This is a genomic window from Pseudomonas sp. SST3 (genome assembly GCF_003325755.1).
This window is the reverse complement of the sequence record NZ_QORI02000006.1, coordinates 1-115343: the sequence shown is the minus strand read 5'-3', so window position 1 is coordinate 115343 and position 115343 is coordinate 1. Positions and strand designations below refer to the sequence as shown.

Genomic DNA, 115343 nt, shown 5'->3' with positions numbered 1-115343 from the left:
CGCGAAACATGAATGATTGGCGGTGCGGGTGCGAATCGCGATCACTCGTCATCAGCGCTTGCGCTGGTTGCCCCGAGGCAGCGGATGCGTGTCTGCGGGGAATCCCCAAGGACCCAGTGCTGCTCGTCTTCTAGATACTGCGCTTCCATCACGCTGTTGTAGCTGAACGCCCAATGGCGCCGCTCGCGGCCGTCGACCGACTCGATGCGGACAACGATATCGTCGCTGGCGAATGGCTCACCGGCGATCGCAGCTGCCTCGGCGCGGTCGAGCAGTTCGTCGTTGAGGGTGAACTGCCAGGCATGCAGACCATCGACTTCGAGCATGTCGGCTGTTTCAAGTTCATCGAGCAGATAGCGGGTTTCGGTAAGCATGGTGTGCTCGCGTAAGGGGCGGGATTGCTGGCAGATCTGTATGGCCCTCAATACCTATACAAGGTATCGAGGGTCAATGCCTGGTCTCAGTTGTCGTAGCCGAGGTTAGGCATCAGCCAGCGTTCTGTCACGGCAAGGTCCTGCTCCTTGCGCTTGCTGTAGCTCTCGACCTGATCCTTATCAATCTTGCCGACGGCGAAGTACTGCGCCTTAGGGTGAGCGAAGTACCAGCCGCTGACGGCCGCTGTAGGAAACATCGCGTAATGCTCGGTCAGGGTGACCTGGCTGACGCCGTCGGCATCGAGCAGCTGGAACAGCGTACCTTTCTCGGTGTGATCTGGGCAGGCCGGGTAACCGGGGGCAGGGCGGATGCCCTTGTACTGCTCCTTGATCAGCTCTTCGTTACTCAGCTGCTCCTCTGGATCATAGCCCCACCACTGCTTGCGGACCTGCTGGTGCAGCCATTCGGCGCAGGCTTCGGCCAGCCGGTCAGCCAACGCCTTGACCATGATCGAGTTGTAGTCGTCGCCGGCATCCTGGTAGGCCTTCGCGACCTCTTCGGCGCCGATCCCAGCGGTGGTGATAAAGCCGCCTACGTAGTCAGTCACGCCGCTGTCCTTCGGCGCGACGAAATCGGCCAGCGAGAAATTCGGCTTGCCGTCGGTCTTCACCGTCTGCTGACGAAGATGATGGAGTGTCGCCAAGGCTTCGCCTCTGTCGCCATAAACCTGGATATCGTCTTCGTCGACCTGGTTGGCCGGCCAGAAGCCAAACACTGCGCGAGCCTTGATCAGCTTTTCATCGACCAGCTTGGTGAGCATCGCCTGAGCATCGTTGAACAGCGAGGTGGCGGCTTCGCCGACGATCTCGTCCTCAAGGATGCGCGGGTATTTGCCTGCCAGATCCCATGAAATGAAGAACGGCGTCCAGTCGATGTACTCGACCAGCGTGCGCAGATCGATATCTTCCAGCACCTTGCGACCGGTGAAGGTCGGTTTGACCGGTGAGTAGTCGCTCCAATCGAACTTGGGTTTGACGGCGACAGCTTCGGCGTATGTCAGACGCTCGGTACGAGCGCTGCGGTTGGCGGTGCGCTCGCGGATCATTGCGTACTCTTCGCGGGTCTTCTGCGCAAAGACCGGCTTGAGCTCTTTCGACAGCAGCGTCGTGGCCACACCGACCGCGCGCGAGGCGTCGGTGACGTAGACCACCGCATCGTTCTTGTAGTGCGGATCGATCTTCACGGCCGTGTGGGCCTTGGACGTGGTCGCACCGCCGATCATCAGCGGCAAGTGGAAGTCCTGTCGCTGCATCTCGCGGGCCACATGAACCATCTCGTCCAGGGACGGGGTGATCAGGCCGGATAGGCCGATGATGTCGCACTTCTCGGCGATGGCCGTCTGCAGGATTTTCTCCGCCGGCACCATGACGCCCATGTCGACCACGTCGTAACCGTTGCAACCGAGCACCACGCCGACGATGTTCTTGCCGATGTCATGCACGTCGCCCTTGACCGTTGCCATGAGGATCTTGCCCTTGGCTTCGGGCTTGTCGCCTTTTTCCGCTTCGATGAACGGGATCAGGTGCGCAACGGCCTGCTTCATTACGCGTGCGGACTTGACCACCTGCGGCAGAAACATCTTGCCCGAGCCGAACAGGTCGCCGACCACGTTCATGCCGCTCATCAGCGGCCCTTCGATGACTTCGATGGGCCGCGCGCATTGCTGCCGGCACTCTTCGGTATCCTGGACGATGTGGGTGGTGATGCCCTTGACCAGCGCGTGCTCCAGTCGTTTTTCAACGGTATAGCTGCGCCATTCCTCGGTTTCCGCTTCCTTGACGCTGCCGTCGCCCTTGAACTCGTCGGCGATTGCCAGCAGCGCCTCGGTGCCGTTGGGGGTGCGGTTGAGTACCACGTCCTCGACTGCGTCGCGTAGCCTCTTCGGGATCTCATCGTAGATTTCCAGCTGTCCGGCGTTGACGATGCCCATCGTCAGTCCGTTCTGGATCGCGTAGTACAGGAAGACCGAATGGATTGCTTCGCGCACCGGGTTGTTGCCGCGGAACGAGAACGACACGTTCGACACGCCGCCGGACGTCAGGGCATAGGGGAGGTGGTCGCGGATAAAGGCGCAGGCTTCGATGAAGTCGACAGCGTAGTTGTTGTGCTCCTCGATCCCGGTGGCGATAGCAAAGATGTTCGGGTCAAAGATGATGTCTTCCGGTGGGAAGCCGACTTCGTTAACCAGGATGTCGTATGAGCGTTGGCAGATCTCGCGCTTGCGCTCGGCGGTGTCGGCCTGGCCGGCTTCGTCGAAGGCCATCACCACCACGGCGGCGCCGTAGCGCTTGCAAAGGCGAGCGTGGTGCTTGAACGCCTCGACGCCTTCCTTCATCGAGATCGAGTTGACGATGCCCTTGCCCTGGATGCACTTGAGGCCGGCTTCGATCACTTCCCATTTTGAGGAGTCGATCATGATCGGCACACGGGAAATGTCCGGTTCGCCTGCAATCAGATTGAGGAAGGTCACCATGGCCTTCTTCGAATCCAACATGCCCTCGTCCATATTGATGTCGATCACCTGAGCGCCGGCTTCGACCTGCTGCAGGGCGACTTCCAGTGCCTCGGTGTAGTTGTCTTCACGGATCAGGCGGGCAAAGCGGGCAGAGCCGGTGATGTTGGTCCGTTCGCCTACGTTGACGAACAGCGAGCTGCGATCGATGGTGAAGGGCTCGAGACCCGACAGTCGACAGGCTTTGGGAATATCCGGAATGGCTCGCGGCGCGTACTTCGCGACGGCTTTGGTGATTGCCTCGATGTGGGCGGGCGTCGTGCCGCAGCAGCCGCCAACAATGTTGAGGAAGCCACTGGCCGCGAACTCCTCGACCACCCGCGCCATTTCCGCCGGGCTCTCATCGTACTCACCGAAAGCATTCGGCAGGCCGGCGTTGGGGTGGGCCGAGACATGGGTTTCGGCCTTGTTCGACAGCTCTTCCAGATAAGGACGCAGCTCTTTTGCGCCCAGCGCGCAGTTCAGCCCGACCGAGATTGGATTGGCGTGGCGTACCGAGTTCCAGAAAGCCTCGGTGGTCTGGCCGGACAGGGTACGTCCAGAGGCGTCGGTGATGGTGCCCGAGATCATGATCGGCAGCTCGAAGCCGATTTCTTCGAAGACCTCCTGAACGGCAAAAATCGCCGCTTTGGCGTTGAGCGTGTCGAAGATGGTCTCGATGAGGATCAGGTCCGAGCCGCCTTCGATGAGACCGCGAGTGGCTTCGGTGTAGTTCTCCACCAGTTCGTCGAAGGTGACGTTGCGGTAGCCCGGGTTGTTCACGTCCGGTGACAGCGAGCACGTGCGGCTGGTCGGACCGAGCACGCCAGCGACGAAGCGTGGGCGGTCCGGCGTCTCGGCCGTCTTGGCATCGGCTGCCTGGCGGGCAAGACGGGCGCCTTCAACGTTCAATTCATATACCAACTCCTCCATACCGTAGTCGGCTTGGGAAACGCGAGTGGCATTGAAGGTGTTGGTCTCGACGATATCGGCACCGGCATCGAAGTACGCTTTTTCGATAGCGCTGATGGCGTCGGGCCGGGTGAGGATCAGCAGGTCGTTATTACCCTTCAGATCCTGCGGCCAATCGGCGAAACGTTCGCCGCGGTAGTCGGACTCCTCCAGTTTGTAGCTCTGAATCATGGTACCCATGCCGCCGTCGAGTATCAGGATGCGCTCCTTGAGGGCCTGTTGGAGTGCCTGGAGACGGGCGTTGCGGTCGAACATGGGGACTACCTGAAGCTGGTTGCGAAGACCGCGAATGATAGCAAAGCTGCACGCTTTTTGATCATTGCACGCTTTGCATGAATTTGATTCATGTCGCTAATCTATCGGAAGTGTTTGCAGGCCAGCGATGGCACTCGGTCCCAGGCTCCGTGCTGCCTGATCACCGTCTCGGTATAAAGACCGAAGAGGCCCGGATTGACCTGGTTTGCCTATGTAGAATTGCTCCGCTGCTATCTCCTACTAAAATACTAGGACTTTATCCGGCGCGGTGGTTGGCGTACACTGCGCTCCATGTCTGAGAGGAGTTCCCATGAGCGCCATTACCATTACCGAAGCTGCACACGATTACCTGGCCGATCTGCTTGAAAAGCAGAACACCACAGGCATCGGCATCCGGGTCTTCATTACTCAGCCCGGCACACCTTACGCTGAAACCTGCATCGCCTATTGCAAGCCTGGCGAAGAAAAGCCTGATGACATCGCAATCGCACTGAAAAGCTTTACCGCGTGGATCGATGGCGTCAGCGAGCCCTTTCTGGAAGATGCGCTAGTGGATTACGCCACCGACCGCATGGGCGGTCAATTGACCATCAAGGCACCGAACGCGAAGGTGCCCATGGTCAGCGAAGACAGCCCGCTGAACGAGCGTATCAACTACTACCTGCAGACCGAGATCAACCCGGGACTCGCCAGCCACGGTGGCCTGGTCACGCTGATCGATGTAGTCGATGAAGGTGTGGCGGTGCTCCAGTTCGGTGGCGGTTGCCAAGGCTGTGGCCAGGCGGACGTCACGCTCAAAGAAGGTATCGAGAAAACGCTGCTGGAAAGAATTCCCGAGCTCAAAGGGGTGCGTGACGTGACCGACCACACCAACCGGGATAACGCCTACTACTAGGCTGTAATAGCCCAAGCGATGGCTGTTTCAGCCATTCGTGGGCAAAATGCCACTATTCTTTCGAAAGCACCACCACGGCGCTCGCCTGCTGGGATAAGCTGTCTAGGTCCCTGAGACCTGGCTAGCTGAGCGAGCGCTGCATGTCTGCCGTTTCCCTTTTGATTTGCGATGATTCGAGCCTGGCGCGCAAGCAATTGCTGCGTGCGTTGCCTGCTGCCTGGCCGTTGGATATCTCGCAAGCGGGAAGTGGTATTGAGGCGCTCGATAAGGTTCGTGATGGCGGCATCGATGTCCTCTTGCTCGATCTGACCATGCCCGATATGGACGGCTATCAGGTACTTGCCGCGCTTCGCGATGAACATCTCGATTGCAAAGTCGTGGTGATCTCGGCGGATGTCCAAGAAGAGGCTGTACGCCGCGTACTGGAGCTGGGGGCACAGGCATTCATTCGCAAACCAGCCGATCCGGTGCATCTGCAACAAACCCTGGCCGGACTCGGGGTGGTCGGCGACGAGTTGCCGATGCTCGGTGAGAGAAAAGCGGGGGCCATTCCTTTTCGAGACGCTTTTCGCGAGGTGGTGAATGTCGCGATGGGGCGTGCGGCGGCACTGCTTGCAAAGGTGCTCGGCGTTTTCGTTCAGTTGCCCATCCCCAGCGTGAACATCCTTGAGGTCGGTGAGTTGCATATGGCACTTGCCGATGTGGCCCAAGGCGATAAGTTAACTGCGGTTTGCCAGGGATATATCGGCGGCGGTATTGCCGGCGAGGCGCTGCTGATCTTTCACGATTCGGAGGTGGCGGATATGGCGCGTCTAATGCGCGCCGGCGACTACCTTGAGCTTGAAATGCTACTCGATTTGTCGAGTCTGCTGATCAGTGCGTGCCTCAGCGGTATCGCCGATCAGATCGACGTGGTCTTCTCTCAAGGACATCCGCAGTTGCTTGGTCAGCATGCTTCGATCGAAGAGCTTATCCGGCTCAACCGTCAGCGCTGGAAGAGCACGCTCGCGGTGGAGATCAGCTACAGCTTGGAGGGGCACGATGTTCATTTCGATCTATTGTTGCTGTTCACCGAAGACTCGGTTGAGCTGCTGTCTCGCAAACTCGCCCACCTGATGAGCTGAGCATGTCCGACTCGATCAATCTGAGCGAACTTCACTGGTTGCTGGCAATCGTCCAGAGCATCGACGTCGGTGTGGTGGTGCTCGATCGCGAATATCGCATCAATGTGTGGAACACATTCATGGAGAACCGCTCCGGGCGGTTGCCCGAGGATGTGCGAGCGAAATCCTTTTTCGAGCTGTTTCCTGAAGTAGATGAGCGCTGGTTCCGGCGTAAGGTGGAAAGCGTCGCGACACTGGGCACGCCCTCGTTCACCATTTGGGAACAGCGCCCCTATCTGCTGCGTTTCAAGAACTACCAGCCGATCACAGGCCTGGAAGATTTCATGTACCAGAACACCACGCTGATGCCGTTGAAGGGGCTCAGTGGGAGCATCGAGCAGATCTGTTTGATTATCTATGACGTCACCGATGTGGCCATCAACCGCCTTCAGTTGCAGGCAGCGAATCAGGAGCTGCAGCGGCTGTCCAGCACTGATCGCCTGACGGGGCTGTTCAACCGCGGCCATTGGGAGGAGATGTTGCGTCAGGAGTATGCCCGGCATCGCCGTTACGACCGCAACGCGGCGCTGGTGATGTTCGATTTGGATCACTTCAAGAAGATCAACGACAGCTACGGCCATCAGGCGGGGGACGCCGTGATCCAGCAGACTGCCGAACTCATACGCCAGAACATGCGCGATGCCGATATCGCGGGCCGCTATGGCGGCGAGGAATTCGTCGTGTTGCTGCCGGATACGGAAAGCGAGGGTGCGGTTACATTCGCCGAAAGGCTGCGCCAATCTATCGAAATGCACGAAGTCGTCCATGAAGGGCAGACTATTCGTTTTACCGTCAGTCTCGGTATTGCCGATCTCAGCCAGCCCACCAGTGGCTATGCGCAACTTATCGAACGGGCCGACACTGCGCTTTATCAATCGAAGTCAGCCGGCCGCAACCAGGTCTCGTTATACCGCTAAACGCCCATGTCGCGCGCGGTCAGAAAGTTCAGCAAGGTGACTTCCTCGCTGCTCATCCACTTGCGCTTTCTCGCCTTGGACAGCTGCGCGAGCTCGCCCGAAGCAAAGGCCTCCAGGACGTCGGGATGGACGTAGCACTGGCGGCATACGGCCGGGGTGTTGCCAAGCTGGCGGGACACCTCCTTGATCGTTTCGGCCAGGTTATGGCGGGCTACGGCGTCCGGTTTCCATACACACTTGCGCAGCGACTCCAATGCCAGCGCGCTGCCGGCCCAGGTGCGATAGTCCTTCGCGGTGAAGTCGCCGCCGGTCATCTGTTGAATGAACTGATTCACGTCGTTGGAGCTCACCGGATGGCGTACACCATCTTCGTCCAGATACTGGAAAAGGTGCTGCCCAGGGAGCTCCATACAGCGACGCATGATGCGCGCGAGACGCTGGTTCCGTAGGGTGAGCTGATGCTCTACGCCGCTTTTACCGCGGAATTGAAATCGGATCGCGGCACCTTGCACGGCTACATGGCGGGCCCGTAACGTGGTCAGGCCATAGGAACGGTTTTCACGTGCATAACGCGAATTGCCGACACGAATCAGGGTCGACTCCAGCAGCTGTACGACTAGTGCCATGACTTTCTCCCGCGGCATTCCGCGCAGGGACAGGTGCTGTTCCAGCCGCGCGCGCAGCCGGGGCAGCGCTGCGCCGAATGCCAGGATGCGCTCATACTTATTGCAGTCACGAATCTCGCGCCAGCGGGAGTGATAGCGATACTGCTTGCGGCCGCGTGTATCGCGCGCGGTGGCCTGCATATGACCTAGTGGGTCGGGGCATATCCAGACATTCTTGTATGCCGGCGGGATGGCCAGCTTGTTGATGCGCTCGATCTCTGCGGCATCCCGAATGCGCTCGCCGGTTGGCAGGAAGTAAGCGAACTTGCCCCTTAGTACGCGGCGACTGATGCCAGGGCTGCTGTCATCGACGTAGTGCAGGTCGGCTGGCAGAGACGGGCAGAGCGCCGTGCCCGTATCGGGTTGCTCGTCCGCTGGCACCGGACGTACTCCTTCCGCCAAGCCGAGAGCCGTCTCACTGCTCTGATCAACCAGCATTCGAAACTCCTCTCTTCAACGTCGTTCCGGCGCTGGGCAATATGGTCAGGCCACGGTCCTTCCGGCCAGTGACCGCCCAGCGAGAGCCGGCGGCACATGAGGCTGGCTGCGTATGCGATCAGCTTTCCTTTTCTTCACTATTGCGCATCAACAACCGAATCGCGGCTACCAGCTCATCAATCGCTTCGCGATAAATCGCCGGATCCGCGCTTGTCTCAGCATGGTCAGCGTGCTTTCGTGCGGTTTCGAGATGTTCATTTATCGAGGAATAGTCGCCTAGCATAAGTGTGCTCCTGAATCGCGAGTGAAAAGCGCAGTCGCGCGGAAGGGTCCCGTCGCGGTGCCCGTCCCTATAAGGGACCGATGCAAGCGCAGGGGGTTCGCGCCGCATATCAGCGCAAGCGGGGGGTGCTCAGCGCCAGAGTCCATCGCTCGTTGCTACAACGAGGGCAGGCCGCCGACTGCTGCCCCTCGATGGTCTGCGGATATCCGCAGCGTGTGCAGGCATAAAGTCCGCTGGACGGTACCTGTAGATAAACTGGTCGATACTCCTGCGGCAGCACCGAAAGCCCTGGGCGTATCGATTCGGCGTCCTGAAAGAAGAGGCTGACATCTCCGTCGGTTTCGAGAATGCCCAGGCGGACCTGGCCCAGATGTTCGACGCCTTGCTGGCGCAGCTCCATAAAGAATTCGTCAGAGGAAATGTTCAGCTGTTCAAGGCTGTTCAGCTCGTATAGTCCGTCCTTGATGATCGTCACCGGTTTGCCTTCCATCCAGTTGGAGAACCGCTCGTTATGCGTCATCGCCCACACCGTCGCTCGATAGAGCAGCAACAGGGTGACGAACACCGCCGCTATTGGTAGCAGCGGTACATCCTCATAGAAAGATACGTCACCAGCGGCGGAGCCGAGCGTCAGAATCACCACCAGTTCGAACAACGACAGTTGCCGAACCCCTCGGCGCCCGCTGATTTTCAGAAACAGAAACACCGCGGCAAAGGCGAACAATGCACGTAGCGCCACCTCGGCCAAGAACAACAGCGGAAAGTCATTCAGCAGCATTCGCTGCCAGTCGAATGCGGTCATTCGAGGCCCTCGCAGTCGAGCCCGATCATTCGCTAGTGCCCGGCTGCGCGGGCATGGACCACGCGCCCAGCGAAACGCCGTCCCTGCTGAGTTGCAGTCGCGCGTTTTCCAGCAGACCCGCAAGGTGAATAGGGTCGGTGTACTGGGAGCGGGCGATATGAGAAATCGACAATATTTCGTCTCCCACAGCGTCGACCACCCTCAGTGAAAAGCTGGCGTCCTCGTGGTCGGCCTTGGCGGTCGCATGGCAGGGCAGAAAGGCCATTTCGCTTATGCGCATGGCTTCATTGAGTGCAAGGCGTTGAGTGGTCATGGTCATGCTCCGGTGTGCGTTTGTTCATTCTGCGGAGGCGACATCGAACACAAGGTTGATCCCGTCGCCACTGCCGTCCCCGACGACCGAGCCTTGCACGGGGCGATACGTCACTTTTCTGCCTGCATAGAAGTCGCTCAATCGCCGTTGTGCCACTTCGCAGACATGGGTGATCAGCCCGGTGAATTGCGCATCGCGCGGGATGATGAATTTCAATGTGATGCAATGGCCTTCGGGGCCCTCTGGCAGGTTGGCCAATCCACTGCTATGCCATTGATCGTTGACGTAGGCTTCTGCACCTTTCATTGCTGACTCCTCTTGATTCACTTATTGCTGGGACCGTGAAACAAGCGAATGGGTCAGTCAGCGAGGACACGGTGTGCCTTGGTGCGCCCGTACAACGAAAAAGGCCCGGCGTACACACACCGGGCCCTTTGCTAATTCGGAGCGGATATTTATTCCGGCATATGCCAGGGAGCGAGGTTAACGCCCTGACGGCTCAGGTCTGCACGGGCCTGTTCCAGGGACTCGCCAAGTTTGACCGGGTCGGAATAGACGCTGCTGGACAGTTTGCAACGGCCGACGGCGCGGGATTCGCTGCGATCTACCACGGTAATGCTGAGTTCGCCATTGCCTTCGAGCAGCGTCCAGGCGACGCACTGGAACGGCTTGAATGCACGATCAGTAATGAGAAGGGCGTCGTTGAAACGAAGGGGGCTATTCATGGGGCATGTCTCTCTGTGTGATAACCAAGATCGGATTGGAGCCTGCCGCCAGGCTGCCGGCGTTGGCCTTACATATCCATTGATGTACACAGAGGACTGATAAGTCACATCGAGAGTTCGTGACTGAGAAAAATTTCTGCAATTAGCCGAAAGTATAGGCTTAGTTCTGTGCCGCGCTTTCGGATTAATGTGCTTTGCAAGCCCCGATATGACTGGGCTGCAACATGCGCAGCGTCGCCACGATGCGTGCGTTCATGATCGGGTGAGCTGCTTCGGCGTGGCGAAAAGTCGCAACCGACGGAGTCAGGTAGACGGTCAGCTCCCTCGCGGAAACTGACCGTATGTATACAAAAGACAACCGATATTGAAGCTTGGCGGATCAGACCTTGAACTGCTTCAGCAGGCGGTTCAATTGCTCGGCCAGCTCGCCTAGTTGCTTGCCTGCCGCGCTTGATTGCTCTGCGGCCTGAGTGCTCTCCTGCGCCAGGCTCGCCGCTTGGGTTACGTTCTGATTGATGTCCTCGACCACGTGCGTCTGTTGCAATGTTGCGCTGGCAATCGACGCGTTGAGGCCAGACAGATTGCGCAGCGCCTGCGCGATCTGATCGAGGCTCTGCCCGGCCTGGCTGGCCTGTTCTACCGTAGCCTGAGAGGCTCGGCTGCTTTCCATGATGACGGTGACGGCGGCGCCGGAATTTTTCTGCAGGCGTTCGATCATTGTGTGGATTTCTGCCGTTGAGGTCTGGGTGCGCTGCGCCAGCAGACGGACCTCATCAGCTACGACAGCAAAGCCGCGGCCCTGCTCGCCAGCGCGGGCAGCCTCGATCGCGGCGTTTAGAGCCAGGAGGTTGGTCTGATCGGCAATCGATCCGATAACTTCGAGAACTGAACCTATCTTGGTGGTTTCGTCGGCCAGAGATTGAATCACCCCGACCGCTTCGTTGATGGTGGTGGACAGCTGGTCGATCTGCTGAAGGCTGGCTTCGATATTGCGCTGACCCTGACTGGCCTGCTTTTCAGCGTCACCGACTTCGTTCGAGGCGTGCTCGGCATTCTTCGCCACTTCCTGCACGGCATAGGTGACTTCGTTCACCGCCGTGGCGACCAGTTCCATTTGCTGTGATTGCTGCTGGCTTTGCTTGTGCGCCTGACCGGCCAGCCCGCCCAGCGAGTTGGACGAGCTTTCCAGCGAGCCAGATGTCTCGAACAGTTGCGCCATGACGGTACGAAGCTTTTGGATGAATGTATTGAAGTCGCGACTCAGAGTCGTCAGCTCATCGTTGCCAGAAACATCAAGGCTGCGGGTAAGATCGGCTTCGCCGCTCGCTATGTTGGCCATGGCTTGCATCGAATGGCGCAGTGGTTGGGTAATGCTGCGGATGAGGATCGCGACCAACAAGGCCATCAGGATGGCGATGGCGAGGCCGATGGTGGAGAAGCGAACCACATAATTCTGAAACTCCGCCTCGACATCGTCGACATAAATCCCTGAGCCGATGATCCAGCCCCAAGGTTTAAACAGCTCGACATAGGAGATCTTCGGGACAGGATCTTTCTCTCCCGGCTTCGCCCATTCGTAGTCCACCAGGCCGGCGCCTTGAAGCCGTGCAACCTTGACCATCTCGTTGAACAGCGCCTTGCCATTCGGATCCTTGGTCTGGGAGAGGTCCTGACCTTCGAGCTCCGGCTTCATCGGATGCATGAGCATCGTTGGGTTCATGTCGTTGATCCAGAAATAGTCGTTCTGCCCGTAACGGAGCAGCCGAATCTGGTCCATTGCCGCTTTCTGCGCCTGGGCAGTACTCAGAGAACCATTTGCCTCGAGCTGCTGGTAGTAGCCGAGCACGCCGGTTGCCGTCTCGACGATGTTCTGGGTCATGACCTGCTTGCCCTTGTACAGGTCCACCCGTACTTGCTGGATCATTAACAGACCAAGAACGAAGAGCATGGCAATCGCTACTGTGGGGATCAGCCAGAGGCGCTTACTGATGGGGAAATTTCGCAGCAGATTCATTGGGTTGTAAGCTCCTGTTAAGGCGTTGTCTTGTTTATTATTGTGTCGGCGGCTTGGGGTGGAGCATGGCGTCAGGGCCCGCCTTGACCAGTTGCGCTGTGGCAGCAGTTGTTTTTCGGAGCCGTCGAAGAGCTTTTCGGCATCAGCTGAAAAAAGATGAGGGCGGCCGTCAACTATTGGAATTTAATTGTCCAGGACGGGTCAGAACAGCGCCTGAAGTGGCTATCTGACATATACCTTCGTTGCATATTCAAATGCGGTGGTTTGCGCCGCTATCGGGGATTAGATGGATTTTTGGATCGCCTTCCAGGCGTTGCTTCTAGGCGTGGTCGAGGGCATTACGGAATTCCTGCCGATCTCCAGCACCGGGCATCAGATCATCGTTGCCGATCTGATCGGTTTCGGGGGAGAGCGAGCGCTGGCTTTCAACATCATCATTCAGCTGGGCGCTATCCTGGCGGTGGTCTGGGAATATCGCCGCAAGATTATCGATGTAGTGATCGGGCTTCCCAAGGAGCAACAGGCGCAAAAGTTCACGGCTAACCTGGTGGTGGCATTCTTACCAGCCGTCGTCCTGGGTGTGACCTTTGCGGATCTGATTCACGAATATCTGTTCAACCCGATCACAGTGGCAGCGGCCTTGGTCATCGGCGGCGTGGTTATGCTCTGGGCGGAAAAACGCCAACATGACGTTCAGGCCGAAACCGTCGACGACATGCGCTGGACTCATGCGCTCAAGGTAGGCTTCGCGCAATGCCTGGCACTCATCCCCGGAACATCCCGTTCCGGCGCTACCATCATTGGCGGATTGCTGTTCGGGCTTTCCCGCAAGGCGGCCACGGAGTTTTCCTTCTTCCTGGCGATGCCGACCATGGTCGGTGCCGCGGTCTATTCGGGCTATAAGTACCGTGACCTGTTCCAGCCGGGCGACTTTCCGGTTTTCGCGATCGGGTTCGTCACTTCGTTCATCTTCGCAATGCTGGCGGTACGCGCCTTGTTGAAATTTATAGGCAACCATAGCTATGCGGCATTTGCCTGGTACCGGATCATCTTCGGCATCATCATTCTGGCGACCTGGCAGTTCAGCCTGATTGACTGGAGTACCGCTGCTGGCTGAACGCACCAAAGCAGATAGCTGAAGGAGCGCTCCGTGCACGCATACGAACATCAACTGCTTTCCGTCAATGGCATCACCCTCAGCGTCTATTGTGCCGGACCGGCGCAAGGCCCTGTGGTTTGGCTGGTTCATGGGTTTCCAGAAAGTTGGTACTCATGGCGCCATCAGGTACAGGCATTGGCTGATGCTGGCTACCGGGTGATGGTTCCGGAGATGCGCGGCTATGGCCAGAGCAGTGCACCGAACGATGTCGCCAGCTACGACCTAATGACCGTCTGCACAGACCTGCAGGCAGCGATGGATCTGCTCGAGCAGCGCTCTGTGGCTGTGGTGGGTCACGACTGGGGCGCACCGGTTGCCTGGCATCTGGCCCTGCTCGAGCCGGAGCGAATCAAGGCGGTGGGTGCCATGGCCGTTCCGTATGGTGGACGGCCGAAAAAGCCAGCCATCGAGATCATTCGCAGCCACTACGCCGGACGCTTCAACTACATCCTCTATTTCCAGGAGCCAGGCATTGCCGAGGCCGAGCTGGATCAGGATGTCGCACGCACCTTGCGGATGATGATGCACAACACATCGGCAGCAGTCCCCAAGGACTTTTTTTTACAGGATAAGCCTGGCGGGAGCCCGCTCTATCTCCGCATGCAGGACCCGGGCTCGCCCCCGGCCTGGTGCGGACCGGAAGCCTTTGCCGTTTACGTGCGTACCTTCGAGGGGCGCGGATTTCACGGTGCGCTCAACTGGTACCGCAATTTCGAGCGTAACTGGGAGCGGACTGCGCCACTGTCCGAGCGTAAGGTCAAACAGCCGGCGCTGTTCCTGCTGGGTGACAAGGATCCAGTCGGTACGCTCGAAGCGCATACGTTGCAGAAGATGCCTGCCTGGGTTCCTGGCCTGGAGCAGCACGTGCTCGACAATTGCGGCCATTGGATACAGAGCGAGCAGCCGGAGCAAGTCAACGGACTGCTGTTGGACTTTCTAGGTCGCCGGTATCTGCCGCTCCGCTAGCGGAGGGGCGGCTCCCCGCTAGCGAGCAAAAGCATTAGAATCCCCGGTTTTGCCACCGGCCCAGCTGTCATGGAACTACGCGGTCAGCTGAAAAGCTGGAACGATAAAAAGGGGTTCGGCTTTATTCGGCCGGAGCAGGGCGGTGAAGACATCTTCGCTCACATCTCGGCGATGCGTGGTGCTCGCCGACCGGTGCAGGGCGACCGCGTGCTGTACCTGCGCGAGTGTGACAAAGGCGGGCGCTTGCACGCTACACATATTCGTCTGGATGCCCCGCTATCGCTCGACGACCCAACCATTCGCCGTAAGCCGGCAACACCGGCATATCAGTCAGCAAGATCCGCCAAATCTGCGCCACCAAATCGGCGTGACGGGCCAACTCGACAGCCTGCATTGAAATTGGTGGGTTTCATCCTGCTCTGTGTCCTGCCGACGCTCGGTACTCTTCGATTAGCGGAACAGGACAGCTATTGGCCTGCTCTTGCTTACCTATTGGGGAGTCTGGTGGCCTTTGGGTTGTATCTGCATGACAAACGCAGAGCGCTGCGCAGTGGTTGGCGTACGCCGGAGGCCCGCTTGCATCTGATCGAGTTATTCGGCGGCTGGCCAGGTGCATTACTGGCGCAGCAACTGCTACGGCACAAGACTCGCAAGTTTTCGTTCCAATTGGTGTTCTGGCTGATTGTCATGGCGCACCAGGTGATGTGGCTGGATTACCTGTACCTCCAGCGTTTGCACGCGCTGATACGCCTGCCTGTTTAAGCGAAAGGGCGCGTTTTGCCAGGCTTCACGCGTTAATCCTGACCGAAAACTTTCGCGAGATGATCTATCCAGGCGCGAACGGCAGGCAGCATTCCGCGGCGATGAAGGTACGCAATCTGCAGGTGGCCGCCTGGTAGCGTCCAGTCTGGTAAAACACGAATCAGCTCTCCGCTTGCCAGTTCGTCTTCGCAGTAACCACGCGGCAACATGGTCAAGCCGAGCCCCGCCAGCGCTGAGGCCTTTCGAATACCGAAGTCATCGACAACAAGCCGTGGCTCTAGCGCAACCTCACGGATCTCACCATCACCATTGACCAGCCGATAGCGCACCTTACGATCCGCATCGGGTGCGCCTAGCACAGCGAGCTTTGCCAAGTCTTCGGGGTGACTGATGAGCTGCTCGTCGAGCAGACCAGGCGAGCAAACGAGGTAGGCGATGGCCGGCTGCAGACGACGGACGATTAGCGAAGGATCCTCATCATCCGCGGTACGAACTCGCAAGGCGACGTCGATGCCCTCGTTGACCAGATCCACGCGCCGGTTGGTCACGATGGTCTCTAGCGTTACCAGCGGATAGGTCGTGAGAAAGTCCACTACCACCTCGGAGAATCCAGCCACCGCGATGGGGCAGGAAACGCGCACGCGCCCTCTGGGTTCGCTGATGAGACTTGCCACTGCTTCATCCGCCTGTTCCGCTTCCAGCAGCATCGCCTGACAGTGGCGATAGTAGCGGTCGCCAACTTCGGTCACTGCCAGCTTCCGCGTGGTGCGCTGAAGCAGTCGCGCACCGAGGCGCTCTTCAAGCTCGGCGATTCGCCGTGATAGCCGTGATTTGGGGATGCCGAGCTGGCGACCGGCGGCGGCAAATCCGCCGGCTTCGACCACCTTGGCGAAATAAAAAAGGTCGTTAAGGTCTTGCATGGTTGTTTGTCCTATATGCGCGACAAGCTATCGCATTTTTGCTTACTAATCATTGATTGGATTCATCGGTAGGCTTTCTCCATCGAAACGAACCTGCGACGGAGATCTGATATGAACGTACTGCACCTTGACTCAAGCATCCTCGGCGATGCCTCGGCTTCGCGTCAGCTCACCCACGCCGTCGCGACGGCGGTGCGGGCTGCCGAACCGGAAAGCACCTTGCGCTATCGTGATCTCGCCGCTGACGAACTGACCCACCTATCCGGGGCGAGCCTGGCTGCGACCGGTACTCCCGACGAGCTGCGCGACGCCGTGCAGCGTCAAGCAGCCGCATTGGCAGAAGCAACGTTGAACGAATTTCTCGCGGCGGATCTGCTGATCATCGGCGCGCCCATGTACAACTTCAGCGTGCCCAGTCAGCTCAAGGCGTGGATCGATCGTATCGCCGTGGCAGGCAAGACCTTCCGCTACGGCCCCAACGGCGCGGAAGGCTTGGCTGGCGGTAAGCGCGTCATTCTCGTTTCAACTGCTGGAGGTATGCACGCCGATCAGCCCACCGGTGTCGCCCACGAGGGTTACCTGAGATTGGTGCTGGGCTTTCTCGGCATCACCGATATCGAGATCGTCCGGGCTCATGGTCTCGCCATGGGTGGTGCACGCGAAACAGCAATGAGTGCGGCACAGCAGGCGATCGACGAGCTGTTCGAAACCGTCTGATCCAAACGGTTCATGCAAAAGCGCGCATTGGCGGGGCGCTTTTCGTTGCCGACAATCCTCAGATCACGCCGAGGCTTCGCAGATAATCGTCGTAGGTGCCGCTGAAGTCGGTCACGCCCGAGTCCGACAGCTCGATGATGCGCGTCGCCAGCGAGCCGACGAACTCCCGGTCATGGCTGACGAAGATCAAGGTGCCTGGATAGTTTTCCAGCGCGAGGTTCAAGGCTTCGATGGATTCCATGTCCAGGTGGTTGGTGGGCTCATCCATCACCAGAACGTTGGGTTTTTTCAGAATCAGCTTGCCGAACAGCATGCGGCCCTGTTCACCACCCGAAATCACCCGAACGGATTTGAGAATCTCATCGTTGGAAAACAGCATGCGACCCAGCGTGCCGCGCACGACTTGTTCGCCACCCTGGGTCCACTGACCCATCCAGTCGAACAGCGACACATCATCTTCGAAGTCGTCGGCATGGTCCTGCGCGTAGTAGCCAAGATCCGCACTTTCGGTCCATTTCACCGAGCCTGCATCCGGTTGCAGTTCGCCGACCAGGGTGCGTAGCAGCGTTGTTTTTCCGATGCCGTTCGGCCCGATGATGGCGACCCGCTCACCGGCCTCGACCGTGAAGCTGAAGTTCTTGAACAGCGTCTTGCCATCGAAGCCCTTGGCCATGTTCTCCACGGTCACGGCCTGGCGATGCAGTTTCTTGGTCTGCTCGAAGCGGATGAACGGGCTGACGCGGCTCGAGGGTTTGACTTCGGCCAGCTGGATCTTGTCGATCTGCTTGGCGCGGGAGGTTGCCTGCTTGGCTTTCGAGGCGTTGGCCGAGAAGCGGCTGACGAAGGTCTGCAATTCGGCGATCTGCGCTTTCTTCTTGGCGTTGTCCGCCAGCAACTGCTCGCGCGATTGGGTGGCCGCCGTCATGTACTCATCGTAGTTGCCAGGGAACAGCCGCAGCTCACCGTAATCGAGGTCGGCCATGTGTGTGCACACGCTGTTCAGGAAGTGCCGGTCGTGGGAAATGATGATCATGGTGCTGTTACGCGCCGTGAGGATATTTTCCAGCCAACGGATGGTGTTGATATCCAGGTGGTTGGTCGGCTCGTCGAGCAGCAGCACTTCCGGATCGGAGAACAGCGCCTGAGCCAGCAGCACGCGCAGTTTCCAACCCGGTGCCACTTCGCTCATCGGGCCAAAATGTTGTTCCAGCGGGATACCCAGCCCCAGCAGCAATTCGCCGGCACGGGATTCGGCGGTGTAGCCATCCATCTCGGCGAATTCTGTCTCCAGCTCGGCGACGGCCATGCCGTCTTCCTCGCTCATTTCCGGTAGCGAGTAGATGCGCTCGCGCTCGGCCTTGACCTTCCAGAGCTCCTCATGACCCATGATCACTGTGTCGATGACGTTGAAATCTTCGTAGGCGAACTGGTCCTGGCGCAGCTTACCCAGGCGCACATTGGGTTCGAGCATGACCTGGCCGGCAGAAGGTTCCAGATCGCCACCAAGAATTTTCATGAAAGTCGACTTGCCGCAGCCGTTGGCGCCGATCAGGCCGTAGCGATTGCCGTTGCCGAACTTGACAGAGACATTTTCGAAAAGCGGCTTGGCGCCGAACTGCATGGTGATGTTAGCGGTGGAGATCAAAGCGGTGTCCTGGGGTTTCGGAGGAGGGTCGCCGCGCGACCCAGGCGCGACCAAGCCCGGTCAGCTGACCGGTACTAGAAAGCGTTTGCGTAAAAAGGGCGTGCATTGTAGTGCGGTTGGCGCCGATTCGACAGGGTCTCGGGTCGTTCGGATGTCAGGAACGATGAATAGCGGCCGATCAACCCGAGTGGGCATGACGCGCAAGGCGTCACAATCGTTGAACGCGGAACATCGGGCGGAGCACCGTGCCTGATTTCCAAGGTGCAGTGCAATACGTGCTGAATATGGTTGATCGGGCCACGTGCCAGTCGAGACACAGCTCCTGTCAGTGACGGCAGGAGCCAATTCAACGCAATAATCTGGGCGAGCGACCTCACGATTGCTTGTGGTCGCAGTTGATGCGGCTTATTGCTCCGCCGCGGACATGCACCATCCATGATCAGTCGCGAGAGCCACCGCAACGGTGGTCGTGGCCGCAATCCTATTACGCTTATCAACGCCGATCTCGCGGCGCAGCTTGAATCATATCCGGCCAGAACTACTGTAAAAAAACCATCTCAGGCGGTGGATGCATCAGGAAATCGCGGTGAGAGATGTTCCAGGCGTAGGCGCCTGCCAGCGGGAATACCAGCAGATCGCCAACGCCCAACGCCGCTACAGCTTGCTCTCGCGAAAGCACATCTTTCGGGGTGCAGAGTTGGCCCACCAGGGTCACCTTGGTATTTTCCAATGCTGCTGGCCCATCACCTCGAATAATCTCGAACGGATGGTCGTGACCTTGAGCCGCGGGCGTGCGGAAATGATGCGTGCCGCCTCGAGCGACGGCAAAGTACAGGCCGTGGTTGCGCTTGATGTCCAGCACCTGCATGACGTAATAGCCACAGCTGGCAGCGATGAAACGGCCTATCTCAAATCGAATGCGCACCCCGCACATGGCCTCCTCGTCGATCAGAGCCGCAAGCGCCTGGCAGAACGCTCTCCAATCGAAGGAGCGCTCCGGGTCTTGGTAGTTGATGCCCATGCCGCCACCGACGTTCAAGGTCGGCAGTTGAAGGCCGTGCCGGTCAGTAATCTTGTGAAAGAAGCGAAAATATTCACGCATCAGCTTCAGATGAGCCTGGGTGTCGAGCTGATGGGAGAGCAGGTGGAAATGCAGCCCCTGAAGCTCCAGGAAAGGCTCCGCGGCCAGCAGTGAGAACGCCTCTTCCATGGCTTCTTCATCGAGCCCGAAAGGGGTGGGTTTACCCCCCATCACCAGCCGGCTATCGGGCGCTTCTTCAAGCTTGACGTTGAGGCGCAGGAACACCGGCGCAGGATTTCCAAGGAGCTTGGCTTGAATGGCAAGACGGCGCAGTTCGCCGAGGCTTTCTACATGAAAAGCCGCTACGCCGCAGTCCAGAGCCGCAGCCAGTTCGCTATCCAGCTTGCCGGGACCACCAAAAATCAGTGGTTTGTCAGGATGGTGCTGATAGAGCCAACGCAGCTCTCCACCAGAGGCCGCTTCAAACCCATCCACCCAAGGCGCCAGGGTCTGCAGAATCGGTGCTTCGGGGTTAGCCTTGGCTGCGTAAAAAAGCTCGCAATTCGCTGGCAGCACCGCCCGCATGGCTCGAATGTGTGCTTCCAACGCTGGCAGATCGTAGACATAAGCGCACAAAGGGTCCGCGCTTTTACGGCTCAGCTCGGTAATGGCCTGCCGGACGGATGAAGGCAAGCTCATCGGCAGTGCTCCACGCTTACGCCAAACGGGTTGGGCAGGGCGGTATAGCCCGCGTCGCGATCGGCGCGCATCAGTAGTCGCGTCATGAAATTTTCCTTGCTCGGTAACGGTGCGCCGGCGCACAGCTCGCGTAGCGGTAAAGGGTCGCCGTGAACGAGGCGTTGCGCCTCCAAAATTTCACCGGCGGCTCGCCAGAGTTGCTTTTCAAGTGAGGCTTGTCCGTCAGCCAGGTGGAATATCGCCTCGCCCAGATTGTTCACCAGAGCGCAGTAAGCGACCCGTTTCCAGGCCTTGTCTTTGGTGTAATAGAGCGACTGCCGGGTGCGCTGATCGAGGTGGGCGAGGCGCTCGGAGGGCCAATATTCCGGCACCAGCTTGGTACCCTCCAAATCCCGAATCCAGACGCGGTCGGGCAGACCCTGATCGTCGAATCCGATCAGGGTATTTTGCAGATGTGGCTCCAGCGCTACGCCATGTTCGAACAGGCAGAAAAGAACACCGGCGAGCAGTCGTTCGGCATACGCCCGCAGCCAGCGTTCGGCGGCCTGCTGATGGTTGATGCCCTGGTGCGCGGCGCACTGCATGACTGCTTCGCGACAGACGCTATGGCCGTGGAGGGTCCAGGTGAACAGCGACATCGCGACACGCGGTCGATGCCGCAAACGGGTGGCTGGGTCGAGGTTCTCCCGGTAGAGGATTCCGAAGCATTCGGTCACCTCGCGGGCTTCTTCGAGTGTGCCGAAAGCTGATAGATCCAGGCTGCTTGCGGATGGCTCAGGCATCAATGCAAAGTCTGGTTGTTCCCGGTCGAGGCTGTGCATGAGCGGCGTTAGTAGGTCGGTTAACGCAACGGCACTGTCCAGCTCGTACCATGCGTTTTTGCGCACACAATTGGTCAACCGTACGTGCACCGACAGCTTTAGAAAATGCGATAAATCCGGGTGATATAGCGTGCGTACCGAGGACGTCGGGTGAAGCTCGAGCCCACGCGGCCCCAGGTATTCCAGCAATCCCTCCTGGCATACTCGCTGCACCAACGGGTCAGCCAGCACCCGCTGAACTTCCCAGGGATGGCAGGGGTAGAGGTGCTCGCCGCCGGCGATTTGGGTAAGCAGCGGGCGCGGGTCGCGGCCCTGATGGCGTATCAGCGTCGGATCGACCCGGAACCAATGCAGCGCAAAGCATGCGCCGACTTCCGGCGAGCACGCCAGCAGCTCGGTTTCGGATACGCCATCACGGCTCTTGGGTGTCGGGTGCAGGGCGTGCCCCCAGACCTGGCCCTGCTCGGACTGCAACAGGCTGTCCCGATGTTCATGGCCCGCAGAGGCGATGTGCTGCAGGAAGACGCGGGTGATGCGAAGGCTATTGTCGATCTGCTGCAGTAGTTCCGGGTGTTTTTCTTGGCCTTCCAACGGTGCCAGTAACAATCGCGCCAGGCCATCCAGATCGAGCGGGCGCCAGCCTTGGCCATCGGTCTTGATATAAGGAGGGCTGACGAACCGGCAGCGACCCAGGGCGCTGGTTCGGTCGGCTATCAATATCATTCGTCCGCCGCCAGGTAGCTGGATACCGACCCGGTGGCCGGCAAGTTGGCGCAGGCCCATCGGGACGTCCCTCGTCTGGTAATCGAAGATAGCCTGGCCACGTGGCAGTGCATATTCGCGCAGATAGCAATTGACCAGACAATCGATGGCGTGGCGCTGGGCGTCGACGTCCAATGCGCGGTCGCGTGGAGAAAAATTCAACGCTACAGTCATGCCGGAAGCTCCTGTTGAGGGGCGACGAGAGGGCGCGCCAATGCCAACGCGGCGAGCGTGGCCAGGCATGCGACGAGAAAGGGAGAGGCCACGCCATGGACGTGAGTGACCAAACCGGCGGCAACGCCAGCCAGAGCCCCGGCCCACTTGCCGCTGGCGTCATACCAGCCAAACAGGCGTCCGCTGGCGCCTTGCTGGCGACGCTGGCTCAGGCAGCGGTGCAGGCCGACGAAGCAGAGCAGCATGCCCAGCCCGCCAATCAGGCGGAGCAGCATTAACAGCTCGGCCTGCTGCACCATGAATTGCAGAAGGTTGCTCAGAGCCAAAAGTGCCAGGCCTGGAACAAGCGCATTGCCGACGCGCTGCTGGGCCCAAGGCAGAGCCAGCAGATAGACGAGATGGGGCAGGCTATAGAGCAGCCCGATCATCGCATCGCTTTCGACTCCAACGGACTCGCCATACAGCACGAAATAGGGAAAGGTCACGACCATGCTGAAGCTGAACAGAAACTGCACGCAGAGCAGACGCCACATGTCGTTCGGAAGCTCACCCGCCGGTGGCGTCTTGCTGGTACTGCTGAGCAGACGGGGCGCATCGGCAGGCAAGGGCAGGATCAGCAGCAGCGCGAGGAGCGGTAGCCAGGTCAGGTAACGGTACAGCTCGATGCCTAGCCCCCGTGTGGCCAGCAGACCGATTACGACGGGCGCTGTGAGCATCGCCAGGCGCGCTGAGTATTGCGTCCAGTTGAGGGCGCGGGACAAGCCTTCGCCTGTCAATTGCGTCGCAAGATAGGCATTGGATGCGGCCATGGCGCCGCCAAAGGTGCCTTGAATGACCAGCGCCAGTACGAACAGCGGCAGACTCTCGCTGAAGCCGGCCAGCAGGAAACCCAGGGCCAGCCCTGCGTGGGCGCGCAACAAGGACAGACGACACCCATGACGGTCAGCCAGCTTGCCCCAGATAGGCGCCGCTATTGCGGTGCAGACTGTTGGCAGCACATAAAGCACGCCGATCGCCCATCCCGGTACTGTCACCGCCAGATCTTCCAGGATGCGCGGCAGATACAGGGGAATGCCAAGAGCGGTGAAGGCGGAAAGGTAATGGCCGAGCAGTACCGAGGCGATCAGTCGTTGCGGCATCAGACCGGGTTCCTGAGAAAATTGGCCGCGCTGTAGCCGTAGTATTTGTTGATATCCGCCGCGCCGGACTGCTGTTTGCTGAACAGGCTACCGGCGCTTAGTAAGTACTTGACCGGAAGGTTCGGCCGGTCGATCAGCAAGTGTCGCGCCTCTGCGACGGGCAGCCCTTCACACTCCAGCCGCGCCAGGCAGGCCCACAGCCGCTCGCGCATCCAGGCATAGAACTCGGAGCGGGTCACCAGGCCGGCCATCGCGATGGCCTCCAGCGGCGCGATGATGTTGAGCTGGAGCGTGATAGTGCAGAACATCTCGGCCAGCGGCTGGCAGTCGCGGACGCGGATGCGTTCGTCCAGTAGCTGACCGGGTGCGTCCGCCAGTGCCGGACAGGCTTGCGTCAGGCGCGGCGTCCAGATCCGGCCAGCGTCGTTGTCCTTCATGAGCAGGCGCATCGGTTTGCCGCGTTCAACAACCAGCACGGCATTCTGCTGGTTGGCCTCCAGTGCGATGCCATACCCGAGCCACAAACGCAGGTGTACCTGGAACATCAGATCCAGATATTCCCCCCACCAGCGACGCAGGTCACCTTGATGGAAACGTTCCACCAGTGCTTCAAGAAACAATCGACCGTCGGGTAGGGGGCTCGCTAGTGCGGCTACGGGCACCAGCGCCGCATTCTCCAGCTCGGCTGGGTAGCGGCGCAGAATGTAAGCTAGGTGGCTTTGCCCATCCACATGAGCGCCGTGCTGCTCATCCACATGCAAGTAGCGGGACCCCAATTCGAAGTCGCTGGCCGCCAGCGTCTGGAGAATGGTTTGAAACAGGTGACCGTCATAAAGCGTGCTGGGCTTGATCAAGCGCAGATTGCGTGCGCCCAGTGTGCGGACCAATAGTGGTAGCTTAATGTGCTCGTGCGGGTACTCGATTGGCGCCACCGTACGCACCGACAGCGTTGGCTCCACCTCTAGCGCGCTGCGCGGCGCACGCACACTCCCGTCCGGTATGCCAAAGCGATCCAGCTCCGGCCAGGTCAACGGATGTACCGGGATCAGGGCGTGGGTACCCTCAAGGCTGGGTTCCAGCCCCAGCTCGTCGAAACTGGGCCAGGCGCTCGGTGGGGGACTGGTCCGTTCGAGGGTTGCCTTGGGCACTGCCAGCCAGTTCAAGCGAAAACGAGGGGCGAACTCTGGCGCGTAGCGCTCGAGTGCCTGAGCGCTAAAGCCGCTTTTTGCGCGGGCGGTGGGATAGAAGGGATGGTCCAAATAGCTGGCCAGACGATCGATGCCGAGTTGGCGCTTGCCCCACTTCGGTTCGTCTAGAATGCCGGCGATGCCTTCGGCCCTGGCGGCATAGGCTTGGTGGCACAGGCGCCGGTGTTCCACCGCGCAGTCGGCTTCCTCGATATAAGAACCGAACAGCGCAAGGCTCTCGTCGTCCAGCCCGTGGGATAGATGTTCGAGCCAGCGGTGGTATCCCTGTTCGAGTACGACAAGGTCACCGTCTCGGTATAACCAGCGGTCAGCTACGGCGCTATAGGTCTGCAAGGGCGCATCCAGGCGAACGGGTACCCACATCTCACCCTCGGTGAGATCGGCGAGGCATATCCAGACGGCAGAGGCAGGACCACGCCAATAATGCTGCAGCTCGTCCGGGAGAGCAGCGGGACGGGCCTGGTCGATCAGTCCGCGGATATTTTCGCGCAGGCAGCAATCGATGATCCGCTGACTGATCGCTGCATAATCGTTTGCGGGGCGAGGCGGGATATATTCGGCGCTCATGCAAACTCCCAATGCAGCTGTTCGCATGACTGAGCCAGATGAGCCTGCAGGCCGCCGGCATCTGGCGCGATCAAGCGCAACACGCCCAGATAGTCCTTATTGGAATGGCTGATGCGAATTTCCTCGCCAGCTTGGCGCAATGCCTGATAGTCCGTCAGGTAACCGTTCTGCTCCTGTTGAAAGCTATCGGTGGCCATGAGCAGGCGACCAGCGCGAGGTGCGATCACATAGTGCACGAGGGCCTGTGCATCGCCGTTTTGATGTTCCGCCAGGGCGTCGCCAAGATGCAGGCCCATGATCCGGTCGAACCATCCCTGTGGCAGTAGACGGTCAAGCAGAAATTCACGACCGTCACCGATGCTGCGGTAGTTGATTTCCACCAGCACAGGGCCATCAGCGGTGAGAATGAATTCACTGTGGCAGACCCCGAAGTTGATGCCGAAGGCCGCAACCTGGGCTAGCGCAGCCTGTCGGTGCATCTGGGTCAGAGGCCCGTTCCAGTGGGCTTCCAGTTCGACGAAATGCGGTGGAGCGCTGAGACTGACATCGAACCCGCCAATGGCCTGAATGCGCTGCCCATCGCCAAGGGTCTCCAGGGTGAATAGGGGGCCTTCGAGGAAGGCTTCGAGCAGCACTGCACGGTTGGGCTGACGTTGCCAGAACGCGCTGCAGTGGTCGGTCAGCTCGGCCGCATCCCGGCATAGGCGAACGTCCAGACTTGCCACCCCCTCGCGAGGTTTGGCTACCACCGGGAACGGTATGTTCGATGGGATCGTTGTGTCTGGCGTAATCACTCTGAACCATGGGCGGGGCAAGCTAAGCTGGCCCAATCGCTCACGCATGACCGCCTTGTTCTTGGCTGCGTAACACAACCTCCAACTCTTGCCGGGACAATCGAAGGCTTCAGCTACCAGCGCCGTGCTGGTTTGCAGGTGATCGCTGTTCGAAAACACCGCCAATGGCTTCTGACCGAGCGCCTGCAGGAGCTCGATTATCGCGAGTGGATTGAACACATCACACTCGTGGATCTCCAGCCCCTCAGCCGATTGGCCAAGCTTGTCCAGCTCACGCCAATGGTCCTGAGCATGATCGGTGAGCAGCAACACAGGATGACCACGCCTGCGGGCCGCGGGAAGAAACCCTTCAGTGATGGACAGTGTGGCGATGTGACTGAGGATGACGATAGGCCGCGGCATGTCGGTCTCCGAAGATAAAGGAAGTACCGCCCGGAGAGCCGGGCGGTGAGGTGGTCAGAAGCGGTAGTTGGCCCCCAGGGTCAGGGTTCGGCCGGGGGCGGGCTGACGGCCCCAGGGGCTGGTATCGATGCCGCGGAAGTAGTATTCGCGGTCGAAGAGGTTGCTCACGCCAGCGGAGGTGGTCAGAACACCATCCTGGAGCTTGAGCTCATGCTCGATCGCAGCGTTCCATACCCAGTAGGAAGGAATCTCGCCGACCGAAGCATTTGCGTTTTCCTCTGTCGTGTTTGCCGCATCGGTGTAGGCGCTGCTGACGTAGAGGCCATCGACGGAAAACGCCCAGTCTTCGGCGAAGCGATAACGACCATCCACACCCAGCTGATGGCTGGAGGCAAAGGGCACATCGTTGCCGCTGAATGCGCCCGCGCGCTGCTCGGCGTCCAGATAGGCGTAGCTGGCATGCAGGTCCAGACGGGGCATCGCAGCTGGGGTCCAGAACACTTCCGTTTCGATGCCTTGGTGGCGAGTGCTGCCCAGGTTTTCGAAGCGGTCGTTGGCACGGTTGTATTCGATCTGGTCGTCGAAATCGATGCGGTACAGGCCGACATCCAGGCGCAGGTTTTCGCGAGGGGTGAAGCGCACGCCGGTTTCGTAGTTCCAGGCAATCTCGGCTGCCACGTCACCATCCTTCACGATCGAGGTGATCTGTGGCAGGCGCAGCGATCGTTGGGCATTGGCATACAGGAACCAGTTGTCGTTGAGCGCATAGCCGACGTTCAGGCCGGGCAACCACTCCTCGGCCACGGTTTCCTGCTCGACGCCGCTTACGCCATCGGCATACTCCATGCGTGCATGCTCGTAGCGCACACCCGGGGTGACAGTCAGGCGCCCATCCAGCAGGCTGATGGCGTTGCTGATGTATGCGGCCCGGGCTTCGTCGTCGAAAGTCCAGTCGCGGATGACGCTGTATTCGCCGGTGGTGCGGTTGGTGCGGTTGACATCGAAATCGACATCCTCCTTGACCAGGCGAGCCCCAACCAGCCAGGTTTGGCTGACCTTGTCGCCATGAATGGTCATGCTCAGGCGTGGCTCGCTGCCCCATACACGGAAGTCCCGAGGCGCATCCTGTAGCGTGGCCGGCGTTGCATCGGGAGTGAAGGGCAGGCCCACGATGAAGTTGCGATAACTGTGCTGGGCGAAGTTGGTCCAGCTGAACTCCACGTCCTCGAAGGCGCCGACACTTCCCAAATACTGGCTGTAGGTGCCCCATACGCGGTCGGTGTCGCCCTCGAAGCGGTCCAGGTCACGGGTCGACTGGCGTCTGTCAGCCTTGTAATCGGCGACGCTGAGTGCGCCGGCGAGATCCATATCTGCTTTGTAGCGCTGCACACCAAAACTCAGGGCGCGCAGGTCGTCGATATCCCACTGGCCACGCAGTCGGAAATTCTGAACGTCGGTACCGGAATGCTCTCGGCCGTATTCGCCGTTGATCGTATTAAGGTCCAGTTGCAGGCCGAAGTTGTCGGTCAGGTAGCCCCCGGTACCGATATAGCTATCCCACAGACGGCGCCCGCCAGCGGCGAAGGTGACGCGCTCCTGCAAGGTGGTTTCCCAGGTTTCAGGTATCGGCGGGCTGATGAAGTTGATCACGCCACCCACGTTGTTCGGGCCGTACTGCACTGCTGCACCACCACGCACAATGTCGATGCGCTCGACGGTCGCCAGGGTCTGCGGGAACAGTGACAGGCTGGTCTGACCGTAAGGGGCCAGTGCCAGAGGAATACCATCGGAGAGTACCTGCACCCGCCCGCTGCGGCTCTCGTAGAGGCCACGTACCGACAGCTGCGGGAGAACTCCGGTGCCGGTTTCATCAAAGATCCTGATGCCGGGAACGCGTTGCAGGGCATCGTCGAGGCCGCGGGTGCTGGCCTGATCCAGCGCCTGAGCATCAACCACGCTACGGCTGCCCGCATATGTGAGCACTTCCTCGTTACTTGCCGTGCCGAGTACATCTCCTTTGATGGTCATCGGGTCGAGGGCAATCTTTTTCTCCGTCGACTCCTCGGCCAGGGATGCCTGTGCCACCGCTGCGGCTAGCAATCCGAGGGAAAAGCAGAGCTCACGGGATTTCCTAATCATTAGGGTTCATTTCCTTTTTTATGGGGTTGTCAGGGTTTGCAGCCGGCTTTTCAGGGCGTTGAGTAACAAACCGCGGTCTTCGCCAGCGAGGTAGCTGCGAACGCCTCTGGCCTTCCAGTACTGCAGTTGATCTGGATTGCGAGGGTTGGCACAGAAAGGAACATCCGCATCGGCGCAGGCATCTGCTATTTGCAGAAGGGCTTGCCAGACATCGGGATGAAGCGGGTTCGGCCCGAGCCCCAGATCGAGCGCCAGATCAAGCGCGCCCTCCAGGACCATGGCTACGCCGGGCAATTCGAGGATGGACGGCAGCGCGGCGAGGCCTGCCGCGCTTTCGATCATCGGAATGATGCGTGGCTCGCCATTGACCCGCGCGATATGGCCATCAAGCGACAGAGCACCGAACCCGGTCGCCCGCCCGCCAGTGATGCTGCGTCGACCCTGCGGCGGAAACCAGGCGGCTTCCACGGCCGTCTCGACTTCGCTTGCACTTTCGACGCGGGGCAACACGATGGCCTGAAAGCCCGCGTCGAGCGCACGTCCGATCAGCTTTGGATCGGCCGCAGGCACACGTAACCAGGCCGCAATGCCCCCGCGCTCGCATGCCCGAAGGCAGTGCATAAGTTCTTCTTCGGAGCGTAGAAGATGCTCCATGTCGAGAATGAGGAAGTGATATCCCGCCGCAGCGATCATCTCGCATAACAAGGGGGAGGGAACGGAGTTCAACAAGCCATAGACGTCCTGTCCATTACGCAGATGAGTCTGAGTGGTGAAGGGCTCTGTCATTTTTTGATCTTGTAGAAACGATATGTAAGGTGTTTGTAAACCCTAAACGATAATGTATATCGAATGCAAATGAGAATTCGAGCTGTTACTCGAGGCAGTCGATCATCGCAAGCATGAGGAGAGCGTTTTCGTGGCAGCGGGAAACAGCACAAGCCCGGCGGCAAGGCGAAAGGTGGCGCAAGAGAGAGGCAGGCGAATCGGTATCTTCGCGCGATCGGGTTATGTCACTCGGTGCTGCGTATTACCCGGGGCAAGCAGCAAACCACCAAGCTGCAAAAACCAACTGGTGATCAGGCATCGGAGCGTCGTGCTTTAGCTAGTGGCAGCTGCATATCCCATTGCCGCGCATGGCTGTGCAGGCTGTTTACTAGCGGATTTGCCGCCTGTCCTGAGCCGTCGGCTTATGAGGAGACGGCGGAACCGCTGCCTGTCAGTTAGGCTACGGTACGCAAGCTCGGGGCAGATCAGTTGATGTTGGTACAACCGCCGCGCCTGCGGCGGTCGCCTTCTGCTCTTACTGCTTTTCGATACGCGTAATGGTTGAATTCATGCCCTTCGAGGAGAATCCGAATTCGATCTGGTCCCCTGCTTTCAGCATTTTGAGCTGATCAGGCTTTGCTTTAAAGCCCATCGTCATCGACGGCCAACCCAGCGATTCGACCGGTCCGTGTGCGATGGTGACCGTCCCCTTATCCATATTCACTTTCTTTACCGTGCCAGTGGCAGTAGCGGTTTGTCCGGCCGCCTTCTGATCCATCTCCATATTCGTGCCTTGATGATCCATCGGCTTGCCGCCCATAGATTCCTTATCGGCAGCATAGGCGGCTGGTATCAGAAGGAGCGTGGCGAGGGTGATGTGCTTGATGTTCATGGATGTTCTCCAGTGAGGTTGGGTTGGTTACTTGTCGGGAAGGCACGCAATTGCCGGCGGCGCATCAGCAGGTAGGCGGCCGGCAGAACGAACAAGGAGAGCAAAGGTGCGGTGATCATTCCGCCTACCATGGGCGCGGCGATGCGGCTCATGATTTCGCTGCCGGTCCCGCTACCCCAAAGGATGGGCAGCAGACCGGCGATGATCACGGCGACAGTCATGGCCTTTGGGCGAACCCGTTGTACGGCGCCTTCGCGGATCGCGTCGAGGAGGGCGCCCTCACTTTGAGCTCCGGTATCAAGGTGCTCGGCCCAGGCATTCTTCAGGTAAAGCAACATGATCACACCGAACTCTGCGGATACCCCTGCGAGCGCGATGAAGCCGATGCCTGTCGCGACGGAGAGGTTGTATCCCAGTAAATACAGGAACCAGACGCCACCGGTCAGGGCGAATGGCAGCGTAGCCATGATGAGCAGCGCCTCGCCCAAGCGGGCAAACGTGAGGTAGAGCAAGACAAAAATGATCAGCAGAGTAGCCGGCACGACGAGCTTCAGCTTCGCGTTAGCTCGCTCCATGAATTCGAATTGGCCGGAATAGCCGATGCTCATGCCGGACTCGAGCTGCACACCTTCGCTGATCCTTTCCCTCAGATCGCCAACCACAGCCGCCATGTCGCGGCCACGGACGTCGACGTAAACCCAACCCGACAGCCTCGCGTTTTCGCTTTTGAGCATTGGCGGCCCGCCGGTCACCTGTACCTTGGCCACCGTCCCCAAGGTGATCTGACTGCCTTGCGGCGTGTAGATAGGCAGGTTGCACAGATCGGTTATCGAGTCGCGCCACTCGCGGCCATAACGCAGGTTGATCGGATACCTGGCGAGCCCTTCCACGGTTTCACCAATGGTTTGACCACCGATGGCACCGGCCACGATCGATTGCACGTCCGCGATATTCAGGCCGTAGCGTGCGGCGGCGACACGATCGATATCCACATCGATGTACCTGCCGCCGGTCAGTCGCTCCGCGAGCGCCGAACTGACCCCAGGCACCGTTTTGGCGATCTGCTCGACCGTCAGGGTCGCTTTGTCGATTTGCGCCAGGTCCGTGCCATATACCTTCACGCCTATCGGGCTCTTTATCCCCGTCGCCAGCATATCGATGCGGTTGCGAATTGGAGGGATCCAGAGATTGGCTAATCCCGGCACCTGTACGGTGCGATCCAACTCCTCAACCAGTTTTTCAGGCGTCATCCCGGGGCGCCACTGATCCTTCGGCTTGAACTGGATGGTCGTCTCGAACATTTCCAGCGGGGCGGGATCGGTCGCCGTGTCGGCCCGACCGGCCTTACCGAATACGTGTGCAACCTCTGGCACCGTCTTGATGAGTCGGTCCGTCTGCTGCAGTAACTCAGATGCCTTCTGAGCGGAGAGGCCTGGAAGCGCAGTGGGCATATAGAGGAGGTCGCCTTCATCCAGCGGTGGCAAGAACTCCCCGCCGAGACGAGAGGCGGGCCACAGACCAGTCAGAAAAACCAGAACTGCCACCAGCAGGGTCATCTTGGGCCAGCGCAGCACCGCGTCCAGGGCAGGCTTGTAGATCCAGATGAGGCCACGGTTGAGCGGGTTGTGGTGTTCGTCCGGGATCTTGCCCCGTATCCAATACCCCATGAGCACCGGAACCAGCGTGACAGACAGACCCGCAGCCGCTGCCATTGCATAGGTTTTGGTGAACGCCAGGGGGCCGAACAGGCGGCCCTCCTGTGCCTCAAGGGTGAACACTGGAATGAACGACAGCGTGATGATCAGCAGGCTGAAGAACAGTGCCGGCCCCACTTCAACAGCCGCGTCAGTAATGACCTTCCAGTGCTCTTGGCCCTTCAAAGTTGAGCCAGGATGCCGCTTGTGCCAGCCCTCGATGTGCTTGTGGGCGTTTTCGATCATGACGATTGCCGCGTCGACCATCGCTCCGATCGCGATCGCGATGCCGCCCAACGACATGATGTTTGCGTTTATGCCTTGCCGCTGCATGATGATAAAAGCGATCAGGATGCCAATCGGCAACGAAACGATGGCGACCAGAGATGAGCGCAGGTGCCACAGGAATATTGCGCAAACCAGCGCAACGACAATGAATTCCTCGATGAGCTTGTGGGTGAGGTTTTCAACGGCACTGTCGATCAGCTTGCTACGGTCGTAAGTCGTGACGATTTCGACGCCTTCGGGAAGACTCGCTTTGAGCTCATCGAGCTTGGTTTGAACCGCAGCGATCGTTTCCCGAGCGTTCTTGCCGCTACGCAGGATAACGACTCCACCGACTACCTCACCTTCGCCATCAAGCTCGGCAATACCCCTGCGCATTTCCGGGCCGAGCTGGATATGCGCAACGTCCCCTAGCGTCACAGGCACGCCGCCGTCGAGACGCAACGGAATGGCTCGAAAGTCCTTGAGTGTCTTCAGATACCCGGTCGCACGGACCATGAACTCGGTTTCTGCTAGCTCCAGAACACTCCCGCCGGTTTCACGGTTGGCCTCATCGATAGCCTGAGCGACTTGCTGCTGCGTCACGCCCCTGCTGGCCATGCGTATAGGATCCAGTACAACCTGGTACTGCTTGACCATCCCGCCTATGGGCGCTACTTCCGCCACGTTGGGCAGTGTCTTGAGCTCATAGCGCAAGAACCAATCTTGCAAAGAGCGCAGCTGCGAAAGGTCATGCCTGCCCGTACGATCCACCAACGCATATTGGTAGATCCAGCCGACACCAGTGGCGTCAGGCCCCAAGGCGGGCTTGGCAGCGGCGGGAAGCCGACTTTGCACCTGGCTGAGGTACTCCAGCACCCGCGAACGGGCCCAATAGAGGTCTGTGCCGTCCTCGAACAGGACGTACACGTAGCTATCCCCGAAGAAGGAGTAGCCGCGGACCGTCTTCGCGCCGGGGACAGACAGCATGGTGGTCGTCAGCGGGTAGGTGACCTGATTCTCGACGATCTGGGGCGCCTGCCCTGGGTATGGCGTGCGGATGATGACCTGAACGTCGGAAAGGTCCGGTAGTGCATCGACAGCGGTGTTTTTGATCGACCAGATTCCCCAGGCCACCGCAAACACGGTGGCTAAAAGGATCAGGAAGCGATTAGCCACTGACCAGCGGATGGTGGCTGCAATCATGGCTGACCCCCGAGCTTCTCGATGCGCTCGATGAGCAGCCCTTCGTCGCTTTCACGCACGCCAACACGGACGCGATCGCTGATTTGCAAGCCTGACAGCAGGGACTGGTCGGTAACCGGGAAGGGCATGGTCATCCCAGGCATGTTCAGCGTCTTGAACGGCCCATGCGACAGGCCAACCACGCCAGCTTCCAGGCTGACTATTGTCCCTTCCGCCTCGTGCAGGGTAGATACGGTGGGCGGTGCAGGCTGCTGCAAAATCTGCGCGGTCAGCCCGCGTAGGCTCGCCTCGGAATCGAGGAGGAACTGACCGGATGCCACGACCTGTTGGCCGGTTTCCAGCCCTTCCAGTATCTCCGTTTTGTCATCGAACTCTCGACCGGTGCGGACTTCAACCGGGCGGTAGCGGCCTTCGTTCTCAGCCAACATCACCAATGCGCGCCGGCCGGTGCGAATGACGGCCTCTGACGGGACCACCAGGGCCTCTTCAACGTCGCGACTCAAGGTCACGTCTGCCGTCATGCCGGGACGAAGTCGCTGTTGCGGGTTAGGCAGTTCGACCCGGACGCGCACCGTGCGGCTATTCAGGTTGGCCTGCGCCAGTACCGCCTGAACTGTTCCTTCCAGCGTTTCACCCGCAAAAGCAGGTAAGCGCGCTGTGACTGATTGCCCCGGCGCCAAATGTGCGATCTGCGCCTCTGGCACAGCGACTTCAAGCCACACCATGTTCAGTCCATTGATGCGTGCGAGAGATGCGCCGGCGGGTACGGTCATACCCTCGCGAACGTCAAGACTGTTCAGCACGCCGCCGATCGGGCTCGTTACGGTCCAGACAGGGCGTGCCTTACCGGTCCGTTCCAGCTGCGCAATGACCTCGGGCGGCATGCCAGCAAGCCGCAACCGCTGTCGGGCCGCTGCGAGCAACGGGGCTTCACCGACGCCTTTGAGCGCCAGGTACTCTTCCTGTGCCGCCGCCCACTCGGGGATAAGCAGGTCGGCCAGCGGTGCCCCTTTTTCGATGACATCCTCCGGCGCATGGCCGTAAACGCGCTCGACGAAGCCACCGGCGCGTGCCTGCACGACAGCCACGTCTCGCTCGTCGAACATCAATGCGCCTGTCGCTTCGAGCGACTGGCTAATCGATTCACGTGTTGCGGTCGCCAGACGCATACCAAGGTTCTGCGTCACGCTCGGATCGATGCTAATGGACGCCCCGTCACCGCCTTCATCGGCATAGCGAGGAACAAGGTCCATATCCATAAAGGGGGATTTGCCTGGCTCATCGAATTTCTGTTGCGGATACATGGGGTCGTACCAATAAAGCACCTCCTTTTCTTCTTCCGCTTGCGCGAACACAGAGGTAGACAGACCGACAATGCCCACAGTACCGATAATCAGCGGAAGGCTTAGGACGAGGGCCAGCCGCTTGAGTTGAAATGTCATGGTCGGGTATCTCCAAAGGCAAAATGCAGGCGGGCGTTGCTCAGCGATCGGTCGCGGGCTACGTCAATACGACGCAGGCGAGTCTCGACGAGCTGGCGGCGCGCATCGATCACAGCGGTCAGTTCGCCGGTCCCGGCGCGGTAGTCCGCCATGGCAAGGCGGACCTTATCCTCGGCGAGTGGCAGTAGGGTTTCTTCAACACGTACGAACGCGCGGTCAAGGCGCTGATATTCAGCCAGGTCGGCGGCTAGCTCCTGGTTATGCATACGCAACGCCGCTTGGCGCTGCGCCTCGATCTGTGTGAGGCGCGCTCGCTCAGCCGCGATCTTTGGATCCTGTCGAGAGCTGGTAAATAGCGGCAGGTCGAAACTGACGCTGAGGTTGACCATGTCGCCGTACTCTCTGCCACGATGCAGGTAGTCGACGCCCCAACTCCAGTCCGGTGTTTTTTCGGCTACGGCCTGGCGCACCCTGGCCTCCGCCTGTTCAGCCATCGGATCAAAAGCGAGCAGGTCTGGATGTCGCTGAAGGTTGTGCTGGTAATGATCGAAATTCTCAAGCCATTGCGGCCAAGTGCCGGTAAGTGGCTCGCTTGCCTCGTTACCGATCCAGCGGCGAAGCTCGGCCCGTGCAACGGCCTGATTGCGTAAGAGTTCGTCCTCTTGCTCAGCCAGCAATGCGGCCTCTTGCTTTGGAACCACGCTATCTGCGGCTTGGCCGCGACCACCGGCAATGCGTGCTGTGACAGCCCGCGAGAAAAGCTGGTTCTCACCATAGAGCTGTTTGAAGAGATCGAGTTTCTGCTCGACCGCGAAGGCGGCAATCCACGCCTCGGCAGTGTTTTGCCGCACTTTCAGCCGCTCAATGGTCTGTTGGATACCGGCGAGCGCCACATCGGCTTCCGCCGACTCGACACGCGCACGCCTTTTCGCTCGATTAGGTACGTCTTGCATGACCCCGATCATCTGCATGGTCATGAAGTCTTCATCCAGCCGCCAACGTTGCTCGCCTTCAATGGGCACGTTTTGCAAGCCAAGTTTCAGCTTTGGGTCCGGTAGTTCACCTGCTGGAATGGTTGCGCTACGCGCTGCCTCTAGGTTGGCCCGTTGAGCATTGAGTGATGGTGCTTCTTGCTCGGCCAGGCTCAGCGCCTGCTCCAAGGCAAGAGCGCAAGCGGACCCAGGCAGGGCAAAAGCGCCCGTCAAAAGGGCGGCCGCAATGGCAGCAGCCCGCAAATTTTGGGGTTTCATGGTCAGAATTCCTGATCTTCCATGCGCGCCAGAGGCGCGCAAATCCCGCCCAGATCTCTACGGCTGGGAGGTGTTTAGGAGGGGATCGGAATCAGACCCGAGGTGGGTGCCAGATGGGCTCGAGCGCTAAGGATGGAGCGAGGCCGATAGAAGGGGAGGGGCAATGCGAGTGCGGAAAATAGGCCGCTGGCTTTTCCGTTAAGCTCTCAAGCATGCTGCTTGTTTGGCATTCCTGGCCGTTTTCGCAGACGCCTTGGTATTTATGAAGGTGTTCCGGCGCACAGCAGTCATGCTCATCATCCATCGCTTGGTGCGCAACAGGATCCACGGATTCGGCAGGTATGGTGGGGTTTCCGGTCGTCATCAGCATTTGCGCCATCCCGGTAACAGGGATAGCGACGCTGAGGATCAATGAGAAGCACAACCGGATGAACAACTTCATACGATTAGTCTATGAAGTCGGCGCCGTTGGCACAACGGGCCTGTCGAAAAGACCAGCATGTTTTTAATCTGGCTCTCATAAGGTTGGATGGTTGGCTTAACGGCTAGGCTTGCCGAGCGATTGCTGTAAGAAGCCAGCCGCTTTGTCATGAATCAAAGGCCGATCGCTTCCGGAGACGTCATCTACGGCCCCAGCGTACCGGGCATCTATGTCGTAGAAACGTTGTGGCATGGCAGATGGCTCTTCGATGGCGTATTCAAATATTTAGCTCTGTCAAAGCTCGGCGAAACTCCTGTGCGACTGGCCCAAGGGGGGCGTCCAGACGGTGCGCCAAGTAGGCTTCGGCCGCTATTTCGCTGTTTCTCCCAAGTGCTGGAATTCCAAGGCGAACCAAGTGGCCCGCCTGGAGATCGTCGTGCACCTGCCATGCTGGCAGACGGCCCCATCCGAGCCCTGCGCGAATGAGGGTGAACTTGGCCTCCTGCGTGTTTACCAGACAGGTATATGGCGACAGGACACCGAACGTTCGGCCTTCCGAAAGCGGGGAGGGGTCGATCAGCACGATTTGCTGGTGGTCGGCGAGATCAGCTAACCCGAGCGGTATACGTGCGTCACGTTTCGCGAGTGGATGGTCCGCATGTACCACTGCGATCTGCTCGACCGAGCCGATCGCCTCCAATGCGATTCGCGGGCTTCGAAAGTCCTCGCCCACGACGATTGCTAGGGTGCAGCGCTTGTCTTCCAAGGCCGAGATTGGCCCGCCTAGTGGTTGTGACTCTACGCGAAAGGTGGTCATAGGATGGGCCGCACTCACCCGGGTCATCGCGTGCGCCACCCGTGCAATCGGGAAGAGCGTATCGACCACCAGGGATAGCTCCAGCTCGACACCGCCGCCAAGTGCGCGGGCTCGCGCCCGCATGGCATCTGCTCTGAGGAGAAGGTCGCGAGCATTCGCCAGCAAGGCCTGGCCTTCCTGCGTCAATACTGGGCGATAGCCGGTGCGGTCGAAGAGCTGCAAACCCAACTCCGCCTCCAGATTGGCTATCGCGTGGCTGATTGCCGACTGCACACGCAGCAGGCGCGCCGCACCGGAGCGGAAACTGCCGCTTTCGGCGACCGCAACGAAGATGCGGATCTGATCCAGCGTCATACCGTCAAGCATGATCTGCTCCGTAGATCAACTCGTTCAATTTTATATCACTCTTGTAGAACATCCAGAGCGTATAGGCTTTCGCTGTCAATGACCTACGAGGGTGACCACGATGGCTAAGGTACTGGTGCTTTACTATTCGTCGTACGGGCATATCGAAACGCTTGCGCAGGCGATCGCTGAGGGGGCTCGTCAGGCCGGCGCGACGGCGGTCATCAAACGGGTACCCGAGCTGGTGCCCGAGCACGTCGCTCAGAGAGCGCAGTACAAGCTCGATCAACCGGCCAGTGTGGCCACCGTGTCGGAGCTGCCCGAATACGATGCGGTGGTGATCGGGACGCCAACACGCTTCGGTAACATGGCCTCACAGATGAAGAACTTCCTCGACCAGTGCGGCGGGTTGTGGCTCGAAGACAAGCTCGTCGGCAAGGTCGGCAGCGTCTTCACCTCGACAGGCAGCCAACATGGCGGTCAGGAAAGCACAATCCTGGCGACCCACACTGTGCTGCTTCATCTGGGCATGATCGTGGTTGGGCTACCGTACAGCTTCAAGGGCCAACTTCGAATGGATGCCGTTTCGGGTGGGTCGCCATACGGCGCTTCGACGCTTGCAGACGACGGCAGCGGCGGCGATCGCCAGCCAAGCGCCAACGAGCTGGACGGTGCGCGCTATCAAGGTTGGTATGTTGCTCGAGTTGCTACCGCACTCTCGGTCTCGCCTGTCAGGGAGACGCAATGAACGTTTCGGCAACCACCACACGACCGGGGGCGATTGTCTGGCTCATCCTGGGATGCGGCATCGTTGCCGCTTTGCATCTGGGCAAAACGGCGATCGCGACACCGATGCTCGTGGCGGATATGCACCTGAGCCTTGGCGAGGTTGGCTGGTTGACCGGCATCGTCGCGGTGCTCGGACTTGTCGGTGGCGCACCGGCGGGCGTGTTGGTCGCGGCTGTCGGAAGCCGACGCTCGATGTTGCTGGGGCTGGGAATACTGGTGTTTTCGGATGTGCTGGGGGCTGTCGCACCGGCTTTTCCCGTTCTGCTGGCTACTCGGCTAGTGGAAGGCCTTGGTTTCCTGCTGATAATCGTCGCCGGGCCGGCCCTCATACAGGGCCTGACAACGGCAGCGCAGCGGGACCTGGCATTTTCGCTATGGAGCTGCTTCATGCCATGCGGAATAGCGTTGGCGATGCTTGTCGGACCGCTGTTTCCAACATGGCAGTCGTTCTGGTGGGCAAATTCCGGCCTCGCCCTGACGTTTGCCGTGATGGTAATCGTCGGGGTTCCGCACATTGCCTCCGGCAGCGGGCGCTCTTTGAGTCACATGATTGGCGCTATTCGTTGCCTGTTCTGTTCCAGGGGCACGGTGTTGCTAGCGGTCGCCTTCGCGCTCTACAGCCTGATGTTCTTCGCGTTATTCAGTTTTATTCCCGTTCTGCTGATGGAGCGAATGGACGTCTCTTACCGGACGGCCGGCTTGCTAAGCGCACTGGCAAGCGCCATCAACGCCGGTGGAAATCTTGCCGCAGGCTATCTGGTCGCCAGGGGAGCCACCAAAGCTTCGTTGATTGTCATAGCGAGCGGCGTCATGGGTGTCTCCGGTGTCGGCATATTCCTGGGCTCACTTCCTGCGATGCCAACTTTCATGCTGTGCCTGCTCTTTTCAGCGGCGGGCGGACTGATTCCGGCCACGCTGCTGATCTGTGCCTCATTGGTCGCGCCTCACGCCACGCTCGTACCGGTTGCAGTGGGGCTAATGATGCAAGGAAGCAATCTTGGGCAGTTGCTGGGACCGGTAGTGATTGGCAGCGTCACGGCGGCTTTTGGTTGGAGCGCCGCCGGAGCAGTGGTGGTGCTTGCGGCCATAGCGACCTGCGTGGCGGCGCTTCTGCTACGCCCGGCTACAGCGCAGCGGGCAAACCTGACAGGCGTATGAAGGCCGCTTGCATGACGCTCGTTTGGGTGCGCGGGCGGCCAGCGAAGCCTGCCAGACGCTGGAAAGCGCATGGTGACAGCCCGCGTATCGGCAATCTTCCGTGCTGCGGGTGTCACTTACCGTACCGGCTTTTTCGATAGGGCTCGAACCTGCCTTCGGATGAGCAATACGCCGTGTTTGATCTATGAGACAGGGACGTCTATCGTTGGAGAACGACCATTCTCACCTGAGCTCACCATGGAAAACGGAACGGCCATCCAAACCAAGCTGTTGATGTCGACAGAGCGGTTGATCTATGCCGGCGGAATCAACGCGACCGGCATGGATGCGATCGTCCGAGAATCAGGAGTCGCTCGCAAAAATATTTACCGGCTATATCCAACCAAGGAGCTGCTGGTCGCCGCGGCGCTTGGCAACCGTGATCAGCGCTGGATGCAGTGGTTGGTCGAAGGAACATCCAACGGCGATCCCGCCCATCGTCTACGCGCGATCTTTCCTTTGCTGCGTAGCTGGTTCGACTCGACGGATTTCCGTGGTTGCGCATTCATCAATGCCGCTGGCGAGATTGGAGACCCTCAGAGCGCTATCCGAGCGGTAACCGCGCTGCATAAGCGGCGCCTGTTGAAGTACTTGGAGGACCTTATCCGTGCCTGCGGCATTGCCGAGTACAAGGAAGTGGCCTGGCAATTTCTCGTACTGATAGATGGCGCCACGGCTGTTGCAATGGTGACCGGACAAGCGGGTGCCGCCGATTGTGCAGGCAGGGCTGCCGAACTGCTTCTGCGGGCTAGTTCGCCTGAAAAAGAGCAATAACTACCAAACAGTGAGGTAATGCCATGTCATCGAAAAGCGATACCCGTCCGCCGCTGCCGCCGTTCACGCGCGAAACCGCCATCCAGAAAGTGCGCCTGGCCGAAGATGGCTGGAATAGCCGCGACCCTGCCAAAGTGGCGCTTGCCTACAGCCTGGATACCCGCTGGCGGAATCGAGCCGAATTCCCCAATGGCCGCGATGAGGCTCGCATGTTTCTTGAACGCAAGTGGGCCAAGGAGCTTGAGTATCGGCTGATAAAGGAGCTTTGGGCATTCACCGACAACCGCATTGCAGTGCGTTATGCATACGAATGGCATGACGATTCCGGTAACTGGTATCGCTCCTACGGGAACGAGAATTGGGAGTTCAGCGAGGATGGGCTGATGCTGAACCGCTTCGCATCCATCAATGACCTGCCAATTAACGAATCCGAGCGCAAGTTTCGCTGGCCGCTTGGCCGTCGGCCCGATGATCATCCTGGGTTGTCCGAGCTGGGGCTTTGATTTGAGGCCGCCGGCGGCCCTTGCCAGCGTTACGCTTGGGCGCCGTGGCCGGCATGCAGCGTCTGCCAGAGCACGACGCTGCTAGCTGCGAGATCAAGGGTTACCGGCCTGGGGCTTAATCCACAGAAACTGTGGATAACGAGGTGGATATCTATTGCTGAATCGCTTCAGTCCTAGGAAGGGCGAGGCCTCGCTACGGATTGGGTGTTTTTCAGCCAGGCAGATACTTTTGCTTTTCCATTCAATAAGTTATATGTGCTGGGGCTCGACCTGACCGTCGCCAGATTTCCACCAGGGCGCCATTCACGCTAGGCGGAAATGCACCGCCCGGTCGAGGGCGGTGCGGGCAGGTTACAGCCAACCCTGCTCTTTATAGAACCGTTCGGCACCCTCATGCAGCGGGGCGGTGAGGCCGACACGAATCATGTCCTTGGCTTCCAGATCGGCAAACGCCGGATGCAGACGCTTGAAGCGGTCGAGGTTGTCGAACACGGCCTTGACCAGCTGGTACACGATTTCGGGATCGGTGTTCGCGGTTGTAGCCAGCACTGCTTTGCCGCCGATCGAAGGCACCGCTTCATCCACACCAGGGTAGAGCCCTGCCGGAATCTCCGCGGTGGTGTAGTAGTCGGCACCCTGCAGAAACTTCTCGATTTCCGGGCCGTTGATCGGTATCAGCTCGGCCTCGACATTGGTAAGCGCCTCCTGAATGGCACCGCTGGGATGGCCGACCACATAAGTGATCACGTCGAGGTTGTTGTCACCGAGCGCAGAGGCCATCTCCGCAGGCTTAAGCTCGCCAGCCAGGGCGAAGTCGGCGTTGGTCCAGCCCTTGGCCTTCATGACCTCGTCAAAGGTGTCGCGGCTACCTGAGCCAGGTACTCCGATATTCACCCGCTTGCCCTTCAGGTCATCGAACGATTCGATGCCGCTGTCGCTTCGGGCGACCACAGTGAGAATCTCCGTCTGCAAGGAAAATACCGCACGAAGTTCTTCAATCGGGCCGCCCTTGTCGAACGGAGCGAGGCCATTCAACGCCTTGTGTTGGTGATCGGACTGGATGAATCCGAACTCATACTCGCCGTTTTCCAAAGACACAATATTGGTCACGCTGCCTGCTGTGGAGGGCGCATTGCACTTGATCGCCGGTTGCACTTCGGCGCGGTTCAGGAAGCGGCAGACCGACTGGCCCGCCGTGTAATAGACGCCGGTCTGACCGCCGGTACCGATGGTGACGAAACGTTCTTGGGCCGCAGCTGTAGCGGCACCCAGAGCGCTCGCCAAGGCGCAACTCAGCAAGCCGATGCGAATGTTCTGCTTCATCGTGTATCCCTCTTTTGTTTTTGTTGGTTGGGTTAGCTGCCATGGTCGCCCGCGGCGATCATGGCGGTATTTTAGTGGCCACCGCCGGAGAAGAACCGGTGCCTAGCCGCTCAAGTGCTGGCGGCGATCACCATGATTTCCACGAGGACGTTCGGCGAGGCGAGGCGCGCTTCCACTGTCGCCCGCGCCGGGGCGCAGCCGCTGGGTAGCCATTCGCACCAAACCGTGTTCATCGCTGCGAAATCGGCATCGATGTCCTTCAGCCAGATCTGGGCGCTGAGTATCCGCGAACGATCGGAACCGGCGTCGGCCAGCAGGCGGTCTATTTTGGCCAGCACTTGGCGGGTCTGCCCGGCGGCGTCTTCGCCACGGTCATCCGGCACCTGCCCGGCGAGGAAGACCAGATTGGCGAAGGTTACGGCGGCGGACATGCGTTCATTGCAGTTGAAACGTTGGATCGTCATGTGTACTCCTTCTTGAGTTGTGCGATCAGGACGCCAGGGTCAGGCCATCCAGCGCAACGGCGGGGCGCTGGTCGCCAATCAAATCGCAAAGAATATCGGCACTGCCACAGGCCAAGGTGAAACCGAGGCTGCCGTGGCCCACGTTAAGCCAGAGGTTGTCCAGCGCGGTAGCGCCAAGAAGCGGCGTGCCCTCCGGGGTTGCTGGGCGCAAGCCCGCCCATTGGGTAGCGCTGCGATAGTCACCTGCGGCCGGAAAAGTTTCGCTCGCCAGACGTTGCAGCATGGAGATCCGCCCCCGATCCACGTTGGCGTCCCACCCGCCAATATCGACCATCGCCGCAACCCGCAGCTGATCGCCAAGGCGCGCGTACACCACCTTGTTGTCATAGTCGGTCACATTGGTTTCCGGGATTCCGGCACGACTACTCAAGGGCAGCGTTAGGCTGTAACCCTTGAGCGGATAGACCGGTAGCTCGATACCGAGTGGTTGTAACAGTGCTCCACTAGCGGCGCCGGCGGCAATGACCAGATGATCTACTTCCAGCTGCTCATTGCCGAGCATGAGTGAACGAACGCCGTCGTGATCGCTATGCAGCCGGCTGACCGCCTGGCCGCAGCGCAACCGGAAATTCGGCGATTGCTCCAGGCTTTGGAGAAGCCTTCGACAGAACAGATGGCAATCGGCAACCTCGTCCCCAGGCGAATAGATGCCACCTCGCAGCCTGCCGGCCAAGGGCAGCAGGGCGGGCTCGATCTCGGTACATTGCCGGGCATTCAGGAGCAGTTGGCCCGCACTCGCATCGAGCCCGGCCGCCGCTTTCTCAAGACTGGTTTGATCACGATAGATCACCAGTTTGCCGTTGGCGCGCCAGGCAAAGTCACCCAATGTGTCCTCTTCGCGCCAACGGCGCAAGATCTCTCGGCTATGCAGGGCGAGACGCAACAGGTGCCCTGCGTTGCGTTGATTGGTGGAGCGTCGGCAGGCGAGCAGGAAGCGCAGGCACCAGCGCCATTGCCGGGCGCTGATTTTCGGTCGGAACCGCAAGGGCGCATCGTTACCGCGCAGCATCCAGCCAAGCGCCTGCAAGGGCACACCTGCATCGGCGAGCGGCGATACGTAACGGTAGCTGAGCTGACCGCCGTTGGCGAAGCTGGTCTCTAGCGCAATTTGGTCACGCTTTTCGATCAGCTCGACTTGATGGCCACGGCGCACCAACGCATAGGCCGTCGTCAGGCCGATGACGCCACCACCAATCACCGCAATCCGCATCGTGTCGCTCCGTGAGAGTAAGAGACAGCAGCCTAGAGCCACCATGAGCGGAGCGGCCAATGAAAGAATGGAGCCAACCCATAACCTGAGGCTATGCTTCGTCGACCCGACCAGAGGATTAGGGCATGCGCCTTCGTCATATCGAGCTGTTTCAGGCCATCCTGCAGACCGGCAGCCTGACCGCCGCCGCGCAGCTGTTGCATATCTCACAACCGGCAGCAAGCAAGATTCTCAAGCATGCCGAACAGCAACTGGGGTTCACGCTGTTCAGCCGTGTGCGTGGCAAACTCCAGCCGACCGCCGAGGCGCGCATCCTGCAGCAGGAAACCGAGCGACTGGCGTCCGACCTCCAGAATATTCGGCGCCTGGCCAGCAATCTCGGGCGGGGCGAAGCGCGTGCGCTGCGGCTGATCTGCACGCCGGCATTGGCGCAAGCGCTGGTGCCCGAAGCGCTGCGCCGCTGGCGTACTCGCTTTGCCAGGACGCAATGTCATCTGGCAACCCAGCACACTGCGGAGATCGTCGAGGCGCTGCTGCTGCGCGAAGCGGATATCGGGCTGACTCTGCAGACTGTCGAGCATCCCGGTCTCACCAGCCAGCTCCTCGCGCAAGGGCAGATGAAGGTGATCGCCCCGGCTGGCTGGTGGCCCGAGGAAGTGCTTTCCCAACCCTTTCGCCTGGAACAACTGGCCGATGCACCCTTGATCGGTCTGGATACGCATGATGCGCTTGGCGGTTTGCTGCGTGGTCATTTGGAGGCGCTCGATCCGCCGCCGCGCATCGATACGTGGGTACAGACCTACCAGCTGGCACGCACGCTGGTTGCCGCCGGACAGGGGCTCGCGCTGGTCGATCCGCTCACAGCACTGCCTGGTGACGGGCAACCCATTCAGGCGCGGCCGCTGGAACCGGTGATTCCGGTGCCGCTGTATGCGCTGGTGAGAGCGCAGGAAGTAGCGCCCGCAGCGCAATTGGAATTACTCGATCAGGTGCGCGAGCAGGCGCTGATACTGATGAGCGAGCAGCGCAGACCGTAATCGACGGCGACCTGCTCTCCAGCCCCGCCTGCGCTACCATCGCGGCCAACCTCAACATGGGCCGAGTAGTTCAATGGATCACAGCTCACCGCTTGCCCTGTATCAGCAAGCCATCGCCCGCGAGGGCTTCGTCAGTGACATGGCCCAGCTGCATGCTGTCAAGTGGCTGCAGCGCTGCCATGATGTGCTACACGGCAAGGCGATCACCGAACCACCACGCAGCGTGTATCTCTGGGGTCCGGTGGGGCGCGGCAAAACCTGGCTGATGGACATGTTTCATAGCAGCTTGCAGGTCCCGTCACGCCGGCAGCACTTTCATCGCTTCATGCGCTGGGTGCATATCCGCCTGTTCCAGCTCAATGGCACCGCTGACCCGCTGCAGGCGCTCGCCAGAGAACTGAGTGAAGAGGTCCGTGTGCTGTGCTTCGACGAGCTGTTCGTAGGCGACATCGGTGATGCGATCATCCTGGGCCGCTTGTTTCAGGTCATGTTCGAACATGGTGTGGTCATCGTTGCCACCTCCAACCAACGGCCAGACCAGCTGTACGCAGATGGCTTCAATCGTGAGCGCTTCATGCCAGCCATCGAGGCCATCGGCCTGCACATGCAAGTCATCAACGTGGACGGCGGCGAGGACCACCGACTGCGTCCCGGTACTGCGGTGCAACGTTATTGGATCGCCGCGTCAGGCACATCGAGCGCGTTGCCAATGTTATTTGACGAGCTGGCGGGGGATGAGGATGCAAGCGCTGATCCGGTGGCGATCGGCCGGCGTTCGCTGCAGACAGTGCGCAGCAGCCAGTCGATACTCTGGTGCCGCTTCGCCGACCTTTGCGAGCGGCCATTTTCTGCGCTGGATTTCATCGAGCTTTGCGATCGGTTCTCCGCAATCTTGATCGGCGATGTGCCGAGGCTTGGCGGCGAGCAGAGGGGAGGACGCATCGCGCGTGGTACCGAGGATGCCGCGACACGAGTAGAAGCGGGTGATCGTGAGCTGCCGAAGTTGGCCGCTCGCGACGATTCGGTCAGGCGCTTCATTGCGTTGGTTGACGAATGCTACGACCGTGGCGTGCCTTTGTACCTGGAGGCCGAGGTGGCGCTGGAGGCGCTTTATACACAGGGTTATCTATCGTTTGCGTTTCGCCGCACGCTGAGCCGGTTGCGGGAAATGCAGTTGCAGCGATTTGGTGCGTCGAATTGAGCGCGGGTCAATCGCGATAGAACACCTGCACCAAGTGGTAGCCGAACTGGCTTTTCACCGGGCCGTGCACCTCGCGTAACGGCTTCTTGAAAATCACCTGATCGATACTGCGGACCATTTGCCCAGGCCGAACCTCACCCAGATCGCCCCCCTTCTTTCCGGACGGGCAGGTCGAGTATTTCTTCGCCAGCACGTCGAACGCCTCGCCGTTAGCGATGCGTTTTTTCAGTTGCGCGGCTTCGGCTTCGGTTTTTACCAGAATATGGCGGGCCATGGCTTTGGGCATTCGGTTCTCCTCAGATGCGGCGGCGATTGTAGTCAGGGCACCGGCAAAACCGAAACGAGATCTTCCAGGTAAACGACCGTTCAGCGGCGCGCTGACCCGACGAACGGTAGTTATGATGAGTGGATGTTAGCGCTACCATCGAGCCCAACAATCATAACGCAGCACCTCGATGCTGCCGGAGAACCAATAGTGGATTCCCACTCCCACAGCGATGTTTCTGCGACCGGCCGCGCGCTGGTGGTGATGGGCGTCAGCGGGTCGGGCAAGACCGACACCAGCCATGCCGTCGCCGATGCACTGGGTTTTCGTCATATCGAAGCCGACCATTTCCACCCTGAAGAAAATGTCGCCCGTATGCGTGCCGGTACGCCATTGTCGGACGCGGACCGCGTCGAGTGGCTGCAAAAGCTGGTCATCGAGATGCAACGTGCCATCGACGACGATGTCGGTTTCGTACTCGCATGCTCGGCGCTCAAGCGGCGCTATCGCGACCTGTTGCGCGATGCGGTTCCTGAGCTGCGGTTCAGCCATCTCTCTATCGACTACGACACCGCGGTCCAGCGGGTCGGCGGACGTGCCGGGCATTTCATGCCGATCTCCCTGGTGGATAGCCAGTTCGCCACGCTCGAATCCCCAGAAGGGGAGCCCAGCGTGTTGGTGGTGGATGCCAGCCAACCGCGTGAGCAGGTCGTCGAGGAGATCGTCGACTGGATGCAGCGCGAACCCGGCCTGGAGATTGCTGATCGAGAGGACCTTTCTGCGCGCCCGCTTGATAGCGCTAACAGAGCCGCAGACCACGGTGCGGAATTGACCAGTCCTCCCATCTATACCGGAAGGGTTGCGCAGGGCTTCGATCGCATCACCGACTGGCTGATGGCGGCCTTGCTCGCATTCATGGTGATCGTCGTGTTCAGCAGTGTGGTGCTGCGCTACGCATTCGGTACCGGCTGGACCGGTGCCGAGGAGCTCTCGCGGCTGGCCTTCGTCTGGCTGGTCTTCGTCGGTGTCGCCTCCAGCATGCGCCGTGGCGAGCTGATGGCATTCAGCATGATCCGGGATCGCTTTCCTGAACTGTTCCGCCGCGTTGTCGATTCGATCAGCTGGCTGATGGTGGCAGTTGCCAGTGGCATGGCGGCCATGGGCGGATGGAACCAGATGCAGTTCGGGTGGACGATCAACAGTCCGGTAGTGGGCTATCCGCTGGCGATGGCGATGCTGCCGGTCATGGTCAGCATGGTGGCACTGGCGGTGCTGGCGTTGCTGCAGTTGGTCAATGTTTGGCGTGGACAGCCGCAGCCGCCGGCTGCCGATGCCAACGTAACGGCCGATTGACTCCCCGATAACAATAGGGCAATGCCCGCCGAGGTTCCTGCATGACTGTCGTGGTCTTTCTTTCTTCACTGTTCGGTTTCATGGCGTTCGGCATGCCGATCGCGTTCGCGCTGATCCTCACCGGCGCGGTGCTGATGTGGTATCTGGATTTCTGGGACGTACAGCTGCTGGCGCAAAACCTCCAGGCCGGTGCCGACAGTTTCCCACTGCTGGCGGTGCCTTTCTTCATTCTCGCCGGAGAGCTGATGAACGCTGGCGGAATTTCCCGGCGCATCATCAACATGGCGCAAGCCTATTTCGGGCACAAGCGGGGTGGGCTCGGCTACGTCGCCATTGCCGCCTCGGTACTCCTGGCGAGCATGTCCGGTTCGGCCCTGGCTGACACTGCCGCATTGGCGACCCTGCTTTTGCCGATGATGCGCGAGCGTGGCTATCCGCTGAGTTCGTCATCGGGACTGGTCGCGGCCGGCGGCATCATCGCGCCGATCATTCCGCCATCCATGCCCTTCGTCATTTACGGGGTGGTGACGAACACCTCGATCAGTCAGCTGTTCCTGGCTGGTATGGTTCCGGGTCTGATCATGGGCGCCGGGCTGGTCGTGGCGTGGACGCTGATTGCTCGCAAGATCGAAGAGCCACCACAGGCGAAGGCCACCGGAGCTGAGCGTCGCAAGGCCCTGGTCGATGGCGCGGCTGCGCTGATGCTGCCGGTAATCATCGTTGGTGGCTTGCGTTTCGGGCTGTTCACCCCGACAGAGGCAGCCGTAGTGGCAGCGGTCTATGCCCTGGGCGTTTCGACCCTGCTGTACCGCGAGCTCAGCTGGAGCGGTGTGATCGAAGTACTGACCCGCGCGAGCCGCACCACGGCTTCGGTGATGTTTCTCTGCGCCGCGGCCATCGTCTCGGCCTACATGATCACCCTGGCGCAGCTACCGGACGAGATTGCTTCGATGCTCGGCCCGTTGGCGCAAGACCCGAAGCTGCTGATGGTCGCGATCATGGTATTGATGATCGCCATCGGTATGGTGCTCGACCTGACGCCGACCATCCTCATTCTCGGGCCTGTGCTGGCACCGATCGCGGTGAAGGCCGGTATCGATCCGGTGTACTTCGGCGTGATGTTCGTACTGATCGGCTCCATCGGGCTGATCACACCGCCGGTTGGCACGGTGCTCAACGTCGTGGGCGGCATAGGTCGGTTGCGCATGGAAACCTTGGTACGCGGGGTCATTCCGTTCTTCATGATCTATCTGGTGATTGTCGCACTGCTGATTGCGGTGCCCTCGATCATCACAGTGCCGCTGCAATGGCTGCGTTAACGGAACGGGTGGCCGCGCCGGCTGGTTAGCGCGCGCCCCCGGTCTTTTTGCTGGCAGAGAAGCTTCATCTACCACAACAACAAAAGGTACGACAGCATGAAACGATTGCTCATAGCCGCCCTGGCGGCCACCACACTTGGCAGCGCCATCACTGCGGTCAGCGCTCAAGCAGCTGATGATATTCGTCCTCGGATGATCCGCTTCGGCTATGGCCTCAACGAGGACAGCAACCAGGGCAGGGCGGCGAAGGTACTTGCCGAAGAAATTGCCAAGGCCTCCGATGGCAAACTCAAGGTGCGTACCTTCGCCTCGGCCAGCCTTGGCTCGGACGACCAGATGCAAAATGCGCTGATGGGTGGCGCGCAGGAGATGATGGTCGGCTCGACGGCGACGCTGGTCGGGATCGCCGAAGAGATGGCTGTCTGGGATACCCCGTTCCTGTTCGAGAGCGAGAAACAGGCGGATTACGTGCTGGATGGCCCGGTCGGGCAGAAGGTCATGGATGCGCTGGAAGAAAAGGGCCTGGTCGGCCTGGTCTACTGGGAAAACGGCTTCCGCAACATGACCAACAATGTGCGGCCGGTGGAGAAGATGGAGGACTTCAACGGCATCAAGCTGCGAGTGATGCCCAACCCTGTATTCATCGACACCTTCAAGCTGATGGGCGCCAACGCTGTCCCGCTGCCGTTCTCCGAGCTGTTCACCGCGCTGGAAACCAAGGCGGTCGACGGTCAGGAAAACCCCTACAACACCATCCTCTCCTCGAAGTTCTATGAGGTGCAGAAGTACCTGAGCGTGACCAATCACGTCTATAGCCCATGGATCGTCACGGCGTCCAAGCGCTGGTGGGATGGGCTGTCCGAGACCGAGCAGAGCATCATCATGGAAGCGGCGAAGACATCGCGTGATTCGGAGCGTCAGGACACCCGCGCCGAAGCTCAGCAGGCCCTGGCAAAAATCAAAGAACTGGGCATGGAAATCAACAAGGTCAGCCCGGAAGAGATTCAGCGCATGCGCGAGCAGGCCAAGCCGGCGATTCAGACCGTGATCGATACGGTCGGCGAGCCGCTGTTCAACGAAGTCCAGGCGGAAATTGCTAAAGCTCCGAAGTGAACTGGCGCGCCCCTGCGGGGGCGCCATCCCGTTATAGAATTCCCGCCCCTGGTCGCTGGATGCCACTATGAGTTCTCGCCGTCGTCGTTCTCTGGAGCGGGCTACACTCTCCGACGTTGCCCGCAGCGCCGGCTGTTCCCTGATGTCCGCTTCGCGCGCGCTGTCGCAACCGGAACGGGTGTCGGACGCGTTGCGCGAACGTGTGATGGCGGCCGTCAAGTCCCTGGGCTACGTCCCGCATACCGCCGCGCGCAACCTCGCCAGCGCAAGGTCGAATCTGGTCGCGGTAATCATCCCATCGCTGTCAAACGCGGTGTTCGTCGATACCGTTGAGGCCGCCCAGCGTGTACTGATGCCGGCCGGCTACGAGCTGATGATTGGTGTCAGTCATTACCATCCCGAAGAAGACGAACGCTTGCTGCGCGCCTATCTGGCGCATCAGCCGGCGGGCCTTCTGGTTACCGGTTTCGAACGCAGTGATGCTGCGCGCGAAGTGCTTGGCAGCTACACCAGCCCCATCGTGACGCTGATGGAACTGAGTGATGCGGAGGAGGACTACTGCGTCGGTTTTTCCCAATACGAGGCGGGCGCAGCGATGACGCGCAAGCTGCTCGAACGCGGTTATCACCACATCGCGTTTGCCGCCGCCCAGCTTGACCCACGTACGCTCCAGCGCGCCGAGGGTTATCGCCAGGCGATGCGTGAAGCGTCGCGCTACGATGCCGCGTTGGAACTGCTGACGCCGCAGGTTTCGTCCATCGGGCTGGGCGCCGAGTTGTTGGATCGGTTACTGGCGCAGCATCCGGAAATCGATGCGATTTTCTTCAACAATGACGATCTGGCGCTAGGCGCGTTGTTTCGGGCTCGTCAGCTGCAGTTGCCGGTGCCGGAGCGGTTAGCGATCGCCGGATTCAACGATCTGCCGGCTGCCGCCTGGATGCATCCGGCCCTGACTACGGTACGGACCATTCGCGGCGAGATCGGTACCCTCGCGGGGCAGATGCTGCTCAGCCTGATGCGCGGAGAACCGCCATCGCAACGGCGGATCGATGTGGGATTCGAAGTGGTGATGCGCGACAGCGCATGAATTGACACCGGCAAGCATGGTGCCTGCCGGCGTACGGCTATTCGGCTTGCTGCGCCGCGGTGACTTGCTGAGCGATCTCGATCATCTGCTCGCGCATCCAGCGGTTGGCTGGATCCTGATCGGTACTCTCATGCCAGTAAATGTGGGTTTCCAGCGGCGGAATTTCCACTGGCAGCGGCGCTTGATGCAAGTCATGACGACGGGCGAAACGCTCTGGAACCGTGACGGCCATGTCCGTGTGCTGAATGACCTGAGTGGCCATCATGTAGTGCTGCGAGCGCAGGGCGATCTTGCGCTGCTGCCCCATCTTACCGAGCGCCAGATCGACCATGCCCAGACCGCTGCGACGGCTGGAGATGTGGATGTGTGACAGTGACAGATATTCCTCGACGCTGAGCTTGTCCTTCGCCAGCGGATGACCGCGGCGCATGGCACAGACGTAGCGATCTTCCAGCAGTTTGACGTGGCGAACCTGAGGATCGGTATTGAGCGGGGCGTCCATGGCGAAATCCAGGCGGCCGGCGGCCAGTTCCTTGGTGGTTTCGCGTCGCTTGGCGAGCATGCTCTCGATCTTCACGTTCGGCGCCAGGCGACGCAGGCGCTGGAACAGGGGCGGTAGCACTACCGCCTCGGTGAGATCAGTCATGCTGATACGAAAGGTCTTGTTTGCCTGTAGCGGATTGAAGGTGCGGCTTTCCTGCACTGAGACGCGCAGCAGCTGCAACGCATTGCGCACCGGGCCGATGATGTTCTGCGCCATCGGCGTAGGCACCATGCCTTGTGCGGTACGCACGAACAGCGGATCGTTGAATGTCTCGCGCAGACGGGCCAGTGCGTTTGAAACGGCAGGCTGGGTGATGCCGACGATTTGCCCGGCACGGGTCAGATTGGCCTCGGTGTAGATGGCGTCGAAGACGATAAACAGATTGAGATCGACCTTGTTCAGGTTCATTTCCGCAAGCTCTCCGGCTGGGTTATTTGCGCCGATCATATATCGGTTATGAATGTTAATACACGAGGAAAATAGCTTAGATAAATCCAAATCGCTGCACTAGCATCCTTCTCACATCACCAAATTCGAAGAAGGTTGCCCATGGATTTCGCCTACTCCCCCAAGGTTCAAGAGCTGCGTGAGCGCGTTCAGGCGTTCATGGACGCGCATGTCTACCCCGCCGAGACAATCTTCTATCAGCAGGTCGGCGAAGGCGACCGCTGGCAGCCGACCGCCATCGTCGAGGAACTCAAAGCCAAGGCCAAGGCCGAGGGGCTGTGGAATCTGTTCCTGCCAGACTCCGAACTCGGCGCCGGGCTGACCAACACCGAGTACGCACCACTGGCCGAAATCATGGGAAGCTCGGGCCTCGGCCCCGAGGCGTTCAACTGCTCGGCACCGGACACCGGCAACATGGAAGTCCTGGTGCGCTACGGCAGCGAAGCGCATAAGAAGCAGTGGCTCGAGCCGCTGCTGCGCGGAGAGATTCGCTCGGCTTTCGGCATGACCGAGCCGGGAGTGGCCTCGTCCGATGCCACCAACATGCAGGCCCGGGCCGTTCGCGAGGGCGATGAGTGGGTTATCAACGGGCGCAAGTGGTGGACTTCGGGCGCCTGCGATCCGCGCTGCAAGGTGATGATCTTCATGGGCCTGACCAACCCGGACGCACCGCGCCATCAGCAGCACTCGATGATTCTGGTGCCAATGGATGCCCCGGGCCTGAAGGTCCTGCGTCCGCTGCCGGTATTCGGCTACGACGATGCCCCGCATGGCCATGCCGAGGTGCTGCTGGAGAACGTTCGCGTGCCCTATGAAAACGTGCTCCTCGGTGAAGGCCGTGGCTTCGAGATCGCACAGGGCCGCCTCGGTCCAGGCCGTATTCACCATTGCATGCGCTCCGTGGGTGTTGCCGAACGGGCCCTGAAGCTAATGTGCCAGCGGTCCGTCGACCGTACCGCCTTTGGCAAGCCGCTGGCACGCCTGGGCGCCAACCTCGACCACATCGCCGAGTGCCGCATCGAGATCAACATGGCACGTCTATTGACGCTCAACGCTGCGTACATGATGGACACGGTGGGCAACAAGATCGCCGCGAGCGAGATCGCACAGATCAAGGTCGTCGCGCCGAACGTGGCGTTGAAGGTGATCGATCGCGCCATTCAGATCCACGGCGGTGCCGGCGTCTCCGAGGATTTCCCGTTGGCACATTGGTACGCCATGCAGCGCACCCTGCGCCTGGCGGACGGCCCGGACGAAGTGCATCGCGCATCCATCGCCAAGCATGAGCTGGGCAAATACGTGTCGCGGGAAATGCTGCGTAGCCGTTGATGCATCGCTAGCACCAAAGGCTAGAACCAGAGGCAAAGCCACGAACAGTGGCTTTGCCTTTTTTATGCATTCGTCTGAATGGCCTGCTGAACACCCATCGCGAGCAAGCTCGCCTACAACAGAGGGTTCGGATCGCCAGCAAGCTGGCTCCTACAAGTGCTGTGCTGCTTAGCTTTTGTAGGAGCCAGCTTGCTCGCGATCAGCGGTAAATCACGCATTTCGCGAGGAATGACTTGAGCCCTTTTGTGGGTAACAGCCCTGCAGTAAGCCTAAGGACAAAGCCGGTTCGTCACCGCGCAACTGTCGTTAGATCCGGTGGCGTTTGCTGGCCGTACGTAGCCGTGACCAGCTGCCGGTAGCGCCGGTAGGCCTGTTCATAAGCGTGAACGGCTTTGGGTTCAGGCTCGACCGCGGTTGCTTCATCCAGGCCGACGCAACGTTCGCAAATCTCGATAAGGCTGGCTTGAGAATCGCTTTGTCTCGCGTGGCACCAGGCAGCCTGGATCGCAGCGCCCAGGGCCGCGGCTTCGCTTTGCGTGGTGCAGACCACCGGCGTCGCCATCATGTCGGCGACAACCTGCCGCCACAGTGGATTTTTCGCGCCGCCGCCGATCAGTTGAATCCGCTCGCTGCGAATTCCGCTCTCACGGAGCAAATCCAGCCCGTAACGCAAGCCGAAGGTCACGCCCTCGACCACGGCGCGGCAGAGATTGGCACGGGTCAGGTTGTCTGCTGTCAGGCCGTGCAGGCTGGCTGTGGCCTGGGGCAGGGCGGGCACGCGCTCGCCATTCAGGAAAGGCAGTAGGGTTACGCCTTCTGCCCCAATAGGGGCCTGCGCCACCAGCGCATTGAACTGATCGAGGTCAAGCTGCAGCAACTCGCGGATGGCGCCGTTCGCGTTGGTCAGGTTCATCGTGCAGATTAGCGGCAGCCAGCCCCCGCTGGATGAGCAGAAGGTCGCCACCGATGGCTGCGGGCTGATCCGTGGTTCTTCGGCAAAGGCGTACAAGGTGCCGGATGTGCCGAGGCTCATGGTAATGGCGCCAGGGTGGATATTGCCCGTACCGATGGCACCCATCATATTGTCGCCACCGCCGCTCGAAACGATCGCATTCGGGTTCAGACGCAGCCGCTGCGCCAATTCCGGACGGAGTGTGCCAACAGCTTTATCAGGCCCGATCAGCTCAGGCAGCGCGGCTTCGAGTCGTCCATTGGCATCTATATGACGCAGTATCTCCAAGTCCCAATGCCGCGTGTGCACGTCGAAATAGCCAGTGCCGGATGCATCGCCGTACTCGGTGCTGTAGCGACCGGTCAGCCAGTAATTCAAGTAATCGTGGGGCAGGAGGATATGGGCGATACGCTCGAACAGCTGAGGATGCTGCTCTTTCATCCACAACAGCTTCGACACCGTGTAACCCGGTGCGATGACCACGCCCAGTCGTTCCAGAGAACCACGTTCTCCACCCAGCCAGTGCAAGAGCCTCTGATTCTCTGCGGCGGATTCGGTATCACACCAGAGCTTGGCGGGCCGTAGAACCTGGCCTTCGCTATCCAGTGTGACCAATCCGTGTTGCTGCCCGGACACTCCGATCCCGAGCACCTGATCGCCCGCCACCCCGGCTTCGGCGAGCGCCGTCGCGGCTGCCGCTTCGAATGCAGCGGTCCACTGCTCGACGTGCTGTTCGCGGTGGCCGTTCGGGCCGCTGATGAGTTCATGGCTGGCCGAACCCTGGCCCAGCACCTGTCCGCTCGCTGCATCGAGCAGCAGTGCCTTGGTGCCTTGGGTGCCGCAGTCGATACCGAGAAACATGGCGTGCTCCGTCAGCGGGTCAGCAACAGGTCGAGGGTGCCGCTTACGCCCAGTGTGTCCAGGCGCAGCAGGTTGCGCTCGAAGGCATCGCGGAACGCGAGGGACCGGGGGATCTGCGTGCCGAAGATCTCTTCGCGGCCAAGTAGCCGCTCAGCCAGGCCTTCGTCCTCATCGACCAGCGATTGGCAGAATTCCGCACGCGGATCGAGGATCCGGTACCGATCACCGTTCTCATCGATACCTCTGAGATAAAGCGCCCAGGCAGCCACCACCAGCGCGGCGCGATCCAGCTCGGCGTTTTCGGCAATGAGGCGGTTGATGGTCGGAACCGTGAATTTGGAAAACTTGGAAGAGCCGTCCGAGCACACCCGCTCCAGCTGATCGGCGATGGCACAGTTCGAAAAGCGTTCGATCAGCGTCTGCTTGTACTGCGCGAGGTCGATGCCCGGTACCGGTTCAAGCTGCGGTGTCACGTCCTCGTCCATGTAACGGCGGATGTACTCGACGAATAGCGGATCGGCCATGGTTTCATGCACGTATCGGTAGCCACGAAGGACGCCCAGGTAGGTCAGCGCAAGGTGGCTGCCGTTAAGCAGCTTGATCTTCATTTCTTCGTAGGGCGCGACGTCGTCTGTGAATTGCACACCGACCTTTTCCCAGGCAGGGCGACCGGCGACGAACTTATCCTCCAGCACCCATTGCACGAAGGGTTCGCACACGACCGGCCAGGCATCGTCGACCCCGTGCTGTTGCCTCAATGCCTGGCGATGGGCGACGCTCGTCATGGGCGTAATGCGATCAACCATCGCGTTGGGAAAACTGACGTTGCGTTCGATCCAGGTGGCCAGTTCGGTGTTGATCAGGCTGGCAAACGCCAGCGTTGCCTTGCGGGTAACCTCTCCGTTATGCGGCAGGTTATCGCAGGACATTACGGTGAAGGGCCCATTGCCTGCATCGCGGCGCTTGGCCAAGGCTGCACAGAGCAGCCCGAACACGCTGATCGGGGTGTTTGGATGGGCCAGGTCGTGTTGGATGTGAGGCAGCGCGGCATTGAACTGGCCGGTACTCTCATCCATGCAGTAGCCGCCTTCGGTTATGGTCAGCGAGACGATGCGGATCGCCGGATCGGCCAACCGGGCAACTACCGCCTCGGAGCCGTCCCGAGTGACCAGCAGCATGTCGCGGATGCTCGCCATTACCCGCACTTCGGTATCCGGCCGGTCGTCCAGTTCGATCAGGGTGTAGAGATAGTCCTGCGTCGCCAGCGCGTCGCGCATGGTGATCTCATCGGCCCGCGTGCCGATGCCACAGATACCCCAATCGAGGCCTTCACCTGAGTTCATCAGGGCGTCGGTGTAGGCCGCTTCATGAGCACGGTGAAAACCGCCAACCCCTATGTGGGCGATTCCGGTGCTTATCGATTGAATGTCATAAGACGCGGCCGCCGATATGCGCCGGAAGCTGCGGCAGGTTCTGCTGGTTCAACTTCATTTCAGATCTCGCTGACTGAGCGTTCAGTGGAGCAGCGCTAGGCAACGCTGCCAGGTAGCGATGGTTGCTCCTGCAAAGGAGGGCCGGCTTCAGGCGACCTGCTGCAGCGGCTGGCCGACCGCCACACCGGCGCTGTCGAACAGGTGGCAGTGGGCGGCGTCCAGGGTTAGCTTCAACGATTCGCCGTAGCGTGGCGTGAAGTCGCCGCGGATGCGCATGGTCAGCGGCTCGTTCGCCTGAGTAATGACGTGGCAATAAGTGTCGCTGCCGAGTCGCTCGCTGACGTCGGCCTTGACCTCCAGCTGGCAGCTGCCGTCAGTGCTGCGATTGAGATGCTCGGGGCGGATGCCCAGCGTGACCGGATCGTTGACCGAGAGTGCCGCACCACCGAGTGGCAGATACAACCGGCATCCAGCCTCGAGCTCGACTTCACAACCGGCGGGTTCGGCCCGGCTGACGCGGCCCTTGAGAAAGCCCATCTTTGGTGTACCGAGAAACCCGGCAACGAACAGGTTGGCCGGGTGATGGTAGAGCTCCATGGGCGAGCCGACCTGCTCGATGCGCCCGCCGTTGAGCACCACCACCTTATCGGCCAAGGTCATGGCCTCGACCTGGTCATGGGTCACGTAGATCATGGTGGCCTGCAGCTCCTGGTGCAGGCGTGATAGCTCGAGGCGCATCTGCACGCGCAGCGCCGCGTCGAGGTTCGACAGGGGTTCGTCGAAGAGGAATACCTTGGGGTTGCGCACGATCGCGCGGCCGATGGCGACACGCTGACGCTGGCCTCCGGAGAGCTGGCGGGGTTTGCGCTCGAGCAGCGGCTCCAGTTCCAGCGTACGGGCGGCAGCCTCGATCTTGCGCGCCACCTCCTGCTTGTCGGCCCCGGCCAGGTCGAGGGCGAAGGACATGTTCTTGCGCACTGTCATGTGCGGATACAGCGCATATGTCTGGAACACCATGGCCAGGTCGCGCTTGGCCGGGCTGAGGTCGGTGATGTCGCGACCATCGAGTTCGATCTTGCCGCTACTGACTTCTTCCAACCCCGCGATCAGGCGCAGCAAGGTCGATTTGCCACAGCCGGACGGTCCGACAAAGACCACGAACTCGCGGTCGCGGATGTCCAGGTCGATGCCTTTGATGATCTCGTTGCCGTCGAAGCCTTTCTTCAGGTTATGAACTTTCAGGTCTGCCATGTTCGAATCCTCTGTTGTTCTTTTCGGCCGGCGGCGTTATTTCACGGCGCCGAACGACAGGCCGCGGACCAGCTGTTTCTGGCTGATCCAGCCGAATATCAGGATGGGGGCGCAGGCGAGGGTGGAAACGGCCGAAAGCTTGGCCCAGAACAGCCCTTCGGGACTGGAGTAGGACGCGATCAGCGCGGTCAGTGGTGCGGCGTTTGATGAGGTGAGGTTCAGCGACCAGAACGCCTCGTTCCAGCACAAAATCAGTGACAGCAGCATGGTCGAGGCGAGGCCGCCTTTGCTGATCGGCAACAGCACTCGAACCATCTCCTGCATCAGGGTGGCGCCATCCATTCGCGCCGCTTCGAGGATGTCGCGGGGAATGTCCTTGAAGTACGTGTAGATCATCCAGACCAGGATCGGCAGGTTGATCAGTGTGTAGATAACGATCAGCACCGTGCGGCTGTCGAGCAGGCCGAACTGTTTGGCCAGCAGGTAGATCGGCACCAGCACGCCCACCGGCGGCAACATCTTGGTGGAGAGCATCCACAGTAGCGTGCCCTTGGTCCGCTTGGTCTCGTAGAACGCCATGGAGTAGGCGGCGGGGATCGCAATCAGCATGCCCAGCGCGGTGGCACCGAAGGAAATCGTTACCGAGTTCCAGGCGTATTTGAAGTAACCGCTGCGATCTTGGATCTGCAGATAGTTCTCCAGTGTTGGCGTAAAGATGAACTGCGGTGGCGTGGCGAAAGCGTCGATCTCGGTCTTCAGGCTGGTCAGAATCATCCAGAAGATCGGGAAGAACAGCAGCAGCGCCACTGCCCACGCGAACAGCCCGACCACCAGGGTATTGAGGCGGCGACTTTGTTTGAGCGTCAGCATCGGTCTGTCCTCAGTATTTTTCGGTGAGATTCTTGCCGAGCATCCGTACCAGGATGATCGCCGCGATGTTGGCGATGACCACCGCGATCAGGCCGCCGGCCGATGCCATGCCGACGTCGAATTGCAGCAGCGCTTGGTTGTAGATCAGGTAGGCAAGGTTGGTCGATGCGTAGCCGGGGCCTCCGCTTGTAGTGGTGAAAATCTCGGCGAATACGGAAAGCAGGAATATGGTTTCGATCATCACCACCACGGCGATGGGGCGTGCCAGGTGGGGTAAGGTCAGGTGCCAGAAGATCGCGATCGGGCCGGCACCATCGAGGCGGGCGGCTTCTTTCTGCTCCTGGTCGAGCGACTGCATGGCCGTCATGAGGATCAGGATGGCGAAGGGCAGCCATTGCCAGGAGACAATGATCACAATCGAGGCCAGCGGATGTTGTGCTAGCCAGTCAATCGGCTGTGCCCCGAAGAACTTCCAGACGGCGGCGAGAATCCCCGAGACGGGGTGGTAAATCAGGTTCTTCCAGACCAGTGCGCTGACGGTTGGCATGATGAAGAACGGCGAGATCAGCATGACGCGGACGATGCCGCGACCGGCGAAGTCTGCGGCCTCCAGCAACGCGGAAATCAGCACGCCAAACACCACGCTGATCAGCAGTACGCTGCCAACCAGAATCAGCGTGTTGGTCATGCCGGGCATGAAGCCGGCATCGGTCAGGAAATAATGAAAGTTCTCTAGCCCGACGAAATCGTTTTCGCCGGGATAGAGCAGGTTATAGCGGATCACCGAGAAGTAGACGGTCATCGACAGCGGCACCAGCATCCACAGCAGCAACAGCGCAACGGACGGGCTGACGAGGAACCAGCTGGGGCCGAACCGGCGCGGCTTCCGCTCGCTCGGCTCGCGTGCCGTATCGGTAAGAGGTGCCTTGGGCAAGGCTGTGGATGTGGTGGCCATGGGTGTGCTCCGGCTGAAAGAAGGCCATGAGGGCTCGGGCGAGCCCTGTCTGGTGTTCACCTCCTGCTAGGAAGGGGCGATGCCTACTTGGGATAGCCGGCGCGCTTCATTTCGCGCGTGGTCGACTGCTGCACGGCGGTGAGCATCTGCTCGACCGGCATCTGGCCGGTGAGGGCAGCTGAGAACATCTTGCCGACCTGCGTACCGATGGCCTGGAACTCCGGAATGGTCACCAGCTGGATGCCGACATAGGGCACAGGCTTGGCCGACGGTGAGGCTGGATCAGCCTGCTTCAGCGACTCAAGGGTGATCTTGGCGAACGGAGCGGCTGCCATATATTCGTCGCTGTAGGTCGATTCGCGAGTGCCCGGCGGTACGTTGGTGACGCCGTCGGTCTTGGCCACCAGTTCGGCATAGTCCTGCGAAGTGGCCCATGCGGCGAAGGTCTTGGCTGCTTCTTTCTGCTGCGAGCTGGTCGGGATCGCTAGCGCCCAGGAGTACAGCCATGCCGAGCCTTTATCGGTAGCTTGTTGCGGTGCAAAGGTGAAGCCGACTTTGTCCGCAACCTTGCTTTGCGATGTATCGGTTACGAAAGAGCCAGCCACGGTGGCATCGACCCACATGGCACATTTGCCGCTGTTGAACAATGCGAGGTTCTCATTGAAGCCGTTGCTGGACGCGCCCGGCGGGCCGAATTTGCTCAGCAGGTCCACGTAGAAATTGGCTGCCTTGGCCCACTCTGGTCCGTTGAATTCCGGCTGCCATTTCTCATCGAACCAGCGCGCGCCGAACGAGTTTGCGACGGTAGTGACCAGGGCCATGTTTTCGCCCCAGCCTGCTTTGCCGCGCAGGCATATGCCGTATTGCTCTTCGCCTGGCTTGTGCAGCTTTTCGGCAAACTCCGCCATTTGCGTCCAAGTTGGATGTTCCGGCATGTCCAGCCCGGCCTGCTGGAACAGATCGGTGCGGTAGTAGGTCATTGAACTCTCTGCGTAGAACGGCAGCGCATAGAGGGTGCCATCGACCGACAGGCCTTCACGCACCGAGGGAAAGACGTCGTCGAGGTTGTAGTCATCGGGCAGATCGGTCATGGGGGCGAGCCAGCCCTTGTCGCCCCACAACGAGGCTTCATACATGCCGATCGTCAGCACGTCGAATTGGCCGCCTTGTGTAGCGATGTCCGTGGTCAGGCGCTGACGCAAGACATTTTCTTCCAGGACGACCCAGTTGAGGTCGATGTTGGGATGTTGTTCTTCGAAGGTTTTCGAAAGACGTTGCATACGGATCATGTCGGCATTGTTGACCGTGGCGATGGTCAGGCTTTCGGCGGCATGGGTCGCTCCGATCAAAGCGATGCAGGTGGTGCCGAGCAGCAGTTTGGCGATTTTCATCTGAAACTCCTCTTCCACCGCCAGGGCGACAGAAGCGCATATTGTTTTTGTTGTTGCTCGCATACTGCCGTACGAGCGTCTCGCGGACATTACAACGCCTTGAGCTTCGGCATTACAAAGCCCTGACTGCACTTCGACTGGTATTTTTTTGCACTTGCTTGGTGGCACCCATGAAGCTGCCTCAACGCCCCGCGACAGCGCACGCGGGCCCTGATTGCCGGGGCTGGCATCGTAGAGGTATGCAACGTTGCGTTGTTCCGACACGCTGGGAACGGAGAGGGCGGGGGCGACGATCCGTATCAGCCGGCGAGATTCTGTTCAGTCAGCCGTTGCTCGACCAGGCGGCGATAACATGAAGGTGTCATGCCTTTCAGTTGCTGAAAGCGACGGTTGAAATTGGAGAGGTTGTTGAAGCCGGATTCGAAGCAGATGTCCGTGACCGGTTTGTCGTTGTCCAACAGCAGCTCGCAGGATTTGCTGATGCGCAGGCTGTTGACGAACTCGACATAGCAACGCCCGGTTGCTCGCTTGAAGAAACGCGAGAAGTAGGTGGGCTTCATTCCCAGGTGGCCGGCGACTTCCTCCAGCGGCAGCTCGCGCATGTAGTTGTCGAAGATATAGTTCACCGCCATGTTGGTGCGATCGGCGTGATGCTCGTCGCCCAACTGGGCAGAAGTGGCTCCGGAGAGCAGCTGATAATCGTCGCACCCAGCCAGCAGCTCGAGCATGATCAGGAAATAACCCAGTCGAGTGGCGCCGCGGCTATCAGCAATCTGCTGCATCAGTCGTTTTGCTTGCGCAATGGTATGGGGACCGCGGAATTCGATGCCATAGCGGGAGCGCTCGAGCATGGGGGTGATGCTGCGCAGCTCCGCGAACACGCTATGGCCCGCCTCGAAAAGCTCATCGGTGAAGTTCACCAGCATGTCGCGTTTAGCGACCACCTCGCCGTCATCGACCTGACTGATCCAGTTGTGCGGCAGGTGCGGTCCGGTCAAAAACAGGCTGTCCGGGCCAAAGTTGCCGACATAGTCGCCGACGAATACCTTGCCCGAGCTGGCAATGATCAGGTGCAACTCGTATTCCTTGTGGTTGTGCCAGCGCACCAGCGGACAGGGGAATCCGTGCTCCCGGTAGATCAGTGAGTTACCGTGGTGATCATCCATCAGTTCGTATGATGGGTCGGAGATCTTCAACGCTTTCATGCAGGTTCCGTCGTCCTTAAGCACCTCTAGGTTTATAGACGCTCGCAAGGCTGCGGCCAACCGTTCAGTCAATTTCGTATCGGTATGGCAGTTCGGGGCCTCGTCTGGAACAGGTAATCGCAGCAGCCTGCACCGCGAAGCCCAACAATGTTTCCAGCTGACCCAGCTCCATCTTCGCCAGAGACGACGGACAGTCAATTCCGTTCTCGTGCAGATAGCTGAGCAGTGCGGCCTGGAAGGTGTCGCCAGCACCGACGGTGTCGCACACTGTGACGGCTCTGGCTGCGGCGTAGAGCTCGCCATGACGGCGACTGAACAGGTGCGCTCCGGCGCCCCCGCGAGTCAGCAGCACGAGTTCGCGACCTTCTTTCAGCCACCGCTGGGCGATGGATTCAGGTGCTTCGTCGGGATAAAGCAGCGCCAGGTCTTCATCGCTGACCTTGATCAGATGAGCGTGTTCGGCAAAGGCCTCGACCCGCTTGCGCCAGCGCAGCACATCCGGCTCGACATTGAGGCGAATATTCGGATCCAGGAAAATCAGACGATGAATGCTTTCCCGGCATACCAGCGCCAGCAGTGTGTCGGCGATCGGCGTGGTGACCAAGGAATAGGAGCCGACATGAATGCCACGAACCTCCTCGCCAAGCGGGGCGAGATGTTCAATGCACGGCAGGCGATCTGCACAGTCTTCACCACGAAAGCTGTATATCGGCACGCCACCGGCTCCGAGTGCAACCATGGCGAGCGTGGTCGGTGCGTCGAAGGTCACCAGATAACGGCCGTCGACCCCTTCGTCATCAAGTACTTGCCGCAGCTGCTGGCCCAGGTGGTCGTTGGAAATGCCGGCGAACAGCGCGCAGGGGGTGCCGAGCCTGGCCAGGCCGACGGCCACATTGAAGGGTGAACCGCCCGCAACCGCCTCGAGATTCAAACGGTTGCGACGGCTGCCCGCTGGGGTAGCAAATATGTCGAACAGGGCTTCGCCACAGACCAGATACATAGGTGATTCCCGCCGCTGGAAATCCCGAGAGCTTAATCGTCAGCTGCATGTCGGGACAGTACGAGGCAGGCAAGCGACCGATACGATCTTGCACTCGGACTCGGCAATTCAGTACAGCCAGATCTCGACTCGTCTGTTCTTGATACGGCCACTTTCGCTGTTAGACGCCACTGGAATACTGTCGCCTAAGCCATTGATATCTTTGACGAGCACTCCCTCACGGGACAGCTCCCGGCGAACCGCCATCGCTCGTAGCTTCGATAACAATGCGGTACGCGCCGGGTCACCTTTTGCGTCCCCGAAGCCCACCAGTACTGCCGCGTTCATCGTTTTGCCGGTTTTCTGCAGATAGTCGACCAGGCGTCCCACATCGCGCTGAGCCTTGTTATCCAGGCGCGCGCTGCCTTCAGCGAAGCGGAAATTGACTGTCAGTCGCTGCGCCTCGTTCGATAGTGCCTGGTAAAGCGGCGGCATGTTCGCCTGGCCCGGCAGCTTGATCGCCGTGATCGCCTGGGCGATATAGCCGGACTTTCCGACGATCGCCTGGCCGGCGGCGCTGTGGACGAAATCGAGATAGGCGCGGGTCCAGTCTGATTGCTGGCTTGGGTTGGCGTAGAGGAACAGGCGACGTGACAGGGGGTAATCTTCGGTCGCAACCAGCGCCGTGGAAGGTAGCATGGGCTGCGAGTCACCATCGGCGATTGCCAGTGCTTTGGAGCTGCCGACCGAGGCCAGTCCGACGAACCCGATCGCACCGGGACGGGTGCCGACCACTTTCGATAGTTGGTCGTTGGATTCGTAGCGTGTGGCGCCACCATCGAGGGCCTTGTTCTGGCTGCCGAGCACCAACTCCTTAAAGGTATCGTAGGTGCCTGACTGGTCGTCACGCGCATGGAGCTCGACCAGATGGTCATCGCCGCCCAGCTCCCGCCAGTTCTGAATCTCGCCGGCAAAGAGGCTGGCGACCTGCTCGACAGTCAATGATGAAACTCGGTTGTCTGGGTGAACGATGATGGCCAGGCCATCGATGGCGATGATCTGCTCGGCCCGGGCGCTGCGCAGGTCGCCCAGCTCAGCAAGGCTGTCGAATTCGCTGTCCTTTATCGGGCGAGATGCCGCTGCGAGATCGGCGGACCCGTCTTTCAGCCCGGCAAAGCCGGTCCCCGTACCATGAGCCGCAACCAGCGCATGGATTGTGCGACCGGCATCATCGATGGCGCTGATGCGCTGCTCGTTCTCGCGTCCAGCCGGGGCGATCCGTACCGAACTTAATCCCTGCGCTTCGAACAGTCCGGCGATCAGCATCGGCGCCAGCTTCGCGCCCACTGTGTTCGACCCGTGTATGCGCAGTACCGGGCTGCGGTCTGCTGGGAGCGCTGGCGTGGCGCCACTCACGGAAATCGGACCGGTGCTGAACAGGACGAGAAGTGCCAGGCACAGCACCCGTTTCCCTATGGTGCGTGAGGACGCAGAAAATGCCATGCAGCGACTCTCCCTTTCAAAGAAGCGGGGAGATTAAGACGCTTTGTTTACCGTTATGTGACGGTCGACCAGGACCTTTCCGGTATGAGCCTCGTGTCACGCTTCATCATGAGGCTTGGAAGTCGCGCGCGGTTGTGAGGCCGCGTTGGCGACGGTCAACTCAGTGCAATCCACACAGGGCAATGGTCAGACGGTTTTTCCATGCTGCGGATGTCGTAATCGACACCGCAGTCGGTGACGCGGTCATGCAGGCCGCTGGTGGTGAGGATCAGATCGATGCGCAGGCCCCGGCGCGGGTCGTCCTCGAAACCACGGCTGCGGTAGTCGAACCAACTGAAGCGGTCAGCGACCTCCGGATTGAGCGTACGGAAGCTGTCCTGCAGGCCCCAGCTCTTCAACCGCGCCAGCCATTCGCGCTCTTCCGGCAGGAAGCTGCATTTGCCGGTGCGCAGCCAGCGCTTGGCGTTCACCTCACCGATGCCAATGTCGCAGTCTTCTGGGGAAATGTTGAAATCACCCATTACCGCAACCGACTGATCGGGCGTGAAGCGCTGTTCGAGCAGGGCCTGCAAATCGGCGTAGAACTTGGTTTTAGCGGGAAATTTGGTGGGGTGGATGCGGCTTTCGCCTTGTGGAAAGTAGCCGTTCATGACCGTCACCGGCTGGCCGTCGCCGTCGGCGAAGCGGCCCCAGATGAACCGCTTTTGCGATTCCTCGCCGTCGCCGGGAAAGCCCTTGTGGATTTCCAGCGGAGCCTGCCGCGACAGCAGCGCGACGCCGTAATGACCTTTCTGACCATGGAAGTGGACGTGATAGCCGAGGGCTTCGATCTCGGCCTGAGGAAATTGCTCGTCGGCCACCTTGGTTTCCTGCAGCCCGATGACGTCTGGCTGATGCTTGTCGATAATCGCAGCCAGTTGATGAGGTCTTGCGCGTAAGCCGTTGATATTAAAAGAAACAAGCTTCATGGATTCAAGCTCCGACAAAATCGGGATTCTAATCGCTTCGAGCCCCCCGGTGCGAGCCGTATCAGCCGATCTGCCAATAACCCAGGTAGACGCAGCATGACTGCGATGCGGGTGCTAACGTGAAATCAGCGCTCTATTACAACAAAGGTCAAAAAGAGAATCACCATGCCGATGCCTGCTGAAGTACGAATGCTGGACAGTGGTTATGCCAGGGAAGCGCGCTCGCTTCTGTACAACGCCTATCGACACGAACCGACCTTCGCTTATCTGTTCGAATCCGACAGGCCCGGTTACGACCAGCGAGTACGCGCAACGGTGCGGGAATTGGTCAACCAGCACCTGCTACAGGACCAGCCCGCCCTGGGACTGCTGGTCGATGACCGACTGATTGCCGTTGCCTTGATCGCCCCGCCTCAGCGGCGTCTCGACATTACCGAGAGCTGGGCCTGGCGCATGCGCATGTTGCTGACGGCCGGCTTTCGCTGCACGCGCCGCTATCTCGACTACCACGCAGCAGTACTGGGCTGTCTGCCGCCGGGCTCCTTTCATGTGTTGCCGCTGATGGCGGTTCACCCGCAGTTTCAAGGGCAGCATTATGGCGAGCAGCTCCTTGAAGCTCTGCACAACTGGTGTGCCGCAGACACCACCTCGCAGGGGCTGGTCATCGACACCGGCAATTCCCGCTACCTGCACTTCTACGAGCGGCAGGGCTATCAGGAGATCGGCCAAGTGGCTATCGGCCCGGTGCTGGAACATGTGTTCTTCCATCCTGCTCCGCGCGAGGTCGAAGCCAATAGCGGTTAACGGCGAATTTTAGCGGTCACAGACAGTCCTACGGATGGACGTCTGACGAAGTGTTTCAATGCTCCCGCCTGTTGCCAAACGCGTTGCGCTACAGGCATCGATGCCAACCCGAGCATCGGTGCGGGTCGTGCTAGCATCGCTCGCCATGCTCATATCTCACTTGGGTCGAATCGTTCCGGCCGGCCTTGCCGTGTTCGTCTCGATGGGCGTCTATTCAGCGGAACTCGACGTTAACGTCGAGCCATCCAACCGTGCGCTACGCGAAAACGTCGAGAACTACATCGGCGATCTCGGTGACCGTAACGAGCAAGAACTGCTGCGTTATAGCCGCATCGCCCAGGAACAGGCGGAGAAGGCGCTGCAGGCTCTGGGCTATTACAACGGTGAAATCGAATCCGGAGTCAGCGGCGGCGAGAACCCGCGGCTGACCCTGCGTATCGAGCCCGGTGAGCCGGTCCGGTTGCGCAATATCACCGTGCGTGTGGACGGCCCGGCCGCTGATCTGCGCGCCTTTCGCGTGCCCCGTAATACGCTCAAGGCCGGCGAAGTGCTCAATCACGGCCAGTATGAACAGGTCAAGCAGCAAATCCTCAATCAGGCCTCGCGCTACGGGTTCTTTGATGGTCGCTTCAAGCAGCAGCGACTAGCCATCGATCCCGCCGCCAATGCGGCCGATGTCGAACTGATATTCCAAAGCGGCCCGCGATATGTGCTGGGAGACGTGCGTTTCGATGGCGACTCGCCCTTCGATCCGGATTTGCTGACGCGTATGGTGCCGTTCGAAGCGGGCACGCCCTATGACTCGGAGCTCGTGGCCGATCTCAACCAGGCGATGCAGTCCAGCGGCTACTTCGAAGGGGTGCGGGTCGATGCCAACCCGGCGAATGCCGAACAGCAACGCATTCCGGTCGCGGTGCAGCTGACCACACGTGAACCCAGAACCCTCGGTCTCGGCCTCGGTTATTCCACGGATGTCGGTCCGCGCTTGCGGTTGGATTTTCGTCGTCACTGGGTCAACCCGCAGGGACACAGCTACGGCATCGAAACCGAGCTGTCCGCGCCGCGCCAGAACGTCGGGCTCTGGTACGACGTGCCGCTGGATCCGCCATTGACCGACAAGCTGCGCTATGCCGCCGGTTATCAATACGAAGAGCTGGGCGATAACGATAGCCTGAGCCGGTTGCTGACGGTCGGCCCCGAATGGCATCGCAAGTTGCCCAGTGGTTGGCAGAGGGTCTGGGCGCTGAAATGGCGTCACGAACAGTACGAGCTCGGTGATGATTCCGGTGTCAGCACGCTGCTGATGCCCGGTGTTGCCTACAGCTATCTGCGCAGCGACAGCCGCATCGATCCCAGCCGTGGCTACCGCCTTGAATTCGAACTGGCAGCGGCCAAGGAGGGCCTTTTGTCCGATGCCGATCTGATCCATGCCAACACGACAATCAAGGGTTTGATCACCCTTGCCGGACGCCATCGCTTTCTGGGCCGCGTTGCGGTCGGCGGAAACTGGACCAACGAATACACCAACGTACCGCCGTCCCTGCGCTACTTCGCCGGTGGCGATCAGAGCGTGCGTGGTTACGACTATCAGAGCCTGTCACCGACCAATTCGGATGGCGACAAGATTGGTGGCCGTTATCAGTTGGCGGTCAGTGCCGAATACCAGTACTCGCTGACGGACAAATGGCGAGTGGCGACTTTCGTCGATCAGGGCAATGCCTTCAACTCGCTGGAACTGCCGTCACTGAAGAGCAGCGTCGGCCTGGGTGTTCGCTGGGTTTCGCCGGTTGGGCCGATTCGCGTTGACCTGGCACATCCTCTGGATGGGGAGGGCGGCGTGCGGCTGCATTTCTCCATGGGGCCGGAGCTTTGAAGCGTACGGCGAAGATCACCGGCTGGTTGCTGTTTGGCCTGCTGAGCCTGGTGCTGCTGCTCGTCCTGGCCGTCGGGGCGGTACTGGGCACAACCTCGGGCAGCCGCTGGGCCCTGAGCAAGACTCCAGGCGTGCAGGTCGAACAGTTCCGCGGTCGTCTCGGCGGTAGCTGGCAGGCGCAACGGCTGACGTGGGAGCAGGACGGCAGCCGCGTCGAGGTGGAAACTCCGCAGATGGCGTGGTCGCCGCTGTGCCTGTTGCGCATGACGCTTTGCATTGAGGAGCTGGTTGCCGGTGACATTGAGCTGCACTTTCCGCCGGCCCCTGACGATGGCGCGCCGAGCGAGCCGTTCAGCCTGCCCGAACTCAAGTTGCCGCTGGAGTTACGCGTCGAGCGGGTTGAGATTGGTAGCCTCCGACTGAACGATGTCGAGCAGCTCCAACGCCTGCAACTGCGCGCAGACTGGCGCAAGGACGGGTTGAATATTAAGGTGCTGCAACTGCGCCGCGAAGACCTTTTGCTGGAAATGACCGGACGCCTGCAGCCAAGCGGAGACTGGCCGCTGATGCTGGCCGGCACTGCAGCGCTACGATCTCCGGATGGGCAGCCCTGGGCGCTGGATATTGCCGTGGATGGTGAGCTGCGTGAGCACCTGATGCTGAATATCGAAAGCCAGGGCTATCTCGACGCCAAGCTCGGTGGCCGGATACGCCCACTTGAACCGGAGCTTCCGGCGAATCTCGTGTTAGTGGTGGAGCGTTTCAAGGCAGCCGCAGCGTTGCCTGATGCGTTGCGATTGGATTCCCTGGAACTGAGCGCTGACGGTGATCTGGAGCGTGGCTATCAGCTGAACGGTGAGGGCAGCCTGCAAGGCGAGGGCGGCGCAGTCGGTTTTACTCTGGATGCGGTGCTCGACCCCAAGCAGGCTCGGATTGAAACGCTGCTGCTGGACGCTGGAGAGAACCAGCGGATCAACCTCAGCGGGCAGGCCAGCTGGCAGGACGGATTGAAGGGCGAAGCGGAACTGGCGTGGCGCGATTTCCCCTGGCGCCGGTTGTACCCGGACGTGGACGAGCCGCCCGTGGCACTACGCACGTTGAATGCCCAAGTGCAGTATGACGATGGCGGCTATCTGGGCAACTTCGACGCGGCGCTGACCGGGCCATCCGGTGACTTTACTTTGCAGAGCCCCGTCAGCGGCGACCTTGAGGTGGTGCATCTGCCGCAGCTGGAGTTGCGCGCCGGACAGGGCAGGGCCGCAGGTAATCTCAGTGTTGGCTTCGCCAATGGCATCGACTGGAATACCAGTCTGAATCTGAGCGAATTCGACCCGTCCTACTGGGTCGCGGAACTGCCCGGCCAACTAGGGGGTAGCCTTAGCAGCCGTGGTGCCATGCGCGACGAGCAGTTGCAGGCCGAGGCGCGCCTGAACCTCGATGGCACATTACGCAAGCAGCCGCTGAGTCTTGAGCTGGAGGCAAGCGGGCAAGATGCGGCCTGGGATGTCCCGAACCTGGATCTGCGTCTCGGTGACAACCGAGTCCAGGGCAGCGGACGTTGGGCTGAAACGCTGAGGGCCAGCCTTAATCTGGAGCTGGAACGGTTGGGGCAGCTCTGGCCTGATCTGAAAGGCCGATTGGTTGGCAATCTCGCCCTGGCCGGTACACCCCAAGCCCCACAGGGCGAATTGGCGCTCGAAGGCAGTGATGTCGCATTTCAGGACAACCGCGTGGAGCGTTTGCAACTCGCGGCAAAACTCGAAGCGGGTGAGCGCGGCCAACTGCGGCTCACCGCTGATGAGTTGCAGACAGGCGATACCGATCTGGGCCGATTGCACATAGAGGCCGACGGGACGCGGCAGGCACATGAAGCCAATCTGAGCCTGCAAGGTCCGCTGCTGGATCTGTCCCTAGCGCTGGACGGTGGGCTGCGCGGTGAAAATTGGCGAGGCCGTCTGCTGCAGGCCGAGCTGGACGCCAAGGGACAGCAATGGGCGCTACAGCAGCCGGCTGCGTTGGAGCGGCTGGCCAGTGGTCGAGTCACCTTGGACGCGCATTGTTGGGCCTCCGGTCCCGCCACGCTATGCGCTGAAGATCAGCGGCTCCTGCCGGACCCGCGCTTGCGTTATCGACTGCGGGATTTCCCGCTGGAATCTCTCGCCAGTTATTTACCCGACAATCTGATCTGGCAGGGCGAGGTCAACGCCGACCTTTCGCTCGATTTGCCGAACGCTGGGCCCAGCGGGACCATTCGGGTCGATGCGGGCCCAGGTACGCTGCGCGTGCGTGACGGTGAGCGATGGCTGGATTTTCCGTACTCGACCTTGGCGCTGAACAGTGAGCTGACACCGCAGCGGGTCGACAGCCACTTGCGTTTCGAGGGCGGCGAGCTGGGTGAGCTCGACGTGCGCCTGGAAGTCGACCCGAGTACCGAGGTTAAGGCCATCTCCGGTGCGTTCCGTCTGAGCGACTTCGATCTCTCCGTGGCCAGGCCTTTTGTCGCTCAGGTTGAGCGGCTGGACGGGCAACTGAACGGTCATGGCGAGTTGTCCGGCAGCCTGCAGCAGCCGAAAATCAACGGCGAGCTGGTACTGAGCGATGCCGAAATTGCCGGCAGCGAGCTGCCGGTGAGCTTTGAACAGCTTCAGGTTCGCGCCGTCATCGAGGGCGAACGCATGCGCGTCGACGGCGACTGGCGCAGCGGTGAGCAGGGGCAAGGGGAGATTGCCGGTACGCTGGATTGGGGTGATGCGTTGGACCTGGACTTGCGTGTGAGCGGCAGCCGCCTTCCGGTCATTGTCGAGCCCTATGCCGAGCTGGAGGTCGGGCCGGATCTGCGGCTGGAGCTGGCGGGTGATCAGTTGGCCGTGAGCGGCAAGGTGCGCGTGCCGCGTGGCGACATAACCGTCCGCGAATTGCCGCCCTCTACCGTTAGGGTCTCCGAAGATGCGGTGATTATTGGCGAGGAGTCTAAAGAAGCACAGACACCGCTGGCCATTCGCATGGATATAGATGTCGAGGTGGGGCAGGATCGTCTGCGATTCTCGGGCTTCGGCCTCACCGCCGACCTGGAGGGCTATCTGCACATCGGCGATGACTTCGACGCCCGAGGAGAGCTCAATCTCAACAATGGTCGGTATCGGGCTTATGGTCAGCGGCTGACCATTCGCCGTGCCCAGCTGCTGTTCACCGGTGTGCTGACCCAGCCGTTCCTCAACATCGAAGCCATACGACGGATCGAGTCGGACAATGTCATTGCCGGTCTGCGTATCACTGGCAGTGCCGAGCAACCGAGAGTCGACGTCTTCGCCGAACCGGCCATGAGCCAAGAGCAGGCCTTGTCATACCTGGTACTTGGGCGGCCACTAGGGGCTGACTCCGGTGACAACAACCTGCTGGCCCAGGCTGCCTTGGGACTTGGCCTTGCTGGCAGCTCGTCGATCACCGGCAATGTTGCGCAGCGTCTGGGCATTCAGGATTTTCAGCTAGACACCGAAGGTCGTGGCGATGAAACCAGCGTCGTCGCCAGCGGGCGTCTCACCGACCGTCTGACGCTTCGCTACGGCGTCGGCGTGTTCGAATCGGCCAATACCGTGGCTCTGCGTTATCAGCTGACCAAGCGGATTTTTCTCGAGGCCGCGAGCGGGCTGGCCAGCTCGCTCGACATTTTCTATCGGCGCGACTTCTAAGTTCGCCGTGCATCCGAAGCGATCAAAAAAACCTTCGAAATCACTGGCACTGTTGCAGCGCTAGGCTACGCTGACGGGGTTTACGTAACCGGCAACCTGGGGTCAGTTCGTTCAGTGACCAATTGGTCGCTAAACGGCCGTAAGCGTGCAGGCAAACGGTGTGGCGCCAAGTGCTCATGGTGGTGGTAGGATCGCTCGGTCGCTCCTTGCGTAGCGGCTGACGCGAGGCCCTTGCATGGGTTTTGCACGTTGCCGGTAACGCCCAGCACATTGAAGTCGGGGTTTTTACCGAGTCGTTTCGACGGGGGAAGAGAAGGCAGCCGCTAGCGCTGCGTTTTGATTCCGCCTCGGCGCGGGCCGCTCGGGCAAGGATGTCTAACATAATTAATAAGGGTGCCTTGAATGGAATTCCTGCAAAACCTGGTCAATAGCGTTAACGGTCTCGTGTGGGGACCACCCATGCTGGTGCTGATCCTGGGCACCGGTCTCTTCCTGATGGTAATGCTCAAGTTCATGCCGCTGCTGCGCATTGGTACCGGCTTCGCACTAATCTGGCGCGGACGCGTTAAAGGCGATGAGGAAACAGGGGAAATCACCCCATTCCAGGCCCTGATGACCAGCCTTGCGGCAACGGTGGGTACGGGGAACATTGCCGGCGTCGCCACGGCTATCTTCCTGGGTGGCCCCGGCGCGCTGTTCTGGATGTGGTGCACGGCGCTGGTGGGCATGGCCACCAAATACTGCGAGGTGGTTCTGGCGGTGCATTACCGCGAGAAGGATGATCGCGGCGAGCACGTTGGCGGACCGATGTATGCAATCAAAAACGGCCTGCATAAGCGTTGGCTGTGGCTCGGCGGCGCCTTTGCGATTTTCGGCGGCCTCGCCGGTTTCGGCATCGGCAACATGGTGCAGGTAAACAGCATGGCGCTCGCGCTGGAAGCTACCTTTGCGGTGCCGCTGTGGCTGACCGGCTTAGTGGCGATGGTCCTCGTCGGCCTGGTGATACTGGGCGGCATTAAACGTATCGGCAAGGTCGCAGCGGCACTGGTGCCGTTCATGTGCGTGGCCTACATCATCGCCGGCATCACGGTACTGGTGGTACATGCCGAGCAGATCCCGACCGCGTTCGACCTGATCTTCACCCATGCCTTCTCGCCCATCGCGGCTACGGGCGGCTTTGCCGGTGCGGCGGTGATGGCCGCGATCCGCTTCGGTGTTGCGCGCGGCATCTTTTCCAACGAGGCGGGGTTGGGGACCGCCGGTATCGCTCAGGCCGCCGGCACCACCAAAAGTTCGGTGCGTTCGGGAATGATCGGGATGATGGGGACCTTCATCGACACCCTCATCATCTGCACCATCACCGGGCTGGCCATCATCTGCTCTGGCGTCTGGACTGGAGGCGAAAGCGGGGCGGCTCTGTCTGCCGCTGCATTCGAGTCGGCCATGCCAGGTTTCGGTGGCGCCGTGCTGACGATCGCCCTGGTGGTCTTCGCCTTCACCACCATTCTCGGCTGGAGCTATTTCGGTGAGAAGTGCTGGGAGTTCATGGTCGGTACCCGAGCAATCTGGCCGTTCCGCGTCATCTGGGTCCTGGCTGTGCCATTCGGGGCGATTGCCCAACTGGACTTCGCCTGGCTGCTGGCGGATACCCTCAATGGTCTGATGGCGATTCCCAACCTGATTTCACTGATTCTGCTGAGTCCGGTCGTGGTCAAACTGACCAAGGAATACTTTGCGCGCACCCAGGCTGCGTAATCAAACCGGGCCGCGAACACTCTCGCGGCCCACGAACCGTTAAGGAGTCGAAATGACTGAAGTAACCCTCAAAGGCAACCCGATCCAGGTCGCCGGCGCTTTCCCTCAAGCCGGGCAGAAAGCCAAGCCGTTCAGCCTGGTGGGCGGTGATCTGGCTGATGTCGCGCTGAGCAGCTTCGCTGGCAAACGTAAGGTTTTGAATATCTTTCCGAGCATCGATACGCCGACTTGCGCCACCTCGGTGCGCAAGTTCAATGCTCAGGCCAATGACCTGGCGAACACCGTCGTGCTGTGCATCTCCGCGGACCTGCCGTTCGCCCAGAAGCGCTTCTGTGGTGCTGAGGGGCTGGACAATGTAATCAACCTGTCCACGATGCGAGGCCGCGAGTTCCTTGAAGAATATGGCGTACTGATCTCTACCGGTCCGCTCGCCGGCGTATCCGCACGCGCCGTCGTGGTCTTGGACGAACAGGATCAGGTGCTGCACAGCGAGCTAGTCGCCGAGATCGGAGCCGAGCCGAACTACGAGACAGCGATCGCAGCCCTCAATTAATCCAGTCTTCGATAGGAAGCGGTGCAATGCCGCTTCTTTCTCTCCGTATATCTGGCGACAAAAACACAGCCTGCTGATCCCTTCCCTCGGCCATTAATCAATTGGCCGAAATTCTCAGCTAACGCTTAGCTTTGAATACCGCACGCCCATAAACCAGCCGCATCAGGCGATAGCGTTAGGCCAGATTTTTTATTTGCTTACAAAATCTTTTCCGGTCGCTGCGGTCAGAGCATTCGTTGCCAATTGAATGGATTCGCTTATGTCTACCTCGCATACCAAGAAGAAGATCGGTGTATCCGGCACAGGAATGATCGCCCATTGTTTCATTCGGCTGATCAAGGAACACTACAAGGATCTGGAAGTTTCCCGCGTACTGACCCGTCGTCCGCTGAACTCCTTCAGCAATTTTCCGCTGGCTGATCGTCTCACCAACTCCATAGACCATCTGGTCGACGATGCAGACCTGATCGTCGAATGCAGTGGCGACGTCTTCCATGGCACCGAAGTCATCGAGCGTGCGTTCGAGGCCGGACTGCCGGTGGTGACCGTCAATGCCGAACTGCAAGTCACCACGGGTTCTTATCTGGCGGGCAAAGGCTTCCTTACCGAGGCCGAGGGCGACCAGCCGGGTTCGTTGGCGGCGCTGCATGAAGAGGCCATCATGATGGGCTTCAAACCGCTGGTATACGGCAACATGAAGGGTTATCTGAATCACGACCCATCGCCAGAAGACATGAGCTACTGGGCAAAGCGTCAAGGTATCAGCATTGAGCAGACGACTTCGTTCACTGACGGCACCAAAGTGCAGATCGAGCAGGTGATCGTGGGGAATGGTCTGGGTGCAAGCATTACCAGGCAGGGCCTGGAGGGCCTGGCCTCGACCAACCTGACCGAAACCGGAAATCTGTTGGGCATGATGGCCGAGCGCCTCGGCCAGCCATTTGTCGATTACGTCATTCCGTCCGGCTATCCAGCCGGGGGCGTGTTTCTGGTCTGTCGACATGACGACAGTCAGCGGGCGGCGATCGAGTATTTCAAACTTGGCCCAGGGCCCTACTACACGCTGGTGCGCCCATTCCATCTTTGCTCGCTCGAGGTCGGCAAGACCGTGCGCCGCGTACTCAATGGCGGTGGCGTGCTGTTGAACAACTCAACTGCGCCGACCCTTGGCGTGGCTGCGATCGCCAAGCGGGCCATGCGGGCGGGTGAATTGATCGAGCGCGGCATCGGTGGATTCCAGTTTCGTGGCGAGGCGGTAAAACTTGACGAAAATCCCAATCACGTGCCGATCGGGTTGTTGCGTAAGACTGCACTCAAGCGAGCGGTCGAGCCTGGACAGTTGATCACCTTCGATGACGTCGACATTCTGCCAAGCCGTGCACTGGATATCGTCATGCAGCAGCGCTCTGAGCGGGCTGTCGCTACAGCGCAGACACCCACAGCGGGTCTGGCGCCCATTGGGATGGTTGCAGTAGGCGGCTGAGCTATGCGCAGACGACAAGGCCGCTGATGCGGCCTTGAATCGATTCATGAACCCCGCTTACGGCGGGTTTTTTATAGCGTTAGTCCTGATGCGGCAAGCTCAGCGGTTGTCGTCAGGCCTTTTTCATCGACCAGTAGGCCGGTTTGAACAGGTCCCGTTCGCCCAGCAGCACTACGCCCGCAGCGAAGGCACACAGCACTAGCGCGATATACAGACACAACTGCAGCAACCCGTGCGGTGCAGGCAACCAGTGCAGTGCGATGGCTACGGCAGCGGCGGTGGTGATCCAGCGCAGGAGAACGCCCGGAGCCAGACCCGTCGGCGACGCGCGATAGACATACAACCCCATGAACAGCGCCTGCAGGGTCGCACCGCTGGCGAACGCAAATGCCAGCCCTTCGGCGCCATAGGCGCCATAGAGCAAAGCGTCCAGACTGACCGTAAGCGCGGAGCTGATCAGCGTAATCGCCAAAAACAGCCGCGACTGATGCTGGGCTAGCAGGGCGCGTCCCCAAAGCAGCGCCAAGCCCATCGCTGGAAGACCGAGTGCATAAAGGACGACCAAGGAGGCCGTCGCATCCGTTTGTGGTGCACCGAATTGTCCTCGCTCGAGCAACACCGACACCACGGTTTGCGGAAATGAACAAAGCACCACAGTGGCTGGGACCAGGAACAGCAGCGTTGCCAGCAGGCCCTTGCGTATCACGGCGGCATGACCATCGAAATCTTCATCGCTCCAGCTGGAGACGAAGCGGGGGAAGAGCACCGACAACACTGACAATGCGTAGAGCGTGAGCGGGATCGTGACGATACGAAACGCAAAGGACAGCATGGTGATGCTGCCTTCATCCAGGAAGGACGCGAACATCCTCTCGGCAAGAATACAGCCCTGTTGTGCTCCGGCAGCCAGCAAGACCGGCGCGAATGCGAGGCCAAAGCCGCCAGGGTGATCCGTCGTTTCGATTTTTTTGGGTCCACGCAGATAGACGATCCGCCGGTGTTGCACCAGGATCAGCGCCAGCTGGGGCAGCAGCATGCCAATGAAGATCACCATGCCGGTTGGTTGGAACAATAGGATCCCGACGATAGCGCCTGCGTTGAGCAGTACCGTTCGCGTCATTGGCAGGATGAAGACTTCGTCCATATTGAGCAGCGCACCCTGACAATACAGAACGGCCTGAACGGCGACCAGCACGGCGCCCACGCAGAATACGATCTGCCCAGAGGTAACTTGGGCATCCGTCCAGCCGGGCGCGAGCAGATTGAGAATCCAGTAACTTGCGATGATGGCGATGACGCTTACGGCAGTCCCCATCGCCATCACACGCCAGTAGAGCCAGCGGCTGATGCTTTTGAACAGGGCTTCGGATTGGCTGCGCAGCTTCTGCAGGTAGGGAATCATCGCATCGCGCAGAGCGAGGCCAAGAAAGTTTTCGAAGAACATCGGCAGGATCAGCGCGACGAAGATCAGGTCCGCTTCCCAACTGAGGCCGAAGGCCTTGGCAATGAACAGGTCGCGTAGAAAACCGAGAAGAAAGCTGGCGACAGTCAGCGCCAGGATGACCAGTGTTGCGTTCATTCCTTGATCCTGTACAGGCCATTATCGGGTGGCCTGGCAAATAGAGACATATCGCACCGAGCGTGCAGGTAGCGTGTTGGCGACTCGGGAACCTTACATAGACTGGACGGCTCAAGCATGGTTCCTGCGCCTGGATCGGTATGTTTGTCGGGTCGCTTTGTACGGCGACAAGCCCGGATACGTAAAAATGCCGTAAATCTCCTTTGCGAGCGCAGCGCGACTGCTTATGGTTCACGCTCATTTTCAGGCGAACCCAGTTCATGTCCGAGGCAAACACTTCTTCTGCCGGTTCCGTTCGGCGCTGGTTGATCATTGGCGGCGTGGTCGTTGTGATTGCGCTGTTGCTTTGGTGGCTATGGCCAACCGCAGCCGAGGCGCCGCAACAACAGCGGGGCGGGCGGCCGGCTTTCGGCGCGTTTGGCGGTCCGACGCCGGTGCGGGTCGCAGCGGTCGAGCAGGGGAGATTCGAGGTCTATGCCAAGGCGCTCGGCACCGTCACGCCACTGAATACCGTGAATGTGCGCAGCCGCGTGGCGGGCGAGCTGGTCGAGGTACGCTTCGAAGAAGGCCAGCGGGTCAAGGCCGGCGATCTGCTGGCGGTCATCGATCCGCGCCCCTATGAGGTAGCGTTGCAGCAGGCGGAAGGTACCCTGCAGCAGAACCGCGCGCTGCTGCAGAATGCCCAGCTGGACCTGAAGCGCTATCGAGGTCTGTTTGCCGACGACAGCATTGCCAAGCAGACCCTCGACACCCAGCAGGCGCTGGTCAACCAGTACCAAGGCACACTGGCCGCCAACCAGGCGGCGGTCAATGAGGCCAAGCTGAATCTGCAATTCACTCAGATCCGCGCACCAATCGACGGGCGAGTCGGCCTGCGCCAGCTTGACCAGGGCAATCTGGTCGCGGCGAGTGACACCACACCCTTGGTCGTCATTACTCAGACGCAACCCATGGCGATCAGCTTTACCTTGCCTGAGGGCGAGCTGCCGCCGGTCATTGCCCGCTTTCGTCGCGGTGAGGAACTGCCGGTACAAGCCTGGGATCGCGGCGAGCGGGTTCTGTTCGGCGAAGGGGTGCTGGAAAGTCTCGACAACCTGATCGATACGACCACGGGCACGCTAAAAATGAAGGCTCGCTTCGATAACGAGACGGAGCTGCTGATACCCAATCAGTTCGTTAACGTTCGCCTGCGCGTGGAAACCCTCGATGATGCGGTGCTGATTCCTTCTGCAGCACTGCAGTTCGGCTCGCGTGGCAACTATGCCTATGTCGTTGGAGAAGACTCGAAGGTCGAGCTGCGGGTGCTTGAGGTGGGCCCGAGCAACGGCGAGAAAACGGTCATCACCAACGGCCTAAGCGTCGGCGAGCGAATCGTCATGGAAGGCACCGACCGGCTGCGTGACGGCAGCGAAGTCGAAGTGGTGGATCGCCAGAAGCTCGCCGAAGAAGCAGCCGAAAATCCGAAAATCGACACACAGAGCGCCAAGGAGCGCCCTGCGCGATGAATATGTCGCGGCTGTTCATCCTTCGGCCGGTGGCAACCACCCTGACGATGATCGCGATTTTGCTGGCCGGTCTCATCGCCTACCGCATGCTGCCGGTTTCCGCGCTGCCTCAGGTGGATTACCCGACCATTCGAGTAATGACGCTGTATCCCGGTGCCAGTCCCGAAGTCATGACCAGCGCCGTGACCGCTCCGCTGGAACGGCAGTTCGGGCAGATGCCGGGGTTGACCCAGATGTCCTCGACCAGCTCCGGCGGCGCCTCGGTGATCACCCTGCGTTTCTCGCTGGAGGTCGAGCTGGACGTGGCCGAGCAGGAGGTCCAGGCGGCCATCAATGCCGGCAGCAACCTGCTGCCGAACGACCTTCCGGCGCCGCCGGTGTACAACAAGGTCAACCCGGCGGATACACCAGTGATGACGCTGGCGATCACCTCGGAAAGTCTCGCGCTGCCCGAGCTTCATGATCTGGTCGATACGCGCATGGCGCAAAAGCTCGCGCAGATCAGCGGCGTGGGCATGGTCAGTATCGCTGGCGGTCAACGCCCGGCCGTGCGCATCCGCGTCAATCCCGAGGCCTTGGCCTCCTACGGATTGTCGCTCGCCGATGTCCGCACACTGGTAACCAGCTCCAACGTCAACCAGCCCAAGGGCAATTTCGACGGCCCGACGCGCGTCTCGATGCTCGATGCCAACGATCAGTTGAAGACTCCGGAGGAATACGCCGAACTCATACTGGCGTACGAGGACGGCGCAACGTTGCGTTTGAAGGATGTTGCCGACATCGTCGATGGCGCCGAGAACGAGCGCCTGGCCGCTTGGGCCAATGAAAGCCAGGCCGTGCTGCTGAATATCCAGCGTCAGCCCGGCGCCAACGTGATCGAGGTGGTCGAGCGTATTCAGGCGCTGCTTCCCGAGGTCACCGCCAGCATGCCGGCCGGTCTCGATGTGGTGGTGCTCACCGACCGCACGCAGACCATCCGCGCGGCCATCACCGATGTACAGCACGAATTGCTGATGGCGACCTTTCTTGTCGTGATGGTCACGTTCGTGTTCCTCAAGCGACTCTCGGCGACGATCATCCCCTCCATCGCCGTGCCACTGTCGCTGATCGGCACCTTTGCCGTGATGCACCTCGCCGGATTCTCGCTGAACAACCTCACGCTGATGGCGCTGACCATCGCCACCGGCTTCGTGGTCGATGATGCAATCGTCATGCTCGAGAACATTGCGCGCCATGTGGAGGAGGGCGAGACGCCCATGCAGGCAGCTCTCAAAGGCGCTAAGCAAATCGGCTTCACGCTGATCTCGCTGACGCTGTCGCTGATCGCCGTCCTCATTCCTCTGCTGTTCATGCAAGACGTGGTGGGGCGTCTGTTCCGCGAGTTCGCCATTACGCTGGCCGTCGCCATCCTCATCTCGTTGGTCGTGTCCCTAACCCTGACACCGATGATGTGCGCCAAATTGCTCAAGCCAGCCACGGTGGAAAAATCCAAGCCGGACTGGGTCGAGCGGTTGATCGGCGGCTACGCGCGTTGGCTGACCTGGGTGCTGGGGCACCAGACGCTGACGTTGCTGGTGGCCGTGGCTACGTTGGGATTGACGGTCGTGCTGTACCTCGCCGTGCCGAAAGGCTTCTTTCCGGTACAGGACACCGGCGTGATTCAGGGCATCAGCGAAGCGCCTCAATCAATCTCTTTCCGCGCGATGAGTGAACGTCAACAGTCTTTGTCCCGCGTGATCCTCGCCGATCCGGCTGTCGCCAGCCTGTCGTCCTATATAGGCGTGGATGGCGACAACGTGACCCTCAATAGCGGTCGCCTGCTGATCAACCTCAAACCTCACGATGAGCGAGACGTCACCGCAAGCCAGGTTATCGACCGGCTGCGTCCGGAATTGGCGAAACTGCCAGGCATCGACCTGTACATGCAGCCGGTGCAGGATCTCTCCATCGAGGATCGGGTCAGCCGTACGCAATTCCAGTTCAGCCTCGAGTCCCCAGACGGCGAACTGCTGCAGGAATGGACACCGCGTCTGGTCGCGGCGCTGCGTGAGCGCCCAGAGTTGACCGATGTCGCCAGCGATCTGCAAAGCGACGGCCTGCAGATTTTCCTGGATATCGACCGTGATGCTGCGGCGCGGCTGGGTATCGAGATATCGGCTATCACCGATGCGCTGTATGACGCGTTCGGTCAACGCCAGATCTCGACCATCTTTACCCAGGCCAGCCAGTACCGTGTGGTGATCGAGGCGGAGGCCGGCGGGCGTCTTGGCGCGAAGACGCTGGAACAGCTGTTCGTGCAGAGCGAGGGCGGCACACCGGTAAGACTGTCGAGCCTGGCGACGCTTGAGCAGCGCAGCGCGCCCCTGTTGATCAACCACATCGGCCAGTTTCCGGCCGTGACGCTGTCATTCAATCTGGCCGACGGTGTGTCGCTCGGCGAAGCGGTGGAGGTCATCGAAGGGGTCGAGGCCGAGATCGGGTTGCCGGCCGGTATCCAGAGTCGTTTCCAGGGTGCCGCCGAGGCGTTTCGCGCGTCGCTGTCGAGCACCTTGCTGCTTATCCTGGCGGCGGTGGTGACCATGTACATCGTGCTCGGTGTGCTCTATGAGAGCTATATCCATCCAATCACCATTCTCTCGACGCTGCCATCGGCTGCCGTCGGCGCCTTGCTTGCACTGCTGCTGACCGGCAACGATCTGGGGCTGATCGCCATCATCGGCATCATCCTGCTGATCGGCATCGTCAAGAAGAATGCGATCATGATGATCGACTTCGCCCTCGAGGCCGAACGTCACCAGGGCATGAGCCCGCAGGACGCGATCTACCGCGCGGCGCTGTTGCGCTTCCGCCCGATCCTTATGACCACCCTGGCTGCGCTGTTCGGTGCTGTACCCCTGATGCTGGCGTCCGGCTCGGGTGCCGAACTGCGCCAACCGCTGGGCCTGGTCTTGGTCGGTGGCCTGCTGCTCAGCCAGTTGCTGACGCTGTTTACCACGCCGGTGATCTATCTGTTCTTCGACCGGCTCGGCCAGCGTTTTGCCCGAAAGGATGGCGCAGGGCAAGAGGTTGGGGTATGAACGCCGAACTGGAAAGAAAATCGGCCGAATTGAGTAGAGGTCGAGCCCTACCGACAGCGGCAGGCATTCTGCCGGCCAGTGCTTTCCTCCAGTTTCGGACTGCCCGCTCCGGGCCATCGACTGGCTTGCACCCATGAACCTGTCCGCACCCTTCATCGCTCGCCCGGTCGCGACCATGCTGCTGAGCCTGGCGATCCTGCTGTTGGGAGGAGTCAGCTTCGGCCTATTGCCGGTGTCGCCGCTGCCGAACATGGACTTCCCCGTCATCACGGTGCAAGCGAGCTTGCCAGGGGCGAGCCCGGAAATCATGGCGTCCAGCGTGGCAACGCCGCTGGAGCGCTCGTTGGGCAGCATCGCCGGCGTCAGCCAGATGAGCAGTCGCAGTAGCCAGGGCTCGACGCGGATCATCATCCAGTTCGATCTCGACCGCGACATCAACGGTGCCGCCAGAGACGTGCAGGCAGCCATCAACGCGTCGCGCAATCTGTTGCCCAGCGGCATGCGCAGCATGCCGACCTACCGCAAGATAAACCCGGCGCAGGCGCCGATCATGGTGCTTTCGCTGACCTCCGAGGTGTTGGATAAGGGGCAGCTCTACGACATCGGTTCGACTGTTCTGGCGCAGAAGCTTTCCCAGGTGCCCGGTGTCGGGGAGGTACAGGTCGGCGGCAGCTCCTTGCCGGCCGTGCGCGTCGAACTGCAGCCGCAACAACTGGAGCAATACGGTGTTTCCCTCGATGAGGTGCGCCAGACCATCGCCTCGGCCAACGTGCGCCGCCCCAAAGGCATGGTCGAAGACGATCATCGTCACTGGCAGGTACAGGCCAACGATCAACTGCACGAAGCCGCAGATTACCTGCCACTGATCATTCGCTATCAGGATGGCGCTGCGCTGCGCCTGAGCGACATCGCCAAGGTCAGGGATGGGGTCGAAGATCGCTACAACGACGGGTTCTTCAACAACGAGCGTGCGGTGCTGCTGGTGATCAACCGCCAGGCTGGCGCGAACATCATCGAAACCATCGAGGGCATCCGCAACGAGCTTCCTGCTCTCCAGGCGATCGTGCCTGGCAGTGTGAACATGGCTGTGGCGATGGATCGCTCGCCCGTCATCCGTGCAACGCTGCACGAGGCTGAGCGGACCCTGCTGATTGCGGTGGGGCTGGTCATACTGCTGGTATTCCTGTTCCTCGGCCGGCTGCGTACAGCGCTGATACCGGCGCTTGCGGTACCGGTTTCGCTGGTTGGCACCTTTGCCGTGATGTATCTGTTCGGCTTCTCGCTCAATGTGCTGTCGCTGATGGCTCTGATCCTCGCCGCCGGGCTGGTGGTGGATGACGCGATCGTGGTGCTGGAGAACATTGCACGGCACATCGATGACGGCGTCCCACCGATGCGTGCCGCCTACATCGGGACCCGTGAGGTTGGCTTTACCCTGCTGTCGATGAACCTGTCACTGGTGGTGGTGTTCGTCTCGATCCTGTTCATGGGCGGTATCGTCGAGCGGCTGTTCCGCGAGTTCTCCATCACCCTGGCGGCTGCCATCCTCGTCTCGCTGTTGGTATCGCTGACCTTGACGCCAATGCTTTGCGCCCGTTGGCTCAAGCCTCACCAGCCCGAGCACGATGGCCGCCTGCATCGCTGGAGCCACGACGCCCACCAATGGCTGTTGCGCCACTACGACAGGACCTTGGGGTGGGCGCTGCGTCATCATCGCATCACGTTATTCACGCTGCTGGCGACGATCGGCCTCAATATTTTCCTTTATATCGAGGTGCCGAAAACCTTCCTCCCGCAACAGGACACCGGCCAACTGACCGGCTTCATCCGCGGCGACGATGGGCTGTCGTTCCAGGTCATGCAGCCGAAAATGGAAACCTACCGTAAGGCGGTGCTGGCCGATCCGGCGGTGGAAAGTGTGGCCGGCTTTATCGGCGGCCAGGGTGGCATCAACAATGCCTTCATGATCGTCCGGCTCAAGCCGCTGGCCGAGCGCAAGATATCCGCGCAGAAGGTGATCGAGCGCATTCGCAAGAATCAGCCAAAGGTGCCCGGCGGCCGCATGTTCCTCATGGCCGATCAGGATCTGCAGTTCGGTGGCGGCCGGCAGAGCAGCTCGGCCTATTCCTACAACCTGCTGGCCAGCGACCTGGCCGACCTGCGCACCTGGGTACCGCAGGTGACCCGAGCGCTGATGGCCTTGCCGGAGCTCACCAGCATCGACGCCAACGAAGGCGAGGGCGCGCAGCAGATCAGCCTGAAGATCGATCGCGACGCGGCCAAGCGACTGGGCATCGACATGAGCACGGTGACCACGTTGCTCAACAACGCTTTCAGCCAGCGGCAGATCTCCACCATCTACGAATCGCTCAATCAGTATCAGGTGGTGATGGAGATCGACCCGAGCTACGCCCAACATCCCGAAGTGCTGGAACAGATCCAGGTGATCACCAGCGATGGCCGGCGCGTACCGCTGGCCGCCTTCGCCCGCTACGAGCGAAGCCTGGAAGAGGACCGCGTCAGCCATGATGGGCAGTTCGCCGCCGAAAACATTGATTTCGATCTGGCGCCTGGCGTCAGTCTGGATCAGGCGACGCGGGCCATCGAACGGGCTGTCGCAGCCATCGGCATGCCCAGCGAGGTGCAGGGGCGCTTAGGTGGCACCGGCGATGTATTCAAGTCCACTCAGGAAGGCCAGCCGCTGATGATCCTCGGTGCCTTGCTGCTGGTTTACATCGTGCTTGGGATTCTCTACGAAAGTTACATTCATCCGCTGACTATCCTGTCGACGCTGCCTTCGGCCGGTGTCGGGGCATTGCTGGCTATCATCCTGACACGCGAAGAGTTCAGCCTGATCTCTCTGCTGGGCCTGTTCCTGCTGATCGGCGTAGTGAAGAAGAACGCGATTCTGATGATTGATCTCGCGTTGCAGTTCGAACGGAACGACGGGCTTTCGCCGGCGGAATCGATTCGCCGGGCCTGCTTGCTGCGCTTCCGACCGATCCTGATGACCACCATGGCCGCCATCCTCGGCGCGCTGCCTCTGCTGATGGGCGGTGCCGAAGGTTCCGAAATGCGCCAGCCGCTGGGGCTGGCCATCATCGGCGGTCTGATGCTCAGCCAGATTCTCACGCTCTACACCACGCCGGTGGTCTACCTGTACCTGGACCGCGCACGTCATCGTTTCAACCGCTGGCGCGGTGTACGCACCGACGCCGCACTGGAAAATCCGCTATGAATTCGTTGCGTTTGAAACACCCCATGCGGCCGCTGGCTGTCGTCGTCATGGCAGTCTCGTTGGGCGCCTGCACCCTGGGCCCCGATTATCAACGCCCAGAACTGCCAATCGCCACGGAATTCAAGCAGGCGGAAGGCTGGAAGGCGGCTACACCGACTGATGCGTTGCAGAGAGGCGATTGGTGGGCGCTCTACGGCGATACCGAGCTGAACGCATTGGTCGCTCGGTTGAACGTCTCCAACCAGAATCTGGCGGCAGCTGAGGCGCAGTATCGACAGGCTCGGGCGCTGGTGCGCGGCGCGCGTTCGCAACTGTTTCCGGTTGTGGGGGCTAGTGGTGGCGTAACGCGCAGCGGGCAGAACCGTTCAACCAGCGATACGCCAGGCGTCACCAGCAGCGGCGTGAGCGACAACTATCAAGTAGGGCTCGATGCATCCTGGGAGCTCGATATATGGGGCCGGTTACGGCGCAATCTGGAAGCCAATCGCGCCAACATGCAAGCGAGCGCGGCGGATCTGGCGGCGGTCCGCTTGAGTCTGCAATCTGAGTTGGTCCAGACCTATCTGCAGCTGCGCGTAATGGACGAACAACAGCGGTTGTTAGATCAGACGGTCGAGGCGTTCGCCCGCTCGCTGCGCCTGACGGAAAATCAGTATCAGGCCGGTATCGTGCCGAGATCGGACGTCAGCCAGGCGCTGACCCAATTGAAAAGCACCCAGGCCCAGGCAATCGACCTGCGCTGGCAGCGTGCGCAGATGGAGCATGCCATCGCCGTGCTGATCGGTGTGCCGCCCTCGGAGTTGGATATCGCGGAGCGCAGGGATATTCCACGGCTGCCCGAGGTGCCATTGGCGTTGCCGTCGCAGTTATTGGAGCGTCGACCTGATGTCGCGTCTGCCGAGCGTCAGGTGATGGCTGCCAACGCGCAGATCGGCGTGGCCGAAGCGGCCTGGTACCCGGACCTGACGCTGAGCGCCAGCGGCGGCTATCGCGACAGCAGTTTCAGTAATCTGATCAGCCTACCCAACCGCTTCTGGTCACTAGGGCCTCAGCTGGCGGTCACGCTGCTGGATTTCGGCGGCCGCCGTGCCGACCTCGAAGCAGCCGAAGCCAGCTATGACCAGACGGTGGCTACCTACAGGCAGACGGTTCTCGACAGTTTTCGCGAAGTCGAAGACAACCTCGTGCAGCTGCGTGTCCTGGCCGAGGAGGCGGTCGTACAGCGTGAAGCGCTGGAAGCGGCCCAGGAATCGCTACGCCTGATCCAGAACCAGTACCGTGCCGGCACCGTGGATTACCTTAGCGTGGCGACGGTGCAAACCACTGCACTGAACAACGAGCGCACCAATCTGGCGTTGCTGGGCGATCGTCTGACGGCCAGCGTGCAGCTGATCGCCGCGCTGGGTGGCGGCTGGGATATTGAGCAGCTCGAGCGGGAGCCGGGCCTGCGATAGGCGAGGCTTTCCAGAGCACAAAAAAACAACCAGGTCTAAGCCTGGTTTTTTGTTTCGATCGATCAGTGACGCTGCTTGCGGTTTACCGTTTGCGCCGCCTTGATAATGTCGGCGCCGATTACCGGCTCGAACTCTTGCCATACCGGTCGCATGGCTTCACGCCAGGCTTCACGTTCGGCAGCGGTAAGCTCGATGATCTCCGAGGTGCCGGCCTGACGGATGCGCTCACGATGAGCCTGATTGGCTTCCTCCGCGGCGCGGTTCACCTCGTAGGTGACCTCGTCGATGATGCCTTCGAGCTCGGTACGAATGCGGTGCGGAATACCGAACCAGAAACGCGTGTTGCTCACCAGCATGTAATCGAGCACGCCATGATTGCTCTCGGTGATGTAGGGCTGCACGGTATGCATCTTCTTGCTGTAGATGTTCGACCAGGGGTTTTCCGCGCCCTGGACGGTGCCGTTCTGCAGCGATGCGAAGACATCAGCGAAGGCGATCTTTTTGGTGGGAGCGCCGACCTGGGCGAACTGCGATTCCAGTACCGCAGAGGGCTGGATGCGGAACGCCAGTCCCTGCGCGTCATCTGGGAGGCGTAGCGCCTTGGTTGCCGACAACTGCTTCATGCCGTTGTGCCAGTAGGCCAGGCCGGTGATGTTCTCCTTCTCCATCGAGCGCAACAACTGACGCCCCTTGGCGCGCTTCTGGAAGCGGTTGACCGCCTCGAGGTCGTCGAACAGGAAAGGCAGGTCGAACACCTGCACCTGCTTGGTGTACTTCTCGAACTTGGCCAGCGATGGTGCCAGCAGCTGGACGTCGTTGTTGCTCAGCGCCTCTAGTTCGTTGGCGTCACCGTACAGCGTGGAGTTGGGGTAAACCTCGACCGTTACCTGGCCTGGCAGGCGTTCTTCGACCAGTCGCTTGAACAGTAGGGCGCCTTTGCCCTTGGGCGTGTCTTCAGCGACGACATGGGAGAATTTGATGACGATCGGCTCGGCCTCGACGGCGGTCGCGGCCAGCGCCAGCATGAGACCGGCAAGGGTGATGATCGGCTTGATCATGAAAAGGCTCTTTATTTTTGGTTGGTTGGCATGGCATCCGGAACCGGATGCGATTGAGCTTCGACGGGACGTTATGCCAAAGAAGCCGGCCTAGCTAAAGCGCTTTCTCATAAAATTCATGATCCGATGAGCGGGACTGGGCATAGATCACAATTTGTCGGCGTCTACCAGCCGCGCTGGGCCGCCAGTAGCGGCGCAGCGCATTCGCGGATCAACTGCTTGCGAGCTGCCAACCACCCCCCAGCGCCTTGTACAAAGCGACGATGCCACGGTAAAGCTCCACTTCAGCCTGGGCTTGAGCGTCCTCGGCAGCGAGGCGTTCACGCTCGGCATCGAGCAGTACCAAGAAATCCACGGTGCCTTCTCTATAGCGGATCTCAGCTTGTTGTGCGGCGGCCCGGCTGGCACTGGACTGACGCAACAATGACAGCAACCGCTCCTGGGCGTGGGCATAGTCGCTGAAGGCGTTTTCCGACTCCTCCAGCGCAAGCAGCACCTGCTGTTCGTAGTTCGCCAGCGCACCGTCCGCATCGGCTTCGGCCCCACGCAACCTGGCCCGTACGCTGCCCATATCGAACGCCGCCCAGCTGATGCTCGGCGCGACGCCCCAGGCTTGTGCGGCGCTGGAGCCAATCTGGGAGCCGCGCCCGGCAATGAAGCCGAGGAAGCCGGACAGACTGACCCGCGGAAACAGATCCGCCGTTGCCACGCCGACATTGGCGGTCGCGGCGGCCAGCTGCCGTTCAGCGGCCAGTATGTCCGGGCGCCGACGTAGCAATTTGCCGGGATCACCGATCGGCAATGCCTTGGCGATCGCCGGTAGCGCACGAGGCGACAGGTCTACGCTGAGCTGATCCGGGCGTTGGCCGAGGAGGGTGGCGATACGGTTGCGGGCACGGGCCTGTGCCGCTTGCAGTTGCGGCAAGCTGGCCTCGGTAGCCGCCAGCCGAGCATCTGCGCGCAGTACGTCCAGCTCGCTGCCCATACCAGCGTCACGCAGTTGTTCGGTCAGCTGGTGCGAATCGCGTTGGTTTTCGAGATTCTCCCGGGCAATGCGCTCGCGCAGCTGTGCACCGCGGAGCTGGCCGTAGGCATCCACCAGTTCGGCGATCAGACTTACCTGTAACTGGTAGAGCTCGGCTTCTGCCGCCTCGCTCTGGGCCTCGCTGGACTCGATTCGGCGCTGAATGCGGCCAAACAGATCCAGCTCCCATGCCATGTCCAGGCCCAGGTCATAACGCTCGATATTGCTGCGCTCCTCGCTGAACCCCGGTTGCTGTGCCTCGCCATATTCGGCGGTGGCACCGGCGGTCACGGTGGGGAAACGATCGTTGGCCGCATCGTCGCGGATCGACCGTGCCGCACGCAGTCTGGCGAAGGCAATACGCAGCTCACGGTTTTCCGACAATGCCTCGCCGACCAATGCGTCCAGTGTCGGGTCTTCGAACTGGCGCCACCAGGCGGATTCGAAGCGCGAGCGGTCGAAGCCCGCCGCCGTGGCCCGCTCGATGTTCGCGGGTGCCGTATCGGGCGCTCGGTAGTCAGGGCCGACCGCACAGGCGGTCAAGGCAATGGTCGCGACAAACAATAATGGGATCGAGATGACAGCCTTCATGCATGGGCCTCCTTCAGTACCGCTTTTTTCTCCTCGCGCTTCTCGACGAAAGCGCGGATCACCAGATAGAACACCGGCGTCAGCAGCAGGCCGAAGAAGGTCACGCCGAGCATGCCGCTGAACACCGCAACCCCCATGGCGTGGCGCATCTCCGCGCCGGCTCCGCTGGATAGCACCAGCGGCACCACGCCCATGATGAACGCGAAGCTGGTCATCAGGATGGGGCGCAGACGCAGGCGGCAAGCCTCGAGTATCGCGGATAGACGATCCATGCCTTCTTCCTGCTTGTCCTTGGCGAACTCGACGATGAGGATGGCGTTCTTGCACGCCAGGCCAACCAGTACGATAAGGCCGATCTGGGTGAACACGTTGTTGTCGCCGCCGGACAGAATCACGCCGGTGATGGCCGACAGCAGGGTCATCGGCACGATCAGGATTACCGCCAGCGGCAAGCTCCAGCTCTCGTACTGCGCCGCCAGCACCAGGAAGGCCAGCAGCACGCAGAGCGGGAAGACGAACATCGCGGTGTTGCCGGCGAGGATTTGCTGGTAGGTCAGCTCGGTCCATTCGAAGCTCATGCCGTTCGGCAATTCTGCTTTCAGCAGGCGCTCCATGGCTGCCTCGGCCTGGCCGGAGCTGTAACCGGGGGCCGCCGCTCCATTGATTTCGGCGGTGAGAAAGCCGTTGTAATGCATCACGCGATCCGGTCCGGCGCTATCGCTGACCTCGACGAAGGTCGACAGAGGGACCATCTCGCCACGGTTATTGCGCACCTTTAGCTGCCCGATCTGCTCAGGCGACAGACGAAACCTCTGCTCGGCCTGGACGTTGACCTGATACGTGCGGCCAAAGCGGTTGAAGTCGTTGGCATACAGCGAGCCGAGGTAGACCTGCATGGTGTCGAAGATCTGATCGATCGGCACACCGTGGGTTTTGGCCTTTTCCCGGTCGATGTCGGCATCGACTTGCGGCACGTTGACCTGATAGCTGGTAAACAGTCCGGCCAGCTCTGGATAGTCGGCGCTCTTGGCGATGACGTTCTGCACCTGCGTGTAGAGCTCCTCATAGCCGAGGTTGCCGCGATCCTGCACCTGTACGCGGAAGCCGCCAATTGTGCCCAGCCCCTGAACCGGAGGCGGCGGGAAAATCGCAATGAAGGCGTCCTGGATTTGCGCGAATTGGCCGTTCAACTCAGCCGCAATGGCATTGGCCGACAACGACGGGTCCTTGCGCTCGTCGAACGGCTTGAGCGGAGTGAAGACGATGCCGCTGTTGGGGCTGTTGGTGAAACCGTTAATGGACAAACCAGGGAAAGCCACGGTGTTTTCTACGCCGGGGTGTTCGCTGGCGATCTGCGACATGCGCTTGATCACGTCCTCGGTACGATCCAGGGTTGCCGCATCCGGCAATTGCGCGAAGGCCACCAGGTACTGCTTGTCTTGCGGCGGCACGAAACCGGTCGGCGTGCTGGCAAAGCCCATGTAACCCAGCGCTACCAGGCCGACATAGACGACCAACGCAACGCTGCTACCGCGCAGGATACGTTTGACCGCGCCGACGTAGCCGTGGCTAGCGCGATCGAACACGCGGTTGAACGGCGCGAACAGCCAGCCACCGAACAGCTTGTCCAGCAGACGCGAGAAGCCATCCTTTGGAGCATCATGGCTTCGCAGTAGGGCGGCGGCCAGTGCGGGCGAAAGAGTCAACGAGTTGAACGCAGAGATCACGGTGGAAATCGCGATGGTCAACGCGAACTGCTGATAGAACTGCCCGGTGAGGCCGGAAATGAACGCAGTTGGAATGAACACCGCGCAGAGCACCAGGGCGGTGGCGATGATCGGGCCGGTCACTTCCTTCATCGCCTGCTTGGTCGCTTCCACCGGCGACTTGCCCAAGCCGATGTTGCGCTCGACGTTTTCCACCACGACGATGGCGTCATCCACCACGATACCGATTGCCAGCACCAGGCCGAACAGCGACAGCGCATTGAGCGAGAAGCCGAGCATGTGCATCACGGCGAAGGTGCCGATCAACGATACCGGTACAGCCGCCAGCGGAATGATCGAGGCGCGCCAGGTCTGCAGGAACAGGATCACCACCAACACCACCAGCACGATTGCTTCGAGCAGGGTGTGCACCACCGCCTCGATGGAGCCGCGCACGAAGATGGTCGGGTCGTAGACGATTTCATAGTCAACGCCCTCGGGGAAATCTTGCTTCAGCTCGGCCATGCGTGCACGGACTGAGTCGGAAATCTCGATGGCGTTGGAGCCGGGGCGCTGGAAGACTGGAATGGCGACGGCAGGCTGATTGTTCAGCAACGAACGCAGCGCGTACTGGCTGGAGCCCAGCTCGATACGCGCGATGTCGCGCAGTCGCGTGATCGAGCCATCTTCGCCGGCGCGAATGATGATGTTCTCGAACTCTTCTTCGGTGACCAGCCGACCTTGAGTATTGATCGATAGCTGAAAATCCGTCGCACCCGGAGCGGGCGGCGCACCGAGCGAACCAGCGGCTACCTGACGGTTCTGTTCGCGGATCGCGTTGACCACGTCGGAAGCAGTGAGATTGCGCGAGGCGACCTTGTTCGGGTCGAGCCAGACGCGCAGCGAGTAGTCACCCATGCCGAACAGCTGGACATCGCCAATGCCGTCCAGGCGTGCCAACTCGTCCTTGACGTTGAGCGCGGCGTAGTTCGACAGATACAGCATGTCGTAGCGCTCATCCGGCGAGGTCAGGTGCACCACCATGGTCAGATCCGGAGACGCCTTGTCCACCGTCACGCCGAGGCGCTGTACTTCGGTGGGCAGCGTCGGCATGGTGCGGGTTACGCGGTTCTGCACCTGCACCTGTGCATTGTCTAGGTCCGTGCCGAGGGCGAAGGTGACGGTCAGGGTCAGCTTGCCGTCAGCAGTCGCCTGTGACGACATATAGAGCATCCCTTCGACGCCCGTGATCGCCTGTTCCAGCGGTGAAGCGACCGTTTCGCCGATGACCTTAGGGTTGGCGCCGGGAAAGTTGGCCCGTACCACGACCGTGGGCGGTACCACCTCGGGGTATTCGCTGATCGGCAGCTGGAACAGCGAAATGGCGCCGCCGATGAGGATCACCAGGGACAACACCGCGGCAAAGATCGGCCGCAGGATGAAGAATTGAGAGAAATTCATGACGCACTCCGGGGGAAAGGGCGCGCATGACGCACCCTGGCGGAATTGGTTTTTCTAGGTGCGCACCGAGGCGCGCGATCGGCTGCTGCTAACGCTGGGCTCAGCTGCTTGGGCGACGCGCCACGTTGCGGTCAACGACCTGCCGTTCGAAAGCGGCGGTGATCGCACGGTGCTGTTCCTTCAGTGCGGCCAGGGTGTCCGCGTCAGCCATCGGCACGTTCTGTGGCGCGACCGTTGCACCTGGACGCACCCGCTGCAGGCCGTTAACGACGATGGTTTCGCCTTCTCCGAGTCCGCTGCGGACGATGCGCAATCCTTCCAGCTTCGGGCCCAGCTCGACGGAGCGGTAGCTGACCTTGCCGTCATCGCCGAGGACCAGCACGAACTTCTTGCCCAGATCGGTCCCCACCGCAACGTCCTTGATCAGCACCGCCTCGTATGTAGCGCTGCCGACCAGCTTCAACCGTGCGTAGAGACCGGGGGTGAAGCGTCCGTCATGGTTGTCGAACACGGCGCGGCCGCGAATGGTGCCGGTACGCGGATCGACCTGGTTGTCTATGAAATCCATGTGTCCGAGATGGGGATGACCGTCCTCGCTGGATAGGCCGAGGTAGACGGGCGTCGTCTCGCCACGATTGCCGTTGCGGGCCAGCTCGCGGTATTTCAGGTAGGTGCGCTCGTCCGCTTCGAAATAGGCGTAGACCTTATCGGTGGATACCAGAGTGGTCAGCAATGCTTCGCCTGCGTTGACCAGGTTGCCGGCGGTGATCAACGCACGTCCGGCTCGGCCATCGATGGGCGCGGTAACCCGGGTGAAGCTCAGATCCAGCTTGGCGGCATCCAGTTGCGCCTGGATGGCAGCGACAGCAGACTTCGCTTCGCTGGCGGCACTAACGCGCGCATCGGCGAGTTCGGCGGAAATGGCATTGTTGGCGCGAAGCCGCTCCCCCCGTTGGGCCTCGCTGGCGGTGCGGCGCTCGGTGGCTCGGGCTTGTTGCAGTTCGGCTTGCAGGCGTTTCACCTGTGCCTCGAACGGGCGCGGGTCGATCTGGAACAGCAGATCGCCTTTCTTCACCAAGGCACCTTCCTCGAAGGCGACCTTGTCGATGAATCCGGATACCCGCGGGCGAATCTCGACCGACTCCGGCGCCTCCAGACGCCCGGTGAGCTCGTCCCATTCGGTGACCTGCTGTTCGATGACTTCGGCGACGCTGACCGCTGGCGCCGGCATTGCCGCTTCGGTCGCCTCAGGCGCCTGCCCGCACGCGCCGACGAGGGCGGCGGCAATCGCAACCAATGGGTAACGCAAGGCTTTGAGTGAACGTTCCATGCTTGACTCCGCAACTCGGGTTTTATCGATGGCGGGAGTGTGCAGGCTGACCTCACGATGCAGAAATCGAACGGCGCGAATATGAATATCACCCGCGGTGATGTTGCAGGACATTTCATCAAGGATGAGCAGGGTGAGCAGGTGCTACTGCGCGGCCGAGTTTGGGTATCGGCTTTGGTGGGCTAAAGCCCACCCTACAGACATAAAGCAGGCGATTTGTAGGCTGGGCTTTGCCCACCGCGTCATGACTCGGCTTTTGTAGGGTGGGCTTCAGCCCACCACGGGCGGCGCCTTGGTTAGGCGTTATCAGAGGCTGTCGGGATCACCGACGAACATCTGAATGCGAGAGCGCAGCCAACGCTCTGCGGGGTCGTTGTCCTGAGCGCCACGCCAAGCCATGGAAAGTTCGAAGTCCTGACTCGTCTCGAATGGCAGCGGTTCGGCACGCACGCCACCATTGGCAGCTAACGCCGCCGCTGCGTAGTCTGGCAAAGTCGCTACCAGGTCGGTGCCCGCGAGCAGGCTTGCCAGGCCGTTGAACTGCGGCACCGCCAGCACGACCTTGCGCTTGCAGCCGTGCAGCGCCAGCTCTTCATCGATGTAGCCGTTCAGGTCGCCAGCGAAGGAAACCATGGCATGCGGGCGAGAGCAGTAGTCGTCCATGCTCATCCGTCCGGGAATACTGTCCGCACGCAGCAGCATGGGCTTCGGCCGGCGCAACACCTTGCGTTTGGCATTGGCCGGTAGCTCCTGGGTATAGCAGACGCCCACCGATATCTCGCCGGACGCCAACAGGCCCGGCATCAATAGGTAATTGGCGCGCCGTACCACCAGTACCACGCCCGGTGCCTCGGCCCGCATGCGCCGGAGCAACTGGGGCAGCAAGGCGAACTCGACCTCATCGGTCAGGCCTATGCGGAACACCAGCTCACTGGTGGCCGGGTCGAAAGTCGAGGCACGGCTGACCGCCGTGGAAATCGAATCCAGGGCGGGGGAGAGCAGACCGGCGATTTCTTGGGCGCGGGCAGTCGGCTCCATGCTGCGGCCCGTACGCACGAACAGCGGGTCGTCGAACAGTGTGCGCAGGCGCGCCAACGCAGCACTGATCGCCGGCTGGCCGAGAAACAGCTTCTCCGCCGCTCGCGTCACGCTGCGCTCGTGCATCAACGTTTCGAAGACAATCAGCAGGTTCAGATCCACACGGCGAAGGTCGTTGCGATTCATGCCATTCACTTCAAGCTGTGGTCAGACAGAGATGCGGCTGACCTTCAGGGTTGCGTCTGCATTCTAGACACATCCGCGTGAAGCCGGCGTGTCCATTTCCGCTTTGCAAATACACAAACCTGCACGGCGTGCGACTTTACATACAGCCGATCATCATTCCCACGCATGGCGACTATCGAACGGAATGCAGGCTTCGCGACTGGAGTTGTGTCGGCGGTGCAGATAGAGTCACTAATACAGTAGTAAGCGAGGGGTCTTTCAATGTCCCGCATCATCCGTTTCCATCAGTTCGGCCCTGCCGAAGTTCTGCGCTACGAGCAGCAGGACGTGCCACGACCGGGCCCCGGCGAAGTGCTCATTGGCGTCCGCGCTATCGGAATCAGCTGGAACGACGTGCTGTGGCGGCAGGATCTCGCACCGCAGCATGCGCGACTTCCGTCGGGGCTTGGCTGCGAAGTCGCCGGCGAAGTGCTGGCGGTGGGCGATGAGGTGGATGGTTTCTCCATGGGCGACCGAGTGGCGAGCTTTCCGGCACATGACCTCAACCAGTATCCGCTATACGGCGAGCATGTGCTGCTGCCGCACACTTCGCTCGTCCACTATCCGGACATGCTCAGTCCGGTCGAGGCCGCCATTCACTACACGCCAGCCCTGGTGGCGTACTTTGCGTTGGTTGAGTTGGCGCAGCTGGAGCCTGGCCAATACGTATTGGTGACCGAGGCGCGTCATTGCACCGGCCCGACTGCTGTGCAGCTGGCAAAGGCCTTGGGAGCGCGCGTGATTGCCACGTGCGATACCGCTGAAGACCGTGATTTTCTACGCGAGCTGGGCGCCGAAACGGTGATCGTCACCGAAGAGGAAGATCTCGTCGGGCGGCTGCAAAAGATTACTGGCGGCGCCGGCGTTGAGGTAGTGCTGGATGGTTGCGGCGGCTCGCAAATGAAGCTGCTGGGCGATGTCATCGCGCCGCGTGGCAAGTTGATTCTCTACGGACTTAATGGCGGCAACGAGACGGCCTTTCCAGCCTGTGCGGCCTTCAAGAAAAACTTCAAATTTTTCCTGCACTGCCTGTGCGATTTCACCGGCCAGCCCGAACTGGGCATTGAGCAGAATCGCGAGGCCGTCAAGCGCGCGCTGCTGCACATCAACCAGTTGACCGCGGACCGACTCATCACGCCCCAGGTCGATAAGGTGTTCGGCTTTAGTGACGTCGTAGAGGCGCATCAATACGTCGAAAGCGGCGTAGCACGTGGGCGAGTCACGCTTCGCCTCGATTGAAACGGGGCCCGCTGGCAGGGCCCTCTCATCGCTTCACAGAAACTTTTCCCCAGCCGTTCAAGTCCTCCGAAGACAGGTTATTCACCTTGACGGAGATATTGGCATGGCCGACGAAAACCAGACTCTACCGCCTCAGCAGCAACCCGAACCTGGCAAGGAAGGCTTAATGAACCCCCGTCCCGAGTTCAAGGGCGATGATTACAAAGCCGCCGGCAAACTACAGGGCAAGGTCGCCATCATCACTGGTGGCGACAGTGGTATCGGGCGTTCGGTCGCGGTGCTTTACGCTCGCGAGGGTGCCGACGTGGCGATCCTGTATCTGGACCAGCACCAGGACGCGGATGAAACCCGCCGGGTGGTTGAAGGCCATGGTCGCCAATGCCTGACCTTTGCTGGCGATGTGGCCGATCGTGAGGTGTGCCGCAAGGTCATTGACGAGACGCTGGCCAAGTTCGGCAGGCTCGACATCCTGGTCAATAACGCCGCTGAGCAGCACCCGCAGAAAAGCTTGGAAGACATCAGCGAGGAGCAGTGGGAGAAAACCTTCCGCACCAACATCTTCGGCATGTTCCAGATGACCAAGGCTGCGCTGCCGCATCTCAAGGAGGGCGCCTCGATCATCAATACCACGTCGGTGACGGCCTACAAGGGAAGCCCGCAACTGCTGGATTATTCGTCCACCAAGGGCGCCATTACCGCCTTTACCCGATCGCTATCGATGAATCTGGCCGAGCGCGGCATTCGCGTAAACGGTGTGGCGCCGGGGCCGATCTGGACACCGCTGATTCCGTCCACCTTCGATGCCGATAAGGTTGCCGAATTCGGTGCCAACGTGCCGCTCAAGCGTCCTGGCCAGCCGGATGAAGTGGCGCCGGCGTACGTCTACTTGGCCAGCAGCGATTCGTCCTACGTGAGCGGTCAGATCATCCATGTGAACGGCGGTACAGTGGTCAACGGCTGACCGCCTGTCGACAGGAGAGAACGTCATGCCTCGCACGATCTGGAAGGGCGCCGTCAGTTTCGGCCTGGTCCATATTCCCGTCGCCCTGGTACCCGCGACGACTCGCTCGGGAATCGATTTCGACTGGCTCGACAAACGCAGCATGGACCGGGTCGGCTACAAGCGCATCAACAAAACCACCGGCGAAGACATCGACAGCGAAAACATCGTCAAGGGCGTCGAGTACGAGAAGGGCAATTACGTCGTGATCAGCGATGACGAGATCAAGGCTGCCCACCCGAAAGCGACGCAAACGGTAGATATCGTCGCCTTCGTCGATGCCAAGGACATCTCGTTCCTCTATATCGACACGCCGTACTACCTCACGCCCGATCGCCGCGGTGAGAAGGTTTACGCGTTGCTCCGTGAAACCTTGATTCAAACGGGCAAAGTTGGCATCGCCAACGTCGTGCTACGCAACAAGCAGCACCTTGCGGTGGTGATGCCGCTGGGCAAGGCCCTGGTGATGAATACCCTGCGGTGGGCGGACGAGGTTCGCGGCGTCGAGTACCTGGAGATGAAGGATGAAGCACTCAACGCCGACCTCAACCCTCGTGAGCTGGACATGGCCAAGCGCCTGGTCGAAGACATGAGCGAAGAGTGGAATCCCGACCAGTACAAGGACACCTTCCAGGACCAGATCATGGATCTAGTGGAAACCAAGGCCCGCGAAGGCAAGCTGGAGGCTGTTGGCGGGCCGGAAGAAGCGGTCGATCGCCGCAGCGCCGATGTCATTGACCTCACTGAGCTGCTCAAGCGCAGCCTTGCGGGCAAAACAGCCAAAAAAGCGGCACCGGTGGATGAGGTCGACGATGACGAGGAGGAGACCAGCGAGGAAGAGGTGGCGCCGCGTAAACGCACGGCCAGCAAAAGCACTACGGGTAAGAAGGCACCTGCCAAGTCGACGGCCAGCAAATCATCGGCAAGCAAGGCCTCGACTACGCGCAAGAGCACAGCCAGCAAGTCCAGCAGCAAGAAAGCCAGCTGACCCGACGAGGTACGCGCATGCCCGCAAAGTCCGGCAAGAGCAGCCGCCCCGATGTGGGCGGCATCGGCATCAGCAACCCCCAGCGGGTTATCGACGCGAAGAGCGGCGCGACCAAGCTGCAGCTGGCTCAATACTATCTGACGGTGGGCGACTGGCTGACGCCGCATCTGGCCAATCGGCCGTTATCCATCGTCCGCGCGCCCGACGGCGTGGATGGGGAGAGCTTCTTTCAGCGCCATTGCGGTCGTCTCAAGATGCCCCACATGCGGGTCTTGGACAAATCGCTCGATCCAGAACATGCACGTTTGATCCAGGCCGACAGCATTACGGCGGTGGTCGAGGCGGTGCAGATGGGAACGGTCGAATTCCATACCTGGAATGCCCGTAGCGACCGCATCGACCGGCCGGACCGGATTGTCTTCGACCTCGATCCGGACCCTGCGCTGCCATGGTCGAGAATGATCGAAGCGACCGGTATGACGCTTGATCTGCTGGGGGAGCTGGGCCTCAAGGCATTTCTCAAAACCAGCGGCGGACGCGGCATGCATGTGGTCGTGCCGATCGATCGTCGGCAGAGTTGGGATTGCATCAGCGAATTTGCACGTGGCGTGACGACACGTCTCGCCACAGAGGCACCCGAACGGATCGTGGCGAAGATGGGACCGAAAAACCGTGTCGGCAAAATCTTCGTCGATTATCTGCGTAATCAGCGCGGCGCCAGCACTGTGGCAGCTTACTCGGCGCGCGCTCGTCCCGGTTTGCCGGTTTCGGTACCCATCGGCCGCGGCGAGCTAGAGCAGATTGACGGCGCGGACCAGTGGAACATTCAAAACCTCAATGAGCGGCTGACGCAAATCGGTGTCGATCCCTGGTCCGAGTACGCCACTACCAGACAGTCGATTTCGGCGCGCTTGCTGAAGTTGGTCAACGCGAGCACCTGATTCGACCGGTGGGCTTTCCATTACCGAAACTCCAGCTAGCATTCAACTAGCGTAGCGAACATACGCCGAACTCATCGTCGGCCTGCAGGAACCATCGTAGAGCGGTTGCAGTCGACTTACTCGATGAGCAGAACATAACAAGCAAACAGGAGATACCGATGACCGTGCGAGTATCCCGGCGACAGTTCCTGAAGTTCGGTGCGGCTGGTGTAGGTGCATCGAGCATGGCCATGATGGGGTTTGCGCCTGATGAAGCCGTCGCGTCGATTCGTCACTTCAAACTGACCGGCGCGAAGGTTGCGCGCAACATATGCACTTACTGCTCGGTAGGCTGCGGCATGTTGCTCTATTCCCGCGGTGATGGTGCCGCCAATGTGGTCAACGAGATCTACCACGTCGAAGGCGATCCGGATCATCCGGTCAGCCGCGGCTCGCTCTGCCCACGCGGCGCGGGTGTGCTGGACTTCATCAAGAGCGAATCAAGGGTCAAGTACCCCGAGGTACGTGAGCCATTCACCAACGAATGGAAGCGCATCAGCTGGGACGAAGCCTTCACCCGTATCGCGCGGCACATGAAGGATGACCGCGACAAAAATTTCGAGACGCATGATGAGCAGGGTCGGCTGGTCAACCGCTGGTTGACGACCTCCATGGTGGCGGCTTCGGCCTGCACCAACGAGACCGCGTACATCACGCAGAAGATCACCCGAGCACTCGGCATTCTCCAGATCGACAACCAGGCGCGCGTTTGACACGGACCAACGGTGGCAGGTCTTGCCCCAACATTTGGTCGCGGTGCCATGACGAACCATTGGGTCGATATTGGAAACGCTAACGTCATTCTGTCGATGGGCGGCAATTCGGCCGAAGCGCATCCCGTGGGCTTCCGCTGGGTCATGCATGCCAAGGAGCGCAGCAATGCGATCCTGATTTCGATCGATCCGCGCTTCAACCGCACCACGGCGGTGGCGGATTATCACGCCTGGATTCGCACCGGCACGGACATCGTGTTCCTCGGTGGTTTCATCAGCTACCTGATCGAGTCCGATCGCTATGCGCACGAGTACGTACGCGAATACACCGACGCGAGCTTGATCGTCGCAGAAGGCTTCGGTTTCGAGGATGGTTTGTTCACGGGCTACAACCCCGAGGACCGAACCTACAACCGCGAGACATGGAATTTCGAACTGGACGAGCGCGGCTTCGCACGCTCTGATCCCAGCCTCAGGCACCCACGCTGTGTGTTCCAGCTGATGCGTCAGCATTACAGCCGTTACACCATTGATCAGGTGGAAAACGTCTGTGGCATGCCGCGCGAGAAGGTGCAGCAGCTCTGGGATCTGATGGCGCAGACATCGGCGCCGGATAAGACCATGACCATCCTCTACGCCCTGGGATGGACGCAGCACACCATTGGTTCGCAGATCATCCGTTGCGGTGCGATGGTGCAATTGCTGCTCGGCAACATGGGCATGCCCGGCGGCGGTGTGAACGCGCTGCGCGGCCACTCCAACATTCAGGGCCTGACGGACATCGGTCTGCTTTCCAATCTATTGCCGGGCTACCTGAACCTGCCATCGGCGAATCTGCAAAGCTATGCCGATTACATGAAGACCCGGATCAAGCCGCCGCTGGTGGAGGGCGAGGTGTCGTACTGGAAGTTCTATGAGCGGTTCTTCGTCAGCCTGATGAAGGACTGGTACGGCGACGTGGCCACTGCCGAGAATGGCTGGTGCTACGACTGGCTACCGAAGCTCTCGGTACCGATCTACGACGTGCTCTATGCGATCAATGACATGACACTGGGCAAGATGACCGGTGCCTTCTGTCAGGGCTTCAACATCCTGGCGGCGTTTCCGAACAAGGCCAAGGTCATGGATGGCCTGTCGAAGCTCAAGTACTTCGTGATCATGGATCCGCTGACAGTGGAAACCGGCGAGTTCTGGAAGAATTTCGGTGAGTATCACGATGTCGATCCATCGCAGATCGGCACTGAAGTGTTCCGCTTGCCGACCACCTGTTTCGCCGAGGATGACGGTTCCATCACCAACAGCTCGCGCTGGCTGCAGTGGCATGAGAAAGCGGCGCCGGGACCGGGCGAATCGATGCCTGACACCGAGATTCTGGGTGAACTCATGTTGCGCTTGAAAGAGATGTATCAGGAGGAGGGTGGCGCGTTCCCGGATCCGATTCTGAATCTTTCGTGGAATTACAAGGACCCGAAGTTTCCGCGAGCCGAAGAACTGGCCAAGGAATACAACGGCCGAGCGCTGACAGACCTGACTGACGATGCGGGCAATGTCGTCCGTCGTAAAGGTGAATTGCTGAAGGACTTCAGCGAGCTTCGCGACGATGGCTCGACAGCCTGCGGTTGCTGGATCTACTCCGGAGCCTGGACTGAAGAAGGCAACATGATGGCCAGGCGCGACAACTCGGACCCCTACAACACCGGTAATACGCTGGGTTGGGCCTGGGCTTGGCCGATGAATCGACGTGTGCTTTATAACCGTGCTTCGGCGCGGCCGGATGGCACGCCGTGGGCTCCGAACAAGGCATTCGTCTGGTGGAATGGCGAACGCTGGACCGGGGCGGACGTGCCGGACTTCCCGCTGACATCGTCGCCCTCCCAGGGTGTGAAGCCCTTCATCATCACCCAGACAGGGGGTGGACAGTTTTTCGCGTCTGAATGGTTGAACGAGGGGCCGTTCCCGGAGCATTACGAGCCAATGGAAACGCCCATCGACCGCAACCCGATGAGCCCGAACAATCCTTTGGCGCTAAACAATCCGATTGCACGTGTTTTCGAACAGGATCGCGACTCGTTCGGCTCCAACAAGGAATTCCCCTACGCGGCGACGACCTACCGCCTTACCGAGCATTTTCATTACTGGACGACACATGCGCGGCTCAACGCGATCGCTCAGCCGGAAAAGTTCGTCGAGATCAGCGCCGTGCTCGCTGAGGAGCTGGGTATCGCGGCGGGAGATCGCGTGCGGGTGAGTTCCAAGCGGGGCTTCATCACCGCAGTGGCCGTGGTGACCAAACGGTTGGTTCCGCTGCAGATCGATGGGCGTGTCGTGCACCAGATCGGTATCCCCATCCATTGGGGCTTCAAAGGTGTGGCTAAGAAGGCGCACCTGACCAACACCCTCACCCCGTTCGTGGGTGACGGAAATACACAGACGCCGGAGTTCAAGTCGTTTCTGGTGAACGTGGAGAAGATTGGAGGAGCCGTCTGATGCGTGGCGACCAGATCAACCTGCAAAACATCATCGCCCGTTCGGCGACGACCACGCCATCGCCGCAGGTGCGGCATGGCGGCGTCGATAAGGTGACCAAACTCATCGATGTCTCGGTTTGTATCGGCTGCAAGGCTTGTCAGGTGGCCTGTTCGGAGTGGAACGACCTGCGCGACGAAGTCGGCGAGTGCGATGGGACCTACAACAACCCGCAGGACCTGACGGCGGAATCCTTCGAGGTCATGCGCTTCAGCGAGTACGAGGACGAGCAGGGCAACCTTGAGTGGCTGATTCGCAAGGACAACTGCATGCATTGCGCTGAGCCGGGTTGCCTCAAGGCCTGCCCGTCGCCCGGCGCCATCGTGCAGTACGCCAACGGCATCGTAGATTTCAATTCCGAGCACTGTATCGGCTGCGGCTATTGCGTCGCAGGCTGCCCGTTCGACATTCCGAGAATCTCGAAAAAGGACAACAAGGCGTACAAGTGCACGTTGTGTTCCGACCGTGTCTTCCACGGGCTGGAGCCCGCCTGCGTAAAGAGCTGCCCCACCTCGGCGATCATGTTCGGCACCAAAGAAGACATGCTCGACTACGGTGCCCATCGGGTCCAGCATCTCCAGGGAAGAGGGTACGAGAACGCCGGCATCTACGATCCAGCGGGCGTAGGCGGCACGCACGTGGTGTACGTGCTGCAACATGCGGACAAGCCGGAAATCTACAGTGGACTGCCGAAGGACCCCCACATCGCCCCGACCGTCGAGCTATGGAAAGGTGTGACCAAACCGATCATGTCCGTGGCCCTGGGCATGTCGGTACTGGCCGGGTTCTTCCATTACGTGATGAAGGGGCCCAAAGAAGAACCTGAAGACGATCCGGATCCAGAGTTGGCTGCGGCCGATCGAGAGTTTGATCGCCGCGGGGAGGACCGGTTATGAGCCATTCCAATGTCAAGCACGGCATCCTGCGCTACGGCTGGTGGACGCGAGTTAACCACTGGCTGATAGCGATCACCTTCGTGATGCTGACACTAAGCGGACTCGCGCTGTTCTACCCTGCCTTCTTCGGCCTAACGGCTCTTTTTGGCGGGCCGGAACCGACTCGTATCGTGCACCCCTATATAGGGGTGTTCATGTCGTTGTTCTTCATCATTCAGGCGGTGCGTTTCTTCGGCGACAACCTGATCCGAAAGCACGATGTGCAGTGGACCAGGCAGATCCGCGACGTACTCAGCAACCGCGACGAGCGCTTGCCCCCGGTGGGCAAGAACAACGCGGGGCAAAAGCTGGTGTACTGGATCTTTCTGGCTACCGTGCCGGTGCTGCTGATCACTGGAATCGTGCTCTGGCGCCCCTGGATTGCGGATGACATGCCGATCTGGGCCCTGCGCTGGGCCGCAATGATACACGCGATTACCGCATTCATTGCGATCATCACGCTGGTCATCCATATCTACTCGGCAATCTGGGTCAAAGGCTCGGTGCGGGCCATGACGCAAGGCCGTGTCAGCCACGCCTGGGCGCGACACCATCATGGGCTGTGGTACGAGGAAATCATGCGTAACAAGAAATCTGATTCGCAAAGTGCGTCGCCCACCAGCGAAGTGCAAGACCGCCGCCGATGAAAGGAGCTGCAGTGAACCATTCTTATGGAAGTGCGCCTTCCGGGATTATGGAGGCGCCTCATGTGGTGCTGCCGGACACCAAGGTGTTCAGCAAGCGGGCCACTCGGCTGCGTGAACTGGTGTTACAGGTTCCGCCCTTGGACGAATTCCTTGCGTTCATGGCGCGTCTGGTTCAGGCCCAGCATCAGGTGCTGACTGAACGCCAGCCAGCCTGGCAACCGGCGGCGGATGCGTTTGATCAGGCGCTGAAACACGGCATGCCGCCGCTGGGCTTTCAGGCGCTGCGGCGCGATGTGGGCTGGCAACAGGATTTGCTTGCAATCCTCGATGCGATCGAGCTTCACGTTGGCGAGCGTCAGCGACCATTACTGGCCACGCTGCGTGAGATGCCGGCCGATCAGCTCAATGAACTGGCCGATGAGGTGTTCGACATGCGCCCCGGCAGCGAAGCCACCCGCGCCTTGCTGCCACTGGTTGCCTCGGCGCTGCAGGTAGCCTGGATGCGCCTGGCCATTGGGCTGCCAAGCCCACCGGCGCGCCCGATCGGTGAGGCGCAGGCGCTTTGCCCCTGTTGCGGGGCCGCGCCCGTGGCGAGCGTGGTGCATAACGAGCGACATCGCAGTGGCGTGCGCTATCTGCACTGTTCGCTGTGCGCGACCGAATGGCATCTGGAACGCGTCAAGTGCAGCGTGTGCGACAGCGGCGGCAAGTTGCTGTATCTGACCCTCGATGATGATCAAGGCAAGCCGTTCCTGCCGGTCCAGGCAGAGGCTTGCAGCGAGTGTCACAGTTATCTGAAGGTCATGCAGCGCGAGCTTCACGGGCGCGCTGATCCGGTGGCTGATGATCTCGCCAGTCTGGCCCTGGATTTGTTGCTGGCCGAGCAGGACGAATACGCGCGCAGCGGCTACAACCCCTTGCTGATCACTGGGAGCTAGGTCGGCTCCGGCGCTTCGTCAGCTACAGCCTGGCCACCGAAAGGCGTGCCGGGCTTGTAGTCATCAAGGTCATCGGGGCAGGGCACCTGGGGCAGATCACCCGGTTTGTCATGCATGACGGGATCGGGTTGCGGCACATCGGGGCGGGCATGCGGAGTCATGGCAGTCTCCTTCGATTGACTATCTACCATCAGGAATAGCTCATCGCAGCCCAGGCGCAAGCGCACCGGGGCCTGTTGCGCTGTTTGGGCACAACGCACCCGCGATCCACTCAAGACAAGTTCTTCACTCGTACGGCCGAGCCATTACCAGAAGCAGCGATAGGGTGCCGCGCAGGCGGTCTGTCCTGCTGAACTTTTACGGCCTCCCTTGGTTCGGAAGAACAGAGCCCGAGAAAGCCCGCACAGCGGATTTTTCCGCGGTGAAACCAACCCATACGGTTCTCGCCCGTAGCGGTTGGCTGTCGTATTGCAACGATTTAGGCCCCAGGAGCCCGTTCGATGAACGATGCACAGCCCCACGCAACGATTCACCCCCGACTGGAACAGGCACTGAAGATGCCACGCATTGCCATCGAGTCGACCGAGCCGGTGCTCGACGGCGGGCGATTCGCGGCCAAGGCCATCATCGGCCATCCGGTAAACGTTACCAGCAAGATCTTCGCCGACGGTCATGACCAACTGGCTGCCGCGATCTGCTGGCGTACCAAGGATGAGAGCGCCTGGCGCCGTGCACGACTCAAGCTGCTCGGTAATGACAGCTGGGAAGGTCAGTTCACCCCGACTCAGGTCGCTGGCCACGAATTCATGATCGAAGCCTGGTGGGACATCTACGAGACCTATCGTTACGAGCTCTCGAAAAAGCATGCTGCCGGCGTAGCGGTCCAGCTGGAGCTGGAAGAGGGCCGTCGGTTGTTGGAAAGGGCCAGCGGCCGAACCCAGGGTGAAACCCGGGCCATCATCGACGATCTGCTGCATCGCCTGAGCACGGCCCACCTGGACGACGAACGCGTCTCGGTGATGCTCGCTGATGAGACGGCCGCCGTGATGGCTGCCGCCGACCCTCGCGAGCATTGCAGCCAGAGCCCGGTGTTCCCCCTCGATGTCGAACGCCCCCTGGCTCAATTCGCCAGTTGGTACGAGCTGTTTCCTCGCTCCGAAACCGATGATCCGAATCGCCATGGCACGCTCCGCGACGTGCACAAGCGGCTGCCATCGATCCGCGATATGGGCTTCGATGTGCTCTATTTCACGCCCATCCACCCGATCGGACGCCAGCACCGCAAAGGTCCGAACAACACACTCGAAGCCGGCCCCAACGATCCGGGCAGCCCCTATGCCATCGGCAGCGAGGACGGCGGCCACGAGGCCGTGCACCCGCAACTGGGTACGCTGGAGGACTTCCGTGAGCTTGTAGCCGCTGCGCGCGAACACGGCCTGGAAATCGCACTCGACTTCGCCATCCAGTGCTCACAGGACCACCCTTGGCTGAAGGAACATCCAGGCTGGTTCTCCTGGCGGCCTGACGGGACCATCCGCTATGCGGAGAACCCGCCAAAAAAATATCAGGACATCGTCAACGTCGATTTCTACGCTGAAGATGCCATGCCCGACCTATGGATCGCGCTGCGCGATGTGGTCTGGCATTGGGTGCAGCAGGGCGTGAAGATTTTCCGCGTTGATAATCCTCACACCAAACCGCTGCCATTCTGGGAATGGATGATTGCCGACATCCGCGAGCGAGACCCGGACGTGATGTTCCTCTCCGAAGCGTTCACCCGGCCGGCCATGATGGCTCGCCTGGGCAAGGTCGGTTTCAATCAGAGCTATACCTATTTCACCTGGCGCAACAATAAAGCGGAGCTGAGTGAGTACTTCACCGAGCTCAACGAGCCGCCGCTGCGCGATTGTTACCGGCCGAACTTCTTCGTCAATACGCCCGATATCAACCCGTTCTTCCTGCATGACTCCGGCCGCGCGGGGTTCCTCATTCGTGCGGCCCTGGCGACGATGGGATCGGGCCTTTGGGGCATGTATTCGGGCTTCGAGCTGTGTGAATCCGCCGCGATCCCGGGCAAGGAGGAGTACCTCAATTCCGAGAAGTACGAGATACGCCCTCGCGACTATCACGCTCCGGGAAACATCATCGCCGAGATCGCCCAGCTCAATCGCATCCGGCGGCAGAACCCGGCGCTGCAGACCCATCTCGGTTTCAAGGCTTACACAGCCTACAACGACAACATTCTCTTTTTCGGCAAGCGCACGCCGGATCGTTCGAACTTCATTCTGGTTGCGATCAGCCTGGATCCGCACAACGCTCAGGAAGCGCATTTCGAGTTGCCTCTCTGGGAGCTTGGGCTTTCCGATCACGCCGAGACACGTGGTGAAGACCTCATGAACGGGCATCGCTGGACCTGGTACGGCAAAACACAGTGGATGCGAATCGAGCCGTGGTATCAGCCATTCGGTATTTGGCGCCTGACCGCCGATGCCCCTGATCCCGACTTAAAGTAGATTCTAGGTTAGATAAAACTGATTGATATCAGTCAATTACAGCCAGAATTTCAACTTATATCTATACGCGGATGCACTTTTCCGTCTCCACCCGGCGCCTTCATGGGTCGGGTTCTGGAGGTCATGAAAGGAACGAGAACATGGCCAAAGCGCGTAAACCCGCCGCCTTTATCAAAGACCCCCTCTGGTACAAGGATGCGGTGGTCTATCAGGTCCACCTTAAATCGTTCTACGACTCAAATAACGACGGCGTTGGCGACTTCCAGGGGTTGATCGAGAAGCTCGACTACATCGCCGACCTCGGCGTCAATACCATCTGGCTGCTGCCGTTCTACCCCTCGCCACGACGCGATGATGGCTACGACATCGCCGAATACCGCGGCGTGCATTCAGACTACGGAACCATGTCCGATGCCAGGCGGTTTATCGCCGCCGCGCACAAACGTGGCCTACGGGTGATTACCGAGCTGGTTATCAACCATACCTCGGATCAGCATCCCTGGTTCCAACGCGCGCGCAAGGCGAAAAAAGGCTCTGCGGCGCGCGATTTCTACGTCTGGTCGGACAGCGATGACAAGTACGACGGGACGCGGATCATCTTCCTCGATACCGAGGTATCGAACTGGACCTGGGACCCGGTGGCCCAGCAGTACTTCTGGCATCGCTTCTATTCGCACCAGCCGGACCTCAATTTCGACAATCCGCAGGTGATGAAAGCGGTGCTCAGCGTGATGCGCTACTGGCTCGACCTTGGCATTGATGGGTTGAGGCTCGACGCGATCCCGTATCTGGTCGAACGCGACGGCACCAACAACGAGAACCTGCCCGAGACCCATGTGGTGTTGAAACAGATTCGGGCCGAGATCGATGCCAACTACCCGGACCGCATGCTGCTGGCTGAAGCCAACCAGTGGCCGGAGGACACCCAGCTGTATTTCGGCGGTGAGGACGGCGGCCTGGGCGACGAATGCCACATGGCGTTCCATTTTCCGCTGATGCCGCGCATGTACATGGCGCTGGCGCAAGAGGACCGTTTCCCGATCACCGACATCCTGCGGCAGACACCGGACATCCCGGAGAATTGCCAATGGGCGATCTTCCTGCGTAACCATGACGAGCTAACGCTCGAAATGGTGACCGACAAGGAGCGCGACTACCTGTGGAATTACTACGCCTCGGATAAGCGTGCACGGATCAACCTCGGCATTCGCCGGCGCCTGGCGCCGTTGCTGGAACGCGACCGCCGGCGGATCGAGCTGCTCAACAGCCTGCTGCTCTCGATGCCCGGCACACCGGTGATCTACTACGGTGACGAGATCGGTATGGGGGACAACATCTTCCTCGGTGACCGCGATGGCGTTCGCACGCCAATGCAATGGTCGGTGGACCGCAACGGTGGGTTCTCCCGCGCTGACCCGCCGAGCCTGGTTCTGCCACCGATCATGGACCCGCTTTACGGGTATCAGGCGATCAATGTCGAGGCGCAGCAGCGCGATCCGCATTCGCTGCTCAACTGGACCCGGCGCTTGCTGTCGATCCGCAAGCAGTTCAAGGCTTTCGGCCGTGGCACCCTCAATATGCTCGCTCCGAGCAACCGGCGCATCTTGGCTTACCTGCGCGAGTTCACGGCACCCAGCGGGGAAACCGAGGTCATTTTCTGTGTGGCCAACGTGTCGCGCTCGGCTCAGGCCGCCGAGCTGGAACTGTCGCATTACGCCGGCATGGTGCCGGTGGAAATGGTCGGCGGCAGTGCGTTCCCACCGATCGGCCAATTACCTTATCTGCTGACCTTGCCACCGTATGGCTTCTACTGGTTCCAGCTGGCGACCAGTCACCAGATGCCGAGTTGGCACCAAGAACCGGTGGAAACCATGCCTGACTTCCAGACTTTGGTGCTCAAGCGCCTGGATACGCTCACTGCCGCCAACAAGCGCATTCTCGAAACCGAATCGCTACCGGCGTACCTTCCGAAGCGACGCTGGTTTGCCAGCAAAGACGCGACCATCGATTCGATCAAGATCTGCTACAGCGTGCCGTTCGGCGACCCGCAGCGGCCGGTGCTGCTGAGCGAAATTGCAGTTGAAGCGGCCGGGCGAAGCGATTTGTACCAGCTGCCGCTGGGGTTCCTCGACGAAGGCGATTTCGACACCGCGCTGCCGCAACAACTGGCCATGGCACGAGTGCGCCGCGGGCCGCAAGTGGGCCTGCTGACCGACGCGTTCGCGCTAAACCAATTCGTTTTGGGTGTAATCCAAGGGCTGCGCGAGGAGCGGGTAGTGCAATGCGGGGACGGTGAGATCCGCTTCGAACCGATGGCCAAGCTGGCTGAAATCGAGCTGCCAACTGATGCCGAGGTGCGCTACCTCACGGCAGAGCAATCCAATAGCTCGGCAATCATCGGTGGTAGCATGATGATCAAGGTGCTGCGGCGGGTGTCGGCGGGCGTGCACCCGGAATTGGAAATGGGACGTTTCCTGACGGAGCGGGGCTTCAACTACATTTCTGCGATGCTGGGCCAGGTGACGCGTGTCGACAAGCAGGGCGAGCTGCATGCCCTGATGGTGATTCAGCGCTATCTCGACAACCAGGGCGACGCCTGGGAGTGGACGCTCAATACGCTCGACCGCGCCGTGCGCGACCAGATCGCTGGCGGCGTCTCCCTGCATGAAAACCAGTTCGACGCACTCGAAGAGCTTGAAGCCTTCAATCGCCTGCTCGGACAACGTCTGGGCGAGATGCACATGACACTGGCCGCGCAAACCGATGACCCGGCATTCGTCAGTGAGCCGACGCGTCCGGCCGATACCAAGGAATGGATCAGCGCCATCTCTGGCCAGGTGGAACGTGCGCTGGTTCTGCTGCAGGCGCGCCGTGGCGATCTCGACCGCAAGATGGCGGCGCTGGTCGACCCGCTGCTCGGTCAGCGCACGCAGCTGTTGGCCGAAGTGAAGCGGCTGGCTGAGCGGACCGTTGGAGGCCTGCGAACCCGTGTGCATGGCGACCTTCACCTTGGTCAGGTACTGGTCGCACAGGGCGATGCCTATTTCATCGACTTCGAAGGTGAGCCGGCGCGTTCGCTGGAGGAGCGCAGAAGCAAGTTGAGCCCATTCAAGGATGTTGCCGGAGTGTTGCGTTCATTCGAGTACGCAACCGCCATGACCATGCGCAATGCACAGATCAGCGACAGCTCCGAAGCGGCCGATCTGGCGCGACGAAATATCTCCGAGACCTATCAGCAGAGCGCGCGCAGTGTCTTCCTCGAGGGCTACCACGAAGCTACCGCTGACATGCCACACGTCTGGAAAGATGCCGCCGGAGCCGACGCCGCGCTGGCACTGTTCAGTCTGGAGAAGACCGCGTATGAAGTGGCCTACGAGGCAGAGAACCGCCCGGCCTGGCTGTCCGTTCCCCTTCAGGGATTGGCGGCGCTGGCCCAACAGATTTCCGATGGAGGTTCCTAATGAATGATCGTCCGGTGGTGACCATGCCCGGTGAAACCCTACTGCCCAGAGATGCCGATGTGGACGCGCTGGTACGCGCGGAACACGGTGATCCGTTCTCGATTCTCGGGCCGCATCCAGACGGTGATGGTCTGGTGGTGCGCGCGTATCTGCCCAATGCGCTGGGCGTCGAAGTGCTGGAACGCTCCGGTGGCCGTGTTCTGGCGGCGATGGAGCAGGGCCAGGTGCCCGGCTTCTTCTTCACCCGGCTAACCAATCCACAATCGTATCTGCTGAGGATTCGTTGGGCCGGCGGTGTGCAAGTGACCGAGGACCCGTTCAGTTTCGGCCCGCAGCTCGGTGAGACAGACATGTACCTGTTCAGCGAGGGCAACCACCGGGAGATTGGCCGCGTGTTCGGTGCCCAGCCGATGGAAGTGGACGGCGTGCAAGGCGTACGCTTCGCCGTCTGGGCGCCCAATGCCCGGCGGGTATCGGTGGTAGGCAGCTTCAACGACTGGGATGGTCGTCGGCACCCGATGCGTCTGCGTTTCCCTTCCGGGGTCTGGGAAATCTTCATCCCGCGCCTGCAGCCCGGTGACCGCTACAAGTACGAGATTCTCGGTCCGCACGGCATATTGCCGTTGAAAGCGGATCCGGTGGCGCTGGCAACCGAGCTGCCACCAGGAACCGCTTCGGTGATCTCACACCCGCTGGATTACCAGTGGAAGGACGATGCCTGGCTGCAACAGCGGGTAGCGCGGCAGTCGCTTCAAGCGCCGATGACGATTTACGAGCTGCACGCCGGCTCATGGCGTCGGGAAGGTGGCGATGACGGCCGGCTCTACGACTGGCATGAACTGGCCGAGCGATTGATTCCCTATGTCGTGGACCTGGGCTTCACCCACATCGAGCTGATGCCGATCATGGAGCACCCGTTCGGTGGTTCATGGGGCTACCAGCTGCTCTCTCAGTTCGCGCCCAGCGCACGTTACGGCAGTGCGCATGACTTCGCCGCCTTTGTCGATGCCTGCCACGCCGCAGGCGTCGGCGTGATCCTCGATTGGGTGCCGGCGCATTTCCCGACAGACGCCCACGGCCTGGGGGAGTTCGACGGCACGGCACTATACGAGTATGCCCACCCCTTCGAGGGTTTCCATCAGGACTGGGACACCTACATCTACAACCTGGGGCGCACCGAGGTGCATGGCTTCATGCTCGCTTCGGCGCTGCATTGGCTGCGTGAGTTTCACGTCGACGCATTGCGTGTCGATGCGGTTGCTTCGATGCTCTATCGCGACTATTCACGCAACGAAGGCGAATGGATTCCCAACCGTCACGGCGGTCGGGAAAACCTCGAGGCGATCGATTTTCTGCGTCACCTGAACGACGTCGTAGCGACTGAGACACCTGGCGCGCTGGTGATTGCCGAAGAGTCCACGGCATTCCCTGGCGTCAGCAAACCTACCTCGGAAGGTGGCCTTGGCTTTGCTTACAAATGGAACATGGGTTGGATGCATGACAGCCTCAAGTACATCCAGGAAGATCCGATCAACCGGCAGTATCACCATGACAAATTCACCTTCAGCATGGTCTATGCCTACTCGGAGCACTTCGTGCTGCCGATCTCCCACGACGAAGTGGTGCACGGCAAGGGCTCGCTGATCGACAAGATGCCCGGCGACCGCTGGCAGAAGTTTGCCAATCTGCGTGCCTACCTGTCGTTCATGTGGACGCACCCGGGCAAGAAACTGCTGTTCATGGGTTGCGAGTTCGGTCAGTGGCGCGAGTGGAACCATGACCGCGAGCTGGATTGGCATCTGCTTGAGGAAGCCGACCACCGGGGTGCGCAGAATCTGGTTCGTGACCTCAATCGGCTATACGGCCAGGAGCCTGCATTGCATCAGCTGGACGCCGACCCGCAGGGCTTCCAATGGCTGATCGGGGATGATCGCGCCAACAGCGTGTTCGCCTGGTTGCGCAGGAGCTCGACGGGTCACCCATTGCTGGTCGTCGGCAACTTCACGCCGGTCGTGCGCGAGGGTTATCGGGTCGGTGTGCCGGTAGACAGTCGCTGGCTGGAAATCTTCAACAGCGATGCCGAGTGCTACGGCGGTTCGAATGTGGGCAACGGCGGCGGCATGCTCGCCGAGCAAGTGCCCGCACACGGACAAGACGTATCACTCACCCTGACGCTACCACCGCTTGGCGTGATCATCCTGCGACCCCAGGTCTAGCGAGGCAGGCGCCCAGAGCGGACGCCTGAAACAAAGAAGCCGGGACGATCCGTCGCCCCGGCTTCTTTATGTACGCGTCTCGGTTACTGACGAGCCTCGGCGCCAGTCGCGCGCTGCTTCGTCTGCTGGTCATCGGGCTGCGGTTGAGCCTCATTGCCGGAACGCAATTTCTTGGCCCGCGCTTCGAGCACGACGTAGAGAATCGTGGCAAAGAACAGCGGCACCAAGAAGTACACGACCCGATAGCCGATCAGTCCGGCCACGATTGCGCTCTGGCTGAGGTCGCCGGCAAGCATCGCCACGAACACCGCTTCGATCACGCCGAGCCCGGCGGGAATGTGCGCGATCACGCCCGCGATACTGCTGATCATCAGAATTCCCAATACTTCGGGATACGGGGCCTTCTGCGACAACATGAAATAGACCACCAGGGCCATCAGCGACCAGTTAGCCGCGCCCAATAGCATCTGCAGGGCCGCCAGCCGCAGCGAGGGGAGATGAATTTCATGCTTGCGTATCGTCCAGTGACGGCGCTTGGAAAAACCACATGCCCATAGATAGACCAGCGCGACCACCAGCAAACCGGCACCGAGCACGCGTAACGCTGTGTGACCGATTTCCCAGGAGTCCGGCGGGGTGATCCAACCCATGACGAAGATCAACCCGGCCAGCCAGATGTAGCCAAGCCAGTTGGTCAGCACGCTCATGGTGAACACGCGGGTAATCTGCGAGGCGCGCAAGCCCAGCCGGGAATAGAGGCGATAGCGCAACGCGATGCCGCCAACCCAGGCACTCAGGTTCAGGTTGAAGGCATAGCATACGAAGGTCACCGGCAGGATTTGCCGGACCGGCAGGTTGTGCTGTGCATAGTGCTTGCCGAGCACATCGAAGAAGCAATACACCGTATAGCTGCCAAATGCCGCCGCGCCGGCCATCCACAACGTCTTAGCGTTGTAGTTGCGCAACGTGGTGTACACCTCGCCCCAATCCACATTGCGCGCGAGGCTGATCAGCAGCCCGGCAACCAGAATGAAGAAGACATACGTCAGGATCTTCTTGATCAGCGGCCAGCGGCGTCGCCAACCGCTACGTGGCTCATCATGTGTCTCGGTCATCGCTGATCTCGTTGCAAGGGGGCTGGGGTAGGCTCCAGTGGCTCGGCATCGAGCAACTGCAGCCGGGGACGGTGGGCGGGAAACAAGCCCACCATCTGAGGAAAGTGACGCAGGAAATGGAAGATGAAAAAGGCCAGCGGTGCGCGCCACCAGTAACCCCGGATGATGCGTTCCAGCGGGATGCGTCGGCAATCTTCCTGCAGCAGCCGGTCGAGTTTTTCGTGCAGTTGCCGATTGAAGTTGTGGTCGCGAATGATCAGATTCGCCTCGAGATTCAAAGAGAGGCTGAGCGGGTCGAGATTGCTCGAACCCACCGTTGACCATTCGTAATCCGCCAACGCGACCTTGCCATGCAGCGGGCGGCGGCAGTACTCATGAACCTCGACGCCGTCACTCATCAGGTAGTTGTAGAGCATGCGTGCGCCGAACTTGGCAATCGGCATATCCGGTTGGCCCTGCAGGATCAGCCGCACTCGGACGCCACGACGAGCCGCGTTGCGGATCTCACGCAGCACACGGTAGCCGGGAAAGAAGTAAGCATTGGCGATCAACAGCCGTGAGCGTGCATCACGTATCGCCTGCAGATAGTGCTGCTCGATGTCGTTGCGGTGATCGTTGTTGTCGCGGGTGACGAACAGCGCACGCGCTTCGCCCCGGCTGACGCCGACGTAGCCATTGCTTTGCGTGCGTACCCGCCGATGCCACCAGCGGCGGTTCGACTGTGCCGGCGCGATCGTGCTGAGGGCAAACCGGTGAATGTCGTGCACCACGGGCCCTTCGACCCGTAACGCGTAATCCTGCTTGGCTGCCGGACCAAAGTCGCCGAGGTGAKMGAGYWGAKAMSACCGATGAAGCGAGCTCGCCATCCACCACGACGATCTTGCGAT

Annotated in this window: 85 protein-coding genes and 4 pseudogenes (1 of these 89 running past the window's edge); 40 read left to right on the top strand and 49 right to left on the bottom strand. The window is 60.4% G+C overall.

Going from position 1 to position 115343, the window contains the following annotated elements:
- Positions 1–16, top strand: the end of a protein-coding gene (locus DQ405_RS08075; RefSeq protein ID WP_241729870.1) for a DMT family transporter. The gene continues 896 nt to the left of window position 1, outside the view; the window shows 16 of its 912 coding nt (coding positions 897–912); the start codon falls outside the window, past its left edge; its stop codon occupies positions 14–16.
- A 25-nt stretch (positions 17–41) separates the two neighbouring features.
- Here the strand turns inward: DQ405_RS08075 and DQ405_RS08070 are convergent, their stop codons facing one another.
- Positions 42–374 carry a DUF5629 family protein gene (locus DQ405_RS08070; protein ID WP_168423718.1) on the bottom strand — a complete coding sequence of 111 codons (333 nt, stop codon included), beginning with the start codon at positions 372–374 and terminating at the stop codon, positions 42–44.
- Between the two features lie 86 nt (positions 375–460).
- Positions 461–4153, bottom strand: a complete 3693-nt coding sequence (gene metH, locus DQ405_RS08065; protein ID WP_168423717.1) for a methionine synthase — start codon at positions 4151–4153, stop codon at positions 461–463.
- A 310-nt stretch (positions 4154–4463) separates the two neighbouring features.
- Here metH and nfuA point away from each other — a divergent pair, with 310 nt between their 5' ends.
- The 3 genes from nfuA to DQ405_RS08050 all read left to right on the top strand — a co-directional run bounded on the left by nfuA (position 4464) and on the right by DQ405_RS08050 (position 7128).
- Complete coding sequence (gene nfuA / locus DQ405_RS08060) at positions 4464–5048, top strand: Fe-S biogenesis protein NfuA (protein ID WP_168423716.1); 585 nt, start codon at positions 4464–4466, stop codon at positions 5046–5048.
- Between the two features lie 140 nt (positions 5049–5188).
- Positions 5189–6172, top strand: a complete 984-nt coding sequence (locus DQ405_RS08055; RefSeq protein ID WP_168423715.1) for a response regulator — start codon at positions 5189–5191, stop codon at positions 6170–6172.
- Between the two features lie 2 nt (positions 6173–6174).
- Entirely contained in the window at positions 6175–7128 is a 954-nt protein-coding gene (locus DQ405_RS08050) for a sensor domain-containing diguanylate cyclase (RefSeq protein ID WP_168423714.1), read from the top strand.
- Here the strand turns inward: DQ405_RS08050 and DQ405_RS08045 are convergent.
- The 8 genes and pseudogenes from DQ405_RS08045 to DQ405_RS28500 form a co-directional block, all read right to left on the bottom strand.
- Positions 7125–8231, bottom strand: a complete 1107-nt coding sequence (locus DQ405_RS08045) for a DNA topoisomerase IB (protein WP_168423713.1) — start codon at positions 8229–8231, stop codon at positions 7125–7127. The genes DQ405_RS08050 and DQ405_RS08045 overlap by 4 nt on opposite strands.
- 118 nt (positions 8232–8349) lie before the next feature.
- A complete protein-coding gene (locus tag DQ405_RS08040; RefSeq protein WP_168423712.1) occupies positions 8350–8514 on the bottom strand; it encodes a hypothetical protein in 165 nt (54 codons plus the stop codon).
- Between the two features lie 109 nt (positions 8515–8623).
- Positions 8624–9316, bottom strand: coding sequence for a DUF421 domain-containing protein (locus DQ405_RS08035; protein ID WP_168423711.1), 693 nt, complete (start codon positions 9314–9316; stop codon positions 8624–8626).
- Between the two features lie 25 nt (positions 9317–9341).
- On the bottom strand, positions 9342–9629 hold the full coding sequence (locus tag DQ405_RS08030; protein WP_168423710.1) for a hypothetical protein: 288 nt from the start codon (positions 9627–9629) through the stop codon (positions 9342–9344).
- A 24-nt stretch (positions 9630–9653) separates the two neighbouring features.
- Entirely contained in the window at positions 9654–9935 is a 282-nt protein-coding gene (locus DQ405_RS08025; RefSeq protein ID WP_168423709.1) for a hypothetical protein, read from the bottom strand.
- A gap of 149 nt (positions 9936–10084) precedes the next feature.
- A complete protein-coding gene (locus DQ405_RS08020) occupies positions 10085–10354 on the bottom strand; it encodes a hypothetical protein (protein ID WP_168423708.1) in 270 nt (89 codons plus the stop codon).
- A 379-nt stretch (positions 10355–10733) separates the two neighbouring features.
- Positions 10734–11321: pseudogene (locus tag DQ405_RS28505) on the bottom strand (methyl-accepting chemotaxis protein); the annotation flags it as partial.
- Between the two features lie 270 nt (positions 11322–11591).
- Positions 11592–12278: pseudogene (locus tag DQ405_RS28500) on the bottom strand (cache domain-containing protein); the annotation flags it as partial.
- A gap of 376 nt (positions 12279–12654) precedes the next feature.
- Between DQ405_RS28500 and DQ405_RS08010 the strand changes: the two are divergent.
- The 3 genes from DQ405_RS08010 to DQ405_RS08000 all read left to right on the top strand — a co-directional run bounded on the left by DQ405_RS08010 (position 12655) and on the right by DQ405_RS08000 (position 15255).
- Positions 12655–13485, top strand: coding sequence for an undecaprenyl-diphosphate phosphatase (locus DQ405_RS08010; RefSeq protein WP_168423706.1), 831 nt, complete (start codon positions 12655–12657; stop codon positions 13483–13485).
- A gap of 33 nt (positions 13486–13518) precedes the next feature.
- Complete coding sequence (locus DQ405_RS08005; protein ID WP_168423705.1) at positions 13519–14493, top strand: alpha/beta fold hydrolase; 975 nt, start codon at positions 13519–13521, stop codon at positions 14491–14493.
- Between the two features lie 69 nt (positions 14494–14562).
- The gene (locus DQ405_RS08000; RefSeq protein ID WP_168423704.1) at positions 14563–15255 is read left to right on the top strand and encodes a DUF1294 domain-containing protein; all 693 of its coding nucleotides are present in this window, start codon (positions 14563–14565) and stop codon (positions 15253–15255) included.
- A 32-nt stretch (positions 15256–15287) separates the two neighbouring features.
- On the opposite strand, the gene DQ405_RS07995 is transcribed toward DQ405_RS08000, so the two are convergent.
- Positions 15288–16175 (bottom strand): LysR substrate-binding domain-containing protein, encoded by an 888-nt coding sequence (locus tag DQ405_RS07995; RefSeq protein ID WP_168423703.1) that lies wholly within the window; start codon positions 16173–16175, stop codon positions 15288–15290.
- A 111-nt stretch (positions 16176–16286) separates the two neighbouring features.
- On the opposite strand from DQ405_RS07995, the gene DQ405_RS07990 reads away from it, so the two are divergent.
- The gene (locus DQ405_RS07990; RefSeq protein WP_168423702.1) at positions 16287–16892 is read left to right on the top strand and encodes an FMN-dependent NADH-azoreductase; all 606 of its coding nucleotides are present in this window, start codon (positions 16287–16289) and stop codon (positions 16890–16892) included.
- A 58-nt stretch (positions 16893–16950) separates the two neighbouring features.
- Here DQ405_RS07990 and DQ405_RS07985 read toward each other — a convergent pair whose 3' ends face one another.
- From DQ405_RS07985 to DQ405_RS07920, 14 genes are all read right to left on the bottom strand, one after another.
- Entirely contained in the window at positions 16951–18537 is a 1587-nt protein-coding gene (locus DQ405_RS07985) for an ABC-F family ATPase (RefSeq protein ID WP_168423701.1), read from the bottom strand.
- A 538-nt stretch (positions 18538–19075) separates the two neighbouring features.
- On the bottom strand, positions 19076–20257 hold the full coding sequence (locus tag DQ405_RS07980; protein WP_168423700.1) for a type III PLP-dependent enzyme: 1182 nt from the start codon (positions 20255–20257) through the stop codon (positions 19076–19078).
- Entirely contained in the window at positions 20254–22014 is a 1761-nt protein-coding gene (locus tag DQ405_RS07975) for an IucA/IucC family protein (RefSeq protein WP_168423699.1), read from the bottom strand. Before DQ405_RS07975 ends, DQ405_RS07980 begins: the two co-directional genes overlap by 4 nt.
- Positions 22011–23153, bottom strand: a complete 1143-nt coding sequence (locus tag DQ405_RS07970) for an MFS transporter (protein ID WP_168423698.1) — start codon at positions 23151–23153, stop codon at positions 22011–22013. Before DQ405_RS07970 ends, DQ405_RS07975 begins: the two co-directional genes overlap by 4 nt.
- A complete protein-coding gene (locus DQ405_RS07965; RefSeq protein WP_168423697.1) occupies positions 23153–24928 on the bottom strand; it encodes an IucA/IucC family protein in 1776 nt (591 codons plus the stop codon). The genes DQ405_RS07970 and DQ405_RS07965 overlap by 1 nt, the downstream gene beginning before the upstream one ends.
- The gene (locus DQ405_RS07960) at positions 24925–26124 is read right to left on the bottom strand and encodes an ATP-grasp domain-containing protein (protein WP_168423696.1); all 1200 of its coding nucleotides are present in this window, start codon (positions 26122–26124) and stop codon (positions 24925–24927) included. The genes DQ405_RS07965 and DQ405_RS07960 overlap by 4 nt, the downstream gene beginning before the upstream one ends.
- A 54-nt stretch (positions 26125–26178) precedes the next feature.
- Positions 26179–28263, bottom strand: coding sequence for a TonB-dependent receptor family protein (locus DQ405_RS07955; RefSeq protein ID WP_168423695.1), 2085 nt, complete (start codon positions 28261–28263; stop codon positions 26179–26181).
- Positions 28264–28281: 18 nt separating this feature from the next.
- On the bottom strand, positions 28282–29049 hold the full coding sequence (locus DQ405_RS07950) for an HpcH/HpaI aldolase family protein (protein ID WP_168423694.1): 768 nt from the start codon (positions 29047–29049) through the stop codon (positions 28282–28284).
- Positions 29050–29563: 514 nt separating this feature from the next.
- Positions 29564–29920 (bottom strand): copper-binding protein, encoded by a 357-nt coding sequence (locus DQ405_RS07945; protein ID WP_168423693.1) that lies wholly within the window; start codon positions 29918–29920, stop codon positions 29564–29566.
- Complete coding sequence (locus DQ405_RS07940) at positions 29917–33084, bottom strand: efflux RND transporter permease subunit (protein ID WP_168423692.1); 3168 nt, start codon at positions 33082–33084, stop codon at positions 29917–29919. Before DQ405_RS07940 ends, DQ405_RS07945 begins: the two co-directional genes overlap by 4 nt.
- Positions 33081–34526 (bottom strand): efflux RND transporter periplasmic adaptor subunit, encoded by a 1446-nt coding sequence (locus DQ405_RS07935; RefSeq protein ID WP_168423691.1) that lies wholly within the window; start codon positions 34524–34526, stop codon positions 33081–33083. Before DQ405_RS07935 ends, DQ405_RS07940 begins: the two co-directional genes overlap by 4 nt.
- Positions 34523–35776 (bottom strand): TolC family protein, encoded by a 1254-nt coding sequence (locus tag DQ405_RS07930; RefSeq protein ID WP_168423690.1) that lies wholly within the window; start codon positions 35774–35776, stop codon positions 34523–34525. Before DQ405_RS07930 ends, DQ405_RS07935 begins: the two co-directional genes overlap by 4 nt.
- A 91-nt stretch (positions 35777–35867) precedes the next feature.
- Positions 35868–36218 carry a hypothetical protein gene (locus DQ405_RS07925; protein ID WP_168423689.1) on the bottom strand — a complete coding sequence of 117 codons (351 nt, stop codon included), beginning with the start codon at positions 36216–36218 and terminating at the stop codon, positions 35868–35870.
- Positions 36219–36474: 256 nt separating this feature from the next.
- Entirely contained in the window at positions 36475–37380 is a 906-nt protein-coding gene (locus tag DQ405_RS07920) for a LysR family transcriptional regulator (protein WP_168423688.1), read from the bottom strand.
- Between the two features lie 100 nt (positions 37381–37480).
- Between DQ405_RS07920 and wrbA the strand changes: the two genes are divergently transcribed.
- The 4 genes from wrbA to DQ405_RS07900 all read left to right on the top strand — a co-directional run bounded on the left by wrbA (position 37481) and on the right by DQ405_RS07900 (position 40622).
- Complete coding sequence (gene wrbA / locus DQ405_RS07915) at positions 37481–38107, top strand: NAD(P)H:quinone oxidoreductase (protein WP_168423687.1); 627 nt, start codon at positions 37481–37483, stop codon at positions 38105–38107.
- On the top strand, positions 38104–39306 hold the full coding sequence (locus DQ405_RS07910) for an MFS transporter (RefSeq protein ID WP_168423686.1): 1203 nt from the start codon (positions 38104–38106) through the stop codon (positions 39304–39306). The genes wrbA and DQ405_RS07910 overlap by 4 nt, the downstream gene beginning before the upstream one ends.
- 237 nt (positions 39307–39543) lie before the next feature.
- Positions 39544–40119: a TetR/AcrR family transcriptional regulator gene (locus DQ405_RS07905; protein ID WP_168423685.1), complete on the top strand. Its 576-nt coding sequence runs from the start codon at positions 39544–39546 to the stop codon at positions 40117–40119.
- A 23-nt stretch (positions 40120–40142) separates the two neighbouring features.
- On the top strand, positions 40143–40622 hold the full coding sequence (locus DQ405_RS07900) for a nuclear transport factor 2 family protein (RefSeq protein WP_168423684.1): 480 nt from the start codon (positions 40143–40145) through the stop codon (positions 40620–40622).
- Positions 40623–40973: 351 nt separating this feature from the next.
- On the opposite strand, the gene DQ405_RS07895 is transcribed toward DQ405_RS07900, so the two are convergent.
- The 3 genes from DQ405_RS07895 to DQ405_RS07885 all read right to left on the bottom strand — a co-directional run bounded on the left by DQ405_RS07895 (position 40974) and on the right by DQ405_RS07885 (position 43679).
- The gene (locus DQ405_RS07895; RefSeq protein WP_168423683.1) at positions 40974–41945 is read right to left on the bottom strand and encodes a TAXI family TRAP transporter solute-binding subunit; all 972 of its coding nucleotides are present in this window, start codon (positions 41943–41945) and stop codon (positions 40974–40976) included.
- Between the two features lie 110 nt (positions 41946–42055).
- Positions 42056–42409: a RidA family protein gene (locus DQ405_RS07890; protein ID WP_168423682.1), complete on the bottom strand. Its 354-nt coding sequence runs from the start codon at positions 42407–42409 to the stop codon at positions 42056–42058.
- A gap of 25 nt (positions 42410–42434) precedes the next feature.
- Positions 42435–43679, bottom strand: coding sequence for a D-amino acid dehydrogenase (locus tag DQ405_RS07885; protein WP_168423681.1), 1245 nt, complete (start codon positions 43677–43679; stop codon positions 42435–42437).
- Between the two features lie 125 nt (positions 43680–43804).
- Between DQ405_RS07885 and DQ405_RS07880 the strand changes: the two genes are divergently transcribed.
- Both DQ405_RS07880 and zapE read left to right on the top strand, forming a co-directional pair.
- Positions 43805–44716 carry a LysR family transcriptional regulator gene (locus tag DQ405_RS07880; protein WP_168423680.1) on the top strand — a complete coding sequence of 304 codons (912 nt, stop codon included), beginning with the start codon at positions 43805–43807 and terminating at the stop codon, positions 44714–44716.
- Between the two features lie 73 nt (positions 44717–44789).
- Positions 44790–45917 carry a cell division protein ZapE gene (zapE, locus tag DQ405_RS07875; protein ID WP_168423679.1) on the top strand — a complete coding sequence of 376 codons (1128 nt, stop codon included), beginning with the start codon at positions 44790–44792 and terminating at the stop codon, positions 45915–45917.
- Positions 45918–45924: 7 nt separating this feature from the next.
- Here the strand turns inward: zapE and DQ405_RS07870 are convergent, their stop codons facing one another.
- Positions 45925–46203, bottom strand: a complete 279-nt coding sequence (locus DQ405_RS07870; RefSeq protein WP_014852742.1) for a peptidylprolyl isomerase — start codon at positions 46201–46203, stop codon at positions 45925–45927.
- A 243-nt stretch (positions 46204–46446) separates the two neighbouring features.
- On the opposite strand from DQ405_RS07870, the gene DQ405_RS07865 reads away from it, so the two are divergent.
- The 4 genes from DQ405_RS07865 (at position 46447) to DQ405_RS07850 (ending at position 51054) form a co-directional block, all read left to right on the top strand.
- Complete coding sequence (locus DQ405_RS07865) at positions 46447–47535, top strand: gluconokinase, GntK/IdnK-type (RefSeq protein ID WP_168423825.1); 1089 nt, start codon at positions 46447–46449, stop codon at positions 47533–47535.
- Between the two features lie 41 nt (positions 47536–47576).
- Positions 47577–48854: a TRAP transporter large permease gene (locus DQ405_RS07860; protein ID WP_168423678.1), complete on the top strand. Its 1278-nt coding sequence runs from the start codon at positions 47577–47579 to the stop codon at positions 48852–48854.
- Positions 48855–48950: 96 nt separating this feature from the next.
- A complete protein-coding gene (locus tag DQ405_RS07855; RefSeq protein WP_168423677.1) occupies positions 48951–49967 on the top strand; it encodes a TRAP transporter substrate-binding protein in 1017 nt (338 codons plus the stop codon).
- A 67-nt stretch (positions 49968–50034) separates the two neighbouring features.
- The gene (locus tag DQ405_RS07850) at positions 50035–51054 is read left to right on the top strand and encodes a LacI family DNA-binding transcriptional regulator (RefSeq protein ID WP_168423676.1); all 1020 of its coding nucleotides are present in this window, start codon (positions 50035–50037) and stop codon (positions 51052–51054) included.
- Between the two features lie 37 nt (positions 51055–51091).
- Here the strand turns inward: DQ405_RS07850 and DQ405_RS07845 are convergent, their stop codons facing one another.
- The gene (locus DQ405_RS07845; RefSeq protein WP_168423675.1) at positions 51092–52006 is read right to left on the bottom strand and encodes a LysR family transcriptional regulator; all 915 of its coding nucleotides are present in this window, start codon (positions 52004–52006) and stop codon (positions 51092–51094) included.
- 141 nt (positions 52007–52147) lie between these two features.
- On the opposite strand from DQ405_RS07845, the gene DQ405_RS07840 reads away from it, so the two are divergent.
- Positions 52148–53374, top strand: a complete 1227-nt coding sequence (locus tag DQ405_RS07840; RefSeq protein WP_168423674.1) for an acyl-CoA dehydrogenase — start codon at positions 52148–52150, stop codon at positions 53372–53374.
- 289 nt (positions 53375–53663) lie between these two features.
- Here the strand turns inward: DQ405_RS07840 and xylB are convergent, their stop codons facing one another.
- The 10 genes and pseudogenes from xylB to xthA form a co-directional block, all read right to left on the bottom strand.
- On the bottom strand, positions 53664–55187 hold the full coding sequence (gene xylB, locus DQ405_RS07835; protein ID WP_168423673.1) for a xylulokinase: 1524 nt from the start codon (positions 55185–55187) through the stop codon (positions 53664–53666).
- A gap of 11 nt (positions 55188–55198) precedes the next feature.
- A pseudogene (locus tag DQ405_RS07830) lies at positions 55199–56678 on the bottom strand (mannitol dehydrogenase family protein).
- 89 nt (positions 56679–56767) lie between these two features.
- Positions 56768–57871: an ABC transporter ATP-binding protein gene (locus tag DQ405_RS07825; protein WP_168423672.1), complete on the bottom strand. Its 1104-nt coding sequence runs from the start codon at positions 57869–57871 to the stop codon at positions 56768–56770.
- A gap of 36 nt (positions 57872–57907) precedes the next feature.
- Positions 57908–58741 (bottom strand): carbohydrate ABC transporter permease, encoded by an 834-nt coding sequence (locus tag DQ405_RS07820; RefSeq protein ID WP_168423671.1) that lies wholly within the window; start codon positions 58739–58741, stop codon positions 57908–57910.
- Positions 58742–58751: 10 nt separating this feature from the next.
- Positions 58752–59561, bottom strand: a complete 810-nt coding sequence (locus DQ405_RS07815) for a carbohydrate ABC transporter permease (RefSeq protein ID WP_446730871.1) — start codon at positions 59559–59561, stop codon at positions 58752–58754.
- Positions 59562–59779: 218 nt separating this feature from the next.
- Positions 59780–61087, bottom strand: coding sequence for an ABC transporter substrate-binding protein (locus DQ405_RS07810; protein WP_168423669.1), 1308 nt, complete (start codon positions 61085–61087; stop codon positions 59780–59782).
- Positions 61088–61386: 299 nt separating this feature from the next.
- Positions 61387–62292: an AraC family transcriptional regulator gene (locus DQ405_RS07805; RefSeq protein ID WP_168423668.1), complete on the bottom strand. Its 906-nt coding sequence runs from the start codon at positions 62290–62292 to the stop codon at positions 61387–61389.
- A gap of 64 nt (positions 62293–62356) precedes the next feature.
- Complete coding sequence (locus DQ405_RS07800) at positions 62357–63292, bottom strand: carbohydrate kinase family protein (RefSeq protein WP_168423667.1); 936 nt, start codon at positions 63290–63292, stop codon at positions 62357–62359.
- Between the two features lie 108 nt (positions 63293–63400).
- Positions 63401–64774, bottom strand: a complete 1374-nt coding sequence (locus tag DQ405_RS07795; protein WP_168423666.1) for a substrate-binding domain-containing protein — start codon at positions 64772–64774, stop codon at positions 63401–63403.
- A gap of 155 nt (positions 64775–64929) precedes the next feature.
- Positions 64930–65742 (bottom strand): exodeoxyribonuclease III, encoded by an 813-nt coding sequence (gene xthA, locus DQ405_RS07790; protein ID WP_168423665.1) that lies wholly within the window; start codon positions 65740–65742, stop codon positions 64930–64932.
- Between the two features lie 165 nt (positions 65743–65907).
- Here xthA and DQ405_RS07785 point away from each other — a divergent pair, with 165 nt between their 5' ends.
- The 6 genes from DQ405_RS07785 to DQ405_RS07760 all read left to right on the top strand — a co-directional run bounded on the left by DQ405_RS07785 (position 65908) and on the right by DQ405_RS07760 (position 75899).
- Complete coding sequence (locus tag DQ405_RS07785; RefSeq protein ID WP_168423664.1) at positions 65908–66546, top strand: GNAT family N-acetyltransferase; 639 nt, start codon at positions 65908–65910, stop codon at positions 66544–66546.
- Between the two features lie 202 nt (positions 66547–66748).
- A complete protein-coding gene (locus tag DQ405_RS07780; RefSeq protein WP_241729880.1) occupies positions 66749–68419 on the top strand; it encodes an autotransporter assembly complex protein TamA in 1671 nt (556 codons plus the stop codon).
- Positions 68416–72108 carry a translocation/assembly module TamB domain-containing protein gene (locus tag DQ405_RS07775; RefSeq protein ID WP_241729868.1) on the top strand — a complete coding sequence of 1231 codons (3693 nt, stop codon included), beginning with the start codon at positions 68416–68418 and terminating at the stop codon, positions 72106–72108. Before DQ405_RS07780 ends, DQ405_RS07775 begins: the two co-directional genes overlap by 4 nt.
- Before the next feature lie 402 nt (positions 72109–72510).
- On the top strand, positions 72511–73863 hold the full coding sequence (locus tag DQ405_RS07770; RefSeq protein WP_168423662.1) for an alanine/glycine:cation symporter family protein: 1353 nt from the start codon (positions 72511–72513) through the stop codon (positions 73861–73863).
- Between the two features lie 52 nt (positions 73864–73915).
- Complete coding sequence (tpx, locus tag DQ405_RS07765; protein WP_168423661.1) at positions 73916–74416, top strand: thiol peroxidase; 501 nt, start codon at positions 73916–73918, stop codon at positions 74414–74416.
- A 307-nt stretch (positions 74417–74723) separates the two neighbouring features.
- Positions 74724–75899, top strand: a complete 1176-nt coding sequence (locus DQ405_RS07760) for an NAD(P)-dependent oxidoreductase (RefSeq protein ID WP_168423823.1) — start codon at positions 74724–74726, stop codon at positions 75897–75899.
- Positions 75900–76011: 112 nt separating this feature from the next.
- On the opposite strand, the gene DQ405_RS07755 is transcribed toward DQ405_RS07760, so the two are convergent.
- Positions 76012–77478 carry a lipid II flippase MurJ gene (locus DQ405_RS07755; RefSeq protein ID WP_168423660.1) on the bottom strand — a complete coding sequence of 489 codons (1467 nt, stop codon included), beginning with the start codon at positions 77476–77478 and terminating at the stop codon, positions 76012–76014.
- Positions 77479–77738: 260 nt separating this feature from the next.
- Between DQ405_RS07755 and DQ405_RS07750 the strand changes: the two genes are divergently transcribed.
- From DQ405_RS07750 to DQ405_RS07735, 4 genes are all read left to right on the top strand, one after another.
- Positions 77739–78983: an MdtA/MuxA family multidrug efflux RND transporter periplasmic adaptor subunit gene (locus DQ405_RS07750; RefSeq protein WP_168423659.1), complete on the top strand. Its 1245-nt coding sequence runs from the start codon at positions 77739–77741 to the stop codon at positions 78981–78983.
- The gene (locus DQ405_RS07745; protein WP_168423658.1) at positions 78980–82060 is read left to right on the top strand and encodes an MdtB/MuxB family multidrug efflux RND transporter permease subunit; all 3081 of its coding nucleotides are present in this window, start codon (positions 78980–78982) and stop codon (positions 82058–82060) included. The genes DQ405_RS07750 and DQ405_RS07745 overlap by 4 nt, the downstream gene beginning before the upstream one ends.
- 133 nt (positions 82061–82193) lie before the next feature.
- A complete protein-coding gene (locus DQ405_RS07740) occupies positions 82194–85298 on the top strand; it encodes an efflux RND transporter permease subunit (RefSeq protein WP_168423657.1) in 3105 nt (1034 codons plus the stop codon).
- Positions 85295–86752: an efflux transporter outer membrane subunit gene (locus tag DQ405_RS07735; RefSeq protein ID WP_168423656.1), complete on the top strand. Its 1458-nt coding sequence runs from the start codon at positions 85295–85297 to the stop codon at positions 86750–86752. Before DQ405_RS07740 ends, DQ405_RS07735 begins: the two co-directional genes overlap by 4 nt.
- A gap of 62 nt (positions 86753–86814) precedes the next feature.
- On the opposite strand, the gene DQ405_RS07730 is transcribed toward DQ405_RS07735, so the two are convergent.
- From DQ405_RS07730 to DQ405_RS07710, 5 genes are all read right to left on the bottom strand, one after another.
- Complete coding sequence (locus DQ405_RS07730; protein ID WP_168423822.1) at positions 86815–87807, bottom strand: DctP family TRAP transporter solute-binding subunit; 993 nt, start codon at positions 87805–87807, stop codon at positions 86815–86817.
- 214 nt (positions 87808–88021) lie between these two features.
- On the bottom strand, positions 88022–89425 hold the full coding sequence (locus DQ405_RS07725; RefSeq protein WP_168423655.1) for an efflux transporter outer membrane subunit: 1404 nt from the start codon (positions 89423–89425) through the stop codon (positions 88022–88024).
- Positions 89422–92592, bottom strand: a complete 3171-nt coding sequence (locus DQ405_RS07720; RefSeq protein ID WP_168423654.1) for an efflux RND transporter permease subunit — start codon at positions 92590–92592, stop codon at positions 89422–89424. Before DQ405_RS07720 ends, DQ405_RS07725 begins: the two co-directional genes overlap by 4 nt.
- Before the next feature lie 100 nt (positions 92593–92692).
- Positions 92693–93922, bottom strand: coding sequence for a multidrug efflux RND transporter periplasmic adaptor subunit MexE (gene mexE, locus DQ405_RS07715; RefSeq protein WP_168423653.1), 1230 nt, complete (start codon positions 93920–93922; stop codon positions 92693–92695).
- Between the two features lie 306 nt (positions 93923–94228).
- The gene (locus tag DQ405_RS07710) at positions 94229–95146 is read right to left on the bottom strand and encodes a LysR family transcriptional regulator (protein ID WP_168423652.1); all 918 of its coding nucleotides are present in this window, start codon (positions 95144–95146) and stop codon (positions 94229–94231) included.
- 261 nt (positions 95147–95407) lie between these two features.
- On the opposite strand from DQ405_RS07710, the gene DQ405_RS07705 reads away from it, so the two are divergent.
- The 8 genes from DQ405_RS07705 to fdhE all read left to right on the top strand — a co-directional run bounded on the left by DQ405_RS07705 (position 95408) and on the right by fdhE (position 105151).
- On the top strand, positions 95408–96424 hold the full coding sequence (locus DQ405_RS07705) for a zinc-dependent alcohol dehydrogenase family protein (protein ID WP_168423651.1): 1017 nt from the start codon (positions 95408–95410) through the stop codon (positions 96422–96424).
- Between the two features lie 103 nt (positions 96425–96527).
- Positions 96528–97385 carry an SDR family oxidoreductase gene (locus tag DQ405_RS07700; protein WP_168423650.1) on the top strand — a complete coding sequence of 286 codons (858 nt, stop codon included), beginning with the start codon at positions 96528–96530 and terminating at the stop codon, positions 97383–97385.
- Between the two features lie 25 nt (positions 97386–97410).
- Positions 97411–98412: a non-homologous end joining protein Ku gene (gene ku / locus DQ405_RS07695; protein ID WP_168423649.1), complete on the top strand. Its 1002-nt coding sequence runs from the start codon at positions 97411–97413 to the stop codon at positions 98410–98412.
- A 17-nt stretch (positions 98413–98429) separates the two neighbouring features.
- Positions 98430–99353 (top strand): non-homologous end-joining DNA ligase, encoded by a 924-nt coding sequence (gene ligD, locus DQ405_RS07690; RefSeq protein ID WP_168423648.1) that lies wholly within the window; start codon positions 98430–98432, stop codon positions 99351–99353.
- A 164-nt stretch (positions 99354–99517) separates the two neighbouring features.
- Complete coding sequence (gene fdnG, locus DQ405_RS07685; RefSeq protein WP_168423821.1) at positions 99518–102592, top strand: formate dehydrogenase-N subunit alpha; 3075 nt, start codon at positions 99518–99520, stop codon at positions 102590–102592.
- Positions 102592–103527 (top strand): formate dehydrogenase subunit beta, encoded by a 936-nt coding sequence (gene fdxH, locus DQ405_RS07680; protein ID WP_168423647.1) that lies wholly within the window; start codon positions 102592–102594, stop codon positions 103525–103527. The genes fdnG and fdxH overlap by 1 nt, the downstream gene beginning before the upstream one ends.
- Positions 103524–104213: a formate dehydrogenase subunit gamma gene (locus DQ405_RS07675; RefSeq protein ID WP_168423646.1), complete on the top strand. Its 690-nt coding sequence runs from the start codon at positions 103524–103526 to the stop codon at positions 104211–104213. Before fdxH ends, DQ405_RS07675 begins: the two co-directional genes overlap by 4 nt.
- Before the next feature lie 47 nt (positions 104214–104260).
- Positions 104261–105151, top strand: coding sequence for a formate dehydrogenase accessory protein FdhE (gene fdhE / locus DQ405_RS07670; RefSeq protein WP_446730870.1), 891 nt, complete (start codon positions 104261–104263; stop codon positions 105149–105151).
- Here the strand turns inward: fdhE and DQ405_RS07665 are convergent.
- Positions 105148–105312 carry a hypothetical protein gene (locus tag DQ405_RS07665; protein ID WP_168423644.1) on the bottom strand — a complete coding sequence of 55 codons (165 nt, stop codon included), beginning with the start codon at positions 105310–105312 and terminating at the stop codon, positions 105148–105150. The genes fdhE and DQ405_RS07665 overlap by 4 nt on opposite strands.
- Positions 105313–105651: 339 nt before the next feature.
- On the opposite strand from DQ405_RS07665, the gene DQ405_RS07660 reads away from it, so the two are divergent.
- The 3 genes from DQ405_RS07660 to glgB all read left to right on the top strand — a co-directional run bounded on the left by DQ405_RS07660 (position 105652) and on the right by glgB (position 113341).
- Positions 105652–107664 carry an alpha-1,4-glucan--maltose-1-phosphate maltosyltransferase gene (locus DQ405_RS07660; protein ID WP_168423643.1) on the top strand — a complete coding sequence of 671 codons (2013 nt, stop codon included), beginning with the start codon at positions 105652–105654 and terminating at the stop codon, positions 107662–107664.
- A 140-nt stretch (positions 107665–107804) separates the two neighbouring features.
- Positions 107805–111125, top strand: coding sequence for a maltose alpha-D-glucosyltransferase (gene treS, locus DQ405_RS07655; RefSeq protein ID WP_168423642.1), 3321 nt, complete (start codon positions 107805–107807; stop codon positions 111123–111125).
- Entirely contained in the window at positions 111125–113341 is a 2217-nt protein-coding gene (gene glgB, locus DQ405_RS07650) for a 1,4-alpha-glucan branching protein GlgB (RefSeq protein ID WP_168423641.1), read from the top strand. Before treS ends, glgB begins: the two co-directional genes overlap by 1 nt.
- A gap of 83 nt (positions 113342–113424) precedes the next feature.
- On the opposite strand, the gene DQ405_RS07645 is transcribed toward glgB, so the two are convergent.
- Complete coding sequence (locus tag DQ405_RS07645) at positions 113425–114456, bottom strand: lysylphosphatidylglycerol synthase domain-containing protein (protein ID WP_168423640.1); 1032 nt, start codon at positions 114454–114456, stop codon at positions 113425–113427.
- Positions 114453–115343, bottom strand: a pseudogene (gene clsB / locus DQ405_RS07640) (cardiolipin synthase ClsB); the annotation flags it as partial. The pseudogene clsB and the gene DQ405_RS07645, both read right to left, overlap by 4 nt.

Bases quoted from the DNA above. Each gene is read 5' to 3' on its own strand.
- DQ405_RS08070 (WP_168423718.1), bottom strand. From the start codon at position 374: ATGCTTACCGAAACCCGCTATCTGCTCGATGAACTTGAAACAGCCGAC.
- metH (WP_168423717.1), bottom strand. From the start codon at position 4,153: ATGTTCGACCGCAACGCCCGTCTCCAGGCACTCCAACAGGCCCTCAAG.
- nfuA (WP_168423716.1), top strand. From the start codon at position 4,464: ATGAGCGCCATTACCATTACCGAAGCTGCACACGATTACCTGGCCGAT.
- DQ405_RS08055 (WP_168423715.1), top strand. From the start codon at position 5,189: ATGTCTGCCGTTTCCCTTTTGATTTGCGATGATTCGAGCCTGGCGCGC.
- DQ405_RS08050 (WP_168423714.1), top strand. From the start codon at position 6,175: ATGTCCGACTCGATCAATCTGAGCGAACTTCACTGGTTGCTGGCAATC.
- DQ405_RS08045 (WP_168423713.1), bottom strand. From the start codon at position 8,231: ATGCTGGTTGATCAGAGCAGTGAGACGGCTCTCGGCTTGGCGGAAGGA.
- DQ405_RS08040 (WP_168423712.1), bottom strand. From the start codon at position 8,514: ATGCTAGGCGACTATTCCTCGATAAATGAACATCTCGAAACCGCACGA.
- DQ405_RS08035 (WP_168423711.1), bottom strand. From the start codon at position 9,316: ATGACCGCATTCGACTGGCAGCGAATGCTGCTGAATGACTTTCCGCTG.
- DQ405_RS08030 (WP_168423710.1), bottom strand. From the start codon at position 9,629: ATGACCACTCAACGCCTTGCACTCAATGAAGCCATGCGCATAAGCGAA.
- DQ405_RS08025 (WP_168423709.1), bottom strand. From the start codon at position 9,935: ATGAAAGGTGCAGAAGCCTACGTCAACGATCAATGGCATAGCAGTGGA.
- DQ405_RS08020 (WP_168423708.1), bottom strand. From the start codon at position 10,354: ATGAATAGCCCCCTTCGTTTCAACGACGCCCTTCTCATTACTGATCGT.
- DQ405_RS08010 (WP_168423706.1), top strand. From the start codon at position 12,655: ATGGATTTTTGGATCGCCTTCCAGGCGTTGCTTCTAGGCGTGGTCGAG.
- DQ405_RS08000 (WP_168423704.1), top strand. From the start codon at position 14,563: ATGGAACTACGCGGTCAGCTGAAAAGCTGGAACGATAAAAAGGGGTTC.
- DQ405_RS07995 (WP_168423703.1), bottom strand. From the start codon at position 16,175: ATGCAAGACCTTAACGACCTTTTTTATTTCGCCAAGGTGGTCGAAGCC.
- DQ405_RS07990 (WP_168423702.1), top strand. From the start codon at position 16,287: ATGAACGTACTGCACCTTGACTCAAGCATCCTCGGCGATGCCTCGGCT.
- DQ405_RS07980 (WP_168423700.1), bottom strand. From the start codon at position 20,257: ATGAGCTTGCCTTCATCCGTCCGGCAGGCCATTACCGAGCTGAGCCGT.
- DQ405_RS07975 (WP_168423699.1), bottom strand. From the start codon at position 22,014: ATGACTGTAGCGTTGAATTTTTCTCCACGCGACCGCGCATTGGACGTC.
- DQ405_RS07970 (WP_168423698.1), bottom strand. From the start codon at position 23,153: ATGCCGCAACGACTGATCGCCTCGGTACTGCTCGGCCATTACCTTTCC.
- DQ405_RS07965 (WP_168423697.1), bottom strand. From the start codon at position 24,928: ATGAGCGCCGAATATATCCCGCCTCGCCCCGCAAACGATTATGCAGCG.
- DQ405_RS07960 (WP_168423696.1), bottom strand. From the start codon at position 26,124: ATGCCGCGGCCTATCGTCATCCTCAGTCACATCGCCACACTGTCCATC.
- DQ405_RS07955 (WP_168423695.1), bottom strand. From the start codon at position 28,263: ATGATTAGGAAATCCCGTGAGCTCTGCTTTTCCCTCGGATTGCTAGCC.
- DQ405_RS07950 (WP_168423694.1), bottom strand. From the start codon at position 29,049: ATGACAGAGCCCTTCACCACTCAGACTCATCTGCGTAATGGACAGGAC.
- DQ405_RS07945 (WP_168423693.1), bottom strand. From the start codon at position 29,920: ATGAACATCAAGCACATCACCCTCGCCACGCTCCTTCTGATACCAGCC.
- DQ405_RS07940 (WP_168423692.1), bottom strand. From the start codon at position 33,084: ATGATTGCAGCCACCATCCGCTGGTCAGTGGCTAATCGCTTCCTGATC.
- DQ405_RS07935 (WP_168423691.1), bottom strand. From the start codon at position 34,526: ATGACATTTCAACTCAAGCGGCTGGCCCTCGTCCTAAGCCTTCCGCTG.
- DQ405_RS07930 (WP_168423690.1), bottom strand. From the start codon at position 35,776: ATGAAACCCCAAAATTTGCGGGCTGCTGCCATTGCGGCCGCCCTTTTG.
- DQ405_RS07925 (WP_168423689.1), bottom strand. From the start codon at position 36,218: ATGAAGTTGTTCATCCGGTTGTGCTTCTCATTGATCCTCAGCGTCGCT.
- DQ405_RS07920 (WP_168423688.1), bottom strand. From the start codon at position 37,380: ATGCTTGACGGTATGACGCTGGATCAGATCCGCATCTTCGTTGCGGTC.
- wrbA (WP_168423687.1), top strand. From the start codon at position 37,481: ATGGCTAAGGTACTGGTGCTTTACTATTCGTCGTACGGGCATATCGAA.
- DQ405_RS07910 (WP_168423686.1), top strand. From the start codon at position 38,104: ATGAACGTTTCGGCAACCACCACACGACCGGGGGCGATTGTCTGGCTC.
- DQ405_RS07905 (WP_168423685.1), top strand. From the start codon at position 39,544: ATGGAAAACGGAACGGCCATCCAAACCAAGCTGTTGATGTCGACAGAG.
- DQ405_RS07900 (WP_168423684.1), top strand. From the start codon at position 40,143: ATGTCATCGAAAAGCGATACCCGTCCGCCGCTGCCGCCGTTCACGCGC.
- DQ405_RS07895 (WP_168423683.1), bottom strand. From the start codon at position 41,945: ATGAAGCAGAACATTCGCATCGGCTTGCTGAGTTGCGCCTTGGCGAGC.
- DQ405_RS07890 (WP_168423682.1), bottom strand. From the start codon at position 42,409: ATGACGATCCAACGTTTCAACTGCAATGAACGCATGTCCGCCGCCGTA.
- DQ405_RS07885 (WP_168423681.1), bottom strand. From the start codon at position 43,679: ATGCGGATTGCGGTGATTGGTGGTGGCGTCATCGGCCTGACGACGGCC.
- DQ405_RS07880 (WP_168423680.1), top strand. From the start codon at position 43,805: ATGCGCCTTCGTCATATCGAGCTGTTTCAGGCCATCCTGCAGACCGGC.
- zapE (WP_168423679.1), top strand. From the start codon at position 44,790: ATGGATCACAGCTCACCGCTTGCCCTGTATCAGCAAGCCATCGCCCGC.
- DQ405_RS07870 (WP_014852742.1), bottom strand. From the start codon at position 46,203: ATGCCCAAAGCCATGGCCCGCCATATTCTGGTAAAAACCGAAGCCGAA.
- DQ405_RS07865 (WP_168423825.1), top strand. From the start codon at position 46,447: ATGGGCGTCAGCGGGTCGGGCAAGACCGACACCAGCCATGCCGTCGCC.
- DQ405_RS07860 (WP_168423678.1), top strand. From the start codon at position 47,577: ATGACTGTCGTGGTCTTTCTTTCTTCACTGTTCGGTTTCATGGCGTTC.
- DQ405_RS07855 (WP_168423677.1), top strand. From the start codon at position 48,951: ATGAAACGATTGCTCATAGCCGCCCTGGCGGCCACCACACTTGGCAGC.
- DQ405_RS07850 (WP_168423676.1), top strand. From the start codon at position 50,035: ATGAGTTCTCGCCGTCGTCGTTCTCTGGAGCGGGCTACACTCTCCGAC.
- DQ405_RS07845 (WP_168423675.1), bottom strand. From the start codon at position 52,006: ATGAACCTGAACAAGGTCGATCTCAATCTGTTTATCGTCTTCGACGCC.
- DQ405_RS07840 (WP_168423674.1), top strand. From the start codon at position 52,148: ATGGATTTCGCCTACTCCCCCAAGGTTCAAGAGCTGCGTGAGCGCGTT.
- xylB (WP_168423673.1), bottom strand. From the start codon at position 55,187: ATGTTTCTCGGTATCGACTGCGGCACCCAAGGCACCAAGGCACTGCTG.
- DQ405_RS07825 (WP_168423672.1), bottom strand. From the start codon at position 57,871: ATGGCAGACCTGAAAGTTCATAACCTGAAGAAAGGCTTCGACGGCAAC.
- DQ405_RS07820 (WP_168423671.1), bottom strand. From the start codon at position 58,741: ATGCTGACGCTCAAACAAAGTCGCCGCCTCAATACCCTGGTGGTCGGG.
- DQ405_RS07815 (WP_446730871.1), bottom strand. From the start codon at position 59,561: ATGCTGGTGCCGCTGTCGATGACCGTCTACTTCTCGGTGATCCGCTAT.
- DQ405_RS07810 (WP_168423669.1), bottom strand. From the start codon at position 61,087: ATGAAAATCGCCAAACTGCTGCTCGGCACCACCTGCATCGCTTTGATC.
- DQ405_RS07805 (WP_168423668.1), bottom strand. From the start codon at position 62,292: ATGAAAGCGTTGAAGATCTCCGACCCATCATACGAACTGATGGATGAT.
- DQ405_RS07800 (WP_168423667.1), bottom strand. From the start codon at position 63,292: ATGTATCTGGTCTGTGGCGAAGCCCTGTTCGACATATTTGCTACCCCA.
- DQ405_RS07795 (WP_168423666.1), bottom strand. From the start codon at position 64,774: ATGGCATTTTCTGCGTCCTCACGCACCATAGGGAAACGGGTGCTGTGC.
- xthA (WP_168423665.1), bottom strand. From the start codon at position 65,742: ATGAAGCTTGTTTCTTTTAATATCAACGGCTTACGCGCAAGACCTCAT.
- DQ405_RS07785 (WP_168423664.1), top strand. From the start codon at position 65,908: ATGCCGATGCCTGCTGAAGTACGAATGCTGGACAGTGGTTATGCCAGG.
- DQ405_RS07780 (WP_241729880.1), top strand. From the start codon at position 66,749: ATGGGCGTCTATTCAGCGGAACTCGACGTTAACGTCGAGCCATCCAAC.
- DQ405_RS07770 (WP_168423662.1), top strand. From the start codon at position 72,511: ATGGAATTCCTGCAAAACCTGGTCAATAGCGTTAACGGTCTCGTGTGG.
- tpx (WP_168423661.1), top strand. From the start codon at position 73,916: ATGACTGAAGTAACCCTCAAAGGCAACCCGATCCAGGTCGCCGGCGCT.
- DQ405_RS07760 (WP_168423823.1), top strand. From the start codon at position 74,724: ATGATCGCCCATTGTTTCATTCGGCTGATCAAGGAACACTACAAGGAT.
- DQ405_RS07755 (WP_168423660.1), bottom strand. From the start codon at position 77,478: ATGAACGCAACACTGGTCATCCTGGCGCTGACTGTCGCCAGCTTTCTT.
- DQ405_RS07750 (WP_168423659.1), top strand. From the start codon at position 77,739: ATGTCCGAGGCAAACACTTCTTCTGCCGGTTCCGTTCGGCGCTGGTTG.
- DQ405_RS07745 (WP_168423658.1), top strand. From the start codon at position 78,980: ATGAATATGTCGCGGCTGTTCATCCTTCGGCCGGTGGCAACCACCCTG.
- DQ405_RS07740 (WP_168423657.1), top strand. From the start codon at position 82,194: ATGAACCTGTCCGCACCCTTCATCGCTCGCCCGGTCGCGACCATGCTG.
- DQ405_RS07735 (WP_168423656.1), top strand. From the start codon at position 85,295: ATGAATTCGTTGCGTTTGAAACACCCCATGCGGCCGCTGGCTGTCGTC.
- DQ405_RS07725 (WP_168423655.1), bottom strand. From the start codon at position 89,425: ATGAAGGCTGTCATCTCGATCCCATTATTGTTTGTCGCGACCATTGCC.
- DQ405_RS07720 (WP_168423654.1), bottom strand. From the start codon at position 92,592: ATGAATTTCTCTCAATTCTTCATCCTGCGGCCGATCTTTGCCGCGGTG.
- mexE (WP_168423653.1), bottom strand. From the start codon at position 93,922: ATGGAACGTTCACTCAAAGCCTTGCGTTACCCATTGGTTGCGATTGCC.
- DQ405_RS07710 (WP_168423652.1), bottom strand. From the start codon at position 95,146: ATGAATCGCAACGACCTTCGCCGTGTGGATCTGAACCTGCTGATTGTC.
- DQ405_RS07705 (WP_168423651.1), top strand. From the start codon at position 95,408: ATGTCCCGCATCATCCGTTTCCATCAGTTCGGCCCTGCCGAAGTTCTG.
- DQ405_RS07700 (WP_168423650.1), top strand. From the start codon at position 96,528: ATGGCCGACGAAAACCAGACTCTACCGCCTCAGCAGCAACCCGAACCT.
- ku (WP_168423649.1), top strand. From the start codon at position 97,411: ATGCCTCGCACGATCTGGAAGGGCGCCGTCAGTTTCGGCCTGGTCCAT.
- ligD (WP_168423648.1), top strand. From the start codon at position 98,430: ATGCCCGCAAAGTCCGGCAAGAGCAGCCGCCCCGATGTGGGCGGCATC.
- fdxH (WP_168423647.1), top strand. From the start codon at position 102,592: ATGCGTGGCGACCAGATCAACCTGCAAAACATCATCGCCCGTTCGGCG.
- DQ405_RS07675 (WP_168423646.1), top strand. From the start codon at position 103,524: ATGAGCCATTCCAATGTCAAGCACGGCATCCTGCGCTACGGCTGGTGG.
- fdhE (WP_446730870.1), top strand. From the start codon at position 104,261: ATGGAGGCGCCTCATGTGGTGCTGCCGGACACCAAGGTGTTCAGCAAG.
- DQ405_RS07665 (WP_168423644.1), bottom strand. From the start codon at position 105,312: ATGACTCCGCATGCCCGCCCCGATGTGCCGCAACCCGATCCCGTCATG.
- DQ405_RS07660 (WP_168423643.1), top strand. From the start codon at position 105,652: ATGAACGATGCACAGCCCCACGCAACGATTCACCCCCGACTGGAACAG.
- treS (WP_168423642.1), top strand. From the start codon at position 107,805: ATGGCCAAAGCGCGTAAACCCGCCGCCTTTATCAAAGACCCCCTCTGG.
- glgB (WP_168423641.1), top strand. From the start codon at position 111,125: ATGAATGATCGTCCGGTGGTGACCATGCCCGGTGAAACCCTACTGCCC.
- DQ405_RS07645 (WP_168423640.1), bottom strand. From the start codon at position 114,456: ATGACCGAGACACATGATGAGCCACGTAGCGGTTGGCGACGCCGCTGG.